Here is a 115,343-nt window from a genome sequence, read left to right as displayed (position 1 = left end):
TTTCTTCTCCAACCATTTTTCGTCTTTTTCAGTCATTACATTCACTCCATTATGATACCCATCCGACTAAGTGGTTCGCCTAACTGGTTTACTGCTTCTGCTAATTGTTTCGTGTCTTCAGAAGTCAATTCCTCGTAAGAAACAAAACCATCTTCACCCGTTGCGTGTTTGTCTAATAGCTCATATAAAGCATCGAATTTCGCTTGCAAGTCTTCCGTAAGTGCCGCATCTTTCTTTTCGATTTCAGGTTCTAAAATGTGGAAAATCTTTTCTGCACCTTCGACATTTGCTTGAAAGTCATATAAGTCTGTATGAGAGAATATTTCTTCTTCTCCAGTAATTTTCGAAGTAGATACTTCATTCAACAAATCGACTGCGCCTGTCATCATCAAGTCTGGCGTCACTTCTACCGTTTCAACTCGAGCACGAAGTTCTTTCGTATCGACCAATAATTGATCCGCTACTTCTTCATAACCTTCTGTTGTATTTTCTACCCATAGGCCGTACTCAATTTTGTGGTAACCTGACCAGTCTTCTTCACCTTGACCGGCCTCTTCGATATCTGCAAGTCGAGCATCAATACGAGGATCTAAATCGCCAAAACTTTCTGCAATTGGTTCCGATCGCTCGAAATACATACGTGCTTGTGGATAAATCGCTTTCGCAGTTTCAATATCCCCGCTTTTCACAGCTTCTGTAAATTTTTCTGTTTCTACTACAAATTGGTTCATTTGCTCAATCGCAAATTGTTTATAAGCATCTACTTCATTTTGTAAGTCGATCGTTTCTGCAGCTACTTCAGGCTGTGAACTCGCTTCTTTTTCTGCACATCCTGCTAATGCAGCACTTATTAATATGGAAGATAGTAAAAACGGAGCTTTTTTCATGTATATCCCTCTTTCATCTTTTGTTTCTAATTAATAATGATAATCGTTATCAATGAAAAGTCAATGGGATTTGAATGGATATTAGTGACAGAGCTACAACTCTTACAAAGAAATATTGTAACCCCTCTTTTCTCTCCTTACATAAGAGTGCCAGTTGCTTAGCTATTCAAAACCGTGCATAATTTAATAAAAGTCAGTTTGTAGAACGTCGAGAACGACAGGAGGAAAGCGCATGGCTAAGAAAAATGCATTAACAGCTGAACAGCGAGAAGAACTACTCGGTACGCTGAAAATCCGTTTCGAAGAAAATATCCAGCGTCACGAGTGGATGCAGTGGGACGAAATCCAGAAAAAGCTGGAAACCCAGCCTGACAAGCTTTGGTCACTACACGAAATGGAGCGAACTGGCGGAGAACCAGACGTCCTAGAGTTTGATGAGACAACAAGCAATTATGTCTTTTACGACTGTTCACCAGAAAGCCCGAGTGGTCGCCGAAGTATTTGCTATGATCAAAAGGCATTGGATGCTAGAAAGAAAAACAAACCTGACAACAATGCTCTGTCAATGGCTACTGCTATGGGTATTGAACTGCTGTCTGAAGATCAATACCGGGTATTGCAAAAACACGGTAGCTTTGATTTGAAAACATCAAGCTGGGTTCTGACACCTAAAGAAATCCGCGATCTCGGCGGCGCTCTGTTCTGTGATTTCCGCTATGGACAAGTCTTTTTGTACCATAACGGTGCGGACTCGTATTACGGAGCAAGAGGATTTAGAGGGTTTTTGAGAGTTTAACTAAATGCAAAAACCTTCCAGTAGGCACAATGTGTCCTACTGGAAGGTTTTTGCATTTTTATGAAATTCGCTTATAAATATAGGCTTCATTTTCAATTCGGTCCAAACTTACTTTGTCCCCGATCTCTACGTCTTTTTCGATACGCGTTGTCACTTTAGCATTGGCTTCATCTAAAGCAACTAATACTACATTATAAGGTGCAATATCTGCGAATTCAGCAGGTGCGATGTGAATTTTGGTGTAGCTATAGACGGTTCCTGCGTCAGATACTTCTTTTTCTTCGAATGTAGATCCACCACATTCTGAACAGAAATATTTTTTTGTAATAGATTCAGTGCCGCAACAAGAGTAAATTTTCATGCATTACACCCTTTCTAAAATATGGACAGTTGAGTAAGAACCTGTTCCACCCAAATTTTGTGCCAATGCGAGACGAGATGTTCTATCTAGTTGATTAGCCGCAGTTCCACGCAATTGACGTACAAGTTGATAAATCTGCGCGATACCTGTTGCGCCTATTGGATGACCTCTGGACAATAAGCCCCCACTTGTATTTACCGGCTTATCGCCAGTCACTTTTGTACGCCCTTCTTCGATAGCTTTCCATCCTTCCAAGCGGTTAAAAAATCCAAGTTCTTCTGTTGCAATGATTTCGGTCATTGAGAAACAATCGTGAATTTCTATCACATCGATATCTCCTGGGCTGACACCTGCTTTTTCATAAGCAATACGTCCAGATTCACCGATTGCTGGCAGCGATAGTAAATTACTGACATCCTGCATTTTTGTAGGTCCTGAAACTTGTGACGATGCTCTCACATAGATTGGAGATTTTTTACGTGAAATGACAATTGCCGAAGCTCCGTCTGTCATTGGCGAGCAATCAAACAAGCCAAGTGGATCTGTAATCATTCGTGCCCCCATAATTTCTTCTATTGAAGTTGGTTTTAAAAATTGCGCTAACGGATTATTCACAGCATTTTGACGATTTTTCAACGCCACTTGTGCCAAATGTTCTTTGGTTGCACCTGTTTCGTAAAAATAACGGTTTGCTAGCACGCCGAAAAATCCCGGAAACGTTAATCCAGCATGCTTTTCAGTTGTCGTTGTATCCATTGCCGCATTAATCGCCTGCGTGACGTCTGGTGTAGAAGCATGTTTCATCTTTTCAACACCCGCTACTAAAACTGTATCGTATTCGCCGCTCATAATACCTAGCAATCCTTGACGGAAAGCAATACCGCCTGATGCACAAGCTCCTTCGACTTTAGTTGAAGGAATATAACCAAGCCCTAGTTCATTTGCAACGATTGCTCCTAAGATTTCTTGGTTGGCAATGCTCCCCCCCATAAAGTTACCTACGAATATAGCATCTATCTTTGGTCTCCCTGCATCAATTAACGCTTCAGCACTCGCTTCTACTAATAATTCTTTCAGCGAAGACGCTGATTTCCCGAATTTCGTCATCCCGATTCCATGAATATAAACATTCGTCATTTGCTCACCTCCTCATGTTGAGTTTTCATTTCACGTTTCAATATTTTTCCATACGAACTTTTCGGTAATTCGTCCACAATAAATACTTCTTTTGGCTTTTTGAAACTAGCTAAATTTTCTTTACACAGCACAATCAGCTGATCAACTGTGACTTCTTCTCTTCCATTTGGTACAACAAAAGCGATGACGCTTTCTCCCCATTTATCATCGGGTATTCCAATGACGCATGTCTCTTTAACACCTTTATGCAAGTTCAAAACTTCTTCTACTTCACGCGGATAAATATTCACGCCACCCGAGATAATAACGTCTTTTTTGCGATCTACAATATAGACATAGCCAAATTCATCTCGCTTGCCTAAATCCCCCGTATGCAACCATCCATCTTTTAACGTTTCATTGGTCGCCTTCTCATTATTCCAGTAGCCTTGCATGACAAGCGAACCTTTTGCAATAATCTCACCGACTTCGCCGTACGGAACTTCGTTGCCTTCGTCATCCACTATTTTTACATCAACAAACACACCAATTCTTCCACAAGAATCCAAATGTTCATGGATTTCATTGCGTGGCATCATTGTGATACACATCGGAGCTTCTACTTGTCCATACGTTTCTACGAAGATATTGCCCGCTTTATCTAACGCTTCTTGTAGTTTACTAGCAGCAATTGGAGAACCTGCCATATTGATTGATTTGACTGTCGCTAATTTTGAGGCGTCAAACTTAGGATGCTGAATCATCAAGTTGACCATTGTCGGAACTAAAAATAGAACTGAAATATTATCTTCTACTAGAACGTCTAAGAATTCTTCTGGTTCGAATTTGTTATAAACGACTTGTGTCAAACCAAACAGCCAAGCGACGTGACTCAAAAAGTTAGCCCCGTGTGTCAAAGGCGCGACGTGACCAATAATATCGTTATAGTCGACTTCGCATACTTGAGATAACGACAGTGCCCCAGCAATGATATTGCGATGCGACAACATGACGCCTTTTGGATTCCCCGTAGTTCCAGATGTATACATAATGGCGAACAAATCGTCTTCATCTACTTTTTCAACAAATGACTGTCCAGTAAACTGCGAAATTGTTTCTTCAAAGTCACGATTCATGTATAAAAAGGGCACAGTTTTATCGACTGTATCGAGTAGATTTTTTTCTCCAATCAACAAACTCAACTGTGAATCATCAATCATATACTTATGCTCTTTTGGATGAAGACGATAATTCAGAGGGACTTTAACGAGTCCTGTTAGTGCTACAGCTACATCCAACTCAATATGTTCAAGTCGATTCGACATCAAAATTCCGATACGATCACCTTTTCTAAAACCTGATGCATGAAAAAATGCGGCCAACGCATTGGCACGAGCTAAAAACTCTTTATAGGTGAATGAACGTTTATCATCTTTTACTGCGATTTTGTTCGGATAAGCATGTGCTGACCTGACTGCTAACTGTCCTAAAGTTTCCATTTATGAGCCACTCCTTTTTGAAAATTGAAATACGGGCAAACCCCAGTGAGGATCAACTCCACGTTGCATACCAACTCCGTTAATCGGAAAAATTACATATTCGATCGTGACCGCTACCGGGTTTTCCCCATTCAAGAAATGGCCACCATTAATTTGGCGATCGCAGTCAATCATCATGCCATGAAAATGAATATCGAGCTCTCTATCTTCTCCATATCCTATAAAGCCAGATCCAGACAATAATTCAACTGGAGACGTGGAGCGAATTTTCTCTGAGTAACGAACAGAGCCTTCTTCATCGCCACGCTCCATTTGGACAAATGTTGCATATTGCAGTGATCCAAAACATTGAAAATGGGCGGACTCCACATCATAATAACGACATACTTCCTTAATCCCTTCAAACAAATCGACATCTTTCATTAATCGACCTGCAATTCGATGAGATGCTTCATCGAAGACAGCTTGGATGCGAAGATTATCCAATGCTAATCCCTCCATCAACTTTAAGCACTTGAGAAGTTGTATAGCTGGCTTCTTTTGTAGCAAAGTACATGACTGCATTCGCAATATCTCGTGATTCGCCCATGCGATCGATTACTTGTTGACTCGTGTCATATGGCACACCAGCTGTAATACCAGTTAACGTGGCACCAGGAGCAACTGAGTTACAGGTAATGCCGTATTTACCCACCTCTTTTGCTACCCATTTGGTTAAAGCAATAACGCCACCTTTTGACGCTGAATATGCAGGTCCTGAACGACCATTTTTTTCACCACCAGATACTACACCACCGTTGATTCCTGATACTGAGCTAATATTGACGATTCGCCCATATCCACCTTCTTTCATATGTGGATAAACAACTGCTTGTGTAAATAAGAAGGTCGCTTTTAGATTGGTATCTAAATCTCTGTCCCACATCTCAATTGTCATATCTTCCAAATTTAAGCGACTACACGTACCTGCATTATTTACTAGCACATGGATTTCGTGGTATTTTTCAATCGTCCGATTGATGACAGCTTTGACAAACTCTGGTTCTCTAATATCTCCTAGACATTCCAAATACTCAGCTTCACCCAATAACGCAATTGTCTTGTCACATGAATTCAAATCCACCAAAACGACACGGGCACCTTCTTTTGCCATTTGAATCGCTACTTCTTGTCCAATTCCACTTGCCGCGCCTGTTATAATCGCTACTTCATTTTGCATTCTCAACTTATTCATCCCCTTATTTTACATTTAGTAAGTCAGGTAAAAATGTAGAAATTTGCGGAATATATGTAACTAACATCAGTACAACAATTGCCGCAACGATAAATGGTACAACTCCTCGTGAAATTTCGACGATATTGGTCCCAGAAATCCCAGCAGCAACGTATAGATTCAAACCAACAGGAGGTGTAAATAATCCAATTGCTAAGTTGACGGTCATGATGACGCCGAATACGGCTGGATCTACTTCTAAAAAGATAATGATTGGCAATAAAATTGGAACAAAAATATAATAAGCTGAAATAGCATCGATAAACGCACCGGCAATTAGTAGCAAGACGTTGATTAACAATAAAATAAGAATTGGATTACTTGTCAAGCCCATAATGCCATCTGAAATATCGCGCGCAATTTGTTCAGTAGTCACAATATACGCAAAGACCGATGCAGCACTAACAATGATCATAACGACCGCTGTCTGTACGGCTGCTTCGATAAAAATTCGATACATTTTCTTGAATGTATCTTTTCGGTTGACGACCATTCCAACAAGTAAGCCATAAACGACCGCTACAACTGCAGCTTCAGTGGGGGTGAAGAATCCGCCATAAATACCGCCTAAAATAATAACAGGAATCATCAGGCCAGGAAATGCACCAACAAAAGCATCCCACCGTTCTTTCCCTGTAGCTTTTCTAATTTCTACACCTTCTGGCAAAATGAATTCTCCACGTTTTTCTTGTCGTGAACGTACGACAAGCGCGGCAATAACAAAAGCAACTCCCATTAAAATCCCTGGAACAACACCAGCCATAAATAATCGATTGATCGTTACAGGAATTTGATCTCCTGCTACAACTGCGAATACGATGAACGCAATACTTGGTGGAATAACAATTCCGATCGCTCCCGAACTCGCAACTAAGGCTCCGGCAGTTTCTTTTTTGTAGCCGTTCTTGATCATTGCGGGAATCAGGATACCTCCAATTGCTGCAACAGTAGCCGGACCGGAGCCAGATATAGCAGCAAAGAAAACAGCGACAATAACTGTAACTAACACAATTCCACTTTTACGGTGGCCAACTAATGTCTGCGCAAAATCAATCAGTCGTTTAGAGATTCCTACATGCTCCATAATGACCCCTGCTAATATGAAGAATGGTATAGCTAGTAATGTGAATTTCGCGACACTCGTGTACATAATATCTGTGACCATCTCTAAGCCAAAAATGCCACTTGATGAGACGAGCACAATAATAGAAGAAACACCAAGTGAAATCGCAATCGGAACACGCAAGAAGACCAATAAGAAGAATAATCCAAATAACACCAAAGCAATCATACTGCCTCATCTCCTTTATTCACCGAATGCTTTTCTAATTTCAACTCTTCAATGCCCACTTGAATGGTTCTTATGACGCAAAGGAAAGCACCAATTGGGAGTGCAGAAGATAAGATCCATTGTGGCCAACCTAAAGAGGGCGTTTTCTGACCCATATCCATTTGGAACATGACCATTTGAAGGCCGTACCAAAGCAAAACACCAAACAAGATTAAACTCATCAAAGTTGAAAAGACAATAAAGACTTTTCTGAAAAGCGGATTCATATGATCAAAAATCAACGTAAATCCAAGATGTCCATAGCGACGGACACCGACTGCTGTTCCTACAAATGTAAGTAGCACAAAAAGATTAATCGTAATTTCTTCAGTAAATGAAAGCGATAAGCTAGCCATGTTTCGTGCCACAATATTTGAAAATGCAATAATGGTCATTGTTAAGAAAGCCAGAAATAAAATAACTTCTTCAAAATAATTTAAAATTTTCAATACAGTACCCTCCCCGTATCCTGACTTTATAACAGGTGACAGGGCTCCTTCATCTGAATTCGAAGAAGCCCTGTAACTATTATAAATACATTAAACCCAATGACTTTCTAGTAAAAGTTTCCCCTGTTATATTGAGTTATGTTTTACTCTCCTTGGAATGCTTTTAGTAAATCTGCACCCCAGATATCCGTGTATTTATCGTAAATCGGATTTGAAGCTTCTTTAAATTGAGCAATTTCTTCTTCAGTTGGCGTGTAAATTTGCATACCTGCAGCTTCTAGATCTGCAATTTGAGTCGTTTCTTTTTCACGTGCAATTTCAACTTGGTAAGCTGCGGCTTCCTTACCTAGACGATCAAATAATTCTTTGTCTTCATCACTCATGGAGTCATAAAGTTCTTTGTTCATCCCAAGCACGAGTGGATCATATGAGTAATTCCAAAGTGTCATATAATCTTGAACTTCTTGTAATTTAGAAGATGAAATAACATCAATCGGATTTTCCTGTCCATCGATTGTTCCTTGCTGCAGCGCTGTAAATACTTCAGAGAAGGTCATCGTCTGTGGATCTGTTCCTAACTCGCGGTAAAGGTCTGTATACATTGTGATGCCAGGAATACGGATTTTTAAGCCTTTTAAATCTTCAGGGTTCTTGATTTCCAATTTACTATTTGTCAATTGACGGAAACCATTTTCACCGTAGCCAAGTGCCTGAACGCCTTTTTCAGCTAAAATTTCCTTAAACATTTCTCCGCCTTCTCCAGCAAATACAGGATCAACTTCATCCGTATTATTGAATAGGAACGGCGCACTAGCTACACCGAAACGATCATCCAAAATAGAATAAATAATTGTAGAGTTAAAAGTCAGATCAATTGAACCTTTTGCTAAACTTTCTACCGCTTTACCTGAATCTCCACCCGATAATTGCTCATTTGCGAATAATTCTAGGTTAATGCGTCCATCTGATTCTTTAGCAAGATCTTCTTTGAGTTTTTCAGCTGCTTCATACCAAGTTGAAGAATCTGAAACCGTTACCGACATTTTTAAGTCATAATCTTTTGCTTCCGAACCTTCACTACTTTCAGCTTCGTTTGAACCGCATGCTCCTAATACTAAAACTGCTGATAACCCAAGTACCGCCATACTCATTTTTTTCTTCAACATTCTCTCCACCCCTAATTTTGGTTTTTGTAAATCGCATCATACAAAAAATCAACAATGTGCACTGCCTGCATCTCTTTTTCTAATCCTTCACGCTGAATACCTACTTGCATTTGCATCAAACACCCTGGATTGGATGTCACAACCTTGGCGGGTTGCAACTCTTTCACTCCTTTCATTTTTAAGTCGAGTATTTTCTTTGCCATTTCAGGCTGCAGAATATTATATATACCTGCAGATCCACAACAGCTCCCAGCGTCGATCAATTCTTTATATTCAAAGCCAGGTGCATCTTGTAAAAGAGTACGTGGCTCTAAAAACACTTTGTTTACATTGCGTAAATGACAAGAATCTTGATAAGTTACAATCGCTTTGCTTTCTACTTGAATTTCTTTTAGACGCTCATTCAAGCCAAGTTTTACTAATAACGACGAAATATCAATCATCTTTCTTGAAAATCGAGTTGTTTTTTCAGCATATGCTGTATCAGATTGCAGGTGTTTTTCATATTCACTTAAGAAAGCACCACAGCCACCTGCATTATTGACGATAAAGTCGAAGCTGTCCGAATCGAATGCATCAACATTCGTCCTAGCATTGCGCAGCCCTTTTTCCAACTCTCCGCTATGACCATGCAAAGCCCCGCAACATTGTTGTTCTTTTGGAATCATTACATCTACTCCGAGTGATTCAAGTAATTCAATGGTCTTACGGTTGGTTTCTTGAAAAAGGGTATCCATCAAACAACCTGTAAAAAATGCAACGGTTGTTGTTTTTGGTTCAGATGGGGTTGCTCTTTTTTTCTTCGATTCAATTGCTGGAAGTACAGCTTCCATTTCTTTCATAAATGGTGGAAATAGATTTAAAAACCCAATTTTACGTGTCACGGTTTGTAAGCCGCTTTTTTGGTAAAACTGAACAAGCTTTACCGCTCCTGCCATTTTCTTTTGATCTGCGAATACGCCATCAAAAGTGGATTTTCGAACAGCTTTTTCTACGACTGATTTGGTCTTTACTTGTTCAATCGCAACGCGAGTTTCTTCAAGTAACACGCCATATTGAACTCCCGCAGGACAAGCAGGCTCACAAGCTCGACATCCAAGACACATGTCAAATGACTCTTCTACCGAACCGTCCCATACCACATCACCGTCTCGCATCCCTTTCATTAAGGCGATACGACCACGTGGCGAGTGAATTTCATCTTTGTTTGTTACTAAGTATGTTGGACAGGCTGGTAAGCAAAAGCCGCAGCGCATGCAGTCCATCAAATACTCTTCATCGACATTGTCCTTAAACGATTCTTGCATCCGCTGCTGCAATTCAGTTACCACCATGAATCACCAGCCTTTTCTTTGTTTCTTTTGCAAAAATCTTACCTGGGTTCATAATGTTTTGCGGATCGATTGACTGTTTAATCGTTCGCATCAAGTTCATGCCAACAGTTCCAAGCTTCCATTCAAGATAAGGCGCTTTCATTTCTCCAACGCCATGCTCACCTGTTATTGTTCCGCCTAACTCAATCGCTACTTGAAATATTTCTTCTAACGCCTTTTCAACTCTTGCCATTTCTTCTTGATCTCGGACATCCGTTAAGCAAGTTGGGTGCAGATTGCCATCACCAGCATGACCAAATGTACTAATCTGCAAATCATGCTTTAGTGCAATTTCTTGTATCGCTTTAACCATTTTCGCGATTTCAGAGCGTGGGACTGTTGCATCTTCTAAGATAGTAGTAGGGCGTTTTCGAGATAAAGCAGAAAGTGCAGCTCTTCTTCCTGTTTTCAAAATATCTGACTCTTCTTCTGAAGCTGCTAAAATTGCGGAAGTTGCTCCGTTCTCTTTTGCTATGGCAATCATTTTTTGAATATCTTCATCTACTTGCTTATCGTTCCCATCTTGCTCCATCAATAGCATGGCCTCAGCTTCACGTGGTAGACCGATCTTCATAAAATCTTCCACAGCACCGATTGTCCCTTTGTCCATAAATTCAAGCGTCACTGGAATAATCCGATTTGCGATAATGGCTGATACTGTTTCTGCAGCGTCCTCTAATGAGTTGAAATAAGCAATTCCTGTTTTCTTAGCGATAGGTAGCGGAATTAGCTTTAACGTAATTTCTGTAATGACTCCGAGAGTTCCTTCAGAACCTACTAGCAAAGATAACAAGTCGTAGCCTGCCACGTCTTTCGCAAGTTTCCCTCCGAGTTTCATTACTTCTCCAGCGGGTGTAACAACAGTAAGCGCTTTCACATAGTCTTTCGTTACACCGTATTTTAGTCCTCTTAGTCCACCTGAATTTTCACTAACATTGCCACCGATTGTAGAAATCTTCATCGAACTTGGATCAGGAGGATAGAACAATCCGTTGCTTTCGACATAATTACTTAAATCTTGCGTAATGACGCCTGGCTGTACAGTAACTGTTAAATTTTCTTTGTCTAGTTCTAAAATTTCACTCATATTATTAAACAACAGCACGATACCACCTTGAGTGGGAACAGTGCCTGCAGCTAAGTTTGTTCCCGATCCTCTTGGTACAATCGGAATTTGTTCTTTTGCACAAATCTTCACAATTTCTACAATCTCTTGTGTACTTCTAGGCGATAACACCAAGTCGGGCATCGCTTGGAAATTTGCCGTTGCGTCGTAGGAATAGGCAAGCATATGAGCTTGCGAATATTTTACGTTTTCTACTCCAACTATCGATAGGAAAGAGTTCTTCATCTCAAGCCCCACGTTTCTCACCACTTTCATCTCATCTCTTTTTATAATTATAATATTCTAACTGTTCTTTCTTCTATGTCCTTTCAACCAAAGTTAGACACAAATCCGTCATATTTTTTGTACAAAAAACCAAATGACTCCCTGACTAAAAGTCAGAGAGTCATTTTTTTCTATAAAGGCGAATCGCTGTATAAACAATTACTAAATCATTCATGTCATTCAAATTTAACTTTAATATTGCTTGTATTTTGTTCAATCTATAAATCAACGTATTTTTATGAATGTGCAGTTCGTCCGCTACATCTTGAAGAGAATTCTTTCGTTGAAGCCATGTTTCCAAACTCAGCATTAACTCATCTTCTTTCAGCAGTGGTTCGATTGTGCGCTTTAAAAACTCCTCTTGAACTTCTTCCCGGATCGAGTAATAAAGCAATTCTAACTTTAGATCTTCCTCAAACACTATTTTTTCTTGTCTTTCAGATACTAAAAGTGCAGTTTCCGCTTGACTGAATGATTCTTTTAAATGCTCAAAGCTATTAAAGTTGCCTATGCCAATCGGTAATTTTTGTCGTATTTTTTTTTGAATTTTTATTGATAAACTATTTAATCCCTCTATCATTTTTTCTTTTTTAATATCTGGCATTAACAGGACCAATTTTTCCATCCCCCAGCGAATAATCTTCAATTCTGGATGGATTGTCTGGATTTTCAATAGACCTTCTACATCTGTAACTTCAAGTTGCTGGTATGTTTGGATTACCGCAACTCGGCGATACAGAGAACTGTCAATATTAATCATTCGTGCACGATCTTCAATAACCTCTTTAGGTGAATTTGTCGTTACCAAATCAAAGAAAAAGAATTCAATTTCTCGAATGCCCCGCTCTTTCTCTTCTCTTGAAATAGAATCCGTAATGAAAAGCTCTACAACTTTTCTTACGAGCTTCGCATATTTCTCTACTTCAGTCGGCTTGCCTGTAATTCCGAGAACTCCAATTGGTGTCCCCGAAACAATAATTGGCATAACAATACCCGGTCGTACTCCACGTAATTGATTACTCATTTCAGTAGTCAAATGAAACTCTTGCTGATTTCTCATCGAAATGGCAGCACCCTCGTGATAAGAATTCAAGCGATTAGCATCTGTACTTGCAATAATAAATCCGTTTTTATCGGTAACAATTACATGTTTATCAATCAACGAAGTTAGTTCCTCTACAATTTGAGAACTTAATGCTTCAAAGTCGAACATCGCCTATCTCCCCTAACTCCTAAATACTTTATGAATTTTCTGTATATGTCCTATATAGCTTAACAGATTCAAAAAGATTTCCCTTTTTAAATTTAAAACTGAATTTTTAAAATTTTTTCACGTATAATGAATTCTATTGACCAAATACAAAAGGAAGGAAGTGTCTATTCATGTCGTTGATTATGTTTATCTCTAGTAAATTGCCTTTTCTTATCCTATTGGTTTCAATAGCCACTTATTTTTCTCCAGTTTACTGGCAAGTATCTTCATGGGTGCCTAGCTTGCTGTTAGGAGCTGTTATTTTTTTTGCTGGTCTATCAATGAATATAGAAGCCTTTAAACAAATTAAAAAGAAAACGAAAGAATTATTAGTTATTACCGGATTAAAATGGACACTCACTGTGTCTGTTTCCATCGCATTAGCACACCTTTTCTTTTCATCAAAACCAGAAATTGCTGCGGGACTCATACTAGCTGGAACTGTACCAAGTGCTACAGCTGCGACTGTTTATACCTTTCTTGCCGGGGGCAACGCTTCACTGGTCGTCGTTGCATCTTTACTTGATGTTGTGATTAGTCCTGTCGTTACACCACTCGCAATGCTTGGATTATCCAGTGAACAGATCTCTCTATCTTTTTCCGACCTCCTGACATCCTTTTTTTTAATCGTCGTTTTGCCTATGGGACTTGGCTTATGGATTCAAAAAATCATTCCTAATTTAAATTCCTACACCGGCTCCGTCACAAAACTGGGAACCTCTTTAGCGTTATTAGTTATTGTCCATACGATTATTGGTAGCGGTAAAGAAGCCATCACTTCTGAACTAGCAACCATCCCACTTATTGCAGTAGCCACTTTTATCCAAGTTACTTTGCCAATGGCTTCAGCATACCTTATTGCCAAAGGACTGAAGATGGAAGAACAAGACGCGCGTGCTGCTTTATTTCAAGTAGGACTTTGCAACACTGCACTCGCTGCCATTCTCGCTTATAAATTCATTGGAGAACTTGGTGTAATTGCACCTATTTTCAATATGATTTTCAATTTGTCGATTGGCGCGATGATTGCTAACCGTTTCAGTAAAATAAACAGTAATTTGAAAGAACAGAAATGGATCGAGACATAAGAGTTATAGTGAGTTCTTCATTTTATAACAAAAAGAAGCATCCTAAAGACGGTGTAATCCGTCTTTAGGATGCTTTTTTGTTATCGTTACTCAGCTTCTTCTACTTTATCATTTTGATAGTTATAGTCAGCCGGATCAATTGGTGTAAATCCGTCAGGTGTGTAGAACCTCAGCAAGTCACTAGTAACTAATTGATCAGATAATTCCAGTTCGTAATTAGATTGTTGTTGGAATTTCTCTGCTTGCTCGAGTTGTGCATCTTCTAACGGCAATCCTGTTTTAGGGTTGTAATATTTTTCGCCGATTGAATAGATTTCAGGACTGACGTAATCACCATTTCTAAATGTCACCAGTTCCTCGTGGTCTTCAGATAGTAAATCTGCACCAAAGTGAATGTAATTTTCTGTTTCAACGCCAAGCATGTGCATAACAGTCGGCAGAAGATCGATTTGTCCACCATAAGTATGGTCAACGCCGCCTTTCATACCTGGTACATGAATGAATAGTGGCACGCGCTGAAGATTAGCATTTTCAACTGGTGTAATTTCTTTTGATAGAATTTGTTCCATTGCTTGATTGTGATTATCGGAAATCCCGTAATGGTCACCGTACAAGACAACCATCGTGTTATCATCCAAACCAGACTCTTCTAGTTGCGTGAAAAACTGCTCGATTGCTTCATCTGCATAACGAGCCGTTTGGAAATAATTATCAACACTTGGATCGCCCGTTGTAGCTTTTCCAATTGTCGTCAAATCCTGATTGATGTGATAAGGGAAATGATGCGACACTGTCATTAATTTCGTGTAAAAAGGTTCTGGCAAGGTTTCTAATAGTTCACCTGACTGCTCAAAAAACGGCTTATCCATAACGCCGTATTCTGCCATGTCTTCTTCAGTCAAATTGGTATACGATTCGATGTCGAAGAAATGATCATAACCAAAGGATTTATAAATTTCCGAACGATTCCAAAACGTTCCGTTATTGCCATGGAACACAGCTGATGTATAACCTTTATCCTTCAATATTGCCGGAGCTGCTTGGTACGTATTCTGGCCTTTTGTTATAAATGCCGAGCCTTTTGGTAACCCATACAAAGAGTTTTCAAGCATGAATTCTGCATCTGATGTTTTACCTTGAGCTGTTTGATGGAAGAAATTATCGAAATACAATGTGTTTTGATCACCGATCAGTGAATTCAAGAACGGCGTCACTTCTTCCCCGTCCAGTTCATAGTCCAGCAAGAAGGTTTGGAACGATTCAAGATGTAGGTAAACAACGTTCATGTCTTCAGCAGCACCAAAATAGTCTTCGTTGGGCTTTGCGTAATTCGATTTTGTATAATTTAATACTTCAGTTTTATCATCACTATCAGCAAGAACCCGTTGTGAAGAGGATTTCAAGGTTTCGACCGTGTCATAAAGCGCGTAATTGTACATACCTAAATATTTTACGATATAGCTTCGATCAAATCCACGCGTCAACAACTGCGGGCGATCTTTTTCCGCTAGAGCCAAGTTAAAGAACGAAATGGCTAACGCAATCGTAATAACCGGGAGAATAACTTTCGTCTTAAAATTTCCCGACTCTTTTTTAACTCGATTTGATCCTATAAGAATCGCGAGTACTATTACATCAACAAAGAATAGCACATCGGTTGGCTGGATTAATGTAATAATACTGCCGCCTAAATCACCGAAATTTTGCGTTTGAAACAAAGTTGGCAAGGTTATAAAATCACTAAAGAAACGGAAATACACGACGTTGGCATATAATAACACCGACATTAATGTGTAAATGAGTAGCAGCGACCAGTATTTTCGCGCACCTTTAAAGAAGAACGACAAACTTAATAGGAGTAACGCGGACCCAAGTGGATTGATAAACAGCAGAAACTCTTGGAGCACTCCGTCAACATCTAGTTTAAATTGCATTTTCTGAGATACATAGGTTTTTATCCAGAGCATAGCGACTGCCAAAACGAACAGAGGCACATACTTGTTAACTGTTTTTTTATTTAATGATTTACTCTTTTCCATATTGCACCTTCTCATTGTTAGTATTCACAGGGACTTGGGGACGTTTGGTTAAAAAATTGAACCCAATAGCTTAAGTAAATTTCATGTAAAAATTATGACAAACTCTATTTTACTCTAATATACTAGAAAATGACAGCTTGTCGTTCTTTCAGAATATTCATTTAAACCAATAGAAAAAGACATAGTTTCAGTTTCGAAACCATGCCTGCTTTCTTCAACCTATTAAGTTAGTAGACGTCACTGCAGTAGAATTAGTTCCTCAACTTAAAGCTACTTTTTGTTCTTCCATCACTTTGCGCCATTTCACAAGCTCACGTGCTTCAATCTGCTGCTCCAACATTTCATCCCAACCGCCAGTTGCTGTATTCCAGACACGAGCATAAAAAATGTCCTGCTTTTCGTCGTATAATTGAAATTCAATGCACGGGAGATAATCTGTAATTTGTTCGATACATGCTGTAATGCCTGTAACGATTGTTTGGAAACCTTCTTCTTTTAAAGCTGATTTTTTCTCAAAAAGAAGTTGTTGCATGCGTTCTTTATTCAAACTGCCTTTTCCCGGATAGCGATACACCGGTAATGGTTCTTCGGCTTCGGGATGTCTATTTTCTTCTGCTAACTTGTAGTTGTCGTGACTAGCACTATAGGCAATTACGGTTTCGTCACCTGCAATTTCTTCATCAAAAATACCTTGACTAAGATAATCATAGCCTTTGGTCGTTAACTTATAACCTGGCTTTTCTAGTTGGATCAATCCGGTGCGTTGCATTTTATCAATCAAGTCACGAATAAACAATTCTTCTACAAACAGTATTTCAGCCAAAGTCGCAGCTCGGCGAATATCCGCTTCTTGAAACGATAACAGCAGCATTTTCATTAAAATGTCCATCTTTAATCGCTTAACTTGGCTAAAGCTGACTTCGTATAATACACTTGGCAACTTCCATAGCTGTTCGTTGACGACGGTGACCTCTGGATTTTCTGCTACAGTTGATCGTAGCTCTTTTATCAATTCGTCCACATCGTCACCCCTTGCTGCTTTCTAAGGTCTTTAAGCCATCTGTCTTTTTCACGACTGCTAATACATGCTTGTACATTTTTTTGGTTTCTGTTTGCTTGGCCCGTTCTGTAAACATCTGAGAACTACCGACAAGTACCAGTAATTCTTTGGCACGTGACAATGCGACGTTCAATCGCCGGTAGTCTTTCGCAAAGCCAATATCGCCATGCTTGTTTTGGTTGTTGCGCACCATACTTAGTACGATGATGTCTCTTTCACTTCCTTGGAAACGGTCGACTGTGCCTGTTCGAACCGTTAAATGTGGCAACTGTAGCTCTTGGTCAATCATTCGCTGAAGTCGTTTTACTTGTTCCCCGTAAAAACTGATGACGCCAATACTTTTTTGTTGGTCTAGAGCGATTCGTCCAGCTTGTTTCGCTTCACCAGCTGCTTTATTCAATTCTACCAATAACGAACGGATTTCCTGAATTTCCGCTGCGTTGTACAAGCTCTTGCCCCCGTTCATGCGTTCTTCAAAATACGCCGATTCGTTTGGCAAATCGAGCCACATCAGATGATTGCTACGCTTCACGGTGGTTGATTCGAGTAAATGGTCACGCTCTTTGTCAGAATCCTCAATGCCACATTGCAGCTGGTCGTTTTCTAACCGGTAAAACGGCGAAATGGTTTCCATAATATCTTCGTGCATTCGGTACTGAATGGCCAACATCGTTTTATTGGCTGCTGGTAGATTTTTATACAATCGTTCAAACAACGATTCCTCAAGTAACTTCTCAAGCTCTTTCTTTTCTTCAAAACCGTTGTCTTCATCAATCATTTCTTGAAGCGTTTCCTCTAATGTGTCATTGCCAAGAAGTGGTGGCAATTGATGATGGTCACCGACTAAAATAATCTTTTGGCCTTTAAGCATGGGCAGTAATAATTCGGGCGGCGTGGCTTTGGATACTTCATCAATGATGACGACATCAAACTCGGGATAGTTGTCGATAAAATCTTTGCGTGCCGAAGCAACACAAGTCGTACCAATAACGTTGGCATGCTTAATATACATTTTTCGGATTTCGTCCAAATCGTGCTCGCTCGCTCCTACTAGTAAATCCAGCCATTTTTTCTGTACCGATTGAAGCAGCGGTAAATTTTTCATTTCTTGCTTGAGCGATTCTTTTGTAAAGGACAAACTAGCTAGTTCTTTTGCCGTTCTTTCATAATCCTGTTCTGGATTTAAAGCTAGTACTTCACTCAAAGAATTCAACTCTTGTTCGTAGCTGGTGGCAACTGTTTTTAGTTGTTGGATTTCGACATCTACTTTGCCAATCTGGGCTTCTTTTTCTGCTAGTAAAGTTAGCTGTTGCGTGCGCTTAGCTTTATCGTTCTCAATTCTTTGTTGCGCTTGTTCCACTAAAGCTTGTTCTTTTTGCAACTCCACAAGTTCTGTTTTGTGTTGACGAATCGCGGCTTCTACATCAGCTGGCAAGTCCGCTGAGTTGGGCATTTGGCGGTAACGTTGTTCAAGCGGCGCTAGATCTTCTTCTAGCTTTTCTTGTTTTTCTAACCATTTTTCGTCCCACACACGATATTGTTCTTGCTGTTTTTTTAGTTCTTCGCATAACGCCTTTTTCAAGTCATCGAAAGCTCGCTTAGATTCAGCTGCATAGACGTCGACCGGTTTAAACTTTGCGCCTCTTCTCCACAAATTATGTTGCCGTCTGTACAACCCAATTAACGCTTTTTGTAAAATGGTCGGATCGTTGCGTTGTGTACTTTTCAAAACTGCTCTCAGCTTCTCTAAATACTCATCAATTTCAGCTGAACTATACGTTTCTGTTTTCAACAATGCTTGCTTTTTTAACTTATCTACAGAAATATCAACAGAAGTCAGTAGGTTTTCAATATACGTAATGGCGTTAGATACCAGCACGTTGTATTCGTTAAGCTTAGTCCAATCTGCCATATTTTCACGGTTGGCTTCTAGCCGATTCACTAAATAAGTAATAGCAGATGTTTCTTCAATTCGTTGAACTTTCATTACCTGAAGCAAGTCATCCATTTTTTTAATGCTATCCATATTCTCAACAGCTATTGCCTTTTGTTCAATAATCTCTGCCATTTGATCACGCTTTTCGGTAATCACTGCAATTTCTTGTCTTTTCACGACTAAGTCTTGTTCCAGTCTTTTCAAACCGAGTGCACGTTCAAGCAACTGTATAGTTTGTTGAATATGCTGTTCTTGCTGAAGTCTTTTGTCGCTGTCATGATGATCAGTAAATGCTGTGTCTCGGTGAATAGATGCATTAATTTTCTCGACAACTTGCGTTATCTCCTGGCTTTCAGAGGTCGTCTTGTCTTTTTGAAGTTCGAGAGCGTCTACCTTTTTTTGTTCACTATCAAGCAGTTGCTGAATTTTTTGTTGTTTAACTTGCGCTGCCTTTTTCTCTTCGACGGCTGTTGCCAAACTTTTATATAGCGGCTGCAACTTCTCAGTAGCTTGTTGGTTACTCGTTAGTTCACTTTCCAACTGCGGTTTACGTTTTTCACGCATCTCGTATTGAGCCGTAATTTCTTTTAAGGTATGGTCTTTCCAATACTGACCGACATTTTCCTCAATAAATTTCTTGCCTTCTTCTTCGATGCTTTCCGTTCGTCCGACACGTAAAATCCGAATATCTTTGTTGGCAAGTAGCCTTCCAAGTGCGTTATCAACAGCTAAATTCGACTGCGAAGCGACAAGTGTTCGCAGCCCCTTTTTAGCATTTTGTAAGCAAATTTCCGAAATAACTGTAGTTTTCCCGGTACCCGGCGGACCTTGAATAACGTATAAGTCTTTCGCCGCCATTGCTCCCGACACCGCTCGTTGTTGGAACTCATTGAGTCGGTTATGGAAAGTTAAACGCTCTAAAGGTTGAAGTGGTTGGACTGGAGGCTTTTCTTCAAACAAGATTCGGTCTAGATTTGGATTTACCGCGAGACCTTTTTCAAGATTCGCAAATCCTTGCCGCAACCTTCTGATTTGGCTCAAGGCTGCGAAATTGCTGAAAACCACTTCTTTCTTATCGAGTGTTAACCCTTTTTCCCGTAGTTGCTTGACGATATAGTTTTGCAATTCTACTTCCACTGTTCGATTTGCCGCTTTAATAACCGTTCCAACATCCCCTGTAATTCCAGTGAGGCGCACTGTCAGGTTTTTCACCTGTTTCCATTGCGTCTCTTTTAACTGACACCCTTTTAACGTAATACGGCTAAAATCATGGCTAAATGACAAGTTAGAAAAAGAAGTCTTCATGTCTGGTATGTCCATGCCACGCTCTTGAATCTTCAAATAGCCTTCCCAACTACCAATCCGTTTTTTAACATAATCTGAACTTTCTTTGGCTGGCGTCAACCGTTTGATCATATTGATCAAAGGCACCGACGCTGGTTCACGTGTTTTTTCAAACGTCAAGTTTGCCTCTCGTTGCCAATTAGTTCCGAGCGCGTGGTAGGATTTCCGTTGCGTCAAGTTAGTGATGAGCAACTGATGATTGGTAAAGACCCCGTGCAAAACAATCGAGGCTTCTGCTTCTTTGCCAGTCAATCGTGCGTTCTCCGACCTGTCCAAAATCAACGCAACCGAAAGCTCGCCATCCGCATTGGAAGGATAACGCTCGATAAACACCTTAAAGGCTTTGTCCACAACAAAAAATGAGCGTTCGCTGATACCGAACACGCCCATTTTTTCCGCTGCCGTCTTAGTTAGTCGTACCGAAGTTTTATATGTTGCTGTCTGTGCATTCGTCATGTAATCACCTGTTCTTTGGAGCTGACTAAATTTCAAATCGACGTATTTCGCCTGATCTGTTTTCATCTAATCATATCATCTATTGGAGCTTATGCGTTTTTTTAGTTGTGAATTTTACTAGACGCCTGAGATTTATTAACGAACAAACGGATAATTTTTAATTACTCTCAGCTTAGCTTTAAATGACATCCGGTTATGTTTAGTAGAAGAAATAGCATATTTGAAGATCCAGCAATCAAGAAGAAACAGATACTCTTCCGTGTAAATTTTAATTTACGTACACTCTTTCAAACACAAATGCCCCCTTCAAAAATGAAGGGGGCATTTAATCGTTTTATTTATTTTCTTACTCACATGGACGGATCAATTAAATCGTACCGTTATACACCAATCCACCATTGTTCACATCAATAATTTTAAGGTGCTGATCGTATTTCACAAAAATGGTTTTGTATTGTTTTTTTCCATCTTCGCTCACTAAGAACATAATCCGATTTCCTTGATTGTCAGTAGATAAGTGGAAAGTTAGTCCATCTGTGTTCACTTGATCAACAATCATGCCGTACTCCTCAAAAGAAGCTACATCAGCTGGCTCATTTGGATAATGACCATTATCTGAAGGATTGCCTTCCTCTTCTTCTTGCTCCACATTACCTGCATGTTGATCTAAGATTTCACCTTTTACTGCATCAACGTTAAATTCATACTCACTCGTATTGCTTGTGATTTCAATTTCATAATAATTGCCATCTTCTTCAAAAGAAAGTTCGACTTCTTGAACAGTTCCTTCTGCATGATCAAATGCAATTTCAAGTGCTCTTTCTGCAGTAATTCCAGATTGCCCTACCGAATTACTGTCATTGGACGCTGCAAAAGCTGCTACTCCACCAAGACTCCCTACAACCACCGTACCTACTACTGTTCCAATCATAACTTTTTTTTCAAAATTATTCCTCCTCTACTTGTTTTACACATTAAGCATAATCTTTGAAAATGAGCTGAGAATGAGAAGAACATTAAAATTTGATGAGAACTGCTGCATTTGCGTACACTTGATTTCTCACATTGCTTATAAGTTTTCACAATCAAAGCTAGTACGCGAAATCGCTCACTAAATATAAACATTGTATTCTTTCTATTAGCTCTATATGATTTATTCAAAGGATGTTTTAAGGAGATGAAAAGATGGAGAAAGTAGTTCGTGGAGTTCGCTTAGCATTAGGTATACTGGGATTAATCGCTATTATTGTCCAAATGACACATGGGTTGCGTTTTAATAATTTGGTCATCAGTAATTTTTTTAGCTATTTTACGATTCAAAGTAATATTTTAATCGTAGTCGTATTAGTAATCGGTGCAGTTATCTCTTCTAGACAGTTTTACTCGTCGCGGTTTCAATTGATTCGTGGTGCTGTTACGACGTATATCATGACAACAGGAATCGTTTATTTCTTATTTTTGCGTGGCATGGAAGCAGAACTGCAAACTACTATTCCATGGGTCAATTTCGTGTTGCATACTTTATTGCCCCTATACGCATTGTTTGATTGGCTGGCTGCTCCTTCTCGAACTAAAATCTCGTTTCGACGCATGTGGCTATGGATTCTTTATCCTTTAAGCTACCTAGTCTACACGCTGCTGCGAGGTCTTGTGGTCGAGTGGTATCCATATCCATTTTTAGATCCATCCATTGGAAGCTATGGTCAAGTACTCATCAGCTCAATCATGATTACGGCGTTGATCGTTCTTTGTTCATCACTTGTTATCGGCGGTCGCAACTTGCGAGAACGCTCTTCTGCAGCTGTGGAAGTAGAATAAAACAACTGGCCAAAAAAACCCCCGCGCAAATCTTATTTGCGCGGGGGTTTTTCGTTATTGTGGTACCGAAATTATTTTTGGCTCTTTCTTTATTTCTCCCTCAGATAAATAATTCAATGCACCCCCAATAAAAATCTTACCGATATGTTGAATGGACAGTTCATCCACATCAAACTTAGGATGATGGTGAGGATAAACGGCATTTAGTTGAGGATTTCCTCCACCAACCATAAAGTAGGTGCCAGGCACTACTTGTTGATAGAAAGCGAAATCTTCACTGCCTGTCATTTTTTCTGCATCACTAACATTCTCAGTGCCTAATACCCATTTTGCAACTTCGCGAATGCGATCTGTTTCGGTCGCATCATTGAATATCGATGGACAGTCTCGAATGTAGTTGAACTTCACAGTTGCTCCCGCTGCTTCACAAGTAGATGCTGTTACTTGTTGCATAGCATTTTCAATCACGTCACGCGTCTCTTCGTCAAATGTTCGAACTGTCCCTTTTAACGAAGCTGTATCTGGAATGATATTCGTTACACTCCCACTATGAATAGCTCCTACTGTTAATGCAGCTTGACGCATTGGACTCACACGGCGGCTAATGATTTGCTGGTAGTTCACGACTAATTGACAAGCTGTAACAAGCGCATCAACCGTCATATGTGGTGATGCACCATGTCCGCCAACACCTTGGACTTCCACGTAAAAATCATCTTGTGCTGAAGACGCATAGCCTTCAATCACTTGCGCGGTACCCACTGGTTCGTGTGACATAACATGAGCGCCATAAACCACATCTACTCCGTCAAGACAGCCATCTTCTATCATAAATTGTGCACCACCAGGAGTTGTTTCTTCAGCAAATTGATGCAAGAACACAATAGTCCCTGGTATCTCTTCTTTGATTTCACTTAACACTTTCGCTACTCCAAGCAGCGTCGCCGTGTGTAGATCATGTCCACACGCGTGCATAGCTCCAGCTACTTGTGATTTGTATTCGACTTGTTTTTCGTCTTGAATTGGCAATGCATCAAAGTCTGCACGAAGAGCAATTGTTTTTCCCGGTTTCCCACCTTTAAGATACCCGACAACACCCCGGCCACCTACGCCTGTTCGTACATCAAGCCCAAGTTCGATTAAATATGCCGCTATTTTTTTCGGAGTCTCTACTTCTTCGTTTGATATTTCAGGATTCCTATGCAGTTCTCGCCGAATTTCAACTAACTCTGGATAAAGCTCTTCGTAACGCGCAAACAATTTATCAAGCAACAGATTGTCCTCCTTCTAATTTCAACTCTTCTATTACACCGGCCAGATAAAGAAATGAGCTACAGTTACGAAAATCAGGCTCAATACTGCTTGTACTAAGATTAAAGGCCATACCCATTTAAACCATTTAAGAATTGGTATTCCTGCCATAGCAAGCGCTGCAAACAACAAACCATTCGTTGGAGAAAACATATTCGTAATGCCATCCCCCATTTGGAAAGCTAAGACCGCAGTTTGACGACTAACGCCAATCAAATCTGAGAGAGGTACCATAATCGGCATACTAAGCGCCGCTTGGCCACTGCCTGAAGCTACTGCAATATTCAACAGCGCTTGTGTAATAAACATTGCCCCAGCACTCAAACTCGCTGGAATAGTAGAGATCAAGCTTGAAATACTATAGAGAATTGTATCAATGATGAAACTTTCTTGAAGAATGACAACGGCAGCATAAGCGAGACCCACAATTAAGGCCCCGGTTGCCATTTCTTCGCAGCCTTTGACAAATGACTTGGTGATTTTGTTGAAGCCCATTCCATAAACAAGACCCATCACTAACGCCATAATAATAAAGAGCGCGGAAATTTCACCAATATACCAGCCAAATTGAATAACGGAATACGCTAAAACCACAAGTGTCAGACCCAGTATGCTAAGAACTGCAACTTGTCTTTTAGTGATTTTCTCCATCCCCATCATGTTCCGGTCAATTTCACGCGCTTGGTCTACGTCGTAAACAATACTTTTGGTTGGATCTTTTTTCACTTTATTTGCATACAACATGACAAAAATGATCGCTGCAGCCATATAGACGAGCCAAAAACCGACACGTGGCAACATGCCAGAAAATAGTGGTAGTTCAGCTAATCCTTGAGCAACTCCAACAGTGAAGGGGTTCATAAATGCAGCGGTAAATCCAGCCGATACACCAATCAACACCATAGCAAGTCCGACCATTGAGTCATAGCCTAAAATCATAGCAAGTGGCACCATAATCATGACAAATGGAAATGCTTCTTCGAACATTCCAATTGTTGCACCACCTATGCCGAAGAAAATCATTACAATTGGAATCATGATCATTTCTTTTCCTTTTGTCTTCGCAGACAAACTGGCAAACGCACCTTCGATTGCTTTTGTGTCACGAAACACATGGAATGCCCCACCTACAATAAAGATAAAGAAAATAATCGGTGCACTTTGCACCATTCCTTTATGAATGGCTTGAAACACAGTTAAAAATCCTGCTGGGTTTGAATCGATTTGTGCATACGATCCGTCAACAACGATCGTTTGCCCAGCATCGTTTGTTAATCGTTCATATTCACCTGCTGGAACAAAATAAGTCAAAATAGCCATAAACAAAATAACAATGAATAAAATATTAAACGGGTGAATTGCCTCTTTTTTCTTTTTCTCTTTCGTTGTTGCGTCAGTAACGATCGTCATTTTATTAGCTCCTTTTTTAGGGATTACAGATCACCACACTTCATCAATCACTACACTTTCCTTTCTGTCGTTATATAGTCGTTAAATGTTTTTACTAGATTACTATAGAAAGAAAAGTCAGTCAATAGAATTCAGATATATTGCATATCTAAATGAAAAACAAATAAGTTAGTTTAGATTCATTCGATACACTGAACGTGGACGTCCTTTGCTATAAGGCTGTTCTTCTCCAATTTGCAGAGCATAACCTTCTTCAATTATTTTTTTCATTAGTCGCTCCGCACTGCGTCGACCAATTTCAAGATATTCTGAAAGTTGGACTGTCGTAAATCCCTCGTCATGACGCAATTTCGCAAACTCTTGGAGCTTTGTCACTGTAGCCACACTTAAATGCGTTTTACCTGCCACCTTCAACGTCTCCGTATCTTCAGTTTTGACTTGAAACGTTTTTACTAATTCATTAAGTGGTCCAATAATTTTCTTTTCAGCAGTCATAAAGAAAACACTGTGTTCCAAACTTTTTCGACGAGCATAAAACAATGCAGTCTGCGCATTTTCTTCAGCTTCTTTCGCGGTCATACCTGCGCCACAACCGATATGAATAACCAACTGTTGGACCTCGCTAAAATGGTTCAACAATTTCTGTAATCTTTCACTATACAAGAAAAGTTCCATGCTTCCGATAGTCCCGTAAACTATAAATTGTCCCGGTGATTTTTTTTGAATAGGAGACTCCAAATTTCGTGCCAAATACGTTAACATCTGCTCTGCCAAGGCTGCTTGTTCTCCTTCAGTAGTGAGTTCTGCACCAGATAATGTAACAGAAATAATACCTACTGAGAATTCCATGTTTTTACTAATGGATAATTTCCCACACATGATTGCTTGCTGAAAGGTATCAATAATGGCTTTCCCTGGTACGATGATTGCCGTGGACGGAATACCCATTTTCTGGAGCCTGTCTCTCACGTAATCGATGTTTGTTACCGCATAAGTTGTTTTTCCACTCTCCCATAAATTTTGATGAAATTCGAGAACTGCATTGGGATCGATAGTTACTTGGTTTTCAGTTATTGTTTCTTTTGAATCTAAGACATGCCAATCCGACACATCCATATTCATTTCCTCTGCTACTTGATGTAAATGATGCTCATTATGGATATCTATTGATAATCCTTTTAGTCCTTCTTTTCGATTGAGCAACAAGTACAGTAAAGTGTGCGTTAATGTATATTCATCTGATGGAATAAATACCGAGGGTAAGTTTCGAGCTTTAGTACATGCTTTTGACAGAAAGTAAGGAAGCGGACCAGCGAACATAATGACGTCACATTCACGAATTCCCTTAACAATTGCTAGACTTTCCAAAGGATTGTCGTATGTATAATAAGTAACTCGACTAGTCGGAACTTCATTCTCAAATTTCTTAATCTCTTCAGCAAATTTTTTTGAACTTACGACTGCAATCCGGATCATTAAACACCCTCCTTTCTTTAGGAGCAACTATTTTATAAAATGGTAAAGACATATCTTGTCATTTATTTTAACAATCATGTATTCGATTTTTTAGAAAAAGAATTTTCCAATGCTGAAATGTATGTATTATATCACTAGCGCTCAATTAAAATAGTTGGGAATCACTACTTTTACTCGATTCAGAATGAAACCTACATTTGATATTCACGTCATCATTATTTAATAAAAAACTACCCCTTAGGAGATAAATCCCTTCGGAGTAGCTATTTACATCGCACAAATTTTACAGACTAGTAAACCTTAAATCTATCGTAAATGTTCTTAATAACTCAGCACTTTGCGTTCAGCTGTTACTTTTTTCGAACGGAACCAAGCTACGACAAGCGCAACGATCAAGACAAATCCTAAATAACCCATAACCGGATAAACTGTGCTGACCAAAGTGACGAAGCCAACAAAACTCGAGGCAAATGCTACAACACCGAAAATGCCAACAGATACTTTGAATTTTGCTGTATCTGGTTTTACGAATCGCGCTGTAAAGGAAATCTCTTGTCTATCCTACCTTCTTTGCCAATAGAATCTCTACCAATTCATCGCGATTTACTAATTTCACTTTATTGCTTCGCGCTAGTTCCGCTGCCGCTTTTGTGAAAAAACTATTGGTAACCACCCATGCTTCATTTGCTCCGTAATGCAGTTTTGCTGCAGAAATTTCTTGCACGGCTTTGATGCCAACATTACTTTTATATCGCTTTGCCTGCACAGCAATTTTTTGCGATCCTTTTTCCAAAATAAGGTCTGCCCCGTAATCGCCCGTATAAGGCGTTTTACGAACTTGCATATCCTTCAGCCTTGTAACGGAGACGCAGAAACTCTTCGAATTCTGCCCCCGACATTGCATCCACTTGCAAAATACCTGACGCATTTAATTTCTTCTGCTTATTGTTTTGAATGGTCTTTACGATTGCTAGCATGCCAACAAAGCCGACAGCAAATACAGCGACCGTTGCTGTGAGTGACTGTGTGTAAACAAATGTGATTGCGCTACTAAGCATTAAAACTGCCATTAGCAGTTCTGATAGATTATCTTTCTTTTTCTTTCTGGCCATGGGAAACTTCCTTTTTTAAAAATAAAATTTTATTTCTAGTTACTATTCATAAGTTTGTTTAAAAAAGAGTAGTTCAACTCAATAAACTAGGACAGTGAAGAAATCACTCCAATGTGTAGTGACTGCGACATAACATTTCCTATGTGTCTCTTCTCTTTAACGACATTAAATTGCTCTCTATCGATTATGCAATGAGTTTCATTATAATTTGAACATTTTCTTATTACTTCAATCATTCAATTCAAATCAAACTTCTGCTTCAACCTTTTCACAATGTCTGCTTCTTTGCTTTGAATAAATTGGTTACCTAATTGTTTCACTAGGACATTAATCTCTTTAGTCATTTCTTTCTTCATTAACAATTGGTTAATTATTTGACCATTAGCTGCAAACTCTCTACCAACTAAATCGTCTAAAGAAATACTATATAAATCAGCTAGTTTGATCATTAATCTCAGAGGTGGTTCTGTAGTACCCACCTCAAATTTCCCATAAACTGCTTTAGTAATCTTTAAATGTTCTGCTACGATTTGATGTGACAATTTGTTTTGTAAGCGAAGTGATTTTAGGTTCTCAGTTAGTTTTGTCATCGGTTTGCTCCTTGAGTTTTTTTGTGATGTAGTTAAAAATCGCCTTCCTAATTAATAAGACCTAACTAATGATTCAATAGTATCACATCAAGCATCTATTACTAACTAAATTTTTACTGATTTTGTAAATATTATTTCTCTTTTAAAAATGCCTCACTCTGGATATGCATTCCAGGGTGAGGCATTTTTCATTTACACAGTTATTTGTACTACCCAATCAAATTAAAATTGTCCACAAGATCATCGTGAAGACAATCGTCGTTACACCTTGCAACAACGTTGCCATTGTTTGCGCTTTGTAGGCTTCCGTTACTTTCATGCCTGTAAACTGTGTGATAACCCAGAAAAAGCTATCGTTAACATGACTCACTGTCATTGCGCCTGCCCCAATCGCCATCACGACAAGCGCTAGTGGTACTGCGCCTTCGATGCCAAGCGTCGGCAACAGCGGCGCCATCAATGTTGACGTGATAACCAGTGCTGCTGTTGACGAACCTTGAGCAGTTTTTAATGCCGCTGCAATAATGAATGGAATGAGTAAGAACAACGAGCCACCAGCAAGTGCTGTCATGTCCATTCCCGCTATCAAATCTGCCACACCTGAATTGCTAATAACTCGTCCGAATGCACCACCTGCTCCAGTAATTAATAGAATAGGTGCTGCACCGACGATTCCTTCGCCAATCCACCCAGATAAGGTTTCTTCGTTCCATTTTGGCAGTAATAAGAGCGCTGCTAAGACACCAAATAATAGCGCCACTGTTGGTGATCCTAAAAATTTCAATAAGCTTGTCAGCCCACCATCACCACCAAGAATACCCGCAACAGACCCTGCTCCGATCAATACCAATGGTAGAACAATCGGCAAAAAGGCTTTAAATGTAGAAGGCATTTTCCCGAATGATTTAATGACTTCTTCGTAGCTCAATTCGCCGTCTTCTAAAGTATCATCAGGCACTTCGATTTTGGCAGCGACTTTAACAGCCCAAAGATACCCGACAACTGCTGCTGGAATTGCGACGACTAAACCGATTAAGATAATTGTCCCTAAGTAATTTTCAGCGCCTAAGTTACCAGCTGCAGCAATTGGTCCTGGTGTTGGCGGTACCAAAGTATGGGTCGCGTATAAACCAGTTGCGAGCGCCACTGACATAGAAGCCATGGATACTTTCGCACGTCTTGCTAAGGCTTTTCGTAAACTCGATAAAATAATAAATCCAGAATCACAAAACACAGGAATTGATACGATAAAGCCAATAATCGACATTGCTAGTTGCGGTCGCTTTTCACCAATCAAACGCAATACCACTTCTGCCATCCGGTAAGCTGCACCGGATTTCTCTAAAATAACACCGATAATTGTTCCGGCAACAATGACAATCCCGATATTGGTCATCAACCCGCCAAAGCCTTCGTTAACGTTCAGTACAACGTCAGCTAGCGGCATACCGGACGCGATGCCCATAAAAAATGCGCCGATTAATAACGATAAGAACGGATGAACTTTGAATACAGCAGTTAACAACACAACCAAGATGACACTTAACGCAATAATGAAAAACAACATGTTAACACCCCTTTTGGTTTTCTATATAGTTTTTAACGACTGTTTTGGTTTTTATTTTCAATTGGTTATAGGCATCGGCTACCGCTCGTTCTGCCGATACGGTGTCACTGACAATCGAGTGAATTTCGGTGAAATAAGGCTCTAGTAACTCTGTACTTTCCGGTTCAACCATCCCCGAAATTAAAATCACTGGAGTCCCCGTTCTTTTTGCAGCTTCAGCAATCCCTAAAGGGGTTTTTCCCGATAAAGTTTGACTATCACTTTTCCCTTCTCCGGTCACAATCAAATCGACCGTTTCCAAATGATTTTGAAATGCAATCGCTTCAAGTACGACATCAACACCACGCTGCATATTACCTGCAAAAAACGCTTGCATCGCGCCACCAGCACCACCTGCTGCACCGGCACCTTTTTTATGATGAAGTGCCGTTCCAGTAAGTCGCTCGACAACATCTCCAAAATTTTGTAGATTGCTATCAAGTTGCTCGACTGCTTCTGGAGACGCTCCTTTTTGTGGACCGAATACTGCAGAAGCTCCTTGTTCACCGATTAAGACATTCTCTACGTCGCAGGCAATTAGAAACGTACTTTCCGCAATGCGCGGATCAAAATGACTACGATCAATTTCAGAAAGTTCACCGAGTGCGCCCCCACCCCTTCTTAAACGTTGCCCACTGCGGTCTAGAAAAGTCATACCAAGAGCTTCTAGCATTCCTGCTCCTCCGTCATTGGTGGCACTGCCGCCAAGTCCAATGATAAAGCTTCGGAAACCAGCATCTAAAGCGTGACAGATCAGTTCTCCTGTCCCGAATGACGAAGTCTTGAACGGATTTCGTTGCTCTATTTTCAACAAGGTCAGTCCAGAAGCTTCTGCGATTTCGATAACGCATATTTGATCGTCACCAAGAATTCCGTAACGAGCGGTAATTCTACGGCCAAGCGGATCCTCGACGTCGTGCGTGATCAATTTGCCACCTGTCGCCTCGACCATGGCCGTCATCGTTCCTTCCCCGCCGTCTGCTGCCGGTAGCAAGACGACTTCTATCTCACGACCCAGTTCCTGTATGGCTTCTGCCATTGCTTGTGCGGCTGTTGTAGCAGACAAACTGCCTTTAAATGAATCGGGTGCTACTATAATTTTCAATCCCTAAAACCTCCTTACCCTATTAGTAAAGCGCTTACATAAAATTATAATGAAAAAGAAGACAATATACATTATACTGACGGTATGGATTTTTGACGAAATATTTAGAATATATATACACAGAGGAGTATTTATGATTACAAAACAGCTGGCGGAGGAAATTGTAGAGCAAACCATGATCCGATTGAACCGCAACTTAAACGTTATGGATACCAACGGCATGATTTTGGCTTCAGGCGAAACCGAGCGGATTGAAAAAATTCATGAGGCCGCAGCTCAAGTCGCTAAAAGCGGTGAAACCTTGTGGATTAAAGAAACGGATTTAGCAGCTTGGCATGGCGTCAAACCCGGCGTCAACTTACCGATTTATTTTCAAGAAAAACTTGTGGGGGTCATCGGGATTACAGGTAACCCAGAAGAGCTCAAAGAAATCTCGACGCTCGTTCAATTGACGACAGAAATGATGGTCCATCAATCACTGATTACCTCTCATATTGAATGGAATCGTAAGCGCAATGAATTGATTTTTGATGAACTGACAAGTGGCAATCCTTTGTCTGCCGCTGTCCATGAACGGATTTCGCAAATGAGACTCGACCAAAACACATCATTTATCACGCTATTAATTGAAATAAAAAAATCTCCTTCACTTTCTCGCAGAATTATCGAACAGCTCGAAAGCCATTTCGATGGTCAAACGATTGTTACGGGTCACTCGCAACTAAACGAAATCTTCCTATTGATGAAGAACGATGAACCGGCAAACCTTCAACAAAAATTAACTACCTTGCTCCAAGTACTGCAAAAAACGGCACTCGTTAGAATGGGTGTCGGCGTAGCAGTCAGCAGCATTCTGAATACCCGAACTTCTTATCTCGCGGCAAAAAACGCATTGGATTTTGGAAAGCCTGATCAGTCGCTCGTTTATTTTGAAGACGTGGAATTGATAGCGCTATTAAAGCATAATCCGCATATCGAGCTCGAAAATTTTACCAATAGAATACTAGCAGATTTGAACGATTCCTTATGCCAAACACTGGTTATGTACTTTACTTGCAACAAAAACAGCGCAGAAACCGCTGACTGCTTAAAAGTTCATCGTCATACTTTGAGTTACCGGCTAAAAAAAATCTATGACGTGACCGGATTAGATCCGACTAATTTTCAAGACGCAGTTGTACTACATTTGGCACTGACGTTGCGGGATTGAGTTGTCTTAAAATACTTTGCGACTTTCTTTTACACAAAAAAACTCCAGCCACCTGCTTGAACAAGGTTTCTGGAGTCTTCTATACGCCAACTGCATAGACAGTTTCATTTGCTCAACAAAACGATTCAAGATTTTTTCTCCAAATCATCTATTCTCTTTTCCAGTTTGGTTAGTTTACTCGTTGCTGTAGTACTTAAAATAAATCCAATCAGACCGAAAGAGAATCCTGTCATTCCAAAAGTAAATCCCAAAATTGCAAAAGACTCCAAAGTAATCCCCCTTAACTTTTGTATTCTTGAGTTACTATCTCCAATTATGTTTTATCCGCAACACATTTGTTGATTACAAAAAGAGCAAATTAGAACATCGATCGTTTTGTCGAAATCAATTCCCAATCCGTAACGCCTTGTCTTTGTTCTGCAATACTGCCACAATACTCAATGCTGCAAGAAGACTGGTCTTCGGATTGTTTGGCATCGGATTATTTTCTACTTTTAGTTCCATGCGTCCAAAATCCCCTATCGCTTCAATGGTGTGGGTATTTCGTACAACGTTCGGATCGACGATAACCCGTACGATGGTTTTCTCAACGCCAATTCCAGCAAGTGCCAGCGTCATTGCGACATTAACATTTTTCGGGAATTTCTCGACAGCTTGATAAGCAGAGCCTTCGAATATCACTTTCTCTTCACTGGCTTCGATACCAAGAGATGCTGGTGATTTTCGTGTCGTGATTCGAACTTGGTTTAAGCCTCCAGTTGCTTTAGCCGATTGCAATACGTCTAATCCGCCAATTGCGCCAGATGGCAAGAAAACTTGCGTGCCTACAGACTCAGCTAATCGATCCACTTCCTCTAAAAAATCGCTATCTTTGAACACGCCAATGCTACTAACAACAAGGTCTTTCTTACAAGTCACTACTTCTTTTGCATATAGACCCGCCACTTCTATCGTCGCTGCCTCTACTACGATATCGAGTGGTATTTCTAAAAATTCGTGAATGTCTGTATGAAAGTCCACACCAAATTGCTCGCTCAAGTGTGAACCTACTTCTTGATTGCGGCCAAAAACAGCTATGACTTTCCCTTCGATCATCTGATTACTGTTTACTTGTTCTAGTAGAAATGCCGCAATGTTACCTGTTCCAATAATTCCGATATTCATAATTGTCCTCCTCACTTTAAACTCACATTTTATGGTATTGCATAAAGTGTAAGCTATTGTCGGTCTCTTTTACAAATTTTAGAAAAAAATCTATTTCACTGTTTCCTGATTAAGATCAATCACGATAGGGAAAAGAATACTTATAGCAGGTATTTACAGCAGAGGAGGAAATTTAATGAGTAAAACAGCAATTATTACAGGTGGCGGTAGTGGATTAGGACAATCTGCAGCTTTTTATTTAGCCGAAGAAGGCGTTAATATTTCAGTTGTCGATATTAGCGAAGAAAGCGGCAACGAAACAGTCGCCAAACTTAAAGAAACAGGCGTTGATGCGATTTTCATTAAAGCGGACGTCTCTAAAGCGGAAGAAGTCAAAAACTACGTAGACAAAACACTCGAGCATTTCGGCTCGATTGACTATTTTTTCAATAACGCTGGGATTTCTGGTAGTGGTAAGAAATTCCTTGATACCGACATCAAAGAAATTGAACAAATTGTAGGCATCAATATGCTTGGCGCTTTGTACGGCTTACGTTATGTCGCTGAAGTTATGGTGAAAAACGGCGGCGGCTCAGTTGTCAATACCGCTTCAAGTGCTGGCGTCATTGGCCAAGCTTCTGTCGTGACTTACGGTGCAACTAAGCATGGCATTGTGGGTATGACCAAAAGCCTTGTTGCCGAGTACGCTAAAGACGGACTTCGCGTAAATGCCATTGCACCTGGACCTATTCAAACACCAATGGTTAAAAAGTTCTTTGAAGATAATCCAGACATGAAAGAAAGTGCCGAGTCTGGAATTCCGCAAAAACGTCTTGGTAAACCAGAAGATGTTGCAGAACTGGTGACCTTCTTATTAACAAAAGCCGATTACATTAACGGTGACACTATCCGTATTGATGGTGGATTCACGAATACAAAATAAACGAAACAAAACCCGTAGTCAGCTTTTCGACTACGGGTTTTGTGTTGGCCGTTAAAGTTACACACTATCTGCTTTAACTTCAGGTACTCTTTTTACGTTGACTAGCTTTTCCTTTTGCGAAGGATTCTTCGACCAAATTGTGGCCAAAATCGGACCAGAGATATTATGCCAAATTGCGCCCCAAACACTTGGTAACGCAGCAAGCGGGCCAAAGTGAGCCGTGGCTAACGCGACTCCTAAACCAGAGTTTTGCATACCGACTTCAAGTGAAATAGCACGACGATCCACTTCGTCGAGCCCCATCGCCATTGCCGTTAAATAACCAAGCATTAAGCCAAAGCTATTGTGTAAAAAGACCGCTAAGAAAACAACAAATCCTGAACTGATGACGTTTTCTGCATTAGCTGCTGTAACAGCTGACACAATAATCAAGATCGCGGCAACTGAAATAAGGGGAATCACTGAAATTGTTTGTTTGACCACTTTTGGCATTAGCTTTTGAACCAATAGACCAAGTACAATCGGCACGATGATCACTTGAATGATGGACACAAACATAGATACTGGATTTACAGGAAGCCATTGTCCCGCTAACAGGAGTAACAATAAGGGTGTCATAATCGGTGCCATTAAGGTCGACAATGAGGTCATAGCAACAGACAATGCCAAATTTCCTTTTGCCAAATACACCATTACGTTCGACGCGGTTCCTCCTGGTACACAACCTAACAAAACAAGTCCAGCTGCTAATTCAGCAGGCAAATTTAGTAGATACGCAATACCAAATGCAGCGAACGGCATAACCAAAAATTGTGCAGCCACCCCAACGAAAACTGGACGCGGACTTTTCGCAATAATTTTAAAGTCTACAGGCTTTAACGTTAATCCCATACCAAACATCACGACACCTAGAAGAATCGTAATGTAACTGCCTAAGCCCACAAACGCAGACGGAAACAAAAAGGCAACGAGTGCAATCAAAATGACCCAAACCGCAAAGTATTTTCCAGCTATGTTACTCAATCCATTGAGAACTTTCATTTACTCAACTCCCTTTTTACTGATTTAATATTCTTGCCAGGATTTAATAAATTGCTTGGATCCAGTACTGCTTTTATTTTCTCCATCACATCTAGCGCATGTCCGTGTTCTTGTTGCTGGTATTTCTGCTTCCCAATACCAACCCCATGTTCACCGGTAGATGTACCGCCTCTTGCTAGTGCGTACAACACAATGCGTTCATTGAATTCCTGTGCTTTTGCTATTTCTTCTGGATTATTCATATCCATCATGATAAGTGCGTGGAAGTTGCCGTCACCGACATGTCCGACGATGCCACCAGGCAATCCCAGTTCCATCAAATTTTCACGGGCATGTCCCACAGCTCCTGCTAGTTCAGAAATGGGCAGACAAACATCTGTGACCATCATCTTTTTGCCAGAATAACCGTGAATGTAGGCATACGCCAATGTATGTCGTGCTTCCCACAGAAGATTTCGTGCGGCCGTATCCGTTTCAAATGCGACTTCTTCGCAGGCATGCCCTTGAACAATTTCTTGCATAAATTCTACATCTTGTTTTAACCCTGCTTCATTGCCGTGAAACTCTAAAAACAGTGTAGGTTTTTCCGCGTAAGCGGTATCATTGTATTTGTTGACTTGCTGCATTGATTGCTCGTCGACTAGTTCAACGCGCGCAATTGGAATGCCCGCCTGTAAAATCGATACGACCGCTTCAACAGCGTCTTTTACAGTTGGGAACGATGCACGAGCCGCTGTGATAAATTCAGGAATGCCGTAAACACGCAGCGTCATTTCAGTAAAGCAACCGAGCGTTCCTTCAGAACCGACAAACAAACCGTTTAAGTGCAAGCCCGATGAAGATTTGGCGGCTTTATTGCCTGTATGTATAACAGTTCCGTCTGCTAACACCACTTCCAAATCACGTACTTGGTCGCGCATCACGCCGTATTTCACAGAAGTTGTGCCACTGGCATTTGTCGCAGCCATGCCACCAAGTGTTGCATCTGCTCCAGGATCTACGGTAAAAAACAAACCATGCTTCTTTAATTCCTTATTGAGCTGCGACCGTGTCACTCCTGGTTGTACAGTCACCAGAAAGTCCTCTTCAGACACTGCTAACACGCGATTCATCAATGAGAAATCAATGGTGATTCCGCCGTTCTCTGGAATTACATGTCCTTCTAAACTGGAACCGAGACCAAATGGCACTACTGGAATTTGGTATTGTGCGGATATTTTCATGATTTCAGAAACTTGTTCTGTTGTTTCTGGAAAAACCACCAGATCGGGTAATTTCATTTGATGATAAGACTCATCTTGCCCATGAAGTTCTTTAATGGTTTCGTTCATGCTGATTTGCTCAGCTGTTAAATGTTCTCTTAAGTGATCGAGGATGGCTTCTTGATTTGCAATTGTCATAGCTATTCGCTCCCTTGCGTTTAAAATTGGTCCAACCAATTAACCCAATTATACATAATAATCTGAAAAGTACAACGTTTTCTTTAAGCTATTGCAGATTTTATTCTGTATACTAAAGTTAACCTTTAAAAATATGCAAGGAGAGCGCTTATTTTGAATCCCAAGAAAAAAATTTATGAACTAATCGTGGAACAAATCAATCTTTTCTGCTTAGAACAAAATCTGCAGCCAGGTGATCGCCTGCCTTCCGAACGGGACCTTGCGAGTTTGTTTGGTGTCAGTAGAAATTCCATTAGGGAAGCTTTAAAAGATTTGGAAAGGAAAGAATTCATCGAAATACGGCAAGGTGGTGGAAGTTTTCTGTCAACGACCAAACGCGACCTCCTTGGCAATGAACTTCGAACGCATATTGACAAAGCAAAAGCGATTTTGATTGATGAAATGCTTGAGCTGCGACGTGCATTTGAAGTCGAAGCCGCTTTTTTAGCAGCCCAACGAGCCAGTCCTAAAAACCTAGAAGCGATCCAAAACGTCCTTATCCAAATGGCTAATGCAAAAAGTGACCCCGAAAAAGGAGTACAAGCAGATTTAGACTTTCACTTACAAGTTGCCTATGCCACGAAAAACCAATTATTGATTGATTTAATGGCGACATTAGCCTTGCGAATAGAAGAAAACATCCGAGAAACACGCAAACACCGCTTTACCGATTCCAATCGCCAACAAGAGACACTTGACGAACACCAGGAAATATACGATGCTATCGCAGACAAAAATAGTGACTTGGCCAAACACCTCATGAGCCAACACATCTCACGTATTCGCTCTGAATTGCACAGCTCTTCTTAAATTTTGAAGCTATTTACCGACGAAAAAGCCATCTTTGATTTTTTCAAAGATGGCTTTTTTGCTATTCATATTTTAATAAAAAACAATATAAGTTGAATAAAAAAAAGCGACTTTTCTGCACCGCCTTGGGCATGACTCCCGCAAGAAGCCAGGCAAAGTTCACCTGTCTTCTTACTTCGCCCAGGCTGTGGACACGCCGGCGCTAAATAACTGGTTAAGTAAAAAGAGAGCGTCTGTTTTTCCATTAGCAACGGGTACTGCAACGTCCTGACGCGCCAGTTGCATGACCCATATCCAGTGGCCCGAAAACACAGCTGATTTGTGGAATATCGACAAGTGGCAATCATTAGTTCAACCTATAAAGTAATCAGATTTAACAACCCAGCAATTCCGTAGAGGGCAATCGAAACAATAATTACACCGCTACTAAAATAAATAAAAAGTTTTACACTATCGAAAATTGCACCGCTCAAATCATCCATAAAACTCATCATCTTCACCGAGTCACCTCTTTTCAGCTTATGCCTATAAATATAGCGTTTCTATTTCTTCTCTGCTTGATCACGTCTAACAATCTTATCACTCACTTGTTGACCACTGAGCGTTACCATGGGCATTCCGCCACCTGGATTTACTGTGCCCCCGACAAAGTAAAGATTGTCGTACAGTTCACTTTGTTTCTTGTGCTTAAAGCCACCATTTTTCTTTTTATCAGAAACCGTTCCGTAAATGGCACCTCGGTCTGAACCATACACGCGTTCGATATCGTGTGGTGTCCAGACGTCGCGTGTCACAATATTTTCCCGCAGCCCGTCTAAGCCCATGCGTTCTAATTTATCAAGCACAAGTTCTTCAAAATCCGCGTATTGCTCAGGTGTAAATGGATTGTCTTGGATATACGGAATGTGTGGCAAAATCTTAATGTTCTCATGTCCTTCTGGTGCTTGAGATGCATCTGTTTTATTCACATTCACTAAATAGATGGTTGGATCATCTGGCAACTCGTGTTTCTCAAACACTTTCTCCATTTGTTCATGCAGGTTCTCAGAAAAGAAGAAATTATGATGATTTAGCAAGGGATACGTTTTCTTGACCCCCAGATGCAGCACAAGACCAGAACTTGCAGGTTCATACTTTTTCTTCAAATCCGCAACAAACGCTTCGTCTGCGGCGACCATTTTTTTATAAAACGGAATAACTTCCATATTAGATACGTAATAATCTGCAGTTTCGAATGAGCCATCTTCCAGTTCAACACCGACAATTTTGTCATCTTCGCTAGTCAATGCACGAATCACACCCATGCCTGTATGGAGTCGGACGCCTGCTTCTTCTGCAAGCTTTGTTAAGCCTTCTGCTAATTTATGCGTACCGCCTTTCACATACCAGCACCCTTGCGCGTGTTGCATGTAAATCATCATGTTGAGAACGGCAGGTGCACTATAAGGAGAAGAACCCACGTATTTAACGTAATACGACAGCATGTCGCGTAGATGTGGGTTACTAATGCGTTTCGAAATCGCGCTATACATGGTTGACGTTAAATCGAATCCAGTCAACGTCGCAATGATGCCATTTTGCGCCACGGCTTCTTGCGGTGACTCAAAGCCTTCTTTTAAATAACTACGCTCTGTCGTTTTATAAATCTTTTGTGCGTATTTCAACAATGCGTAATACTCTTTCATGTCTTTGTGAGAAAGTGCAGGATTTGTTTGTTCCATTAAATCAAGATCATGGTACAAATCCAGTACGGTACCATCTGGAAAGAACGAACGCCATTCCCGCTCAAGGCGTTCAATGGGCACATAATCCTCCATCCGCTTGCCGCTCCCTTGGAACAGTTTATCAAAAATATGCGGCATCGTTAAAATAGACGGGCCGAGGTCAAAACCAAATCCGTCTTGCTCGAGACGATTTACTTTCCCGCCGATGTGATCATTTTTTTCATATAAAGAAACCGCGTAACCTTTTTGTGCAAGTGAAATAGCAGCAGACAAGCCGCCAAGGCCTCCCCCAATTACGATTACCGATTTTTGTGAATGATTCATACAGGTACCGCCCTTCTTGTCTCATCTATACTTTTGGAGAATCTGTTAACTTGTGAAAATATTGTTATCGTCCTTACAATTCCCTACCTGTTGATTTTAAAAACTTTCATTATATAGTTTTTGTATAATTTTTATACACACTTTATTATAGAAGCAGAATTATCAGAATGTCTATCTTAAATGACTCAACTGTATAAATGGGAATTATCTTCTCCGACCTGAGAAAGAGTTACTTCTGATATTAATCCTGTTGCTAATTCACAGTACATCTATATCTAAGTTTTTGAAAAACGAATAACACCTACAATTCCATTCTAGGAATTGTAGGTGTTTTAATGACGCTAAACAATTAGTGAAGATGCGACATAATTAAAATGCTGGACGGTAAGCAGTGAGTGGAATATCCTCGTAGTCAGCTGGATCCAATTGCTTGATAGAATCATCCGCGACTCCTTCAATAATTCCTGATAAACCTCGCTCAACTGATTTGACCAATTGTCCTTTTTCTTTTTGACCTAGTGACTGTGTCTGTCCTCTTACTTCGAAAAGGACTGTGCCACTACCGTTTAGTGCATAGCTACCAAGCGCTGTTCCAGGAAGGTCAAGACCTTGTGAGTAAAGCGAGATATTAGTAAATTTCGAATTACCGTATGATTGAAGTTCATTATATGCGGCCAAATTCAATTGTCGTGAGAAATCATAATCATACGTATCGGCGTATTGAGCGTATTTAGATCCTTCAGGAGTGTTTGGATTTGGTACAAATTGAGCAGATAGAGAAAGAGTGACTGGGTCAGCAGTTCCATCAACATAGTAAAGACCTTGGTGATGTAAGTCTATAAATACATCTACATTTCCGAATTCATTCTGGAGCGATTTATAAACGTCGCGTGAAGTTTGTGCTTCCGGTGTGATAAACCAGCCCGGTTTATTTGAAGCTCCTGGAAAATCTGCTTTTTCTGGCACATAATTAAGATCTGGATTAAAATCTCGGTTTACATCAAATCCAGGGTTAGCACCGTAATCATAGCTTTGACTAATACCACGATCCAAGTAGTTCCAAGAAGGCGTCGCATCATTTAGTTGCGGATAATCTTCGACCACCTCGGTCCAGGTTAGACTGTTGCGACGTTTATCTCCTTCTGATGCATCCGGATTCATCATTGGCATGAAAACAATCGTTACATCTTCACGTATTTGTTTAGATTGTTTCGAGTTATTGGATAGGCTTTTCAGTAAATTGAGAATGGCAACTGTTCCTGTTTTTTCGTTCCCGTGAATTTCACTTTGAACAAGTAGCACCTTGTCTCCAGTACCAACTCGCGCTGTGTAAATATCTAATCCCTTATGAGATTGACCAGCTACCTCCACTTGAACAATCCCCTTACTAGTTGCTTCAATTTGTTTCAAGCTTTTTTGCAGCTCTTGATAATCGATAAATCCAGAAATACTGTTATCATGGTGATGCTCTACTGGTTTTGATTCGGTCTCCACCGCATAAGCCGGCATTGCCAGTACTGTACACACACTTAAAGCTCCAACTGTAATCAGCCACTTTTTCAACAAATCCCACTCCTTTTTATATGTACTTTTTGATTCAAAAAAATCATAACAAACAAAGATATAATAGTAAATATTTTTAGAATATTCAGTTCTTTAGTAATAATATAGAAGTTCTTAATTAACCTTACTTATGCCAATAGGAATAGAGAACGCTGATTATTTCGACCTACGAAGAATCTTGACCTCTTATCATACCCTTAAATTTGTTTAGCAAAAAGGGGTTACCACTATCCATGTCACGCTGAAATAACTTCCTGCTACTCGCAGGAAACAGTGTAACTTTTCTTCTACTAAAGCGCCTAACAAGCTAAAGGAGATGAAATCATTTGAAAAGAACATTTCTATTCTTTATGAGCATCGTCATGTTGTCTGGCTGCTCGATCCCTCGTGGGTGTCCTCCCAACACAATCGTTGAATGGGTCGACTTGGTTAAAATCAACGATATTCAATATCATGCATTAGATGCCACCAATTATACGGTTGAAGAGAAAGATTTAGGGGAAATTATTGGTGAAGTTAAATACGAGATGGCCGATCAAGCATGCTTAAATCATCAAATAAAAAATGGAGATGCTGCTTTTTTATCTGTTGGCACTAAATTATATGAATTTAATGGATACAAAAGTGATTTCCGAATAATTGCCGATGGAATCGTTTACGAAGTTCAAGAAAATGATAAAGCCAAAACAATCGGCGAACTTTATGATATAGAAGGAAAAGTAGAAGGAATGAGTGTTAGAAGTTCTTACGATGGCAGTCATGTCATGGATTTGAAGGAGGAGCATTGGACAAAATTTATTAATGAATTTTTGACGCTAGATTTCGTAGGATTTGATAATGTATACAAGAAAATCGAAGATGAAGAAGGAACGTTTCTCGATATTCACCTTAAAGATGGCTCTTCTGTGCGAATCCTTTATTGGACAGATGCGAATGTGTTAAATCTAGGAGCCGTTGGCAATGACACATTAAAAAACATTATTAGTTTATACAAATAAACGTAATATGCATATTGACGCTGCGATCCTAGTATTGCCAAATTCTCCGGATGGTTTGTTGCGTCAATTTATCTACTACAATGCTCTTCCCCTTTTCTAAATACGCTGTTTTTACTCAGAATTACAGACGAAATCAGAAATCCCCGTTCTCCTAACATCACTTCACAAAAAAAAATCGTTAATGATATACTTTAAAGAGACACTCGATTTACTCATTAAAATTCACTCTAAAGGAGAAAAAGGAATGGCCAAGCCGTTACAAAAATCAGAAGAAATCAAAGCTTTTTTCCTAAAGCATCAAGAAGCGTTTGAAGAAAAATTGTCAGAGGAAGCCGTTAACGTAAAAAACAAAATTGATGAAATCTTAACGGTTGGCAATATTGATCTTGTTACAAACGCGCATGCAGTTGTTGGCTACATCATTGATGGACAAGAAGAAGACCTCCGGTTATTTGCTAAGCAAGAAGGCATTGCATGGGCTACACACTCTATTGAACTTTCCTTCAAATTAGAATGGATTCAAGCCATTCGTCGTACCTTGTGGATCTTCCTTCAACAATACAACGAGGCTACTGACAATGGAAGTACATTTGATTTTTTTGCTATGGAAAAAGATATTAACTCACGCGTTGATGTGTTCTTAAATACGTTCTTTATCAGTTATTCAACTTATAAAGATTCGTTGATTAAAGCACACCGACAGTTGGTTGAAAACTTGTCTGTGCCAATCATTCCCATCAATTCATCTGTCTCCATTCTTCCGTTAATCGGTTCGGTTGATTTGTTCCGTACATCGATTCTTGAAGAAAAAGTATTAAACGAAGTCGGTATCTCTCGTATCGATACATTGATTTTGGATTTGTCTGGAATAGCCGATATGGAAACAGAAGTCATTTATCACATTATGAAAATTATCGATGGTACAGCGTTAATGGGCTGCAACACAATAATTACCGGTTTACGCGCAGAAGTTGTCCGCAAAATGATTCACTTAGACTTGTCTTTTGACCCGAAAACGAAAACACTGGGTACGTTGCAGCAAGCGCTTAAAACATATTTGGTCGTATGAAAACATAAAGTTATGCCTATAGAAAAACCGTGATTGGGCCAGACCCAAATCGCGGTTTTTTGCTTTATCTTCTCTATGTTACAAAACTGTACAACTCGAAATTGCGTCTTGCACGGATGTATTTTTCATACGCGCTTTTTCAGCACCTCATTAGCCCTTTTTTATAACAGCGTCTTTTTAATTTCTTCAAATTCTTCAGTCGTTATTTCACCTTTAGCCAGTCTAGTTCTAGCTATTTCCAGTGCATCTGTCTTAGTACCTTGCTGCGAGTTAGTAAAACCATTGTTGTTTTTATTTTTCGTAAAGTAATAAACAGCAACGCCGATGATAACCAATAATGCGAGTATCATCCAAATTCCACCTCCCATTCCCCAACCCATTCCCCATCCTGGTCCCATCATTTCTTTCTGCCTCCTTTTTAAAATCCTTGTATCTGTCTACAATTTAAATGTACGCGCTATACATGCAGAAAGTGTGGAGTCAGTTCAATTCATCAAAATGATATGAACCTTTATAAACAAAGCTTCCTATCATTTTAGCCAGCTAGTAAAAAGATTTCTAAAGGTTTTTATCATGGTTGAAAAATTATACCAAGCCTATGAACAAAAAAGCTTCGGAGGAATTTGTATGTTAATCGAATCTTTGATCGTGGCAAGAAGCGTTTTGATGATTTAAAAAGCCTTAGCAGGTGACATATCTGAAGTGAACGTATTTGTCATCTCAGGTTCACCTGATAAGGTCATTTCGCGCGACTACGCAAAACAAGCGGAAGTCGGACTTATCGCATGTGGAGTCCAAGGATTAAATGCTGTTGAGCGCTATACATTGGAAAGCATATGCCAGTACATTATCAGCGGCTCTTATAATGGTTTAGTCGTCCACCAACTCAGTAATACAAAAGAGTAAAAAAAGTGAATCTCAGGTGACAGCATTTCGGGTTCTCCATTTGCTTCTGACATTTTCATAAGAGGCCCCGTTGACTTGTTCTTTAAGCAAACTGTTTTTTGCAATTAGTCCATTTCGATTCACACAATCCGCCATATGAGACATGTTATTCGCTTTCACTAATATCTTTAAGATTTTGCAATGTCTGATTTACTGAATTGGACATCAGCTTTTTTACATAAAACGTATTGGCCACTTTCCCGACGATGTTTCCTGAAAGTTCATAATTCATCTCAAAATGAAGTTCAGTGCCTTCCTCTTTCGGTACGTAACTCCATGTTTGAGTCGCGTCAAAAGAACCCGTGACGAGGCATCGCCAAACATACCCATTACCAACGGGCGCGTTTTCTTCCACAAGTACATGTACCGATCGTTCTCTTCCTAAAAAAAAATACTTTAAATCCATGCTTGTTCCTTTTTTACCTGTTCCTATTTGATTTTCAGCTTCGGATAAACTGGCATACCACTGGTACCAGAACTTCGGATTCGTTGCGAATCGATGAACTTCCTCCACACTGCGGTCGATGAAAATCGTTTTCTCTACATGCCACATTTCAGCATCCCCCTTCTACAATAGAGACAATGCATTCTTTCAAACAGTTGCGAAAAAAGATAAATTCAGCACCATATTCATTTTCTTACTCCATAATATAACATGTAAACCGATAATAAACTGATTTTTCTGATAAATAAATACATTTATGATAAAGTTTACGGCCTAGTCAATAGGATGACTATTTTGCACCATTTTTTCTATATAAATTGAATGAAAGTAGCCAATTTTTCTACCACGCTTTAGGAATGGCTCCCGCAAGATGCCAGGTAAAGTTCGCCGGTCTTCTTACTTCGCCAAGCCCGTCGACACACCGATGCTAAGTAACTTGTCGAGTAAGAAGGGAGGATCTATTTTTCGTTGGTAACAAGAAGAGATGTAGCAAAATAGCGGGGACTTCCGCGGGTAAGTAAAGTGCTGAACTAACTTATGCGTCCAGCCCAATATTGCAGGCGAAGGCGAAGAATGAGCGCATCCAACTAGTTACCGACACGCTCGATTTTCCTATTGATTTTGAAGCGGGTAACGGACGCATTGAAATCTACACCGAACCCAAAAATGCACGCATTAAAGCGTGCTGATAATGGTCGCATCAATTTGTTCGGCGCGTTTCTGAGGAAGTCCTTTATGGCACTAGCAATGTGCTGATCCAGCTGGTTTCTAAAAACGGCAGGATTGTTGTGAAGTAAGCGTTTAAAGAGTGTTTTGTTGACTAATCGATCAAGTACATAAAAACCGTAATTTGTATTGAGCTAGAATTATATAAATATGGAAAAAATTATTTTAACAAAAAAATATTTTCTATGAACTTTTTCGAGGCTGAGATGTCTAATATGTAAGTAGAGAGTGAGGTGTTGGCTGTGGATGAAATTAACGTCGCCCGAAAAGCGATACAAGGCGAAGAAGAAGCTTTTATCGCTTTAATGCATATGCATAAAGAAGCCTTATTACGGACTGCTTTAGCTTTTCTTAAAAACGAACACGCAGCACTTGAAGCTTTACAAGAAACGACTTACCGAGCATTCAAGAAAATTCACACCTTAAAGGAGCCTGCCTATGCCAAAACCTGGCTAATTCGTATTATGATTAATTATTGCCAGGATCAACTAAAAAGAGGCAAACGGTTCGTCCTGAGCGAGAAAAATCTTGACCTTCCAGTTTTAGATAATTTAGCCCAAATTGAATTACAGGAAGCTTTAAGTACACTTTCTCCCACTGAACAACAATTGATTTACATGAAATATTTTCAGGACGTTAAAATCAAAGACATCGCAGCCATCGAAAAAATTCCTGAAGGTACTGTAAAATCACGCTTGCATAAAACACTACGAACGCTCCGTAGATATCTTGAAGACAAAGGAGAGATCGATCATGTATGAAAAAGAGGAACAGAAATTAAATGATTTCAAAAACCACTTAGCACAGATCCCTCTTCCCATTGATCAAGCAGACGGAGCAATTAGACAAGGTCTTGAACAAGCCAAACGAGAAAAAAGGCAACTCCGCGCTAAACGGCAGCGAACTTTTTGGAGCCTAGCCGCAGCTGCGCTGATGATTCTCACAGTCCTCACGACAATCCGGGTATCTCCCACTTTCGCTAATGCGGTGGCATCAATTCCTGGAATGGAAAAATTTGTTGAATTGATACAAGATGACAAAGGACTTACTGCTATATTTGAAAATGACTACTACCAACCGATCGGTGAGTCTCAAACAATTGGACATACGACGATGACGATTGACGGTGTCGTTTTAGACGAATCGGGCATGAATCTCTTTTATACCATTGAATCTCCTGTAGAAATAGACGATGTCGTCATAGAAACGCCAGTTTTAAACAATCAGCAACAAGAACTTGATTCTGCAAGCATTTCCTACAGTTCCCCAGTGTCTGAAGATCTGTCTCCAAAAATCTATACAGATATCCTGAAATATACATTTGAAGACCCGATAAATTTTGAAGACCTATCTTTTACACTTGAACTAGAAACTATTTTGAACGGCAATTCGTTTGATTTTTCCATACCGTTTGTTGTTCCTGAAAATGTAAAACCAAGTATCATTTATGGCATCAATAAAGAAGTGGAAGTCGAAGGACAAAAATTCACAATCGAAGATATCACTGTTCATCCACTTCGCGTAGGTATTAAGATTTCGTTTGATCCAACTAACACTAAAAAAATACTTCAATTTGAAGATATGCGCTTAGAAGATGACACCGGTGAAATTTGGAGTTCAATATCCAATGGAATTTCGACTACTGGTAATATGGACGATGGCGAAATGCTTTACTATCTTCAAAGCAATTATTTTGAAAAGCCGAAGCAACTGTATTTACGCATCAATACTATGCAAGCGGTCGACCAAGAAGACGCTTATTTGATAGTAGATACGGAGAAGAACGTTTTATTGCACAGTCCAAAAGATGGTAGGTTGACCTTAACTAAATCTAGTCGAACTGAAGTTGAAATGACTTTGAAAGTCGATGCAGATAAAGAACATGCTTACGGAATTGATTATCAAGTAAAGGATGCAAATGATGAACTACTAGACTTGTCATCTTCTAGCATGTCTACTAGTTATAAAAACGGACAAAACTTTGCAATTGGCATCGTAGATAACGGGTATGTCAATCCAATAAAAATCGACTTGTTCTCCTATCCAAATTATATTAATGGAGATGTTAAAATCGAGTTACAAAAAAAATAGTTTTATACAAAGAGTGTCGCCCTATAGGCTTTAACATAAAACAAACGAAGAAAAAAGAGTTCTTTTTTCTTCGTCTTTTTTATTGACTCGTGACCTATAATCCAGAACTCGGTGGGCACTTTTTCAAGGTCCTGGAAGTGAAATTTCAGAACGACTGATTTCCCTTGATAGGGCCGAACGCATTTTCTATATTATTTTTGCATAATCGTTTCATTTTCTTACACAACTGAACGTTTATTTGTCTCTTTTTTAAGATTCAAAACGGCTGATAGGCATGGACATGGAGAAGAGCAAAGATATGTTCGCTAGCCTCGTCATAATAAACAGCAACTTGTTCTTTAGCATGCAAAAGGAGCTATCTCGAAAGTCATTGTTCCTAATTTTTTTGAGACATCCCCTCCTTGTTAGGTGATAATTTTTCTATGCACGCTGACGCAAATAACAAGCCAGCTGCAATTGTAAGACATCATCTGCATTTTTTAACGACAAGCCAAGTACCTCTTCTATCTTTTTTAACCGCTGATAAAGCGTATTAATATGGATATGCAAGGTTTCTGCCGCTTCGCCTGCTGATCGATTTTTTTCGAAATAGACAAGAAGTGTCTGTTCCAACATGCCACTTGAACGGTCGATTTCGCGTAATGGTTGAAAGACATCTGATAAAAACTTACTGACTTCTTCGGTATTCCGACTCGTGAATAACCGACTAATCCCGATATCTGTATAGCGTACAAGTTTGTGATTCACCTTTCCTGCAAGTGGATTGGTCAGCGCAATTTCGGCTTCACGATACGAGCGCTCAATGTCGCTGTATGAAGAGATCAACGACCCAATTCCCCCATGCAACACGTAATCGTTTCGTCCATCTGCTCGATACACTAACATTTCATCCAATTGCCTTTCGAAAAAACCAAGTTCCACAGTTCCGGTTACGCCAGCCAGCAAAATGACTTTGTTTTGCCAACCAAATACGGTCTGAACAAGTGCACCTGCTGCGGAACGTAACTCCGCTATAAGGCGAAAAATATGCGCTTCTAGTTCCTGCGGATCGGAGCAACCCGTCACTTGCAGCATCGCCACGACAAACCCTTCAGAATTCCGAATTCCGAGAGCCTCTGCTTTTTCATTCAGTAGCTCGGGATCGTTCGTATAGAGAAGTTCATCAAACAATTGTTGCTGATTTTTATAATAAAATGCTAACACATTTTGCTTTTGAACACGTTCTAAGGCAAGTACTGCACTGCCTTGTTCGAGTGCTACTTCACCAAGACGCGTCAAGGTTTGTGGTGACTTTGCAATCAAACAACCCAGCACGACAGATCCTGAACGAATTGGGTATACGACATCGCCTTCTTTTGTATTAAGTTCGATACTTTTTGCTTGAGACTCTTTTTGAATAATCTGCAGTAAATGACTGAATGATAATCCAGTGGGAAGTATGGCCATAGCTGGAATCATTTCATTCATCAACAAATCAATAAACACTAGCGACTGTCCCGCCATCTGACTTAGTTCCTCAACCATCTTCTCTGTCCCCATATTTCGAACGGATAAATCCGTCAACCTTGCATGAATAACATCTCGCTGCACCAAAGCATCATTCAATTCCCTGATATTCGCAAACTGCTTGGCGTTGCGAATTGCGATACCCACTTGAGTCGTAAAAATTTGCAGCAGCCATAAATCTCGATCGGTTAAGACATGTTCTGAATGCATCTGTCCCAGGTACATGACGCATTCAATACGGTCTTCTACGACGATGGGATAGGCAATCACAGATCGAATATTCGTGATATCTTCAACTCGCCTTCCCCAACGCTGTTTGTTTTCTTTCGAAATATGTTTTACTTCACCAAATTTCAGATCGCTAGGGTTTGTTATTAACACGGGCGTACCAACTTCAAAGGCATGACCAACAGGACCTTCTCCTAGTTCGAACTCCATGTGACGGATTTCTTCGTACCGATATCCTTGTGATGCTTTGCAAACAATTTTCTTTTTCGTTTCATCATACAACCAAAGTGTTCCATAATCTGCATTTGTAATGACTTCAAGCGTATGCGTCAAAATATTGCAAAAAACGTCTTCTAAATTGAGTGATGCGGTTGTATAACGAATACTATCAACAATCTTTGCTAATTTCACACGTCCCGTAACATCGATAAACTGTGCATAGCCTTTATAGAAAAAGTCAAAAAGCACAGCCAACTCGTCTTCACCAACTACACGATTTTCTGTAAAAACGAGAAAGACACGGTAATCATCTGCATATGTAAATTGGACTTTTTGTTCATCGTTCTCTTGAAAGGTTTGAATAGGCGTTCCTCGCATATTTTCCATAGCAGGAGGTGTCATTTCTGATCTATTAACGATTGCCTCCAACGTGCTAGACTCCCCGGTTTTCCTCCATACGGAATAAGGCAATTTGAACCCCATTCGGTTATAGAGTGTTGCAATCGAATTATCCATAGCCTCACGCTCCTTCAGTAGAGAAAAATCTACTTTATATACTATAAATATAGAGATTCATACATTGTTCTGTCAATAAAATTCATTTAATATTCATTTTAGATAGAATATTCAAACAAAAAAATCGGAGGTGCCTCATGAATTTAAATAAAAGCATGATAGGGATTGCGAGTCCCCCCTATAGTGTCGTCATCGAACGAGAACATGTTACGCGATTTGCACAAGCAATCGGCGACAACAACTTGTTGTATGAAAATGAAGCTTATGCAAAAACAACCGCTTACGAAAGAATGACTGTCCCTCCTACTTTTTTAGTGGCGCTGGGTAGCCACGCTGAGTTCCCACTTAAACTCGATTTCAAACGCATGTTGCACGGGGAGCAAGAGTTTATCTACCATCAACCCGTACGAATTGGCGATAAATTAGACTGTATAATGACCGTCACGGATGTCTACGACCGGGTTGGGAAAAGTGGAACGATGCAATTTCTTGTTCTCGACACGAATATGACAACTGAAGACGACACACTTGTAGCAGTTTCTCGCAACACGATTATTTATCGACCCGTTCCGAAGGAGGCGAAATAAATGAAAGCGATTACAGCTATTTCTTTTTCGGAACTTCAGTCCAATACCGCTCTTCCTTCTTTTACAAAACCTGCTGTCAGCAAAGAACAACTCGTTCAGTATGCACAAGCTTCTGGCGACTTGAATCCGCTTCACACAGATGATAACTTTGCAAAAAGCATTGGACTAGATGGCGTTATTGCCCACGGCATGCTCATCATGGGCTTTCTTGGTCAATACGTTCAAGAAATTGCTGGAACCGAATCGGTTGTTCACCAATTCAATATGCGATTCGGTGCCATGACAAAACCTGGTGACGTGATCACATGTGGTGGTTTTGTAAAGCAATTGATGGAAATCGATGGACAACCGGCAGTGGCACTTGAGTTATTTGCAGAAAAAGCACCGGGTGAGCGAGTCGGGACCGGTTCTGCTGTTCTAGTATGTTCGAACCCACTTAACTAAAGAAGGAGGCTCCACACATGGCAACTTATTCAAATCAATGCGCAATCGTCGGAGTCGGCGAAAATAAGCGCTCACGTAAATCAGGAACCACTCCGCTTCATATGGCACTCACTGCAGCACGTAATGCATTAGCAGATGCCGGACTTGAAGCACACGACCTTGATGGCATCATGAACTACTCTACCGGGGCTGACTCGTGTCCTTCCCATGAACTCGCAACGTTTCTTGGATGTCACCCTAAATACGTCAAAGACGTAAGTGGTGGCGGCAGTAGCACAGAATTGCTTATCGCTGACGCCGTTGCGCTAATCGAAGCGGGCATGCTGAATACGGTGCTAATCTATCGTTCAATGAATGGTAGTTCGGGCCATCAAGTCGGACGTGGCTATGACCCTAACATGCTACAAGAAATGCTGTCAGGTGGCAGCTTCTTGATGCCTTATGGAACTGCTAGTCCTACACAGTGGTTTGGCATGTTCGCGACGCGACATATGCAGCAAACTGGAATCACGAAAGAACATTTAGGTCATGTATGTATTAGTTTTTATGAACATGCACAGCGAAACCCCGATGCATTTTTACATGGCAAGCCACTTGATATGGAAACGTATTTAGCGACACCTGACATCAGTTCACCATTTAATATTCATGACTGCTGCGTAGAACTAGATGAAGCAAATGCGATTATTGTAACGTCTGCTGCAAATGCGAAAAATTGCAAATCGAAACCTGTATTTATTGCGGGAATGGCTCCTCGTACGACTCATTCCAACACTCACTATTGGACTCAGGTGGATGAAGTTGCGGCCGACTATGCGGCGGCAGAATTGTATCGTTCTGCTGGTGTAAAAGCTGAAGACATTCAAGTCGCAGCGATTTACGACTGCTTTAGCTGGGTCGTTCTTCGCCAACTAGAGTCCTATGGATTCGCCAAACGTGGCGAAGTTGGTGATTTCGTGGCTGACGGCAATTTGAAAATGGGCGGCTTACTTCCTTCTAACACAGCAGGTGGCATGTTGTCCGAAGGCTATACCCATGGCATGAATAATGTACTCGAACTCGTTCGCCAATTGCGACATGACTACAAAGGAACCGATCGACAAGTAAAAAATTGTGAGCTCGGGATTGCAACTGGCTGGGCGGGTCCTGATATGGCCGGTGCTATGATTCTACGAAACTAAGGAGGCGTTTTTATGACGATAAAAACTGATTACGAAAAACCGATTCCATTAAAAAACCAAGACAATCACCCGTATTGGGATGCTGCAGATCAACATGAGTTGAAGTTGCAAAAATGTACAGCTTGTCGCTCATTTATTCATCCACCAGGTCCAGCGTGTCCTAGTTGTGGCAGTCCAGAAACTGAATGGGAATTGCTTGGGTCAAATATTTCAGCAACCGTGTATTCATACGTTGTGTCATACCGTCCATTCCTCCCCGGTTTCCAGCATGACTTACCAACGATTATTACTGTAGCGTCACTTGATGCCGCTCCTGAAGTAAAACTGATGGCGAACATTATTAATTGTGACGCAGAAGATGTAGAAATCGGCATGCCACTCCAAATGACGTGGGTAGATATCACGGAAGACCGAGCATTACCTCAATGGATACCTGCTAAAAAGTAACAACAGCTAGAGTCCCGCTCTTTTCAATAGTGCAGTTCAACTTTGCAACTAACGACGAAATAGAACGAAAGGATGTGTCTTGATGAACTTTACATTTACGAAAAAAGAAGAAAAGTTTCGCGGCGAACTACGCGCTTGGCTAGAAACGAATCTCCCGACAGGTTGGTTAGAAGGAGATCGTCAACTTCCTAAAGACCCACAACACTACTCTCAGTTTTTACGCGACTGGCAACGCGCGCTCTATGAGGGTGGTTGGGCTGCCATCGCTTGGCCAAAGGAATATGGCGGACGCGACGCAACGTTAATGGAAGAAATTATTTATCATCAGGAGATGGTTCGTGTCCAATCCCCTCCCCTTATTAACTACATCGGAATTCATATGGTTGCTCCAACCTTGATGCAAATGGGAACCGACAGTCAAAAAGATGAATTTATCGAGAAAATTTTAACCGGCGAGCAAGTATGGAGCCAAGGCTATTCAGAACCGAGTGCAGGCTCTGACCTCTCTGCAATCCAAACGATGGCTGTGAAGAAAGACGGCAAGTGGGTCATCAATGGGCAAAAAGTATGGACCAGTTTTGCTCACCTTGCAGATCGCTGTTTCTTGTTAACAAAAACAGAAAAAAGCGAAGGCAAACATGACGGAATTACCGTATTTCTGCTTGATATGCACCAACCGGGTGTTGAAACAGTGCCGATTGTCCAAATGGACGGTCACCAAGAATTCAATGAAGTCTATTTAACAGATGCCATTGCAACGGACGCAGATGTCGTTGGCGAAGTCGGTAAAGGATGGAAAGTGCTGATTGCACTTATGTTGCATGAACGATCTGGTATTGCAGCTCAAGTGTTTACACTCGAACAGCAATTTGATCGCGTCGTTGATATGGCAAAATCCGTGCAAGTATGCGGTGTCTCGCTAATGGAAGATCCGTTCGTTGAAGACGGACTTGCTGATTTATATACACGCATCAATGGAGCCAAACTAAACTACTATCGCAACATCACACATACGTTAAAAAACGGGAAACCGGGACCAGAAAGTTCGCTTGATAAATTACTGGTCAGTGAATTGACGAAAGAACTTTTCGACTTTGCGATGACGATTCAAGGTCATGCAGGCATACTTATGGCAGAAGATGCCTTGTTCGATGCGGATATGCAAGGGCAATACCTCGCTTCATTCGGTGCAACGATTGGTGGCGGCACAAGCGAAGTACAGCGTAACACGATTGGCGAACGAATTCTCGGACTTCCAAAAGACTTAGGACGATAACTGTTAGGAGAGGTGAAGAACATGGATTTCGCATTAAGTGAAGAACAAGAGTTGTTTCGTACAGCCATTCGTAAATACATGACTGATTTAGGCAAAACCGATATTGCCCGTTCCATAATTGATGGCAAACTAGAATCGATTACACGTGTAACTTCCGGTCTTGCTGAAATGGGTATCTCTGCGATTCCAATTCCAGAAGAGCAAGATGGACTTGGACTTGGTGCACTTGATCTTGTTCCAGTTTTTGAAGAAACTGGACGCGTGCTATTACCGGGCATCCAACTTGAAACACTCGCCTTAGCCGTACCGTTACTTAACGCTTACGGAACACAAGTCCAAAAATCCAATTGGTTAACAAAAGTCGCCACAGGCGAAAGCACAATCTCTGTTGCGTGGTATGAACAAAACAGAGGACTGACACCAAAATCATTTAGCGCCATTGCAGCAAAAACAACTAGCGGATACGCCGTAACAGGTACGAAAACGCTTGTTTCCGTATTAGGAAATCCAGACATCTTCGTCACAGCTGCACAAACAGCCGAAGGAAAATCTTTATTTCTTATTAAAGCGAGTGATGTTGCGTCACAAAAAATTCTTCCAGGCATTGACGAGACGCAGCAAATTGCACAATTGACCTTTGATCAAGCACCTGCTGAATTGCTCGGTGAACCCGGCGAGGCGGCACAAATGTTGGACAATGCACTGCTCCATTTCAATGCGGCGCTCTGCTCTAGCATGGTCGGTGGCATGGATGAACTGGTTCATACAACGACCGAATACGCAAAAATCCGTGTTCAGTTTAATCAACCCATTGGTCGATTTCAAGCAGTCAAACACGGCATTGTGAACATGAAACTCGATTTAGAAACAGCACGTTCTTTGTCTTATTACGCAGCTTGGGCTGTAGAAAATAATACAGAAGATAAAGAAACAGCTGTTCATAGCGCTCGTTCTTTCGTTTCGAAAGCCTATATAAAAGCAGCTGCCGACTCGATTCAACTTCATGGCGGAATTGGATTCACAGAAGAACTGGATGTTCAACTTTATTTAAAACGTGCACGCTATTACGAGAACTATTTCGGTTCGATTCGCGCCTCTCGTAAAAAAGCAGCACACTCACTCGGCTGGCATACAAAACCCACTAAACAACATCCCGTACCCGTTTCGTCAGTAACGAACTAAAGATTAGTTAAGAAGGAGAATGGCAAATGACCGTATCAACGGATTTGAAAGTCTATCAGAATTTAATTAATGGTGAATTACGTGGGGCAATAGGTGACGAAAAAATTGACAGCATCGATCCTTCAACTGGTCGAGTATGGGCATACATTCCTCAAAGCACTGAAGAAGACGCGGTGTTGGCAGTTAACGCTGCGAAGAGTGCATTCCCAGCTTGGAAAAAAGCGAAAGCTGAAGATCGAGCAGCCGCTTTACGAAAAGTGGCTGAACTCATCGGTGAACACGGAGACGCGCTTGCAGCTCTTGAAACGCAAGACACGGGCTGGGTTATTCGCGAAACGACATATGGCTTAATCCCCGTATTGCAACAAATTTGGTTTAACGCTGCCGCTGGAGCATTGGGTGCGAACCGCGGTCAAACCGTTCCCGTGACAGCGACAAGTCTCGGTTACACACTTCGTGAGCCTTATGGCGTTGTTGTCGGAATCACACCGTGGAATGCTCCATTATTTACACTTTCCATCAAAGCAGCAAATGCCATGGCAGCAGGAAATACGGTCATTATCAAGCCTTCTGAGCATGCATCTGCAGCTTCTCTGTATTTCGCTGAGTTGGTAAAAGATGTCTTTTCACCAGGAATTTTCAACGTAATTTCTGGATACGGCGCAGATATTGGAGACGCCTTAACGAGTCATCCCGACGTCAACAAAATTAGTTTGACTGGATCTAGTCGTACAGCTGCTACTATTGCACGAGCGACAGCTGATAAACCAAAGCCACTCATTCTAGAACTTGGCGGAAAATCTGCCAATATAATCTTTCAAGATGCGGACATCGATGCCGTAGCAGATGCGATTAGTACATACAGCATCTTCTCTGGAAACTCAGGACAAATTTGTGTCGGAAGTTCACGCTTACTTGTCCATCGATCAATCTTTGACAAAGTGGCTAAAGCCGTCGTGTTACGCCTAAAAAATCCCGTCTATAAAACATACGGGCCGACACTGGATCCTACAACTACAACTGGCCCCATCGCAAACAAATCACAATACGATATCGTTCGTAACTATATCCAAGTCGGATTAGACGAAGGCGCGGAACTGCTCTTTGGCGGTCGTTCGGGAGGAGCAGAAGTTGCACCCGGTCACAGTGATTTAGCAGAGGGCTATTGGATTGAGCCCACCTTATTAAAAGCTGAGTCCAATACTTTGCGCATTTGCCAGGAAGAAATTTTTGGACCTGTCGCAGTTATGATTCCATTTGACACAGAAGAACAAGCTCTATCACTCGCAAATGGCACGGAATTCGGGCTGGCTGCAGGTGTCTGGACAAAAGACTTGAGCCTTGCGCATCGCATGGTTTCTGCAATCGAGGCTGGAAACGTATGGGTTAATACGTATGCGCGCGTCGGACCTGAAATGCCCTTTAGTGGTGTAAAAAGTAGTGGCTTTGGCACAGATTCGATTGAAGATTACTGTCGCGAAAAATCTTGTGTCATTGAATTATAAATAGATTGCATTCAAACTCTTGAATAGGCGGTGATCAGATGAATGTCCAACTCTCAAAAAAAAATAACTATGACCTGGATTTCCCTGAAATTCTCGACATTCCCAACGTATCAGCGGGTGCGATTTTAAAAGGTAGCGTTAAACAATACGGTGAAAAAAATGCCTATATTTATCGAGATACTCCGATTTCATATAACGCGATTTATCAAGAGGCAAAGCGTTTTGCAAATGCATTGCGAACACTCGGTATTGGTCGTGGCATGGTCGTATCAACTCATTTGCCAACCTGCCCGCAATACGTCGCAGCGTATTACGGAATCATTTTATCAGGTGCAGCCTATTCCCCACTCAATCCGTATTTACCTGCAGGAGATTTAACGCACCAATTGAATGATTCTGAAACTCAAGTTGTCGTGACACATGAATCGGTTGCACATTCCATTCGAGAAGTGCTTACCAATACGCAAGTCAAACATGTGATTCTCACTGGAGAGTCCGAAATCTATTCCAATGAAACGCCTGTACTGATGGATGACTACGATGGCTGGTATAGTTTTGCAGCATTAAAAGCAGCGGCATCAGAAGACGACTTCGATGCGGGTATCGTTCCGGAACTTGATCTTGCTCATATCGCCTATACAGGAGGCACAACAGGCAGTCCGAAAGGCGTGATGATTACCCACGCGAATTTAGTCAGTAACATTACACAAATTGCCGCATGGACGGCTGGGGCGTTACCTATTTTAGATAGTGACGGTGCACTGCGTTTCGTAGCGGTCGAACAAGACCGTGAAATCTACAAGAAAAAATACTTAATTCCTCTCGGTGAAGAAGTGCGGTTAAGTCCTTCTCCGCTATTTCATATTACGGGTGGTATTGGAATGATTGTCTCTCCGATGGCACAAGGAGTCACGACTTTGTTACCGGACCGGTTCGTTCCTACACAATTTCTAGATTTAATCGAAAAATACAGTGTGTCTTCTATTAACGGAGCACCTGCAATGTGGAATATCTTATTAAACTTGCCTGGAGTCGACTCATACGATTTCTCGACAATCCGTAACATCAGTTCTGGGGCAGCTCCTCTCTCACAAAAAGAGTTAGGACTGCTAAAAGAAATGTTCCCGAATGCACGTGTTGGCGAAGGTTATGGACTGACAGAAGCGACGGCATCTGTAGCCGGCAGTGTGATGGTCGCAGGCGGCGTTCATAAAGTCGGAACAGTTGGTTTGCCAACCTACAATACAAAAATCAAAGTCGTATCGCTCGACGGCATGAGCGAAGACCCTCTTCCGACTGGACAGGCTGGAGAAATTTGTATTTACGGTCCACAAGTCATGAAAGGCTATTTCAATAAGCCGGAAGAAACGGCTGCGACACTTCGAAGTGGCTGGCTGCATACTGGAGATATCGGCATCATTGATGAAGACGGCTATCTCGCGATTGTCGATCGAAAAAAAGAGATGCTCATCTACAACGGCTACAACGTCTATCCAAGCCGGATTGAAGAAGTTCTCGTCTCTCATCCCGACGTCCAAAACGCTATTGTCATCGGAAAACCTGTAGAAGGCATCGGTGAAATTCCAAAGGCATTCGTCATCCTCAAACCCGGCAGTGGCTTGTCTGAGGAAGAACTCATGACCTATACAAATGAACGCGTCGTCCACTATTCAAAAGTACGAGAACTCGAATTCCTTGAGCAGTTCCCGATGACAGCAGCAGGAAAGATTTCAAAAATCCATTTGAAGAAACAAGAACTGGAAAAGCACTAATATCACATAAAAAAACACCTGGGGTAACAATAAAAACTCGCCATTTCTTCTTGAAATGGCGAGTTTCTCTATTTTCTATAATAATTTGACCGGCTGTTTTTAACGTACATTAGTTTGTTCATTAATGTTATTGGCGTTTTGGAATCATAAACTATTTCGTGGTGGCTTTGCCAGTAGTGGAGATTGGAAAATCAAGAAAAACCACGATTTGGATGTATCCAAATCGTGGTTTTTGCTTACAAATTTTATATTTTTGGTGCAAATCGATCCATGAAGAATTCCAACTCTTCGACTGGTAAAGGTTTACTATAATAATACCCTTGGATATTAAGGCAATCTCTAGCGATTAAAAAGTCTAACTGCTCTTTTGTTTCTACACCTTCAGCAATAACGTTCAAGTTAAGATTTTGAGCCAAGGTTATGATCGTACTCGTAATCGCAGCATTGTCTTTATCCGTTAAGATATCAAGCATAAACGATCTGTCTATTTTTAACGTATCAATTGGGAAATTCTTCAAATAACCTAAAGATGAATAGCCTGTTCCAAAGTCATCTAGTGCTATTTTTATGCCCAATGCTTTGATTTCTCTCATTTTCTCCAATGTCACATGTGTATTTTTGAAAATCTGATTTTCAGTCAATTCGATATGCAAAAATTCTGGTGCTATCTTTGTATCTATTAAGATACTTTCAATCATTGAAATCAAGTCGTCTTCCTCAAACTGTCTACCTGACAAATTCACAGAAACCGACAACTGGGAATGCCCTTGACTGTGCCATGTATTCAATTGCTTGCAGGCGTTCAAAAGTACCCATTTGCCAATGGGGACGATCAATCCGGTTTCTTCTGCAACCGGAATAAATTCAATTGGAGAGATCATGCCTCGAGTTGGATGATTCCATCTCAGCAACGCTTCTGCTCCGACGATGCTATTGGTTTTGCTATTTACTTGTGGTTGATAATGGAGACTCAGTTCACCATTTTCTAAAGCTTTGTACAATGCATTTTCCAAGTAAATGCTTTCCATACTCCAGTCACTCATTTCACTCTTAAAGAAATGATGATAGGTACCGGATTTTTCTTTCGATTTATACATGGCAGCATCAGCATTTTTGATCAAAATTTCAGCTGTGTCGCCGTGTTCTGGAAATAAGCTAATGCCAATACTCGCTTTAATATATACTTCGTTTCCTTTTAACGAAAACGGTTCTTTAAAGGATTCAACTAACTTATCCACAATTTTTAATACATCTTGATTTTTGTTGTAGTTCGGCAAGACGATCGTAAATTCATCGCCTCCTTGACGCGATACAAACGCGCTTTCTGGTACACACCGCCTTAATCGATTGGCAACATTTTTCAGTAACATATCTCCATAACTATGCCCAAAACTATCGTTTATCATTTTAAAGCGATCCAAATCCAAGAATAACACTGCGACTTTCTGACCCGACAGTCCCGCTTTTTCTGTTTCTTTTTTCAAATAATCTTCAAGCAAAATTCGATTTGGCAAATCTGTCAAATGATCGTAGTAAGCTAAGTGACTAATTTCCTTTTCTAATTGCTTTCTCTTGGTAATGTCTCTGAATGTAACAACTTCACCAATAATCTGGTTGTTTTCTTTTATAGCAGAAACGACGTACTCAACAGAAAAACCATGCCCATCTTTTTTTAGAAATTTCAAGTCCTCTTCTAAAGAAACCGAAGTAATCATCAGGTTTTGGTTTTCATGTAACAAGGTCTTGTAAGACTGTCCGATCAGTTCGCCCGTGTTATAACCTAATATAGACTCTGCCGCTCGGTTGCAGAACGTGATCTTGTTTTCTAAATCAAAACCGAAAATACCTTCATCTACCGAATTTAAAATCAGCTCTTTTTCACGACTCAAGTTTTCTAATTCTGTAACCACTGTTTTAAGTTCATTATTTTTCAAAACAACCTCTGAAGTTCTTTTTTCAATTAGCATTTCTTGTTTTTCCATATAGAGCAAATTAGATAGTGTGGAGGCAGTAGCTTCTGCAATCGATTGAGCTAGTTCGATATCGGATTCACTGAAGACTTGCTCCGTTTTATTAAAACTGACGAGGACAAGCGCTCCTAAAACTTCCCCCATCGATACAAAAGGAAGCATCAACATCGCTTCAAACCCAAATGTTTTAGAAACCTCTTGGTTAACTCGTTCGTCTTTTGTCACGTCTCGAATATACAGCGGCTTTTTAGAAACGACTACGGCATCAAACACACGATCATTTGATGGATCAAACTGCAACTCCTCGTGCTTGTCCAGCCAGTCTTCTTCAGCCCATTCACTTTTCGTACTTAAATTAGTCGGTTTCATCTTCGCACCTACTATTGGATCTAATAAATGAACACCTATATTATCATTTTTTAAAACCTTACCGACATAATGAAAACATTTTTCCATTACATCTGTCATTGAGGAAGTCATAGATAAGTCACGCGTCAAATCCAACAGCAATTGCTTTTCAGCAAGGATACTTTCCTTACGTTGTAAATTGTTGACGTTTCGAATTGCTACACCTGCCATATTGACATAGGCTTCTACCGTTTGTATTTCATCTGCGGTCAAATTCATCGGGATGCCGTAGTCAAACAGAAAAACCAGTCCGAACAATTCACCTTCATATGAAATAGGAAGTGCTAATAGTGATTTGATGCCAAACCCTGCAACTGCTCTTGGATCCGGACGGTTATCTTTTGACGTATCTGCGATATAAATGGTTTGTTGCGTTTCAATTACTTCTTTTGCTAATAAATCATATTCTGTATCTACTACATGCATATCGAGTGTCATGCCATTAATAACTTCCGGCTTCCCCACGTATCCACGGAAACTCCCGTCTTCTTGCGGCAAGTAAATTCCAACCGAGTCACATTGCACAACTTCTTCGGATATAGCCGTAATCACATGTTCAAGCAATGGACGGAGTTCAAAATTCGTGTTGATTAATTTCGTAATATCGGCCAACCGGGAATAACGAGTTTGTTCAATTTTCATTAGCACAACCTCCATTCACTAACTTAGTATATATGAATATTATAAAAGGCAACAAATTGTTACTAGAACATTTAAAGATTAAAATCACCTTTTCCCACCACTTTACACTTCTTTTTACCCACCAAAATTAGACAGATGGTTATTCGTGTATTTTTTGTACAATCATTCTATCATTAATATCGACAAAGACACGTTAAAAGTTAACAATAAATTGATTGATACTCATGTAACTTATCAATTATGTAAGTTTCATGAAAGACTTCCACTTTTCTACACCGCTTTGGGCATGGCTCCCGCAGGTAAGTAAAATGTCGAAATCTACTTGGGCGTTTGCTCCTATCAATCACAGTCGGTCGTTTCAGAGATTGCACTTCAAAGTTGCACTTCACCAAACAGCCGACTTTTTTCTCTGTCTGTTTTATTTTAAAGGCTTGTGGAACTACCCCTTTTTACCTCAACTTTTTTAGGAATTCCGTTACCTCTTCGCTGCCTTCTAAACGAACTTGTATAAGCTCTCTTAGTTTTTCTTCACTTTCAATTTCACTCAAGGTTACTTCGTCCCAGCCTTCTACCTCTTCTCTTGTTACGTTAAATTCTTCGAGACCATCGATCGTGTTGAATTTAAACGTTACCCAGTCCATATTTTGGATCAACGTAAATAAGTAAGAATCGTTGTTGATAACAGTTTCTTGTAGATCGATCGTCGATTCTGACCAATCATAGTCGACCACGATGCCATAAGGTTGTTCCTTTGTTTGGGGTGCTATTCCACTAAAATAGTCTGCTCCCTGTAAATGGATCACCGTATTAACTACTGCACTATTATCACCTACATACGAGTCTTTGTATTCGAACACCTCTCCATTTGAACTGTCTGCATCAGAATTACAATCACTTACTAAAGTCAGTACCAGTAACAAAATCAAAGATTTAATCAGTCGATTCAATTTTACTCACTCCTTCTAAATTTCTACTTATTTTTACGTTTTACTACTAACGTTTCATTTTTAAGTCAAATCAAAAACCGCAAGAGAAAATGGTGAACTTTTCTCTTGCGGTCTATGTATTTAGTAATGCTACTCGAATTGCTATTGATCACTTTTGATATTGCGTCACGACGGTTTTAGCAAGAAGACCGATTACTTGGCCTTTAAATTGATCTGGAACAGAATGACCGGCCGGATCTTTATAATACAGAAGGTTTGTTTCTTCCACATAAGTAAAACCCATTGCTAGAAATTGGCTCTTTAAAGACGGTGGCAGTTGGTCGCTGCCTGTCACTTTTTTAAAGTACGGAGTTGTCGAAATCGACACATCCACATCGTCTAAACTAGATGTTAGCATGAATAAATCCTGATCGCTTTTTATAATCCACTGTCCTTTAGAGTAGATGGCTATTTGTAAGTATTCCAATCCAGAAATCCCCTCTAAGTTAACGCCATAAATCTCGTTAATCAGCGTTCGATTCGTTGCTCCTGTAAGCGCATAGTCATGTTCTTTTATATAGCGGTCCATCACTTCGTTTTTCTTCATCTTCATAATCTTCGCGTCTTTAGCTGTTGATTCTGCTCCTTCTTTCAGAGATACTCGCAAACTTTTCATAATTTCATCTGAATAAATGCTCAGCTTACTGCCATAATCCTTTTTGGAAACTAGATTTAAATCAACTGAAAAAACTTCGTCTACTGCACGACGAACTTCATTGCCTTTCAGCTTTTTACCAAAGGAAGCTACGTAATAATCCATGACTTTCACTTTCGGCATTTTGTTGATGACACTATCCAGCTGTGTAGATTTAGCATCTTCTCCTAAACCAACACGTACGGCTTCCATAACTTTTTTGGAATACTTGGTATCTTGTTTCTGTTGTTGTGCTTGTTGAACAGTGGTCGACGTTTCCTGTGCAAAAACGTTGCCAACTCCTCCTGTAAACAACATGCTGATTAAAAAAACAGAGACCATCAGTTTCTTAAATTGGATTTTCAATTGGTTTCCTCTTTCTGTTTAGTAAACTTTTATCGTTGTTATTCCTCTGATTTCTTAATGGATCTGACAAAACTGTTCTACCAATTTCACGATTTATCCATATTGTTCGCTTCTTCTGTATCGCGGACGTTCTTTTGTACCGTCACTACTGCAAACAAACTCAAGACAAACGAAATGCCGTAGAATCCTTTTTCGCTCAAGATGATACTGCCTGCATTAAACAAGCCAATCGCCATAAGTGCGATTGCTGAAATGAGCGCAAACCAGCTGATGCCATAATACAGATTTGTAACACGTATTCCTTCATCGCGGTCTCGAACTGCTTTTTGAAGTGACACAGCAGAATAAAGGCCAAGGATCATGACTGTGATGTAATACCCTTTCTCGTTTAACTCCATCGTTGCATTGTATAATCCAATCAAATAAGTTGATACCCCTATGAGCAATGCTCCCCATGCTGCACCTTTAAACGCGCCAGTCGGTTCTCCAAGCCTGCGTTTCTCCACTATTTTTTTCGTGAACACATCTTCATCTTTATCCCCTAACATACATACAACCCCCTCTCTTTTACTAGTGTGAATCTTACTTACCTCCGACAAGATGACTTAATTTTACAAATTTTAACTAAGACTATTTTACCATATATAACAGAAAAAATACGACTGATTTAAACAAACTAGTTAAAAATTTGAAAAAAATAGAGAGTAGAAAATTTACCAGCTAAAAGATAATTCATATTGAAAAAGCAGAAGGACGAACCCATTGGTTCAGCCTCCTGCTTTTTACGTGATTGCCTCATTTCAACGCTCTTCTGTACCACTCGGATAAACAACCTCTACGCCATCTTCTTTTTTCACTTTAGCTGGAGCTCCCCACATGGCAATTTCATGTTTGACTAGCTCTACCGTTTCGTCTTTCCCATCAATAATGTGAAAAACCTGATGGCCATTCGCAACAAGCCAATTACTGATCAGAAAACGATGGCAGCGAGAAGGGTGCCGCTCCGAGCAACAGTAAGCTACACGCTTTTCGCTTGCGATTGTCACTAACGCATCTATGCCTTCTTTAAATTCATCAGTCAATGTGTAATCGGCGTAATTGTGAAACGACTGATTGTTCCATCCTGCGTTTACATCTCCATCAATTTCTTTCGATTTGCGGCGCCGACCGCCGAGCTTTGGAAAATGCTGATAGTGGATATTGTCCGCTTCCAGCCATTCTGGAAAAATGTCTTTCGAAAACTGTGGCCATTTGCGACTGCCAGGAAACGCTCGCACGTCTGCCAGTACCTCAATCGAATTGTCTTTCAGCATCTTTCTAAAAAATTCCTTTGAGTGACTCGAGTGACCAATTGTGTAAATGTCCATCTGCCTCTCCATCCTTGTCAAGCGATTTACTTTTACTATTCCTGTCAGTTAGTAAGGTTAAACACCTTTTTAAAACTAGCCAGTAGAACCAAACGTCGCTTTCTACCACCTTGACACTCGATATATTCTCCCTTATACTACGAGTAACGATATATCGAGTGACGATATATAAAAAGAGGTGATTTAATGCAATCTCTATCCGAGTCCACATATTTAGTGTTATTAGCGTTAACGAAAAAACCTTTGCATGGTTATGGAATTATTAAAAAAATCGAACAATACAGCGATGGCGCTATTGTTTTAGCACCTGGCACCTTGTATGGCGTGTTGACCAACTTGCAAAAACAACAACTTATTGAACTTGTCACTGCTGAAAAAGAAAGTAGACAAAAGAAAACATATCAACTGACAGATGAAGGTCATGTAGTTTTCAAATTAGAATATCAACGCTTTAAAAAGATGCTGACGATTAGTGATGACATTTTAAAAGGAGCAGAAACTGATGAAAACAATGAAGAAGTTTAAACTGTCGCTCGCGAATGATATCGAAAAAGAAGCCAACTGGCTAACGGAAATGTCAGCCAAAGGATGGCATTTCGTTAAATACAAATGGGGATTTTATTATTTCGAAGAAAATCTTGAAATTTCGTATATTTACCAAGTCGATTTCCAAGAGGCGACCGATGAGTATTTTGACTTGTATAAACAAGTCGGCTGGGAGCATATGCATACAGAAGTGATGCAATTTCATTATTTCCGTGCCGACGCTACCATCGTTGGCAACAAACGGATTTATTCAGATCCCGCTTCTATTAAAGGAATGTATAAAAGAATGTTTTCCTTCTATCTTGTCATCTTTGCTTGTATGCTCGTTACTCAAATCGGTTTATTGCTGACGTGGGATGGCAACCTGTTCTCAAAATTCGTTTTAGCGCTGGTTACTGCCGTACTCTTACTTTATGTTTACTTGTTCATCAAACTTACGCAGCAAATGAAGAAAAACGAAAAACTGATTTGACAGCGAAAACCCTCGAATCTTTGACCAAAGATTCGAGGGTTTTACTGTGTTCCTACGTGTAGTCAGATATCGTCTAGTGTAGATAACGCTTTCTAAAAACAGTGGACTTTTAGATTCGTCCTTTGACCTTGGCTAACAAAAACTGTCGCACTTTTGAAACATCAGCTAACTTGCCTTTTGGCACAATAAAAGCAGACAATCCGCTATTGTATAAGTACAAATTGGATGCATCTTCGCCGATATGTTCAATACCGGCCCATGATACGAGTTTTTCACCTGTCGCACTGACTTCCCGAAGACCTGCTTCTGTGAATATCATCGTATGTGTTCCAAGTACTCCTTCGTTTTTTCCTTCTCGAAGCAGTTTTTTGGATGATTTCTGGATATGATGATAAAAATATTTTGGATAAAAAATAGTCCATAAAATTCCGATGATGAGAAATGGAATTACCATAAACAAGATGGGGATATCTAATACAAACGAAAGAACAACGGCCATCACCAAATAAATAATAGGCACCAACACGCGTTGCATAGTCATTGTTTTTCTTACGGTTTTAGAATTTTTTGCGTGGTATAAATTAAAATCAATATACGCCTCTTCGGTTACATCGTAGGTAATCTCCATTGCTTAGTTAGCTCCTATTCTTATCCGTCTTTATAGCATTTCAACACTTTGATAAGCTTCTATCATATCATGTGAAAGGAATTTTTTGGATAGCGTCATTTCATAAAATTATCTTCCTGCACCAAACGCGCAGACTGCGGTCATGTAAATCAGTCTTCCCTCTACTGAAGAAGCTTTCTCTTCATCACAAGAGTAATTGATTGTATATACTACTTTAGAAATTTACTCGATTCCATTGAACTTGATCCTACTAAACGAGGAGTAAAAGCATTATAGTTAATAGTTGAGGATAAAAAACATCATGAAACGACAGAAAAGAGGAATCGCATGACTGCAACAAATAAAAAACGAAAATTCCATAAAGCGAAGTTGTTTTTACGAGCACTGCCCATTATCATCGGTGCTTTTATCACCGCCTATGGTCTTGAAACCGTGCTGATTCCAAACAATGTATCGGACGGCGGGGTCACTGGCATCAGCATCGTCGGCTCCCAATTGACCGGAATGCCTCTAGGTTTGCTGATTGCTGTCTTGAATATTCCATTTGTCTATTTAGGCTATAAACAAATCGGGAAAAGCTTTGCCATCTATTCCACCATCGGCATCGCTTCCCTTGCCTATGCAACGACCCTAATGCACCATCTCCCGCCCATCATCGTAGGAGATACCTTACTGATTACAGTCATTGGCGGAATCATCATTGGTTTTGGAATGGGGGTTGCTTTGCGAAACGGGGGTGCGCTTGATGGAATCGATATGCTGGCGGTACTCTTGTCGCGCAAATTGCCATTTGGGACGAGTGACCTGATCTTATTTCTCAACATGTTCGTCTTTATCATCGTCTCATTCGTCTTTGGTCTGCAAGGCGCTTTTCTGTCGGGAATCGCTTATTACATTGCAGCCAAAGTAATCCACTTGGTCGAAGAAGGATTTAGTGGTTCTAAAACGTATAAAATTATTTCGCGTGACCCCGAACTGCTCGTCCAAACCATCTACGACCGTCTCGGACGTAATGCTACCTACAATATCGTCAAAGGGGCTTACACAAATGAGGACTACAAAGAAATCACGTGCATCATCAACCGACTCGAAGACAGTAAGATGAAAGAAATCATTTTTGAAATTGATAACAACGCCTTTGTTGCGGTTTACGACGTTGCCGAAGTTCGAGGCGGTAATTTCAAAAAACGGGACATTCACTGAGTTTGTTGCCGTATACTAAAAACGTATCGATTGCTCTGTTACAACAAAAGCACGATTGAAATTAGAAGATTTTCAAAAATCTTCTTAATTTCTTTATTACCCAAAAACCGCCGACGGAGTAACTTCCATCGGCGGTTTTTCAGTTAGCTTTTTATTTAGTAAGCGTCTGTAAATCTATCTCTAACTCTTCCTGTACTTATCCTCAATAATCCGGTAATTGTCATGGTAGATTTTATCCCATTCCGTCTTTTTGTACATCCGGCTTTTCAATCGCTGATTAATCCATTCAGGATCATACTCTCTAAAAGACTGGCTATCTGCCCAGTCTTTCATCTCTTTATGCTCCGTATGCTTTTGATCTCGGTAAATTTGCAAGAAGTCATAAAATCCTGGAATGCCTCCTACATCTTCCGGTGGTGCTGTCTCTGCCCCGTCTAGTAGCGTTGGGAAACCGAAATAATAATCATCGACGATAGTTTCAAGCTTGATACGGAACTGCCAGCCATCACCAAAATCGTAGCTGTATACTAACTCTTTGTGCTTCTCCAAAAATTCATCAATTTTAATGCCCGAAGGTTTCCGAACAACTGCCGATAACCGCTCTTGATAAGCCTCTTCAAACTTTCTATACTGCGGTTCCATATTCTTTAGTCGCTCCGCGAACATCTTTTTGTTCTTTTTAAACCCTTGGTGTTCTTCGTAAGCTTCTTCGTCATTTGTCACTCGAATGCCGTCTTCCGCTAACTCAAATTCGAATAGATGATAGCCTTCCGACGGATAGCCACTCTGAAAATTGCTAGTCTGTTGCACAATGTCGTGCAGCATATTAAATGTGGCACCTGCTGGCATGATTACTTTGCGCCAAATAAGTGGATTTGAGTGTTCCAATTCAATTCGGATAATATACGATTTCATCTTTGACCACCTGGCTTTCTTTTGAGATTATTTTATGTTCTTGTCCACAGCAAAACGAGCAGCCCATTAGGAATTAACAGGAATATCAATGACTCATTTAACCCTATCATACTTTACGACGTTCTCCATCCTGCCAACAGACAATTCAGCACAAAAAAAGTAGAACTTTGCAGTGAATCACCGCAAAGTTCTACTTTTAACATTTCCACTAAATCAAAGAGCTTTTAACTTAAAGACTTCTCGCTTCTCAACCAAGTCCGCCGTATGCGTCCGATATTCTTGATAATGACGAGTAGCGACATGATTCTCGAGCGCGTTTTTGTCTTGCCAGGTCTCGTGAAGAACAAACGTGTCGTCTTCAATCGATTGATGGAGAACATAGCTTACGCACCCTGCTTCTGCGCGTGACGCAATTAGAACTGTGTTCAGTTCCGTCAATAATTGATCTGCCATGTTTTCTTTTGGCTTTAGAATCGCGGTAATGACGATAGGTTCCATCATTTAGTTTCCTTTGTTGTTTCGTTTTTCCAAAGCCTTCACCAATTCCTCTGCCAATTCTTCAGCAGAAAATGGATCGCGGCCAGTTACCAATTGGTCATTGCCCCATACCACTTTGTTGTCAGCACTATAATTAGCAACTTCACTCATTTTTGCTTCCAAGCTAAATGGGAGAATTTCTGGAAGGCCTTCAGGTTCAACCGCTTCTGGGTAGCCGGTTACGTCTAACCCATCAATGATGCTTTTGCCATTTGGACGCATTGTCCAAACTAATGGAGCCGGTCCGTGGCAGACAGCCGAAACGATGTTGCCATTGTCGTACACGGTATTGATGATATTACGAAGCTCTTCACTTTCAGTCAAGTCATACATTGCTCCGTGACCACCTACGATGAATACGACATCGTAGTCTTTAGCATTGACGTCAGAAAGAGCAGCAGTATTGTCCGCGATTCCCGATTCATACATTTTCTTGTATTTGCCTTCAGGGTCATAATCTTCACTAATGCTGACTTGATCAAGTGTCGGTTTGCCACCGAGTGGTGAAGCCAAGTCTACTTGATGTCCTGCTTTTTCCAATATCTCTTTCGGTGCGAACAACTCTTCTGCCCACCAGCCCGTTTCGTAATTATTTTCAGTGTCCTTATGTCCACTTGATAAGACTGCTAATACTTTTGCCATGTTAAATTTCCTCCTCTAGGTTATAAAAAATCCTAATACTAGTGTATTCCCAAATTTTTCACGTCTAAACAAACAGACAAAACAGACAATTTCTAGCACCTAGTTAATCTACTTACATTTTAGTACAAGGTATGAAAAAAGGGGGCATGTCAAAAAAGAGGATGCATGTTACGCGCATCCTCTTGTGCTTTCTCGGTTCAATTAAATTACAGATATTCTATATTTACCTATCTTCTAGTCCATCAAACTTTTTCGTTTTGCTCTGCCGCATCCGTTTCGCCGCTCTCCACTAGAACATTCACCATCGTCTTTTTCAACTGTTGAAGTGGTAAGTGTCTATGTGTAAACGGTACCCGGTCACTTTTGTGGCTTAGCGGAACTTTCTCGAATGACTAATTTGGTATCGATAATTATTTTCTTACTGACTTCCCGTTTAGTCGTCAATCTATCAATTAACAAATCAACCGCCGTTTCTCCCATTACTTCTGTATAGAGCTTAACAGTAGTTAAAGGAGGCATCATATATTTAGCTGTAGCTACATCGTTGAATCCCACAATACTTAAGTCCTCAGGTATCTTTACTCCCAGTTCAAAAGCAGCTTTGTAGCATCCAACAGCAATCGTATCATTAGCAACAAATACAGCCGTTGGTTTAACCTTGCCTGCCAGCATTTCTCTTAAGTTTGTGTACCCATCCTTTGGATCGTAGCCACCAATTTTCACTAGCTCTTCATTGAAAATGTTTTTTTCTTTTAAGTATTTTTCAAATACATCTTGTCTCAAATCTTTAAATCGGTTGCCGTACATGTCGGTTTCTACCCCGCCAATAAATCCAATAAATTCATGACCCAATTCAATCAAGTGATCAAGTGCTTTTCGCGTCGCCGAATTAAAATCAATAATGACTGAATCATAATACTGAGGATCCGGATTTGAATCCACGAAAATGCATGGTTTTCCAAAATCGAGAATTTTTTCAATGTCTTTTTTCTTGAAAGTACCCAGTGCTAGTATGCCATCGAGATTTTTTGGCTTATTGCCATTTTGTTCTTCGTCAATCCGGTAGAATTCGATCTGTTTTTCGATTAGCTTTTTTTCAAGAGCTACGCGAATCGATAGGTAATAGGTGTCGACCAGTTCTTCTTCCATTGAGAAAGAGTCATAGATGCCGACTCGCCATTTACTTTTTTTCTTTTTTTTCGGCGCCACTACATAGGACAAATCCTCCGCTGACTCAAATACTCTTCTTCTAGTTTCTGGCGAGACATTGAGTGTCTCATCGTAATTCAGAACTCTCGACACGGTCGTAATTGAAACATTAGCCAGATTGGCTATATCTTTGATTGTGGCCATCATTAATCTCCTACTAACTTTTCTCTTTCTTCCATTATATACATGTTCAGCTGATTCTTTCTAATTTATTCTTTTTGAGAAACGAAAATTTCGTTTCTGAAACGACAATGGCACATAAAATCAATGCAGCACCCACGATCATTTTGAACGTCATCACTTCTGCGAGAAGCGCTACAGAAAAGACCATCCCCCAAAAAGATTCGGTTGAAAGAATAATCGCCGCGGTCGTTTCAGATAACCACTTCTGAGCGACGGTTTGAAGAAGATAGGCAATCGTAGTTGAAAAAACACCTAAGTAGACAAGAGATAGAATCCCTTCTTTTTCAGCTACAACAAGCGGATCTCCCTTGAAAACGACAACCAGTACACCAATCACTGCAGCCACAGTAATCTGTACAAGCGTCAGGAGTATCGGATCTGAGTCTTTTACGTACTTTGCCGTATAAAAAATTTGAAGTGCAAAAAACACGGCACAACCGAGGGTCAACAAATCCCCGATATTGATAGTCGAATTTATTTTCAGCGAAAGCACACCGACGCCGAGCATCGCCAAAAAAGCACCGCCTAATTCGAAAAAGTCTATTCTTCTTCTATAGATAACGAGCGCTAAAAAAGGAACAATCACCACATTAACAGCCGTCAAAAACGCATTTTTTGATGGTGTTGTATATTGTAGTCCTACTGTCTGGAGCGCAAAAGCTGCATAAAGGAAGATTCCCAATATGACGCCTTGGATGATTATTTTTTTGTTGAGATTGCGAATACTGCGATAAAAAATAGCGATTAGCATAACCGCCCCGATCAGAAATCTACCCGCCAATATTTGGTAAGGTGTCCAATGATCCAACGCAATGGCATTTGCTACAAAACCGCTACCCCATATAATCGCTGTAATGATAAGAAGCGTTTCTCCCAGGTACTTGCGCATTTAATCATCCCCATAGTGTTCATGTAAAAGTTGTAAAAACACACTTGATGTCCAAGTGAACGATGTATCGACCAACCCTTCCCCAGTAAATGGGTCAAAGTTTTCCGCCATGCCGCCTTCCAAAGTCAGGTCAAGGAACTTTTTCCGCAACCTGTCTGCTGCTACCGTGTAACCATTTGCCTCCAATGCGTGAATGAACAAATAAGTGACTGGTGCCCAAATTGGACCAAGCCAGTAGCCATTTTCTTTGTAATAAGGACTTGAAGGATTTTCGGTTGCAAGTCCAAAGCGAGTTTCAAAGTTTTGCTCAAGGTCGTTAACAAGTTCTTCTGCAATGGTTTTATCCAACCGGTAGGCAATCAGCAACGGCAGCCTAAGAATCAAGCTGGAACGATTCGTTATGATTTTGCCTTCCTTTCCGACTCTACCATAAAAACCATCTGCGTCATACAGCCGGCTCATCAATAACTCAAACATGGAATCGGCTCTTTCTTTAAAGGATACGGCTTCTTCTTTTTCACCCAGAATTTCCGCAAAAGAAGCTAAAATATCGGATGAACGGATGAGAAAACTGGCGAGGTCCGGCGCTTCTACTGGCATGCCTTCATGAAATAGTGAAGCATTGTCCCAACCTGAATCATTGCCATGTTTATAATGCGGAAGACGTTCTTTGAATGTCCGGTAGTTGTCGTAATAAGACATTACTTTTTTAGTAGATTCAAAGACTTCCCTTATTCGCGATGTTTCTTTAAAATAATCATTTTTTTGCATCAGCTGATCATACACTAACGCAAATATTGGCGGCTTCGTGCAGTTATAAGAAATAAATTTATCGTTCACAAAATCTGGATAAGCTCCTGATTCGTCCTGTGTATCCATAAAAATTTTCAATTGCTTATAAGCCAGTTCCGGATGTTCTCTTCCTAAATTTAAAGCATTAAAACAATTATCCCATGACCAAATATTATACATCCATAACTTGGACATATACATGGCAGGCTCCCGTAATAGTCCGTGGGGGTGAACGACGCTCGACCAGGTGATGTAAGCCGCTCTTTCAATAGAAGAAAGATACTGATCATCTGCCTGAAGAGGTTTCATTGATTGAAACCATGCCTTGTATTGTCTAGTGACTTGGTCCTTGCCTTCGTGAAACGACGAGTATTTCTTCTCCTTGTAAACGGTTTGGTAACTTTCAAAGACAAAATGTCCTTTACTCAAACAAATATCGATATAATCATTTCCAATAATGTTCCAAGGCGCTTGAACGTTTAGAGTCCCGCCAAGGTTAAGTAGCATCAGTTTTAATTCTTTAGGATAAATATGATATTCAAACATGCCTCTCGCTAATTCCATAATGGAATCATACTTACCTTTATCTGCAGTCAGCTTAAGTTCAATATTTTTCACTTCTATATGAAGTTCATTTTCTTTTGGAATTATCATTTCTACAGCGGCTTCGGAACGTCCTTTAATGTGGAATTGAACAGAAACTTCCGAAGCATGGACTTCAAAATCCTGCTCAATTCCATTCTCTACCAAAGCAATTTTGAACAACCGAGAAGGGGCATCATCCCCTCCGTGAATATCTCTTATATAAACATCATTCGAATCCTTCTCTTCCGAAATGCAAAAATACGAGCCATATCTGGAAAACGGGATTTCTTTAATATCTAGTTTCATCCGATCTCTCCTAGCCCTTTTTTATCTTGCCACAAAAAATCGACTTTCTTCAATAAGGTTGGACTTAGGAATCGCTCTGATTTCAAGCGTCATTTCAAAGTCTTCTACCCCTACTCTATACGGTGGTAACTGTTCTTCACCACAGCTATTGCTGCCCAGGCCGCTTTGTCTGTAGTCGACAGTCAACACATTATAGGGGGATTTCTCAATTTTTCCACGATGCTGTGCCGCTTCAAGCGCTGCTACTTCGTAATCATGAATGGTGAAGTCGCGAATCTCCTTGAAGTTAATTAGGATTGACTGCTGTCCTTTTGACAATGCCAGGAAGGAGACATCGCATCTCGATCCATTTTCTTGAGGATAGACATAGTCCGTGTGCAACTCTTCAACCGATTTCGTGTAAAGACCAATTGGCTGACTGCGCTTGGAGTCCTGATAATTTTCAGAGTCGCCACGACCGTACCACGTCACTTCGTTATAAGCCTGGTTAAGCTTCATATTGATGCCAATTCTCGGAAGCATGTCCGGTATTTCGTTTCCTCTACTTACTTTTTCACCAACCAATTGAAGATTTAATACGCCGTGTGATGTAATTCGATAATGATAGCGAACGTTAAAACCCCATGCTTGGTTGAGGCTAGACATATACTTTTGAATTTCTACATCGACAAATCCATCGGCAACATGATATTCCAGTGACACCATTTGTTCCTTGGCATTTTTTATGAAGTATTTGTTGAGCCAAGCAGCCCGTTTGTACATATCATTGTCGATTGATGCTCGCCATAAAGTTAGTTCCGGACCATCCTCAACAATTTTTTCTCCGTCGAGAGCAAAAGAGATTAAGGCCCCTTCCACTTTTGAAAATTCCGCTTGAAAATGTGCACTCGTTACCCGCAACCTTACCGGTGTTTCCTCAACCCAAATCTGATTTCTTGAAGTAAGGGATAGATCTTTAACGGTCTTATTTCGCTTCGTCACCTCAACCAAGAAACTCTCACGCGTGATTGGGTGTCCTTTTTCTGCGTAATTTGTAGCTTCTGGTTCACTGTAGATGAACCGCAGCCAAACCTCTTCATGCGCCAATGCTTTTGCTTGATCGATTGGCAACGTATATTCGAGTTCTTCACCTGCTGAAAGACTGGGCAGTTCGACTTCCACTTCTTCGATTAATTCTGAAAATGATTCCACTCGAATGCGAAGATGGATGCCTTTCAAATTTCGGAAGTCGTAACGGTTTTTTAGTTTCACACGAAACGGATTGTCCGCTGTTGCTTCTGTCACAATGGGTTCAATTACTTTTTTGTATTCAATTAACGCAGGAGAGGGTGTGCGGTCCGGAAAGACCAGTCCATCGATACAGAAGTTTCCGTTAGTAGGGAAGTCTCCGTAATCCCCACCATAAAGAAAATAAGTGTTTCCCTCGTCATCAGTCTTCCGGATGCCATGATCGTACCATTCCCAAATAAACCCACCTTGTAGTCTCGGGTATTTTCTCATGACTTCTTGGTATTCCGTCAAGCCGCCAGGTCCATTTCCCATAGCATGACCATATTCGCAAAGCAAATGTGGTTTTTTGCCTTCCGCATTCTGTCCGATTTCTTCGAGTGCATTCAACCGAGTATACATCGTTGTGTACATGTCACTGTAAGCCGCCACTCGGTCTCCTTCGTAGTGAACAAGCCTAGTCGCATCCGTTTTCTTGATGGCATCGTACATGGCTGTAAAGTTTCGGCCCACACCCGATTCATTTCCTAAAGACCAAATGATGACACTCGGATGGTTCCGGTCTCTCTTTACCATCCGAATCGCACGATCGACGTATTGCTTTTCCCACTGTTCGTTGTCGCTGATCCAGTTGTAATTTCCGGTGTTTTCAAATCCATGACATTCCAGGTCTGTCTCATCTATCACATAAAGTCCGTATTCGTCGCATAGGTCATAAAAAACATCCTGATTTGGGTAGTGAGCTGTTCGGACTGCGTTGATGTTGTGTTGCTTCATCAATAAAACGTCCTGCAACATATCTTCATAAGTAACCGTTCTTCCCTGATCTGGATTGAAATCGTGACGATTTACTCCGTTAAAGAAAATGCGTTTGCCGTTCACTCTCATTTCATTGTCTTTGATTTCAATAGACCGGAACCCAAATCGAACCGGTACAGACTCAGAGACTCCTGACGGCAAGTCATATTGCAAGACAGCTGTATAGAGATGAGGGGTTTCAGCACTCCATAGTAAAGGCTTACTGATTTCTTTGGTCGCTTGGAAACTGCCGCCCTCAACATGGACTGCTAAGGAATTCTGCTCTTTGCCATTCAAGTAAATCTGTATGTCTACTTTTTTGATGCTGTCCGTCCAAAAAGAACCGTTGATACGGAACGTAAACGATTCATAAGATTCATCAGGAATCGTCTCAATCCATACATCCTGCAGCGTATCTTTGTGGTGTCTAAAAAGTTCAACACTTCTGTAAATACCCGAAAACCACCACATGTCTTGGTCTTCCAAGTAAGTTCCATCAGAAAATTGGTACACTCTGACAGTCAATCGATTGGTTCCTTCGTGAATAAGATCCGTAATGTCGAATTCAGACGGCAGTCTTGAGACTTTGCTGTAGCCCGCATGTTGTCCATTGACGAATAAGTCAAAAGCAGAATCAACGCCATTGAATTTTAAGACAATGTTTTCGTCTTGGGCGATGTTTTCGACTACTAAATCTTTGAAATAAATGCCGGTTGGATTTTCATGCGGCACATATGGAGGGTTAAGCGGAATGAGGTATAAAACATCCGTATAGTGCATATTTCCATATCCTTGTAACTGCCAGCAAGAGGGCACTGCAATCGTGTCTAAGCTCGCAATGTCGAATTCAGCTTGCTCAAAATGCTGAGGTGAATATTCCGGAGCCTGAAGGTAAAGAAATTTCCAATCTCCATCAAGGCTTTGGTATCCATCACTTTTTTCTTTCGTTACTTCTAAAGCTTCTTTGATTTGTTTGTATCTATAAAAGTCTGAATGGGCAGGCAACCTGTTCATAGCGAGCAGGCTGACGTCCTCCCATCGTTTCATTTTTCGTTGCATGTATTTCCCTCCGTATTAGCGTTACTTTATTGAACCGCTGATTCCTTCAACGATGTATTTCTGGGCAAATATAAAGACCAGTACTGGCGGAATAACCATGACCAGTGTAATAGCCATAATCGGAATGATTTGCAGTTCATGGACTCCTTGAAACGATGCCAGTCCAAGGGTCATCGTGTATTTTGCTTTGTCTTGCAAATAAATTAAAGGACCAAGGTAGTCGTTCCACACCAAAATAACATTCAAAACAGCTACCAGTACGAGAGGCGCCTTCATAATAGGCAAGAAAATCTTATAAAATATTTGGAACTCGTTCGCCCCGTCAATACGGGCAGCGTTTTCTAAATCTTTCGGTATATTCATCAAGAACTGGCGAAGTAAAAAGATATAATACGCAGAACCAAAGAACGCCGGAACGATTAAAGGTTTTAACGTATTGATCCAACCAAGCATGTTGAATTGCATATAAAGTGGAATCATTGTGACGTCCCACGGAATCATCATGGTGGACAACAAGAGAACAAACAGAAAGTTTTTGTATTTAAAATCGTATCTCGCAAATCCATAAGCTACGAGAGAACAGGAAATTAGCTGACCAATTGTTGTTAGGACCGTCACAATCACCGAGTTTTTAAAATAAACCCCGAAATTTTGGCTGTTCCAGGCATCAACAAAGTTACCGAACAATAGTTCTTCCGGTATAAATTTTGGCGGGTACGAAAATACTTCAGGTTCTGTTTTAATCGCAGTAATCAATGCCCATAAAAAAGGAAAGACAAAGTAAAGGGAAAAAATAACAAGGACAGAGTAAACAATAATTTTATGCCTTTTGGAAATCTTCATTATTTTTCACCTCACTTTTTTTCTTTTTTTCCCTTTTTTCTTTTTTCTCCTTTTTTACTTCGGCTTCATAAAAGACCCAAGCTGAGGAAGATTTAAAGATCATTAATGTAAATAGCATGATGATGATAAACATGAACCACGCATTGGCACTGGCATAGCCCAGTTCATGGTGCTTGAATGCATTGTTGTAGACAAACAGTCCGTAAAAGTACGTTGATTTTAACGGACCGCCACCCGTCAAGAGTAGCACCAGCGTTAATTGCTGCAATGCGGCAATGACAGAAGTAATCACGTTAAAGAGAATGGTCGGTGTAATAGACGGAATCGTGATGCTAATAAATTGGCGAATCACACCGGCGCCGTCAATTGCAGCCGCTTCGTACATATCGTGCGGAATGCTTTTAATATCCGTGTAGAAAATCAGCATCATTGTGCCGACGCCCCATGCGCTGGCAATGACGATGGCTACAATTGCCCATTTCGGATCGATAAGCCAACTCGGTTCTTCAAGTCCAAGAAAAGACAGTAAGTAATTGAAAACCCCATATTCCGTGTTAAACATCCATCCCCAAATAATGGATACTGCTACACCCGATACGACAGCGGGCAGATAAAAGATGGTCCTAAAAAATTTCATCCCTTTAATTGGCTGCGTAATGAGAAGCGCAAGAACCAGTGCTGCTCCTAAGTTAAGTGGAACAAAAATAAGGGCAAACTTGAATGTAATAAGAAGTGAATTGTAAAACTGAGGATCAGCTGTGAACATTTTAGTGAAATTGTCTATACCGATAAATTTCGCTTCACCGGCAATCGGCCAATCAAATAAACTCATGACTAGCGAAAAAGCGAGTGGTCCCAGCGTGAATGCAAGATAACCAATAATCCATGGCATGATGAATAGATAAGGAACACGTTTACGGATTAATGTGAACTTTTTTTCTTTTTTCTTTTTAATGGGCATGTTTTTCCCTCTTATTGGTTTGACCTAAAAACAATAAATCACTTTATAAAGAAAAATGAGAACGAACCTAAATACTTTCTCATTTTTCTTCATCTTCTTAACTGGCCACGATTATTCCACTACAGTCTTAATGGCTTTTTTCGGTTCGACTCGAGTACTCGGGTTGAAGATTTGTTCGAAAGTAAGTTCTAAATTTTCCGATAACTGACTCCAATCCTCTGTTATAAAGGAGGTTGGTGTATATTCTTTACTTTGTTCCAACATACTGTAGAATACTTTTTTAGTTGGATCTTCTTCTAACTTTTCTGATTCTACGACGCTTTTAAGAACTGGCAATTCAAACGAAAGTCTTTCTTTGTTTGCTTGCTCCCCAGTCCAGAATTCCATGAATCGAAATGCTTCTTCTTTGTGCTCCGAGTCTTTAGACATCGCAACTCCAGAAGAACTTACAATACTTGCACTTGGCTTGTCTCCAAACGATGGAATTTCAACAACGCCGTAGTTTATGCCAGCTTCTTCAAAAGCAGATAGGTACCAAGCGCCATTGATGATCATACCAACTTTGCCTGATTTCATTTCTGTATCGCCCCAACTCTCAGAAGTGATAGCCACTTCTTCTTCAAGCATGTTATAAAACATGTCAAACGTCTCGATTGATTCAGGTGAATTCAAGCTGCCGTCTAGGTTTCCTTTGTCATCGACGTAAGACGCACCGTTACCCCACAGATACATTTCAAAATCATATGGATCTGGTTTTCCTGGGAAAGCGAAACCTGTCGTCTTGTCCCCTTTATTTGTTAACTTCTTAGAAGCTTCCTGGAATTCGTCCCATGTCCATCCAGCTTTCGGATACGCTAGACCCGCTTTGTCAAACAAGTCTTTGTTGTAGTAAACAACATGAGTTGTATATCCTACTGGAAGTCCATAGACATCCTCGTTGATTGAGTTGTAGTTCCATAATGCCTCATAGAAATTTTCTTTATACTCTTTGTCACGTTCTTCAATATAAGGATCTAATGGCTCAAGCGCATCTTTGTATTGCGGGTAATTCCACATATACATGACGTCAGGCGCATCTTTAGCCCCGATGCCTGCGGTGATTTTGGTATCATAATCCCCACCATATGCCTCCAAAACCACATTAATATCTGTGTTTTCTGCGTTAAATTGATCGATTAGTTTCTCTTGAAGTTCAACATCTTCCCCTACATCCCATGTCGCAAAACGAAGTGTGACTTTGCCATCCTCGTTTTTTCCATCGCTTGATTCTGACGAACTGCATGCCGATAACAACATGGCAAGCACTAAAGTAAAGACGAGAAATACATACCCCTTTGAAAATTTCATCCTATCCCTCCTAGCTATTTATAAATGTATTATAATCAATAGTTTTACTAAAAGTAAACCCTTTCATCGTAATTTTTACTAAAATATAATTATTAATCTGAAAAATCCGATTTTATTTAAAGGTTTTGTATAGTAAAGTTCAAAAGAGACCATAAAAAAAGAGAATGCCTGTGACGCGCATCCTCTTGAGCTTTTCGGTTCCATTGAATTGTAGCTATTCTATTCCGTTATAACTAGCTTTCCTTTATGCACGGTCGTATCTATAGAAATGGCCTCTCCGCTCTCCAGTAAAACATTCGCAGTCTTCTCTTTGTAACGTTCATCAATGTAGACGAGTGAGGGCCGTGACGGACTATCAATTGTCTTCGTACGCATTATACTTTCTCTACAGACTGATGGTGACTTTTTATATACTCAATCAACTCTTTTTTAGATAGAACCGCATGAGGAATATTCAGTAAAGCAGCCATTTGAGCAACTGCCGGAGGCTTCAGCATACTTTCTTTTAAAATTTCTTCTTGATAAAAAATGGCGATTGCTTGATCATCTGCCACAATTCGACGATTCGCCATCACGATGATTCGCTTGAAATGATCGGTTACAAATTCCATATCATGGGTGATGGTTATTACGGTCTTCCCCATGGACTCTAGTGTTTTCAACAGATTCCCCAGTATTTCCAAACCAATTTTATCTTGTCCCGCTGTTGGTTCATCCAGAATAATCACGTCAGAATCCATTGCGATAACAGATGCTATCGTCACAAATTTTCTCATGGAATACGGCAAATTGTACGGATTTTCTTCTGCATACTGTGAAATGCCACAAAGCTCTAATGCCCATTGAGTCATCTCTTCAATACGCTCCGGATCAAATCCCATATTTTTCGGTCCAAATCGCACTTCTTTTATCACTTCGTTATGAAAGATTTGATCGTCTGGATTTTGAAAAACGTAACCTACTTTTCGTGACAGTTGTGCGGTGGTCTTGGAAGTTGTATTCCACTCTCCTACAATAACTTCGCCGGTGGTTGGTTTTAATAAGCCGTTCATCAGTTTTACTGCCGTTGTTTTTCCTGCACCATTTTGTCCCACTATTGCCACTCTCTGCCCTTGCGGAATTTCCAGTGATAAATTTTCCAATGCCAGTGTTCCATCAGGGTATTTGAAACTAATATTGTTCAAAACGAGATTAGTCATCAGTTAATCCCCCTACACTAGTTTTAAAACAAGTCATTATTTCAGCATATTTTATAGGTAAAAACTCTAGCGGAACTCCGGCTTTTTGAAGTTCAAGAGCTACTTCGGTTACATGAGGATACTGGACATTTGCGCTTGCATAAAGAGGATCGCTCAATACTTTCCTCGTCTCGCCTTGCATTAAAATAACGCCTTCGTCTAAAAGAATTAATGTATCCGAATGCTCAGCTACCAAATCCATTTTATGTTCTACAAGGATAATTGTTTTTCCTTTTTCCTTCATTAATCGAATGATTTCAAATACTTGATCCGTCCCGATAGGATCTAACTGGGAAGAAGGCTCATCTATTACTAAAATTTCTGGATCCATTACAATAATAGAAGCTAGTGCTACACGCTGTCGCTGGCCTCCTGAAAGTTCAAATGGATTTTTTTCACGTAAGTCCTGAATATTAACGAGTGTTAAAACTTCTTCTACTCTCGGATAGATTTCTTCTACAGGAACTCCTAAATTTTCTAGACCATATGCCACTTCTTCAAAAACCGTCTCTTTTACACCCGATATTTGTGTAAATGGATTTTGAAAAACATACCCAATCTTTTCACTTAGTTGGCCAAGTTCATAGTCATTCATATCTTTGCCATCCAGTATAACGGTACCGTCCAATTCTCCTTTATGAAAATGTGGAATAAAGCCTCTGATGATGTTGCAAAGTGTCGTTTTACCTGATCCATTATTTCCGACTATGGATACAAAGCTTCCTTTTTTTATATCTACTGTTATATGTTTCAGTACCCATTCATCACCAACGGGATACCTGTAAGAAACGTCTTTCAGTTGGATGATTGATGTCATCAGAAAACCCTCCAAATAATAAGTCCTATCACAATAATGATATAAATCCACGGCAGGACACGATCGATTGGCCGTTTAGTCAACTTGTGAAGACTGGTCTTTTTCCCAGGTGCAGAAAAAGCCCGTGCCTCTAAAGTTATGGCTCTCTCTTCTGTACTTGCTATCGAAGAAAGAATGAGCGGTGTTAATGTCGGAAAGAAAGCTTTTGCTCTAGTTATAATCGAACCTTCTGTTTCGACTCCTCGTGTTTTTTGAGCCTCCATTATGGTGTTTGACTGACGTCGCATCTCTGGAATGATTTGTAATGTCGACAATACAACATACGCTCCTGCAGATGGCATGCCGGCATCTTCCAGTGATTTCACAAAATCTTTTACTTCCACAATGCGGAAAAATAAAATAAAAGCAGAACCAATTGCTAAAATTCGTGAAGTTAACGTCAATCCATAATTCAAACCTTCTCTGGAAATCTCAAAAATCCACCAGGAGGCAAGAACTTCTTCTCCGGGATAAAAGAATAACTGCATCAAAAATACAATGACTAACAAGATAACTAACGTTTTTAAGATAAAAGATAAAAATGACTTGGCCACACCAGCAGCAACTGCGATCAGTACCAACACCGGAAACCAAGCAAAGGCAAACACATAATTAGGAACAATGATGACAGTAGCAGCAATAAATAAAGCAAAATAAAATTTGGTTAACGGATACAAATTCACTAGTGAGTTTTTCATCCTATATTATCTCCCTTAACGTACTTTTCGCTTAGTCAAAAGCAACGAAATACTTATTTATTGCGATTGCTCTTTTTCATATACAAATGGCCATACTTCATTTTGGATAAATAGCGATCCGAAATACTTTTCACGATAAAGTAAACAAATAAGACCGAGATCACTTTGTCCGCAATTTCCGTAATAATTGTTGAAGTGAAAACTGCACTCCAAATATTCTGACCCATCGCTAAAAATGTCGCCGTAATGGCAGACGACGTATTGCCTGTCGCTCCTCCAAAAAACAAAACCGTAATAGGTGCAGAAGCTATTACCGCGATTGCCGTAATTATAAGACCTGAAATTATGGCTTTATAAATCGTGCGGAACATGCCGTATTTTGAAAGCAAACCTGCACCTAAACCGATTGCCATGGATGTAATAACATACGGGAAGTAGATTGGATTAAAAATCGCAGTAATTGAGTTTGTTATAAAAGCTGCTACAATCGCAACTAACGGACCTGCAATCACACCGACTAAGATCGTGCCGATTGTGTCCAAAAAAATGGGTAACCTTAAAACTTGGGCTACTTGAAACCCAACAAAGTTAATGGCTACCCCGATTGGAATAAGTAAAAGTGCTAGTAAAGTAAAATCTTTTTTATAGTTTCTCTTCATTTTCATTTCCTCCTTTTGTAAGGTGCGTCGCTTTTTGTCTCGCTTTGATGATTATTTACTTTCGTTTTCTCGGCATTCCTTCTTTTTTTATTATTTAGTACAGGATAACTAGTAGTAGTTGAACAACAGTCTCAAACACAAGATCTTATAAGGCGAATACAACCAACTTTCTTACTATTTTCTTTTAAGAAAACGTTTTTATTTCCTTTTCTTTAGGCTAATGTAAACGTTGTCAATAGTCAATATGCTTTAAATATTGCGTGATTTCCGGAATAGATACGAAATCTCCCCAAGGACATGTTGCTAATTGAGTTAGAGTCTCTATAGACATGAATGATATACTGGACTACAGGAAAAAATACTACACAAAAGGAAGGGGGGTCAAACGATGATGCGATCCTTTCATTTCAGTGGCGGGCGAATTGTGAAAACCGGCATTGCGATCTTTTTGACAGCGACGATTTGTTTATGGTTTGGCTGGCCGCCTGTCTTCGCGGTCATCACAGCCATTGTGACAATCGAACCAACCGTTAGCGATTCGATTAAAAAAGGACTGGTCCGGTTTCCGGCATCCGCGATTGGTTCTGCCTTCGCTGTCCTCTTTATCTCACTCTTCGGGAATTCCCCGATTACGTATACACTCGCTGCAGTTGCCACGATTTTAGTTTGTTACCGGCTCAATCTGCACGCTGGATTACTCGTTGCCACATTGACCTCTGTTGCGATGGTTGAAGTGATCCATGACGATGTCTTAGTGTCGTTCTTCATTCGACTAGGAACAACAACGATTGGATTGCTAGTGTCTACGGCTGTCAACATGCTGGTGTTCCCACCTAACTACCGAAAAGATATTCTGCAAAGCATTCAATCCATTAGTGAACGAGCTGGTAGCATGTTGGAGCAAACATTCCAAACGATCCTTTTTAACAGTGATGCAAATCGCCAAGAAGAAAAGTTAATCGTAAAAGGACTGACCATCGAAGTTCGGAAGACCGAGAAACTCATCCATTTCCAGCGCGACGAATCCAGTTTGTACCCGTGGGTGCGCGAGCGAGAAGCCGAGCTTCAAATGGCGGAAAAGCAATTGCTCTTCTTACATAACTTAGAATTCCATTTAGATGCCTTACTTTATATCCCGTTGCATACGCTGACATGGAGCACCGCTGAGCGAGAGATTATTATGCACGCCGTCACGGAACTCGCAAACGACTTGAAACACTCAGTCGACTACGATCACGAAAAGCACCAATGCCAATTAAAAAACATGACCGATTTGTTTTGGGACAATAGTAAAAACATCACCGCAAGCGATGCTCTGCGCCCAACGGAATTCCCACCCGAATTCACCATTCTTTATGAGCTCATCACGATTTACGATTTAGTGGATAAGTTTTTTGATCCGGAGAGTATGAAGATAGAAAAAAATGCGGAGAAATAATAACATAAAAACGGTCGTGTTAGAAACTGAGTAGTTTCTAACACGACCGTTTTTTAGCATGTAGATTAACACCTATTCTTAAAATTCTTCATGCGTAGCCGGGTCCATATCAAACAATCTGCCGTCTGGGCGGGACAGCTCTGAAATTGACGTCATTTCCTCTTCACTTAATTCAAAATCGAAAATAGCTAAGTTTTCCCGTTGCCGCTCAGGTGAAGTAGAACGTGGAATTGAGACTGAACCGATTTGGTATTGCCAGCGTAACACGACTTGGGCAATGGTTTTGTTGTGCGTTTCGGCAATTTCCTCAATAGTATCATTCGTCAAAATATCTTTCGCTTTAGCAATTGGGCTCCACGACTGTGTTTGGATTCCATGATCCGCATGCACGTTGCGCTGATGCGCTTGGTTAAAGAACGGATGCAATTCCACTTGGTTCAAACTTGGGGTCACCCCGGTCTCACTCATAATGCGCTCTAAGTGATCTGGCAGAAAATTGCTGACACCAATCGACCGGACGAGCCCCCATTTTTGCGCATCGATCAATGCCTGCCACGCTTCTACGTAAGTGTCTTGATTTGGCATTGGCCAGTGGATCAAGTACAGATCGAAATAATCCAATTGCAAACGATACAACGATTCTTGAATGGCTACTAAAGCTTTTTCATACGTGTGATAACGTCCCGGCAATTTGGACGTTACCCACAATTCTTCACGCGGAATGCCGCTGCGTCGTATGCCTTCCCCGACCGCTCCTTCGTTTTCGTAGTTATATGCCGTATCAATCAACCGGTAACCGGCATTGATTCCACTGCTGACTGCGTTCGCTCCCGCGTTGCCCCACAGTCCGTATGTACCGAGTCCTATAACGGGTAAAGTTGTTCCGTCGTTTAACGTCACTGCTGGAATTGCTTTTTCCATCTACTCCCACTCCTCTCAATTCTATTTTCAGATTACTCTTCCATCTCTCCAAACTCAAACGATTTGGTTTTCGAAACTATTATTCAAGTCCAGCGATACACTATACTTTATGTAAAATTAAGAATTAATGTACAATTAACAACAGCACATCATTTTAGTGAGGAGCCTACATATGAAAACAAATACATTCCAGTTAAACGAAACGACAATCCAAGACATTCAACAAGCTTTCCGTGACCATAAAATTACCTCCGTGGAACTAGTCGAAGCTTATCTTGAGCGGATTAGAAATTTCGACCAGAATGGCCCGAAAATCAATTCCGTCTTGACCATCAATCCCGACGCACTGAAAATCGCAGCACAACTAGATGAGAATCGCGGACAAGATAACCAAGGTCCCCTATACGGCATCCCTGTGTTGCTCAAAGACAATATTGAAACCGCTGACCTGATGCCGACAACAGCCGGCGCGATTGCACTCGAACACAATTTCGCTAAAGAAGATGCCTTTGTCACCAAGCAATTACGAAATGCAGGTGCCATCATTCTCGGCAAAGTAAACTTGAGCGAATGGGCGTATTTTATGTCGCAAGAAGGACCGAGTGGCTATAGTTCACTCGGCGGACAAGTGCTAAACCCATACGGCGTCGGTGTCTTTAAAGCAGAAGACGTTGGCGGTTCGAGTTCAGGGACAGGCGCCGCGATTGCTTCGAATTTCGCTGTCGTCGGTGTTGGTACGGAAACATCCGGCTCAATTTTGAGTCCATCGAGTGCCAATTCGATTGTCGGCATCAAACCAACCCTAGGCCTCGTCAGTCGTTCGCGCATCATCCCGATTGCTGAAAGCCAGGATACTGCCGGACCGATGGCGCGTACTGTGACAGATGCGGCAATTTTGCTTGGCGCGATGACTGGTGTCGACGAACAAGACACGGCAACACAAAAAAGCACAGACCATGCACTCACTGATTACACACCGTACTTGAAAAAAGACGGCTTGAACGGCGCCCGTATTGGCGTCGACCTGAGCTTTTTGAACGACAAAGCACCAGAAGAGCGTGCCATTATGGATGAGGCCATCGAGCAAATCAAAGCACTCGGTGCAACAGTTATTGAAGTAACGATTCCAAAGTCATCAGTTGAGTCAGACGTCTTGTGGTATGAATTCAAGCGAAACGTCAACGACTATTTGCGCACCACACCTACTGAAGTGTCGGTCAAATCACTCGCAGACGTTATCGAATTCAACAAACAAGAACCCGAGCGTCGCATGAAATTCGGCCAAGCCGAGCTGGAAAAATCGCAGGCTTTGAGCGACGATCTGAACAATCCGACATACCTAGAACACCGCAAAACTGATTTACGTACTTCTACTTTAGAAGGATTGGATTTCGTCACTCGAGAACACCAACTGGACGCATTATTATTCCAAAACAACCGCGGTGCCGATATGCCCGCAAAAGCAGGCTACCCATCCATCACCGTTCCAGCCGGCTATACGAGCAGCGGGCATCCCGTTGGTGTCACGTTTAGCGCACAAGCGTTTAGCGAAGCACGTTTGATCGAGCTCGCCTTTTCTTATGAACAGGCAAGCTTGAAACGCCAAGCACCGGATTTGGAATCTTATAGAGTTTAATTGAGACATTTAAAACACCCTTTACTGAAAAGTTGGCATCGAGATGCCAGTCGGTCAGTAAGGGTGTTTTTCATAATATTTTCTGATAATTTTGCGGGATTGGTGGCTAGACCTCCTTTTTTTTGTGTAGATACTGCCTCGTAATTTGTAAGATAGAAAAAACAAAAAGCTACTGCTGCGCTGTTCGTTTAATAAGCGCCGCAATGAGTGAGTTATAAACTGGGGAATTGTCAAAATCAGTTAGAAATTTCCCTTTTCAAGGACACGCTTCTTTTTCTCAACTCACTCTTGAACTTGGATCCCAGTCTCTGTACGATGAAGAAAACAACTAAAGAAAAGAGATGATCTTGTGGTTGGACGAAACGATCCTTGCCCATGCGGCAGTGGCAGGAAATACAAAAAATGTTGCGGTAAAGAGCAAGTGGTGGATATACAGGAAATAATTAATTTAGAACTGGAAAGCATTATGGAAGGTTTTTCTGAAGAAGGACTAGAGCCGGCAAATTATTTCGAAGCGGAACAACTCACTCGTCACTGGCATAAAGCTTTGTCTGGAGTGTTTGACAAGGATATGATTGAAGCTGTCGCGTATGAAGCTTATGTGTTTTATGACCGAGTGGACATTTGGAGAAAATACATCACTCGTCAAAAAAAGCATCAGAAACGCCAACGTATCTTAGATATCCTCACTTCTTGGGAAGACCCGTTTTATTTGCTTGCAAAAATACAGGCAGTGGAAGATGGTAATTTCATCATTCGTGATGAACTTACGAATGATATTTATCATTTCCCGTTATCAACGCAAGCTCGACCAGGCGAGTGGCTATTTGGGCTCGTTATGCGCAACCCTTTGGAAAATGAAAAAGAATTACAGCCAACTTCCGGCATCCTTTTTATCCCACACTTTCAGACAGTTGTAGTAGAAAGCATTAAATCTAAGCTAGAAGACGGTGTCCATGATTCATTAGAGCTATATAAAGTTTTTGCTGAACACGCTCAATTGCCGGAACTTCCCGCATTTGGCACAGATGTATTAGATCTGGTCGAACGCTTCTTGACAAGACATCAGTTACAAAGTGAGCTTCCGAAGACTATGGCTTACGCTTTCCTTACCGAAGTTCCGCTCAACGCTCGTAAACCAGAAGGTGTTGCTGCTGGCATTTTACAAACCATTAACACCTTTGGCTTTTTCGGAAATCTCTACGTCTCGCAAAAAAACCTTGCCGAGTATTTCGACACTTCCGTTGCTTCCTTAACAAAGTACCGGGATCTCATGGAAAATTACTTGATGGATCGCATGAAAGATATGCCGGAACATATGCAAAATCCGGATGTTGCTATGGATGTTGATCCAGACATGTTCATGCCACAAATGCTAACGACAATGGGAACCGACCCGCGAATCACCGAAAGTGGCATGTGGCAGATGGTTATGCGGGTACAACATTCAGATGCCGAATCTGAAATTGATCTGAACCAAATCGTTCAACAATCGATGAACTCGCCTTACTTACCCGCAGATGATAGGGAAGCTGCACAACTTTTGAGCTATCAAGCTTATGACGCTGTCACTGAAAAAGAACGCCAAAAACTAGCAAAGCAGGCGTTTAAACTGGATGCTGAAAATACAGATGCCAATTTGCTGATGGCTGAAATCACGTCAGATCCTGCGGAGAAACAAAAACATTACCTGAAGGCTATCCAATCCGGGCAGCAAAAGTCAGAACTTGAAAAAGATGCTGACATCACTTGGGATTACGTGTTGCACCGACCATTCTTGCGTGCTTTATTTGCCTATGGCGCTTGGTTAATGAGTCAGAAAAAATATGCTGAATCGATCCAGCCATTTGAAACGTTATTAGAACTGAATCCGAATGATCAGCAAGGTGCACGGTGGTTGCTCGCAAGCACTTATATTCGTGCCGGAAAGTGGAGCAAAGCAGAAGACTTTATGGCCGAATTCCCGCCAGAAGAATACGAAGCGATCGATTTTTACTTTGATTCCATCATGGATATGCATGATGGTACGCTCGAAGGCAGCGAATTAGAAGAGCTTTCTATAGAAGCGGTCATCTGGAACGTGGATCTCCTTGATCTTATCGAAGAGGACAAAAATCCAGGTGAATTTCCTCGTTCGCTATCTCTTGAAAGTGGCAACGAAGACGAAGCAAAACTCATCTACTGGCTGATCTATGGCATGCCAGGAATTAAGAAGTTTATTTGATGCAACTACTTTCCGAATAAAATCAACGCAAAAGCCCATCACGAGTGAGTAGACGCTCTTGTGACGGGCTTTTGATTTCACTTTTTGAGAAGCGCTTCCTTCGCTTGTCGGGCTTTCACATATCTTTTTCAGTGAAGAGATGGATTAAAAGTATCCGTATCTACTGTTTTCGAAACAGCTATTTCACTTAGCAATTTTGTTTTCTTCAGGACTGACTGTGTGAAAATCGGGTATACGCTTATTACAGCCCATTTTGCTACGATATGCTCAGCTACAAGATGGATTTGCACCTTAAACATACTATACGAGGAGATGGTTTTTTGGAATATCAACTGACGCTACGCTTGGTCAATGACAAAAAAGGTTATTCTTGGCTGTTTGAAAGCCCCGAAGACACGATGCCGTTATTTGATGATGTGGTGGAAACATTTCAGCATTACGAAGTGGATAACATGGACAGCTTTATTCGTGAGAAGAAGAAAGAACTTGAAGAAACAGGCTCTAGCCACACGGCTCAGATTGATGTAACAAAAGTAGAGCCACGGGCAATTATCCGTTCAGCTTCGTATAAAGAATTGTGGTATGACGGCAAGTATTTTGACGACATCCTAGAGATTTTGACCGATAAATTGGGACCACCAGAAAACGAACAGTTTGACTAAACAGCAGACAAAAAAGCAAGCGGCCCTTTAGGTGCTTGCTTTTTGATGATTTCGCTTTCTAGAGAGCAAAACAATTCAAATCGTTTAGAACTGCTTTTTTCCGAGGAATTGACTTTCAATTGTCTTATTTATGAGCGTCCGTAATCTCTCGCATTAACTCCACCCAATCTTCTCGTTTAAAATTATAATAAGCTAACTCAATTTTTCTGAGAACGAGGTGAAGACTGTCAAATTGTTCATCAGAACGGAATCGCCACCAGCTTTTTATAGTAGGCGCCTTTGTACCCGGTGGATAATACATTAACGTTCCTTCTGGGTTAATAATGGCTTCCAACTTATCCACATCCAAATACCCGTGCGGAAAATCAATATAAAGACCAAGGGAAGCTTTATGCGGTTTAATCGTTCCCATTTTATGCGTAGATTCCGCATTTTGGTTTTCAAGAGAGTCACTCCAAGAGACCGGTTTGTCACCTGTGATTACAAGCTGCTCATCTACGCTCGTTTCAACTTTACAATGAGGAAGTTCCTCAAACACTTCGCGTATTTCTTTCAATTTTTGTTTTACTATTCCGTCCATTTTGTCACTCCTTTGAATTACTTACTGATTCTATCATTGCATATTATCGTTTCGTTTCACAGAGCGCGCTTTTTACTTACTTCCCCTCAACCTTCCCCAACTCATCCAAAAACGCTTTTCGTTTCGGATACATAAACTTCAGCTCTTCGATCAACCTCTTCGCTGCATCAGCACCCAACGCTTGTTGGAAACCGTTGATTTTTTGACACGCACTCCAGTATGCCTTGCGATTAGAAGCAGGTTCAACTAAGCGGTAGATGTAGCTTGTATAGATTTCGTTCACTTCATGTGGGTAATCAGCTACTAAATGCGGATGCAAGCGTTCGATCGCAGCGACATCTTTCTCGCAATAGTCCAGCAGCTCAGCAAATCTTTTTTCATCAATCAAAATACCCAGATAAAGCGGACGGCACCGCGGACGCATTTTCATCTCCGCAAGCATCGCTTCCATCTTTTTCGGCCAGTCTTCCACAACTACTAAACTTCTCAACTTGTTATAATATTCTTGCTCTCCATCTAATGCGAATTGGTAGCTGAGGTCAACCATCCCCGCTTTGTTGCCCATGCCTTCATAAGCTCGAAAGCGCAATTTTTTCCAGTCCTGTATCAACCCTGCAGACTTCACATCCAATTGTTCCGACTCGGCACACAACCGGATGACTTTTTCGAATTCACCCGCATCCAGCGCCTGTAGAATCTGTGCTTTACGAATTCCCGAATAGCGATGATGCTTCATACAGAAAGATTCGATCGCTTGCTGATCGCCAGCCTGCTGCAAAATCACGAGCTGGCACATGCGGAACTGCTCTTCAGTATACGAATACGACTGATTTTGCATTTCTCTACTGCCAATCACTTTTTCAATAAAATCATAGAATTTGTCCGCGAAATCGCCCTTTTCATTCCATAGCAGGACTGATTGTAGTAAATCACCCGCAACGTCTATAATGTCTTGTTTCAAATGGAATAAGATGTGTGGATATAGTAGTTCGAGCATGTGATCAACAGTCGACTCATCCAGTTGTTCTGGCCACTCTGCCAGTGTCTTATCAATTTTAGCTAGACTCTCATTAATTGTCGAACTGATATCTGCTCCTGAGTCATCCGCCATTTGCATCATTTCACTGCATTCCTCGATGACGATCAAACTGAGGCAGATCATTTTCTCAGCATCTTGCTCTATCTGCAAGCTATCTACATATTCTTGAACTTCTTCTGCCCCTTCAATTGCCTGATTTGCCCGGTCCCATTCGATAAATCCTCTACGACTCGCGCGGTTAGCTGAATTCTGAATAATACGACGTGCCGTTTGTTCGTCCAACCCGCTCGCATTCGAAAATTTCTCTGTTAAGTAAAGATCTACTGCTGGCTGCTTTTTCAACAACTCCTCAAAAATTTCAAGTAGCTCTGCTTTTTTCAACGCCTTTAGTTGCGCCCGCACATCTACGCTTGCCGAACTCTTTTCTTTTTTAGCTTCACAGATTGCGAGACACACGGCCACTTCATGCTTGCACAGCGAATCCGATTCAAACGGACAGTTACAAGAAGTCGACACGATCGTTTCCTCTCCCGTCAACTTGACGGTTATATCATAATCCCAAGTGCCCTCCACAACCGCATGCCAACGATTCGGCGCGTTTTCCGTCAGCTCTTCAACAAAATCTCGCTCAAAATAATCCAAGCCGCGCTTGTAAATCACTGCCGGCACATAGGTCTTCAAATTACGTAAGTTCATGAGAATCCCCCCTGGGTTGATTATAACCTTTGTGGAACTAAGGTTATAGGTAGTTCTTTTATAAAGAGCGGGATAGTTGACGATGTGTAACCAGGCGTATTAGAGATGAGTAAAATAAAAAAGCCATACCCGCAATGCAGGTATAGCGGGTGTGGCAATGTAAGGATATAAATTGTCGTGTACCGTTGGAATCGTTTAGAAATTTTATGTGATTTTATTCAGCTTTTAATATAATTCGTGCTTGTACGACCCACTCACCAACAGATGGCACGCAGAAGTTAAAAAAAGCTCATGGAAGTACTTCCCACAAGCCATTTTTAGACGATTCCTTTTAAAATTTTTTTATTCAGAAATTTGTGCATATGGTACACTATCCCTATAATACATACTAAGGCGAAAGGATGATAAGTATGAGTTTAGTGGATATGGTTGAATCTCAAATGATCGCATCTGTAACAAACGAAATGGATTTAGATCATGCACTGAACAGCAAGGCAAATATTGTCTTCTTGTTAACTGGAAATTTAATGACGATTTCAAGTTACGTTGATCAACTGCGCGATGCTGGTAAACACGTATTTATTCATTTGGACTTTATCGACGGCCTCTCTAATTCTCGTAATGCCATTGAATACGTTTCTAGTCAATGGAAACCCACAGGAATTATTACGACTAAAAGTCATATGGTTAAAATGGCTAATGAACTTGGTTTAAAAACCATTCAACGAATTTTTCTTTTAGATCATACTGCAATTGCAAAAGGGATTGAAATGGTCAAATCCTGTAAACCCGACGCTGTTGAAATTATGCCCGGCATTATGCCAAAAATCATTGATCAATTATCACATGAGATTGACTTCCCTATTATAGCTGGTGGCCTAATCGATAACATCTCTGAAGTTCACGAAGCTTTAAAAGCTGGTGCACTTGCTGTTTCTTCTGGAAATTCTGAGATGTGGAATTTTGATTTATAAGGTGCAAATGTCTTTCACACTTTCTAATACATAATCAGGTTTAAAACTCGCTTGTTTCAACATCTCTGGTTTCGTAATTCCCGTCAGTACAAGAACAGATTGGATACCCGCTTCATTTGCCATTCGAATATCTGTTTCTAGACGATCCCCCACCATAAAACAATCTGAAGCTTTCATTTTCAATACACGATTTAAAATATAGTCGGCCATTAATGAAGATGGTTTCCCTGTTATCAAAGTGACAGGTTCTCCTGTTGCACCTTCCATTGCACCAATCATTGCACCACAATCTGGAACTTCTCCTTCAATCATAGGACAAGTTCTATCTGGATTTGTTGCAATGATTACTGCTCCATTACGCCATGCCTGAAATGCATCATTTAACTTATTGTAAGTAAACTGACGATCCCAACCTAACACGACATAAGAAGCGCTGGCAGGAATATCTGCCAGCTTTATTTGTTCCTCTTCCAGTTCCAAAAACAATGGTTTCTCTCCAATTACATAGGCGGTATCGTCTTCCTTCATCTGTGATTTTAGATAATGAGCAGTAATGTAATTTGAATTTATGACTTCATCTAATTTCACTTGAATACCCAGACTGTTTAGTTTAGTGACGTAATCTTCTCTTTTAGCTATCGATTTGTTAGTCAAAAACACAACTTTATCTCCGCGCGCTTTTAAGCTTTTTATCGCTTCAACAACACCTTTGATGACGATATTTTCAACGTAAATTGTTCCATCCAAATCAAATATGAAACCCCTCATGCTATCCACCTCGGCTACTTTATAATTGCTCTTTACGCGTTAACAGACTTGCTACATACTGTAAAATCAACACAATCACAATCATCACAATCGACATTGCCGCAGCCGTATAGAATTCACCGCGCAAAATATTTTGGAAAATCGCTAAACTCATTGGCGCCCATTCAGGTGGAGCTAGCAGGATAGACACACTCGCTTCTTTAATAACCGTGATAAATACAAGAACCGATCCAGCTGCAATACCGGGCAGTAACAGTGGCCCAATAATCGTAATGGCCGCAGTTAATGGAGTGGCTCCCAGGTTTACTGCAGCTTCCTCAATATCTTGCTTGATAGCTCTCATTGATCCCATCGTTGAACGAACCATATACGGCAGCCTTCTAATTGTATAGGCCACGATTAACAAGAAAGCGGTTCCCGTCAGTTGTAAGGGAGCGGTATTAAAGGTCTGAATCAAAGCGATACCAAATGCAATACCTGGTACTACTAATGGAATAGATGCCATGAAATCCAGTTTCGAAGAATTTTGACGGACTACAAAGTAGGAAACAAATGTAGCAATAATTACGCTTAAAATTAGCGCTCCTGTTGCCAAGACAATACTATTTGTAATATTGCCCATTGATCCACTAAAAATGGTTCGGTAATGATCCAATGTATATCCATTTGGTAACATTCCTCTTCCCCACGTTGTTGCGATTGATTGCAATGCAACGGACAATATCGCAAAAAGTGGAATTAATACGATTAAAAATGAGTATATAGCGAGCACTCGGCTCAATCCTTTATGCTCTACTAATTTTTGTTGCTTCGGTTTACCTGAAACAGAACCATAATTTTTGCCTTTTGTGAATAAATACTGAAGCCAGAAGAAAAATCCAGCTACAATTACCATTACAACAGTTAAGATGGCAGCACCACCCCAGTTAAAGAAACCAGCAATTTCACGGTATGCTTCAACGACCAATAAGTTTAAATTAGCAGGTGCGAGAATAATAGGCGTTCCAAAATCCGAGAAACTGACTGTAAAAATCAATAATGCACTTGAAATTACTCCTGGAATTGCTAGTGGGAATGTGACAAAAACAAATGTAAACCAACTTTTCGCCCCCAAATTTTGGGAAGCTTCTTCTAAACTAACATCACTAATTTTAAATGCTGCTACTAGTGGCCAAAGTGCGTATGGAAAGAAGAAGAACACCTGCACCATTGCGATTCCAGTCATGGAATACGGATCAATTAACATGCCTTCTCCACCTAATTTATTGTAAATCTCGGTGACCCATCCAGCTCTACCAAACATGATGATAAATGCGTAAGCAGAAATGAATGTCGGTACGATTAGCGGCACAGTACATAGCGCAGAAATCGTCTTTTTAAAAGGCATTTTAGTACGGGCAATTCCGTATGCTAGAGGAATACAAAGAATAATAACAATAATCGTTACACCAAAAGCCAAAAACAAACTGTTTTTCAATGCATCTGCATATCCTGAATTACTAAAAATTTGTTTGTAATTATCAAGTGAGCTGTTTCCAAGTTTTTCAATTGTGGAACTCATAATAGCTGGATCCGTTATCGAACCTAAAATATTAATGGGCTCTCCTGTAAAACTGACTACGAATACAGAGATTAACGGCAAAATCATAAAAAGACCGAAGAATAGATAGATCAACCACTTAATAACTGTTAATCCACTAAAAGTATTTTTTATCTTTTTCATATTAACAGCACCCTTTCGTGAGCAACTGTCAGTTTTACTTCTTTGCCTTTTTCGTAAATACTCCCACCCGTAGAATAGGTAGTATCGATGACTAATTGGTACGAGCCCACTTGAACGTCATAGCGAACAATCGACCCTAAATATGTAGACATTAGTACAATTCCTTGAATAACATTTGTTTCTGATAACTCGATAATACTTTCTGCTGCTTCTACTTTGATGTGTTCGGGACGAATAATAACATCTACTTCTGGTTTATTCGGTTTTTTAGTCGATTGTAAATCGAAGCCTTCTCCTTGGACTCTGTACAAGCCATTTTCTTCTCCAACTACCGTTCCTTTAAGGATGTTTGAAGTTCCAACAAAATTAGCAATAAAAGGAGTTGCAGGATTACTATAAAGATCTGTAGGAGTTCCAATTTGAATAATATTTCCTGCATCCATTACAGCTACTCTGTCAGCCATACTCATTGCTTCTTCTTGATCATGTGTAACGAATATTGTCGTAATCCCCAATTCTTGTTGGATTCGACGAATTGTATTGCGCATCGAATGACGAAGTTTTTGATCTAAATTCGATAAAGGTTCATCCATTAATAAAACAGCCGGTTCCATTACTAAAGCTCTCGCCAGTGCGACACGTTGTTGTTGTCCACCAGATAACTCACTTGTTAAACGGTGCGCATGTTGATCTAATTCTACATACTTTAGTATCTCCATTACTTTCGCTTCAATATGTTTAGGTGTTTTACCTAGTTTTTTATTCAATAAACGCGCATAAATTCCAGCTTGTTTGAAGATGTTGCTGCTATTTAGTTGCTTAATATTCAAGCTGTATGCCACATTCTCAAACACGTTCATATGTGGGAAAAGTGCATAACTTTGAAAGACCATACCGCAATTTCGTTTGTTTGCAGGAATTTTTTCTACTTCTCGGTCGCCAATACGAATTGTGCCCGAAGTTGGTTGTTCAAATCCCGCAATACAGCGCATCATCGTCGTTTTTCCGCACCCAGAAGGGCCAAGAAGGGCGAAAAACTCCCCCTCCTTGATATCCAAATCAATATTTTGTAAAGCTGTAAAACTTCCAAAACTTTTTATCAAGTTATTTACTTTGACAGAACCCATATCCATTCACCCTCTTTTTAATTATTGAAATCGATCTTTCCATTCGTTTCTTACACGGTCGTAGTTTTCGTTGACCCAATCAATATCAAGATCCACCGCATTCTTTTTAACTTCTTCTAGCGTTAAATCTGTCTTAGATTCTACTTCTGAATTGATCGGAATATGATAAGCATCCGCCATGATTTGTTGAGCTTCTTCACTTAGTAAGTAGTCGATAAATGCTTTTCCGCCTTCTGGATTTGGTCCGCCTTCGATTAACGAAGCTGGGTTAACAAGGACTGGCGTTTTATCTGGAAGAATAAAATCAACGCTTTCGCCTGCATTCTTTTGCTCATATGCCATAAAGTCAAAACCAATTCCAATATGAGCTTCTCCCATTGCAACGCCTTTTGTTGGAGCAGAACCTGAGTCAGGCATAGAGTTCGCTTGTTCAGATAGCTTCTCGAAATATGCCCATCCTTCTTCTTCACCACGTTGCATTAACTGATCCATTACCATTAAAGTAGCTGTCCCTGAAGCTGCTGGGTTTGGAAATTGAATTTTGCCTTTCCATTTTGGATCTAACAGCTCGTCCCATGTTTTTGGTGCCTCTTCTTCAGTTACTAATTCTGTATTATATGAAAAACCAAGTACAAAGACTTCTACCCCTACGTATTTTCCATCGCCGTGTTTCATTTTGATGCCATCTTCTACTTCGCTCCAGTCAGCCGCAACATCTGGAATATAAGAAGCCAAAATCCCGCGGTCTACCGCCGCTTCAAAAGGAAGAATTCCTCCACCCCCGTACCAAACATCAGCTTTTGGATTATCTTTTTCTGCTAGCATTTGGTTGACAAGTACGTTTGTTCCTGCGTATTGTACATCAACTGGACTGCCGTTAAGCTCTTCGTATTTAGTAGCCAATTCTTTTGTAAACTCTGGTGTTTCAGGTGAATACAAGGTAATTCGTTCTCCCCCGCCTTCTCCACTATCGCCGCCTCCACCAGCACATCCTGCTAACACACTTGCTGATAACATTAATCCGACCATTAATCCTGAAACCTTCTTCATCCCAATTCCCCCTTGTGTTTTAGTTGTTTTGCAGAAAAAAAATGAACGCTGAACCAAGCCCCTGTAATTAGGAACTTGCATTCAGGCGTTCATCTCATAGTCTCTGCCTCGTTATGCAACTAGCTAAATTATACAATAGATTCAGAATATTGCAAGCGCTTACTTGATGTTTCTTACATATTCTTCATACTTATGAATTCCTGTTAAATCTACCCACCAGGTCAGCTAGCCACCTTATTTTTTCCCTTTCAATACTTCGTTTAAAAGATCAGGATAATTCGTAAACATTCCGGTTACTCCCCAGTCTAATAGTCGTTCCATGTCCTCTTTTGTATTCACTGTATACGGATGAATCAACAAATCATTTTCGCGAACTTTTTCTACATACGCTCTATCGATGCGCTTGAAACTTGGACCAACACCAATGGCATATTCTTTAATCTCAGCAATTTGTTCGTCTGTAATGGTTGCAGGACCCGAGTATGAAAGTAATTGAACCAATGGAACTTTCGGGTTTAATGCATGCATTTTCAATAAGCTTTCTTGGCTAAACGATTGAACCAAAACTTTACTAGATGGCGCATTCTGTACAATCATTTTATATTTAGTAAGAACGCGCAGCAATTCTTCTTCCATACCTGGGTAAACTTCTGGCGCTTTTGTTTCGATATAATATCTTGCACCGCGACCGAATTCTTGAAAGACTTCTTCAAGAGTTGGCACTTTTAGACCAACATATTCTGCTTTTGCTTGCTCAGGATAAGCTTCGTTAAACCAAGAGCCAGCATCTAATTGCTTAATCTCTGCAAGTGTCATATCTTTTACGTAGCCTGTTCCGTTCGTCGTCCGATCTACTTTTTCATCATGCATAGCAATCAATACACCATCTTTTGTCATTTGTAAATCGATTTCAATATAATCGCCGTGCAGATCTTCTCCCAATTCATAAGAGACCAGTGTATGCTCAGGTGCATATCCGGAAGCTCCTCGATGAGCCACATTTAAAATCTTATTCGGATTCAACAAAGGTGCTTGTGATTTTGCAAAACTTGGCGTTGAACTAAACGTAAACACGGTACTGAGCAATAATAAAATCAATAAGCTATACGAAACCTTTTTCAAAGACTTCATCTCCCTATCTTTTTTTTGACCAATTGCACATTAGATCGACTATCACTAAACATTTTGTTCTCCGTGGCAAGAATAGCAATTTACATACTAAATTTTATGCTAATAAAACTCCTCCTTAAATTCCCAGATTAAAGAAACCATAATGAAAATATTCAAAATTGTCAAACTAATTTTAAATTATTCGACTTCTCAATTGCAAAATATGCTCTACATCCGGTCGACAAATTAGGAGAAATAAATTCCCTAAACAATTTATACAGCTGAATAACATAAAAAAACACACTCCCAATATTGACTTAGCAAGTGTAGTTACACGGTGACCCAATTCAACTCTAATCCTCTACTGTTCACAACTTATGCAAATAAGACCCTTAAGACAAAAGAAAGGATTTTGATACGCCACACTGCTATACTCCTCAATGAAGAAACTGGCAGGGAAAGAAAGGGAGTTATCGAAATGAAACTAAGTGTCTTAGACCAAGCGCCTGTTACGACTGGAAACACAGCCGCAGCAGCGATGCAAAATGCGGTGGAACTTGCGGTTCTTGCCGACACGTTGGGCTACAGCCGGATGTGGATGGCTGAGCATCATGGCTCTAGCGCATTTTCCAGCTCCGCACCCGAAGTCACGGCCGCATACTTAAGTGCCAAAACAACAAACATTCGCATCGGTACAGGCGGTGTGATGATGATGCATTATTCGCCGTTAAAACTGGCAGAAGTCTTTAAAACATTGGCTGCCCTTGCGCCAGGCCGTATCGATTTTGGCGTTGGCCGCGCACCCGGTGGTGACCATAGCGCCATTTACGCGTTGGCTCAAGGACGCCGCCCGATGACTGACGACATGTACGGAAAATTCGACACGGCATTAAAACTGATCAATGACGAAGTACCGGAAGAGACGATGTACACTAAAACCATCGCGGCTCCGACACATATTCAGTTGCCAGAAGCGTGGCTACTCGGTTCAAGTGGCAATAGTGCATTAGAAGCAGGACGTATGGGCGTCGGCTATTCTTTTGCCCAGTTTTTCAATGGCGGCATGACGAAAGATATTTTAGCATCTTACCGTGCAAATTTTAGACCGTCAGCATTTATGGACAAACCTGAAATTTCGGTATCGTATTTAGTGACAACAGCTGAAACGGCCGAAGAAGCAGAATACGAAGCATTGCCACAAGACATTTCACGCCTGATGTTGATGAAAGGTCGGATTATGCCCCTTATGACACCCGAAGAGGCACAAAATTCCGCGTTAACTGAAATGGACCGCATGCAGATCAAGGAAAGCCGCAGCATCCATTTAGTCGGTTCCGCCAAAGACGTCGCCGATCAATTGCAGCGCGAGCAAATGGAATATGGTTTTGAAGAAGCCATGATCTGCAGCATTCCGCATTCTCAAGAAAAACGATTGGCTGTTTACCAACTACTGGCAGAGCAATTACTGTAACGGATCCATTTAATAAATAAACAAAGGAAAGCCGGACCGGTTACCTCTTCAGGTCAACCGGTCCGGCTTTTTTCACTGCGTGATTGCTTCTACTGAATCTTCCCTAACTCATCTAACAACGTCTACCTTTTTCTCAACCACTTTTTCAATCGACGCATTAGCGGCAATTTTAGCAGTTCGATTTTCACATTGCGCGCACGAATCACCGTCTCAATCATCGGGGAGTCAAACAATGTATGAAGTTCGAAGCCATCATCCGTTTTGTAAATTTCATCATACAACCACCATGCCCCTTTAAAATCTAACGGAATATCCGAATAAGTGACCTCTTCAAAAGTGACACGGATATCGGTGAAATAATGGAAACCTCCACTGCAGTCGAGCGTCAGGACAAGCTGATCTTCAGACGGTTTTTCAACAGAAAGAACGACGGCATCATGCAGGCCATTCTCCATCAGTTCGACTGCAGCTGGTGGGAGCTCCGCTTTGATCGATTCGAAATGTTGCTTATACCGGTTATCAAGCTCCTCCATACGCCGCTCGTAGTTCCGCTCCCACCGATTGACGAGTGTGCGCAGTTCTGGAGTCGGGTATTCTGTCACTAGTGTACCATCATGGATATATGGATAAAACGTCTCCGGTAAGTAGCGCAGCAAACTTCCCCGCATATCGGCCAGATTGCGCAAGTTCAATTCCCGTAAATCCTTTCCTTCCTTACGGTAATATTCCACCTCTTCTTCCCAATCCTTTTCCGAGTCATGCAATACAAGAAAACCCGAAACCTGCATTTCGTCATACCAATCCTTCGTGAAGTATTTCATTTGATAAACCTCCTAAGTGTTCCGCTTTCTTTAGAGCGACAAAAATTCCAATCAACTTATTTAATCGAAAAGATTAATAAGTCAGGGGTAGCGTTGTATATCTTATAAACGGTAATGCGATGTCAAAATCGGCTAGAATGCGTTAATATCATTAGTTAATTATTAGGGGGAAAAAACATCTGAATGATATAATAGTTAAAAAGGAGTGAGTTGAATGGTTTCAGGTTTTGAGAACTTCGATAATGTTTTTGAGGATATTTTCAAGCAAAAAAGTGATGAAATTAATGAGCAATTAACTCGCAAGTTGATAATTTCAATGGTAGGTGATGTTAACTGTGGTAAGTCTTCGACAATCAATAGGCTCATGAAGGAAGACATTGTAAGTGTTGGTGCTAAGCCCGGTGAAACAAAAGAGATTAAAGAGATTGCTTACAGAGAGAATATTATTTTTGTTGACACTCCAGGTCTAGACGATGTTATTAAGACTAATTCGGATATCACTCTAAAGTATTATAAAAACTCTGATGTCATTCTGTTTTTCTTAAATGCTGCCGGAACTGTTCTTTCTGAAAGTGAACTTAAAAACTTAAAAGAAATTGAAAAAGTGAATCAAGACATTATCATTGTTTTAAATAAAATTGATGCGGCTGACGAAATTCCAGAACTTATTAAATATATACAAGACCATACTGATTACAACTATCCAGTCGCCCCTATCTCCTCAAGAACGGGTGAGAACATCTCCTTCCTTCAAAATAAATTGATGGATGTTCTCGAAAAAAAATCTAAAGATATTTTACTGGCCACAAATTTAAAGGACAAGGCCTCAATCGCAAATCGGTGGATAATAGGCGCAGGCGGATCTTCGGCCGCGGTTGGGGCTCTTCCAATTCCAGGATCTGATTTTGTTCCTCTTATCTCCATTCAAGTAGGACTAATCATAAAGTTGTCTACTCTCTACAATAAACCAGTATCGAAAGAAAACGCTAAGGAATTAATTATCGCTACTGTTATAGGAAACATCGGTAAAACAGTATTCCGTCAAATTGTAAAAGTGATTCCAGGTGCTGGTTCTGTTATAGGTGCCAGTGTCGCCGGAGCCACTACTGTGGCACTTGGATATGCCATTAAGTATATGCATGAAAATGATATCGAATTAAATGCAGATCAATTAAAATCTGTATACGAAATGTTTTTAAGTCAACAAAAAAAGGCTTAATATCTTCAAAATCCCTGTAACACTAGTAAGGTTTATATTATTATCCTACCCTTTCATGATATTAAAACTGTATGTATTATCGCAAACACATAAAAAATGCATGACGATGAGCCAGCCCAGAAATGGGTGGCATTCCTCATGCATTTTTTTAGCTAAAATTGTGTTTGACATAACTAAGCAGTTCACTGCTTTGTCCAAGAATTATACTCTTTTCAAAGTTTTTCTTTCAACTGCTAAAACGGTTCCCCTGTGTGCGAAACCGTTATCTCGGCAGTCACTGCCTCAAAATCAAACAGAAATATTCTCCTTTACCTTTTCTGTTTCCATCAGCCTCCAGGTTCTTCCTATGAACAACTCAAGTATGCATTTTTCTTCCCAGGGAACGACACAATTCTTGATAACTCAACTTCTGAAACATATCCATCAATTCGAGAGTATGACATATCAACTTATACAGAAAAACCTTTTACTACGGATTCTGATAGAGATAACTCGGAGAAATAATTTTAATGCAAACTGTGCTTTTTGTCATTTTTTCTTGTTACTCGTATGCAAAAGACTGATTTTTGCTACAATGGAGAAAAACCTCAAAGGAGACTTCACATGCTGCAAATCAACAATACCCCACATTACGCTGGCGTTACCGTTGCTGGCGACTACCAGGATCTTGACGAATTATACGAAGCGCTGCATCTAATCGTTGGTGAAGAAGGTGAACTGCCTGCATACGACTCTGTCCGGATTCGGGTGCTTGGTGTCTGTTACGATATCCGTCACGCGATGATGGGCGGCCGCGGTGCAACTGCTGTGCCCAATGGCTTCGATAAAGAACGGGCTCGCTACATGCCAATTATCGGCCCTGACACCAATATCTACCTAACCTTTGAAGTCATGTGGCCGGAATTACTGTTCGTTTCCTTTTCACTCAATGATTTTATTGAACTCTATGAAAAGCGTAGCAACACGCACCCCTGGGACCCAACCATCATTGCCGTCCGTAAATTTCAAGGGGCCGTTGCGCGTTGCTTGCAAGAAACCTTATCCGAATCAAAATATGGCCACCTCAAAAAGTATATCCGCCCTTATATGAACTATACGTACGGCCTTTACCACAACTATGCGACTCAATACGTCGATCACTTGAATATCAAGTTTTTGAAAATGAAGCCAGAAAGACGCCTGGCCAACATCAGCATTATGGCAAAGCGTCTCGGTGAACTGGACCATCTCTATATAAATGCAAGAGCAGGGATTATGGATGCGGCCCGCGACTTGAATGTGCCTGAATCGGAAATCCGATTTAACGAAGAGTATCCAGAAGATTTTGAGTGGTGAGACGGCTGTCGCTTTATATGACGAAGTCTTTTCGAAGATATGCAGTATTGTTTGTGCTGTTCCCAGCAGTTCCCATACATTCCCTGTACACCGCACAATTCATTGTAGTGTAGGAACCGTTTGGAATGGTTTCTTTTTCTAGGACAGGAAATTAACTGACTATATAGCCAAACAAAAAGAACCTTGAGGTTGTCAAGGTTCTTTTTGCAATTATATATTAAGCATTTAATTTATATTGCTCTGTCATACATGCTGTTCTCAGTTGTTAGCTCATTCAATTCGGCAATAACAACCTTAGGGATGGAAGGGTCAAATACTGTAGAAATATAGCTAACTGTAAAAGTATAGGTAGCTTTTATACGGAAGTTTTGATATTCGGGTGAATTTTCTGTGGTCATCCAATAAAGAACATTGCCATCTTTATCCACCAAAGCGACTACGCGGTGTTCGTCATTTTTAAAGCACGACAAAAGCTTAAGATCCCTCGTATATTTCTTCCCTTTTTCAAATCCGTTCACTTCTTTGATCGCAAGCACCATCGAAATACACCCCATTCCATAGTGGTATGCATTTAATATAACAGAACTTATGTTCGATTACCAGTCAGAAAGTTAAAAAGTGTGAATATTTCGTACTTTTAAGATCGAAGAGTTAATTTAAATTAACTCTTCTACTTTTTCGCATGCTTAATAGTCGACAAAATGAGTAGGCGTGTAAATAAAAAACTGTTTCTGTCACCGGTTCCCTCATCTCTATTCAAGAATCAGTTCCACTACTTCGACCCGGCACTCCAGTTCATCCCCCACTTAAACGCTCTATCCATGTCCTTGTGGCCATTAAAGTATTCGACTACTTTTTTTACGCTCATCGTTTCATTGTTCACATTTTCGAGAAGCGCGATCGCACACATTCTCTTGCCTTTTCGGTGTTCATCGAGACGAACCTCAATGTCCGGTCCGCTTTGCTGTTTCATCGTCACAACGCCATCCACTTCTGACCAATTCGCTGCGCCTTCGTAGATGAACGCATAGACAAGAAGTCTTTTGAATTTAGTAATTTTATTGCCATTGATCCGTAGGTTTTCGCCGCCTTTTATGGCCCCTGTCCGATCATCCTGGTCCAGTGCAATATATGGTTCGCTACTTAAGTTCCCAAAACTATTTCCAAGAGCCTGAACAGTTCCTTTATAGCCATCTTCCAGTTCAAAGAGGCAGCCCAGATCCAAATCGACAGAAGAGCCTGCGCCTAGGACTGAAGACAAAAATCCTTTGGCTGTTTTCTGATTCCAATTTAAATTCACAAGGATTTCTCCAAGCGGGGCATTCGTTTTGTTTAAATTGATTTTATCTCCGGTCTTTTTCAGCTCTACTTTCGTAAGATTAATCGAAGCAGTCGCTGCCTGCTTTGCTGGCTCTGCTTGCGTTGGTGCTTTTTGAAAGAAATCGAGACCTGCCTGAAAGTGATAGCTTTTGCATAGCTCAGCTAGTCCGTCACTAGAACTTTGTCCAATAGCAGCAAACTTCCATTCCCCGTTATGCAAATAGACTTCACCCGCAATGACGCCCGTTCCTGTTAAAGAATCTTTTCCTAATTCGTACCTATGTAATTGTTGCCCATTTTCGGCATTATCGATTTGGACGTAAGCGTTTGCCACTTGGCCGAAGTCCTGCTTCTTGGATTCTCCATCATACAAATGGATTGCTAAGACAACTTTTTTGATACCAGAAGAAATGGTCTTTAAATCAATAAGGATCTGCTCGTCATCCCCCGCACCTTCACCTGTACGATTATCCTTAGTTAATTGAACTGCACCATCCCAACTTTTTAAGTTGTTGTAAAAAACAAGGCCTTCTTTCCCTGCAAGCTGCCCTGCTTCATTCACCAACAATGCAGAAACGTCTAAATCAAAGTGGCGACCATGGCTACCAGTATCCCAACCAAGTCCCAGCTTGATTTTTGTCAGTGCAGGATTCGTTTTTGTTAAATCCACCTTTTGTCCTTTTACTAAAACTACCATTAAGATTCCTCCTTTTAGTCAATTAAATCTACTTCTTAATTTTACTATAATATATGTTGAATTTTGTTTACAGAATTTTGAAAAGTAATTTACCGGAAACAATACCATTAACAAAATATATACAGCTATTTCCGCATTTAAATCATCCATTATCATGAATTGTTAAAGTTGTTTTTCCACAGAGACAAACTTCAATAATGTTAATACCTGCACAGGCAACAAAAAAGAAGCAGGCAATCATGAATTTCCACGATTGCCGGCTTCTTTAATATGGTCGTGCGCCTTAAGTTAACGACATTGACATAAGGTGCACTGCTTTTAGAAAATCATAACTTATTCTCCTGCTGCTGACATCTTATAAACCTTACCGCCATCCGTGATGGCAATAAGCGCGCCATCCTCCGTTACAAGAATATCGCGGAAACGTTCGTTTTCACCAGTTAATAGACGTTCTTCTCCAACGATGGTGTCTCCTTTAATAACGACACGTGCAATATAGCTCGACACTAACCCACCGATAAACAGGTTGTTCTCCCACTCAGGAATTGCGTCGTTATCGTAGAATGCCATACCACTTGGTGCACTCGTTGGATCCCAATAATATCTTGGTTCAATAAAGCCTTGCGCCTCGTGTTCTGAAATACCATCATTGATCAATTCACCCGTGTACTCGATGCCATAAGAAACAATTGGCCATCCATAGTTATTACCGGGTTCAATAATATTCAGTTCATCCCCAGCTTGTGGACCGAATTCAACAATCCATAAGTCTCCTGTTGCAGGGTTGTAATCGATACCTTGAATATTACGGTGACCGTAGCTGTAAATACCATCTAGCGCGTCTTCATCTTCGACAAATGGATTCGACTCTACTGGTTCTCCGTCTTGTGTGATGTGAATGACTTTCCCTAAATAAGCATCTAATTCTTGTGCACGATCGCGACTTTCGTCATCTGAACGCTCACCAGTTGTTAAGAATAGGTTGCCATCATCATCAAAGATAATACGTCCACCATAGTGTAACGTACCTTCATATGCTGGTGTCGCTTGGAAGATGACTTCAAAATCTTCAAGTGAAGCTTCATCTTCTGATAATACACCTTTACCGACAGCCGTTACCGTGCCCCCTTCAACATCTTGAGAAAACGTCAGAAACACTAATCGGGATTCGTCAAAATCAGGTGCAACCGCTACATCAAGTAAACCACCTTGATCTTCGTTATTTACTTCGGGTGTCCCTTTGATTGGATCTGAAACAGCGCCGTCTTCAAGGTTTACAATCAAAAGTTCTGCTGTATCTCTTTGCGTAACAAGTAAGCGGTTTGGTTCAAACTCTGCCATCCCCCAAGATACGCCAAGACCCTCAACAATAACTTCCGTATCAATTTCTGTTTCAGTCTCTACTGCAGGTGCTCTTGTTTGTTCTGGAAATGCGGGTTCAAACTCAGTAACTTTTGGTTCAGTTTCTGCACTTTCATTAGCTTTCTCTTCAGAGCCCTCTTCAGCACTTTCTTCTGTTACTGCATCCGAGTCATCAGTTGGTTTTTCGTCTGAAGTTTCATCGTTGCCACATGCTGACAAAGTCAATAAAAAGAGCAGCATGGTAACGAACATGAATCTTGACCGTGAAATTTTTGCCATCGTTTTTCCACCTCTTTCTTAAAATTTTTTAACTGAAGAACTATTAAATTCAATTCTCAGAAATCAAACATCCGAAATTGATTAAGAGTTGCCTATCCTAACTAAAAACTCCCTTATAAATGCATTTCCCCTTAAACCTACCCCAGCAAACTGATTTATTTAGCATAATGAATCAGTTGCAGTGTGTTCGATGTGTTCTGTACAATTCTCACAAATTTATAGAGGGGAATATAATCAAAAAGCTGCACCCCAATTTTTCATGTGATAGGGGCAGCAATGTATAGTAAACAAATTGTCATGTATTGTTTTCTGCACAGGAGCGCGATTTTATGCCGCCTCACACAGAAAAATCTTTTCATCTCTCCGCATCTTTTCTCAGCCACTTCGCCGTCACCGTATCCGATTCGAGCATCGCTTTCGGTGTCCCCTCAAATAGGATTTCTCCTCCTTTTTTACCGCCACCTGGACCCATTTCGATGATCCAGTCGCTTGCCGCGATAAAGTCCAGATTGTGCTCGATGAGGATCACCGAATTCCCTCTGTCAACGAGCCCCTGGAATACAGCTAATAGATGGGCATTATCTTTTGTGTGCAGCCCCAATGAGGGTTCATCGAGCAAGTAAATCTGTCCTTCTTTTTTCAGGTGACTGGCGAGTTTGAGGCGCTGCACTTCGCCGCCGCTCAACGAACTGGTCGTTTGGCCGAGTGTCAGGTAGCCCAAGCCGACATCTTTTAAAGTATCTACTTTTTTGACGATTTTCGGCATTTTTAAATAGTGATTGGTTTCGTCGATCGACAACTCCAAAATCTCTACAATATTTTTCCCTAAGTGGCGATACGACAGCGCCTCATCGGAATAGCGCGTCCCTTTGCACGCTTCGCAAGTAACGGTGACGGGATCTGCGAAAGCCACGTCCGGCGTGGTGACGCCTTTGCCTTCGCAGACAAGGCAGGCTCCTATCGAATTAAAGCTGAACAAGCCCACAGGCTGTCCTGTCTCTTTGGCAAGAATCGAGCGGATGTCATCCATAATCCCCATATAAGTCGCGAGTGTCGAACGGCTCGATGTTCCGATGCTACTTTGCCTCACCGCGATGGTTTCGGGATAATTCTCCGTAAATGCATCAAACATTAACGAACTCTTCCCAGAACCCGAAACACCGCAGACAGACACCAGCACGTTTTCCGGAATTTTCACGCTTACGTTTTTTAAGTTATTCGCAGATGCATTGTTGATCGAAAAACTATTTTCTGTCTGTCGCGGTGTTTTATTGACAGCGACTCTATGGTTTAAATCAGTGATCGCGGATGCTTTCTGCAGACCTTCCTGCGCGCCCTGATAGACCACTCGACCGCCAGTCACACCGGCACCCGGACCCATTTCGATAATTTCATCCGCTGTTTTGATGACGGTCAAATTGTGCTCGATGACGACGACGGTGTTGTAGTTGTCTCTCAAACTTTCCAGCATGTGCGTCAGCTTCTCGATTTCTTCCGGATGCAGCCCCGCACTCGGTTCGTCGAATATATACGTGATGTTGTTCAGACTGCTGCCTAAGTGGCGCGCAATTTTCACGCGCTGCGCTTCCCCTCCGGACAAAGTGCCCACTTTTCGCGCCAGACACAAATAGCCAAGTCCCAAATCAACCAGCTGCTTGACACCCGGTAACACCTGCTGCGCAATCGATGTGCCAACCGGATCTTTCATCTTCCCCAGTTCACCCAGCAAATCCGTCATTTCCAGCCGGTCGTATTGCGCGATATTCAAGCCGTTGATTTTGCTTTCTAGCACTTTCGGATTCAACCCAGAACCTTCGCAGGTCGGACACAGTGTACGTGCCGTCACCGCCAGTACATCTTCCTGTGACGTTACTTTCAGTTTTGAGAGGTCGCGGTTAATGTACAGACGGATAAACCGGGGAAGAATGCCGTCCCATTCAATGTCCCGATTACCTACTTTGTAGTAGTAAGTGCTAAATGCCCGCTCGCCTTCACGCGGACCGTAGACCAGAAGATTGTATTTTTCTTCCGTGTAGTCTTTGATGGGAAGATCGGGGTCAAACAATCCGCCGTCCACCATCCATCTGCCTTGCCAACCGGGCGGCGCGAGCGGTCTGAATCTCACCGCGGACTCCCGAAGCGACTTTGTATGATCGATGAGTTTGTGGATATCCGGTGCAATAATTTCGCCAAGTCCACTGCACTCCGGACATTTGCCGAAAGAACTGTCACTCGAAAACTCCGCAGCTGAGCCGATCGGCGGGCTGCCAATCCGCGAAAACAGCAAGCGGATCAACGGATCGATATCCATATAAGTGCCGACCGTCGAACGCGAATTTCCTCTTACCGGTTTCTGTTCGACAACGACCACCGGACTTAAATGCTGCATCAAGTCGGCATGCGGCCGTTCATACCTCGGCATCTGGTGCCGGATATACAGCGGATAATTCAGCGTCATTTGCCTTCTGCTTTCTGTCGCTAACGTATCAAAGACAACCGAGCTTTTGCCTGAACCCGACAGGCCGGTAAACACATTTATCTTTTCTTTCGGGATATTCAAATCGACATTCTTCAAATTATTTTCCTGCAACCCTCTCAGGATGATTTCATCTCTTTTTTCTGCCATGGTGAACTGCTCCTTTTCTGATCAAGTCAGGTAACTAACCTATTGATATAAGAGTTCCCTGTTTTGGTCCCGTTTACACAAGCGTTTATTGGATGAGGAAATGAATAAACCCGAAAAGCCACACCCGCGATGTTGCTGCAGGTGTGACTTTGTATGGAGTATGGATTGTCAGGGTCGTTTAGAGTTTTTTAACACAGGAAAGCGATTTTTCTTCCACTATCCAGGTGAGCCTATTAAAACACTCTTCCCAGGATACGCCATGAAAAAAAATCGATCATGTCTTTTAATTTATACAAATAACATTTCGATAGATGGCAATACCACTAGAATCAAGCCCGCCCCTAAAAGCATACACCCTTTAATATTTCGTCCCAGGGAGCGAAACAATTTCCACACAATTTATACAGATGAATAATATGAAAAATCTGCACCTTCAACATAGACGCAGCGGGTGCAGCAATGTATATGATATAAATTGTAGCGTATTGTCCGAATCGTTTAGAATTGTTTCTTTCCCAGGGACGAGGTTTATATGCTTTAATCCATTTTGATAAATTTGGACAGGATTACTTGCATAGACTTTATAAAGGACATTTCTTTTAGGCTCAACCTATTTCCGATTTAAATTAATACAACACTAGTGTAAAATTATATATTACAAAACATTCAATAATAGGCACTCGTATTGTAAGCGTTCGCCCCTCACAAATACCTATTTAACAAGGAAGAGAGGTAAGTCTAATCATAGAGAAGAAGCATTTTTTTAGGAACGTAAAGCTTATTTTAGTTGTCAGTATCCTTGCATTCATTTTCGTCATACAATTATTCGTGCCTCCAACCATGTATGCCGAAGAAGCTCCGCCTACTATAAAGCTAGGCTCTTATTACGATATTTTCCTTGATCCAACCAATGAAGTAACTGTAGAAGAGCTCTTGTCTGGTGAATACACAGATTCTTTCACGCCCAGTACACAAGAGTATTTAAACTTCTGGCATACAGACGATACCGTTTGGCTTAGATTGGACGCAGACGAAGTCATCACAGACAAAGATGAGTCTTATTGGCTGGAACTGATAGACAAACTTGAAACGATCGAGCTCTATTTAGTCAAACAAGACGGTTCCTATGATAAAAAAATCGGCGGCTTTTCAAATCTAGAGGAACGCCAAATCAAATTCCGTTCCATCCTATTTTCAATCAATGATCCTTCTATTGACGAAATTTATCTGAAAATAGAAGGTTCAATGCCTCTTACGGTCATCTCTTCCCTCTCTACAACAACTGGATTCATTGAAAAAACCATTGTTTACAAGTTTTTTGTTGGTGCTTTTTATGGATTTTTAACCGCTTTATCTATTTATAATCTATTTCTTTTTTTCTCTTTCAGAGAAAAAACCTATTTGTATTACGTTTTTTATATGTGGAGCTTTATGGTCTTCCAAGCGACGATGAATACGTTTGACATTGAATTGACTGGCCACTTTCTACCCGAGTGGTTTTTCACACGATCTTTAGTATTGAGCTGTAATTTATTGCTTTTATTTATGACATTATTCGGCAGAAACTTCCTCGAATTGAAAAAGTATTTGCCTATACATAACCATCTACTAACAATTGCATTATGGATAAACGCCATCTTATTTATCGCAGTTCTCCTGACGCCCGACGTAATGGCGGTCAATAATATTACAACGATATTCACAATGCTTGTACTCGTATTACTTTGGGTTTCAGGATTAACTTTATTGCTGAAAGGCTATAAAGCAGCTCGATTTTATATGGTTGGATGGACGATTTTGCTATCTTCCATTATCATTCAAGGGCTGGGATTTTTAGGTGTCATTCCATTGCATCCTCGAATTTATGAAGACATTCCAGCAATTGGTGCTATTTTCGAAGCTATCTTCCTATCATTGGCACTTGGAGATAAGATCAATATTATCAAGAAAGAGCATCAAGAAATGCAACTTCAACTAAATGCTAACTTGGAGCACAAAGTAAAAGAGCGGACACAACAATTAGAGTTGGCTAAACAAGAACTTGAGCAGTTAGCCAACACGGATAGATTAACCAAAATTCCGAACCGCCTTCGACTTGACCGGGTCTTGGAAACTGAATTGCGGCGTGCGCAACATGATGAAGTTCCGCTGTCCATCATCCTATTGGATATTGATCATTTTAAAAGCGTGAACGACCAATTTGGCCACCAAGTAGGTGATATCGTCTTAATCGAAGTTGCCAATTTATTAAAAGATCATATTCAAGCGGGAAATACTGTAGGGAGATGGGGTGGTGAGGAGTTCTTGATCATCTGTCCCGACACCCAAATCGACGATGCGATTAAACTCTCTTCCAAACTTCGCGAACAATTTGAACGTTATCATTTTCAAGCGGTTGAACGAAAAACATGCAGCTTCGGCGTTACAGCCTATATGGAGGGTGATACATTGAACACCATGGTATCGAGAGCCGATCATGCCCTGTATCAGGCGAAAGATAAAGGACGAAATCGTGTAGAGTATGCACTGACATAATAAAAAGAGTGTGCCATTGAGTTTTTGGCACACTCTTTTTTTAAAAGTTGAATTCAATTGAATTTCGTTTTCCTGGAGCGATACAGTTATAGCTAGAAATGTTGCTTCAATGGATAAGATAGTGTATATCATATAAATTGTCTTGTATATTCAAAATACATTATTTCACTTCCCTGAAACACGATTTCCTTATTTAGCTGTTTTTTAGTAATTATGGATTCTTTGCAATGCTAATGGGAAGGCGATTTTCAAGGTGTAATCATTTTACTAATAGAAACTAAAAAGAACAGGGAAGTCCCTGTTCTCTGTTTTTTCATGCTAATTGAACTCCAAAGTTGGTGCATAATTGCTGAATATCAGACTGATAACCGTTTCCGACTGCAGTGAACTTCCAATCTTCGTTGTAACGATAGATTTCCCCAACTATCAGACAAGTCTCCGGACCACCACCATTGGCCAAATCAAACTGGAACATTTCCTCCCCGGTTTCTGCATTTGTCATCCGGATAAAGACATTGTTCACCATGCTGAAATTCTGCTCTCGAGTTAAAGCATCGTAGATAGTTACAATAAACACAATTTTTTCTACTTCGCTTGATACTTTATCCAGTTCCACGAAGACCGTTTCAGTATTGTTTCCTGCAGTACGACTATCCTTCAATAAATTCGTGCTGCCATCTGGCGATTGAGGGTTGTTGTAGAATATAAAAAATTCTTCCTTCGGCACTTTTTGATTTTCATTCAAAAGGAATACATGAACGTCAAGATCGAACTCTGTTCCTTGCTGGCTGCTGACATCCCAGCCTAGTCCGACTTTGAGTTTCGTTAGCGGAGGGTCCTCCATAGTTAAGGAGACACGCTCACCTTTTCGTAATGATAGCCTCTTAGTTGGAGGAGGTGTCGTTTCAATTTCCACTAATTTGGTCTCTGGTTCTGCTGATTGAGGGGCTGACACTTCAGGTTCTTTTTCAGCAGGCTTATCTTCTTTCACTTCCGAATCGGCTGGTGTTTCAGGTGCTACTTCTTCAGCCGGCACAGTAGTTGGGCTATCCAATTGTTCTACTCGCTCATTAGACATAATGATGGACTCGTCGATAATGCTCAAATCCAATCTGTTCGCTCCTACCTGCTTGGCAATTGCCGTCGCTTTTTCAATCACTTTCTTTGTAACAGCATGTGGGTAAAAGTCTTTGACAACCAATTTGATGAACTCAGGCGGAAGTTCTTCAAGTGTCTTCTTAAATGAGGTGAGCAGTTTATCCCGGAAGATAATTTCCTCAGTGGCTTCTCGAATGCTGTTTGCTGATATCTTCGTGTAACTGAGTAAATTCAAGAAGTAAAAATCATAATCCGTGAGATTTAAAACATCTAAGGAGTAAAAGGGTTCGATATCCATTAGATTTTCATAGTAGAAGTCCGTAAAAAAGTGATAATTTCGTCCGTCTGTAATGATTCCCAGTTGTACTTCCGGTGTGGAATTATAGTATTTCTGCAGTTGATGGTAATGCCTTTTAATATTGGTGTTTAAAGGCTTGGCCTCAATGATGATTTTGAAGTCACCCAAATCCAACGCATAATCCACTTTGTCGTTGTTCCCCCGTAGGTTGGCTGGCTTGAACTCATGCTTCAAGACATTCGGATCTGTTATGTCGTATCCGAGTGAAGTGAGGAAGGGAAGAATAAGAAAGTGCTTCGTTGTCTGTTCATTAAAGGTCATGTCTTCATTGGTGAGAATCTTCTTTAAATTATCAATTGATTTTTGTGCAGAAGTATCGAGCATATGCCTCTCTCCTTTAGTTTTACTTGTTCCCGCTTACCATCTTAACTCATTGTAACATTTATCCGACAGAGGTAATTAATGTAAAGCTGTTTTATATAAACAATCTCAAAGAAAAAAGAGAGGAATTACCAAATAGTCCCTATGTTACAAACAATTCAAACACAATTTATACAAATGAATAGAATCGAAAAACCACATCTGAAATGTTAATGCATCGAGTGTGGCAATGTATGGATTATAAATTGTCGTGTATTACCAGAATCTTTTAGAATAGTTTTTGACACAGCGTTTAATGTGAAATAAGTCAAGCGCTAACTATAAGGAATTTTGACAACACAAAACCAAAGATCAACTGGAATAAAATTGAAATCGACAATCACAGAACAGTAATGAAGGCATTTCTCCGC

The 115,343-nt window shown here is 40.7% G+C and carries 99 protein-coding genes and 1 pseudogene (1 of these 100 running past the window's edge); 31 read left to right on the top strand and 69 right to left on the bottom strand.

What is annotated here, in order from left to right:
- Positions 1–36, bottom strand: partial view of an iron uptake transporter deferrochelatase/peroxidase subunit gene (gene efeB, locus FQ085_RS10860; protein WP_058386163.1) — the beginning only. 1,239 nt of this gene lie to the left of the window's left edge; only the first 36 of its 1,275 coding nucleotides appear in the window; it begins with the start codon at positions 34–36; its stop codon lies off the left edge, out of view.
- Positions 37–41: 5 nt separating this feature from the next.
- Positions 42–887: an iron uptake system protein EfeO gene (gene efeO, locus FQ085_RS10855; protein ID WP_058386164.1), complete on the bottom strand. Its 846-nt coding sequence runs from the start codon at positions 885–887 to the stop codon at positions 42–44.
- Positions 888–1,119: 232 nt separating this feature from the next.
- Between efeO and FQ085_RS10850 the strand changes: the two genes are divergently transcribed.
- Positions 1,120–1,683, top strand: a complete 564-nt coding sequence (locus tag FQ085_RS10850) for a DUF4256 domain-containing protein (protein WP_058386165.1) — start codon at positions 1,120–1,122, stop codon at positions 1,681–1,683.
- 58 nt (positions 1,684–1,741) lie between these two features.
- Here FQ085_RS10850 and FQ085_RS10845 read toward each other — a convergent pair whose 3' ends face one another.
- The 11 genes from FQ085_RS10845 to FQ085_RS10795 form a co-directional block, all read right to left on the bottom strand.
- The gene (locus tag FQ085_RS10845) at positions 1,742–2,044 is read right to left on the bottom strand and encodes a Zn-ribbon domain-containing OB-fold protein (RefSeq protein ID WP_058386166.1); all 303 of its coding nucleotides are present in this window, start codon (positions 2,042–2,044) and stop codon (positions 1,742–1,744) included.
- Between the two features lie 3 nt (positions 2,045–2,047).
- Positions 2,048–3,181 (bottom strand): thiolase C-terminal domain-containing protein, encoded by a 1,134-nt coding sequence (locus FQ085_RS10840; protein WP_058386167.1) that lies wholly within the window; start codon positions 3,179–3,181, stop codon positions 2,048–2,050.
- Positions 3,178–4,659 (bottom strand): class I adenylate-forming enzyme family protein, encoded by a 1,482-nt coding sequence (locus tag FQ085_RS10835; RefSeq protein ID WP_058386168.1) that lies wholly within the window; start codon positions 4,657–4,659, stop codon positions 3,178–3,180. The genes FQ085_RS10840 and FQ085_RS10835 overlap by 4 nt, the downstream gene beginning before the upstream one ends.
- On the bottom strand, positions 4,660–5,145 hold the full coding sequence (locus tag FQ085_RS10830) for a PPC domain-containing DNA-binding protein (RefSeq protein WP_058386169.1): 486 nt from the start codon (positions 5,143–5,145) through the stop codon (positions 4,660–4,662).
- A complete protein-coding gene (locus FQ085_RS10825; protein ID WP_058386170.1) occupies positions 5,138–5,893 on the bottom strand; it encodes an SDR family NAD(P)-dependent oxidoreductase in 756 nt (251 codons plus the stop codon). Before FQ085_RS10825 ends, FQ085_RS10830 begins: the two co-directional genes overlap by 8 nt.
- Positions 5,894–5,897: 4 nt before the next feature.
- Positions 5,898–7,223 (bottom strand): TRAP transporter large permease, encoded by a 1,326-nt coding sequence (locus tag FQ085_RS10820; protein ID WP_058386171.1) that lies wholly within the window; start codon positions 7,221–7,223, stop codon positions 5,898–5,900.
- Positions 7,220–7,711, bottom strand: coding sequence for a TRAP transporter small permease (locus FQ085_RS10815; RefSeq protein WP_058386172.1), 492 nt, complete (start codon positions 7,709–7,711; stop codon positions 7,220–7,222). Before FQ085_RS10815 ends, FQ085_RS10820 begins: the two co-directional genes overlap by 4 nt.
- Before the next feature lie 143 nt (positions 7,712–7,854).
- The gene (locus tag FQ085_RS10810; RefSeq protein ID WP_058386173.1) at positions 7,855–8,877 is read right to left on the bottom strand and encodes a DctP family TRAP transporter solute-binding subunit; all 1,023 of its coding nucleotides are present in this window, start codon (positions 8,875–8,877) and stop codon (positions 7,855–7,857) included.
- Between the two features lie 11 nt (positions 8,878–8,888).
- Entirely contained in the window at positions 8,889–10,211 is a 1,323-nt protein-coding gene (locus tag FQ085_RS10805; protein WP_058386174.1) for a (Fe-S)-binding protein, read from the bottom strand.
- The gene (locus tag FQ085_RS10800) at positions 10,198–11,601 is read right to left on the bottom strand and encodes an FAD-binding oxidoreductase (protein WP_237150175.1); all 1,404 of its coding nucleotides are present in this window, start codon (positions 11,599–11,601) and stop codon (positions 10,198–10,200) included. Before FQ085_RS10800 ends, FQ085_RS10805 begins: the two co-directional genes overlap by 14 nt.
- 160 nt (positions 11,602–11,761) lie before the next feature.
- Complete coding sequence (locus tag FQ085_RS10795) at positions 11,762–12,853, bottom strand: CdaR family transcriptional regulator (protein WP_058386176.1); 1,092 nt, start codon at positions 12,851–12,853, stop codon at positions 11,762–11,764.
- A gap of 170 nt (positions 12,854–13,023) precedes the next feature.
- On the opposite strand from FQ085_RS10795, the gene FQ085_RS10790 reads away from it, so the two are divergent.
- On the top strand, positions 13,024–13,980 hold the full coding sequence (locus FQ085_RS10790; RefSeq protein WP_058386177.1) for a bile acid:sodium symporter family protein: 957 nt from the start codon (positions 13,024–13,026) through the stop codon (positions 13,978–13,980).
- Between the two features lie 86 nt (positions 13,981–14,066).
- On the opposite strand, the gene ltaS is transcribed toward FQ085_RS10790, so the two are convergent.
- From ltaS to FQ085_RS10770, 4 genes are all read right to left on the bottom strand, one after another.
- The gene (gene ltaS / locus FQ085_RS10785) at positions 14,067–16,019 is read right to left on the bottom strand and encodes a lipoteichoic acid synthase (protein ID WP_058386178.1); all 1,953 of its coding nucleotides are present in this window, start codon (positions 16,017–16,019) and stop codon (positions 14,067–14,069) included.
- A gap of 259 nt (positions 16,020–16,278) precedes the next feature.
- Positions 16,279–17,040: a hypothetical protein gene (locus FQ085_RS10780; RefSeq protein ID WP_058386179.1), complete on the bottom strand. Its 762-nt coding sequence runs from the start codon at positions 17,038–17,040 to the stop codon at positions 16,279–16,281.
- 4 nt (positions 17,041–17,044) lie between these two features.
- Positions 17,045–20,881, bottom strand: coding sequence for an AAA domain-containing protein (locus FQ085_RS10775; protein WP_149456597.1), 3,837 nt, complete (start codon positions 20,879–20,881; stop codon positions 17,045–17,047).
- Positions 20,882–21,182: 301 nt separating this feature from the next.
- Positions 21,183–21,746 carry a PepSY domain-containing protein gene (locus FQ085_RS10770; protein WP_058386180.1) on the bottom strand — a complete coding sequence of 188 codons (564 nt, stop codon included), beginning with the start codon at positions 21,744–21,746 and terminating at the stop codon, positions 21,183–21,185.
- A gap of 254 nt (positions 21,747–22,000) precedes the next feature.
- On the opposite strand from FQ085_RS10770, the gene FQ085_RS10765 reads away from it, so the two are divergent.
- Positions 22,001–22,633 (top strand): Pr6Pr family membrane protein, encoded by a 633-nt coding sequence (locus FQ085_RS10765; protein WP_149456596.1) that lies wholly within the window; start codon positions 22,001–22,003, stop codon positions 22,631–22,633.
- Between the two features lie 54 nt (positions 22,634–22,687).
- Here the strand turns inward: FQ085_RS10765 and FQ085_RS10760 are convergent, their stop codons facing one another.
- The 8 genes from FQ085_RS10760 to FQ085_RS10730 form a co-directional block, all read right to left on the bottom strand.
- Entirely contained in the window at positions 22,688–23,905 is a 1,218-nt protein-coding gene (locus FQ085_RS10760) for a M20 metallopeptidase family protein (protein ID WP_149456595.1), read from the bottom strand.
- A gap of 33 nt (positions 23,906–23,938) precedes the next feature.
- Complete coding sequence (locus FQ085_RS10755) at positions 23,939–25,354, bottom strand: YfcC family protein (RefSeq protein WP_149456594.1); 1,416 nt, start codon at positions 25,352–25,354, stop codon at positions 23,939–23,941.
- Between the two features lie 168 nt (positions 25,355–25,522).
- The gene (locus tag FQ085_RS10750; protein ID WP_149456593.1) at positions 25,523–26,830 is read right to left on the bottom strand and encodes a transcriptional regulator; all 1,308 of its coding nucleotides are present in this window, start codon (positions 26,828–26,830) and stop codon (positions 25,523–25,525) included.
- A 556-nt stretch (positions 26,831–27,386) separates the two neighbouring features.
- A complete protein-coding gene (locus FQ085_RS18300; RefSeq protein WP_262499787.1) occupies positions 27,387–27,674 on the bottom strand; it encodes a restriction endonuclease in 288 nt (95 codons plus the stop codon).
- Positions 27,661–27,942: a hypothetical protein gene (locus tag FQ085_RS18295; protein ID WP_262499786.1), complete on the bottom strand. Its 282-nt coding sequence runs from the start codon at positions 27,940–27,942 to the stop codon at positions 27,661–27,663. The genes FQ085_RS18300 and FQ085_RS18295 overlap by 14 nt, the downstream gene beginning before the upstream one ends.
- Before the next feature lie 236 nt (positions 27,943–28,178).
- A complete protein-coding gene (locus tag FQ085_RS10740) occupies positions 28,179–28,532 on the bottom strand; it encodes a helix-turn-helix domain-containing protein (protein WP_058386185.1) in 354 nt (117 codons plus the stop codon).
- A 217-nt stretch (positions 28,533–28,749) separates the two neighbouring features.
- Positions 28,750–30,099 (bottom strand): GntP family permease, encoded by a 1,350-nt coding sequence (locus FQ085_RS10735; RefSeq protein WP_149456592.1) that lies wholly within the window; start codon positions 30,097–30,099, stop codon positions 28,750–28,752.
- Position 30,100: 1 nt separating this feature from the next.
- The gene (locus FQ085_RS10730) at positions 30,101–31,243 is read right to left on the bottom strand and encodes a glycerate kinase (protein ID WP_149456591.1); all 1,143 of its coding nucleotides are present in this window, start codon (positions 31,241–31,243) and stop codon (positions 30,101–30,103) included.
- Between the two features lie 133 nt (positions 31,244–31,376).
- Between FQ085_RS10730 and FQ085_RS10725 the strand changes: the two genes are divergently transcribed.
- On the top strand, positions 31,377–32,453 hold the full coding sequence (locus tag FQ085_RS10725; RefSeq protein WP_149456590.1) for a CdaR family transcriptional regulator: 1,077 nt from the start codon (positions 31,377–31,379) through the stop codon (positions 32,451–32,453).
- A 125-nt stretch (positions 32,454–32,578) separates the two neighbouring features.
- Here the strand turns inward: FQ085_RS10725 and FQ085_RS18055 are convergent, their stop codons facing one another.
- Together FQ085_RS18055 and nadX are read right to left on the bottom strand one after the other, a co-directional pair.
- Positions 32,579–32,722 (bottom strand): hypothetical protein, encoded by a 144-nt coding sequence (locus FQ085_RS18055; RefSeq protein WP_188074740.1) that lies wholly within the window; start codon positions 32,720–32,722, stop codon positions 32,579–32,581.
- A 115-nt stretch (positions 32,723–32,837) separates the two neighbouring features.
- Entirely contained in the window at positions 32,838–33,617 is a 780-nt protein-coding gene (gene nadX / locus FQ085_RS10720) for an aspartate dehydrogenase (RefSeq protein ID WP_149456589.1), read from the bottom strand.
- Between the two features lie 175 nt (positions 33,618–33,792).
- Here nadX and FQ085_RS10715 point away from each other — a divergent pair, with 175 nt between their 5' ends.
- On the top strand, positions 33,793–34,539 hold the full coding sequence (locus tag FQ085_RS10715) for an SDR family NAD(P)-dependent oxidoreductase (RefSeq protein ID WP_149456588.1): 747 nt from the start codon (positions 33,793–33,795) through the stop codon (positions 34,537–34,539).
- 57 nt (positions 34,540–34,596) lie between these two features.
- On the opposite strand, the gene FQ085_RS10710 is transcribed toward FQ085_RS10715, so the two are convergent.
- Both FQ085_RS10710 and FQ085_RS10705 read right to left on the bottom strand, forming a co-directional pair.
- Positions 34,597–35,580: a bile acid:sodium symporter family protein gene (locus FQ085_RS10710; RefSeq protein ID WP_149456587.1), complete on the bottom strand. Its 984-nt coding sequence runs from the start codon at positions 35,578–35,580 to the stop codon at positions 34,597–34,599.
- Positions 35,577–36,980, bottom strand: a complete 1,404-nt coding sequence (locus FQ085_RS10705) for an FAD-binding oxidoreductase (protein ID WP_149456586.1) — start codon at positions 36,978–36,980, stop codon at positions 35,577–35,579. The genes FQ085_RS10710 and FQ085_RS10705 overlap by 4 nt, the downstream gene beginning before the upstream one ends.
- A 153-nt stretch (positions 36,981–37,133) precedes the next feature.
- Here FQ085_RS10705 and FQ085_RS10700 point away from each other — a divergent pair, with 153 nt between their 5' ends.
- Positions 37,134–37,829 carry a FadR/GntR family transcriptional regulator gene (locus FQ085_RS10700; protein ID WP_149456585.1) on the top strand — a complete coding sequence of 232 codons (696 nt, stop codon included), beginning with the start codon at positions 37,134–37,136 and terminating at the stop codon, positions 37,827–37,829.
- A 356-nt stretch (positions 37,830–38,185) separates the two neighbouring features.
- Here the strand turns inward: FQ085_RS10700 and FQ085_RS18050 are convergent, their stop codons facing one another.
- From FQ085_RS18050 to FQ085_RS10690, 3 genes are all read right to left on the bottom strand, one after another.
- Positions 38,186–38,329 carry a hypothetical protein gene (locus tag FQ085_RS18050; RefSeq protein WP_188074742.1) on the bottom strand — a complete coding sequence of 48 codons (144 nt, stop codon included), beginning with the start codon at positions 38,327–38,329 and terminating at the stop codon, positions 38,186–38,188.
- 42 nt (positions 38,330–38,371) lie between these two features.
- Positions 38,372–39,877, bottom strand: a complete 1,506-nt coding sequence (locus tag FQ085_RS10695) for a phytoene desaturase family protein (protein WP_149456584.1) — start codon at positions 39,875–39,877, stop codon at positions 38,372–38,374.
- A gap of 369 nt (positions 39,878–40,246) precedes the next feature.
- Positions 40,247–41,440 carry a M14 family zinc carboxypeptidase gene (locus FQ085_RS10690; protein ID WP_410477399.1) on the bottom strand — a complete coding sequence of 398 codons (1,194 nt, stop codon included), beginning with the start codon at positions 41,438–41,440 and terminating at the stop codon, positions 40,247–40,249.
- Positions 41,441–41,766: 326 nt separating this feature from the next.
- On the opposite strand from FQ085_RS10690, the gene FQ085_RS10685 reads away from it, so the two are divergent.
- Complete coding sequence (locus FQ085_RS10685) at positions 41,767–42,438, top strand: hypothetical protein (RefSeq protein ID WP_149456583.1); 672 nt, start codon at positions 41,767–41,769, stop codon at positions 42,436–42,438.
- Positions 42,439–42,682: 244 nt separating this feature from the next.
- Positions 42,683–43,507: an STAS domain-containing protein gene (locus FQ085_RS10680; protein WP_149456582.1), complete on the top strand. Its 825-nt coding sequence runs from the start codon at positions 42,683–42,685 to the stop codon at positions 43,505–43,507.
- 161 nt (positions 43,508–43,668) lie between these two features.
- Here the strand turns inward: FQ085_RS10680 and FQ085_RS10675 are convergent, their stop codons facing one another.
- Positions 43,669–43,908: an SHOCT domain-containing protein gene (locus FQ085_RS10675; RefSeq protein ID WP_058386197.1), complete on the bottom strand. Its 240-nt coding sequence runs from the start codon at positions 43,906–43,908 to the stop codon at positions 43,669–43,671.
- A gap of 289 nt (positions 43,909–44,197) precedes the next feature.
- Between FQ085_RS10675 and FQ085_RS10670 the strand changes: the two are divergent.
- A pseudogene (locus FQ085_RS10670) lies at positions 44,198–44,413 on the top strand (adenine nucleotide alpha hydrolase family protein); the annotation flags it as partial.
- Positions 44,414–44,558: 145 nt separating this feature from the next.
- On the opposite strand, the gene FQ085_RS10665 reads toward FQ085_RS10670, so the two are convergent.
- Positions 44,559–45,005 carry an SRPBCC family protein gene (locus FQ085_RS10665; RefSeq protein ID WP_149456580.1) on the bottom strand — a complete coding sequence of 149 codons (447 nt, stop codon included), beginning with the start codon at positions 45,003–45,005 and terminating at the stop codon, positions 44,559–44,561.
- Positions 45,006–45,865: 860 nt separating this feature from the next.
- On the opposite strand from FQ085_RS10665, the gene FQ085_RS10660 reads away from it, so the two are divergent.
- The gene (locus tag FQ085_RS10660) at positions 45,866–46,384 is read left to right on the top strand and encodes a sigma-70 family RNA polymerase sigma factor (RefSeq protein ID WP_058386957.1); all 519 of its coding nucleotides are present in this window, start codon (positions 45,866–45,868) and stop codon (positions 46,382–46,384) included.
- Entirely contained in the window at positions 46,377–47,714 is a 1,338-nt protein-coding gene (locus FQ085_RS10655) for a DUF4179 domain-containing protein (RefSeq protein WP_149456579.1), read from the top strand. Before FQ085_RS10660 ends, FQ085_RS10655 begins: the two co-directional genes overlap by 8 nt.
- Positions 47,715–48,134: 420 nt before the next feature.
- Here the strand turns inward: FQ085_RS10655 and FQ085_RS10650 are convergent, their stop codons facing one another.
- Positions 48,135–50,183 (bottom strand): helix-turn-helix domain-containing protein, encoded by a 2,049-nt coding sequence (locus FQ085_RS10650; protein ID WP_149456578.1) that lies wholly within the window; start codon positions 50,181–50,183, stop codon positions 48,135–48,137.
- Positions 50,184–50,320: 137 nt separating this feature from the next.
- Here FQ085_RS10650 and FQ085_RS10645 point away from each other — a divergent pair, with 137 nt between their 5' ends.
- The 8 genes from FQ085_RS10645 (at position 50,321) to FQ085_RS10610 (ending at position 58,577) form a co-directional block, all read left to right on the top strand.
- The gene (locus FQ085_RS10645; protein WP_149456577.1) at positions 50,321–50,770 is read left to right on the top strand and encodes a MaoC family dehydratase N-terminal domain-containing protein; all 450 of its coding nucleotides are present in this window, start codon (positions 50,321–50,323) and stop codon (positions 50,768–50,770) included.
- On the top strand, positions 50,771–51,214 hold the full coding sequence (locus FQ085_RS10640) for a MaoC/PaaZ C-terminal domain-containing protein (protein WP_149456576.1): 444 nt from the start codon (positions 50,771–50,773) through the stop codon (positions 51,212–51,214). It abuts the gene before it with no gap.
- Between the two features lie 17 nt (positions 51,215–51,231).
- Positions 51,232–52,395 carry a thiolase C-terminal domain-containing protein gene (locus FQ085_RS10635; protein ID WP_149456575.1) on the top strand — a complete coding sequence of 388 codons (1,164 nt, stop codon included), beginning with the start codon at positions 51,232–51,234 and terminating at the stop codon, positions 52,393–52,395.
- Between the two features lie 12 nt (positions 52,396–52,407).
- Complete coding sequence (locus tag FQ085_RS10630) at positions 52,408–52,842, top strand: Zn-ribbon domain-containing OB-fold protein (RefSeq protein ID WP_058386203.1); 435 nt, start codon at positions 52,408–52,410, stop codon at positions 52,840–52,842.
- Positions 52,843–52,924: 82 nt separating this feature from the next.
- Positions 52,925–54,118, top strand: coding sequence for an acyl-CoA dehydrogenase family protein (locus FQ085_RS10625; protein ID WP_149456574.1), 1,194 nt, complete (start codon positions 52,925–52,927; stop codon positions 54,116–54,118).
- 21 nt (positions 54,119–54,139) lie between these two features.
- Positions 54,140–55,300, top strand: coding sequence for an acyl-CoA dehydrogenase family protein (locus FQ085_RS10620; protein WP_149456573.1), 1,161 nt, complete (start codon positions 54,140–54,142; stop codon positions 55,298–55,300).
- A 26-nt stretch (positions 55,301–55,326) separates the two neighbouring features.
- Positions 55,327–56,805 (top strand): aldehyde dehydrogenase family protein, encoded by a 1,479-nt coding sequence (locus FQ085_RS10615; protein ID WP_149456572.1) that lies wholly within the window; start codon positions 55,327–55,329, stop codon positions 56,803–56,805.
- A gap of 38 nt (positions 56,806–56,843) precedes the next feature.
- Positions 56,844–58,577 (top strand): AMP-binding protein, encoded by a 1,734-nt coding sequence (locus FQ085_RS10610; protein ID WP_149456571.1) that lies wholly within the window; start codon positions 56,844–56,846, stop codon positions 58,575–58,577.
- Between the two features lie 245 nt (positions 58,578–58,822).
- On the opposite strand, the gene FQ085_RS10605 is transcribed toward FQ085_RS10610, so the two are convergent.
- From FQ085_RS10605 to FQ085_RS10585, 5 genes are all read right to left on the bottom strand, one after another.
- A complete protein-coding gene (locus FQ085_RS10605) occupies positions 58,823–61,597 on the bottom strand; it encodes a bifunctional diguanylate cyclase/phosphodiesterase (protein WP_149456570.1) in 2,775 nt (924 codons plus the stop codon).
- Between the two features lie 449 nt (positions 61,598–62,046).
- A complete protein-coding gene (locus tag FQ085_RS10600) occupies positions 62,047–62,544 on the bottom strand; it encodes a DUF4825 domain-containing protein (RefSeq protein WP_149456569.1) in 498 nt (165 codons plus the stop codon).
- 148 nt (positions 62,545–62,692) lie between these two features.
- Entirely contained in the window at positions 62,693–63,583 is an 891-nt protein-coding gene (locus tag FQ085_RS10595; RefSeq protein ID WP_262499785.1) for a hypothetical protein, read from the bottom strand.
- An 86-nt stretch (positions 63,584–63,669) separates the two neighbouring features.
- On the bottom strand, positions 63,670–64,131 hold the full coding sequence (gene yiaA, locus FQ085_RS10590; protein WP_149456568.1) for an inner membrane protein YiaA: 462 nt from the start codon (positions 64,129–64,131) through the stop codon (positions 63,670–63,672).
- Between the two features lie 252 nt (positions 64,132–64,383).
- Positions 64,384–64,950 carry a DUF488 domain-containing protein gene (locus FQ085_RS10585; protein WP_149456567.1) on the bottom strand — a complete coding sequence of 189 codons (567 nt, stop codon included), beginning with the start codon at positions 64,948–64,950 and terminating at the stop codon, positions 64,384–64,386.
- 186 nt (positions 64,951–65,136) lie between these two features.
- On the opposite strand from FQ085_RS10585, the gene FQ085_RS10580 reads away from it, so the two are divergent.
- Positions 65,137–65,475: a PadR family transcriptional regulator gene (locus FQ085_RS10580; protein ID WP_058386211.1), complete on the top strand. Its 339-nt coding sequence runs from the start codon at positions 65,137–65,139 to the stop codon at positions 65,473–65,475.
- A complete protein-coding gene (locus FQ085_RS10575) occupies positions 65,453–65,968 on the top strand; it encodes a DUF2812 domain-containing protein (RefSeq protein ID WP_149456566.1) in 516 nt (171 codons plus the stop codon). Before FQ085_RS10580 ends, FQ085_RS10575 begins: the two co-directional genes overlap by 23 nt.
- Before the next feature lie 109 nt (positions 65,969–66,077).
- Here FQ085_RS10575 and FQ085_RS10570 read toward each other — a convergent pair whose 3' ends face one another.
- Positions 66,078–66,596, bottom strand: coding sequence for a YcxB family protein (locus FQ085_RS10570; RefSeq protein WP_149456565.1), 519 nt, complete (start codon positions 66,594–66,596; stop codon positions 66,078–66,080).
- Between the two features lie 327 nt (positions 66,597–66,923).
- Here FQ085_RS10570 and FQ085_RS10565 point away from each other — a divergent pair, with 327 nt between their 5' ends.
- Entirely contained in the window at positions 66,924–67,799 is an 876-nt protein-coding gene (locus FQ085_RS10565; RefSeq protein ID WP_058386214.1) for a YitT family protein, read from the top strand.
- A 180-nt stretch (positions 67,800–67,979) separates the two neighbouring features.
- Here FQ085_RS10565 and FQ085_RS10560 read toward each other — a convergent pair whose 3' ends face one another.
- From FQ085_RS10560 to FQ085_RS10495, 14 genes are all read right to left on the bottom strand, one after another.
- Complete coding sequence (locus tag FQ085_RS10560; RefSeq protein ID WP_149456564.1) at positions 67,980–68,714, bottom strand: plasmid pRiA4b ORF-3 family protein; 735 nt, start codon at positions 68,712–68,714, stop codon at positions 67,980–67,982.
- Between the two features lie 213 nt (positions 68,715–68,927).
- Complete coding sequence (locus FQ085_RS10555; protein WP_149456563.1) at positions 68,928–69,212, bottom strand: putative quinol monooxygenase; 285 nt, start codon at positions 69,210–69,212, stop codon at positions 68,928–68,930.
- A gap of 3 nt (positions 69,213–69,215) precedes the next feature.
- The gene (locus FQ085_RS10550) at positions 69,216–69,893 is read right to left on the bottom strand and encodes a type 1 glutamine amidotransferase domain-containing protein (RefSeq protein WP_058386217.1); all 678 of its coding nucleotides are present in this window, start codon (positions 69,891–69,893) and stop codon (positions 69,216–69,218) included.
- Positions 69,894–70,250: 357 nt separating this feature from the next.
- The gene (locus tag FQ085_RS10545) at positions 70,251–71,246 is read right to left on the bottom strand and encodes a LacI family DNA-binding transcriptional regulator (RefSeq protein WP_058386218.1); all 996 of its coding nucleotides are present in this window, start codon (positions 71,244–71,246) and stop codon (positions 70,251–70,253) included.
- Between the two features lie 46 nt (positions 71,247–71,292).
- Positions 71,293–72,174, bottom strand: a complete 882-nt coding sequence (locus FQ085_RS10540; protein ID WP_058386219.1) for a DMT family transporter — start codon at positions 72,172–72,174, stop codon at positions 71,293–71,295.
- Positions 72,175–73,857 carry an amylo-alpha-1,6-glucosidase gene (locus tag FQ085_RS10535; protein ID WP_149456562.1) on the bottom strand — a complete coding sequence of 561 codons (1,683 nt, stop codon included), beginning with the start codon at positions 73,855–73,857 and terminating at the stop codon, positions 72,175–72,177.
- A gap of 21 nt (positions 73,858–73,878) precedes the next feature.
- Positions 73,879–76,941, bottom strand: coding sequence for a glycoside hydrolase family 2 TIM barrel-domain containing protein (locus FQ085_RS10530; RefSeq protein ID WP_149456561.1), 3,063 nt, complete (start codon positions 76,939–76,941; stop codon positions 73,879–73,881).
- Positions 76,942–76,962: 21 nt separating this feature from the next.
- Positions 76,963–77,784, bottom strand: a complete 822-nt coding sequence (locus tag FQ085_RS10525; RefSeq protein WP_058386222.1) for a carbohydrate ABC transporter permease — start codon at positions 77,782–77,784, stop codon at positions 76,963–76,965.
- Complete coding sequence (locus FQ085_RS10520) at positions 77,762–78,745, bottom strand: carbohydrate ABC transporter permease (RefSeq protein WP_149456560.1); 984 nt, start codon at positions 78,743–78,745, stop codon at positions 77,762–77,764. Before FQ085_RS10520 ends, FQ085_RS10525 begins: the two co-directional genes overlap by 23 nt.
- 111 nt (positions 78,746–78,856) lie before the next feature.
- Positions 78,857–80,092 (bottom strand): ABC transporter substrate-binding protein, encoded by a 1,236-nt coding sequence (locus FQ085_RS10515; RefSeq protein WP_149456559.1) that lies wholly within the window; start codon positions 80,090–80,092, stop codon positions 78,857–78,859.
- 374 nt (positions 80,093–80,466) lie between these two features.
- Complete coding sequence (locus FQ085_RS10510) at positions 80,467–81,291, bottom strand: energy-coupling factor ABC transporter ATP-binding protein (RefSeq protein WP_149456558.1); 825 nt, start codon at positions 81,289–81,291, stop codon at positions 80,467–80,469.
- Positions 81,284–82,147 carry an energy-coupling factor ABC transporter ATP-binding protein gene (locus tag FQ085_RS10505; RefSeq protein WP_149456557.1) on the bottom strand — a complete coding sequence of 288 codons (864 nt, stop codon included), beginning with the start codon at positions 82,145–82,147 and terminating at the stop codon, positions 81,284–81,286. The genes FQ085_RS10510 and FQ085_RS10505 overlap by 8 nt, the downstream gene beginning before the upstream one ends.
- On the bottom strand, positions 82,147–82,884 hold the full coding sequence (locus FQ085_RS10500) for an energy-coupling factor transporter transmembrane component T (protein ID WP_058386227.1): 738 nt from the start codon (positions 82,882–82,884) through the stop codon (positions 82,147–82,149). The genes FQ085_RS10505 and FQ085_RS10500 overlap by 1 nt, the downstream gene beginning before the upstream one ends.
- 53 nt (positions 82,885–82,937) lie before the next feature.
- Entirely contained in the window at positions 82,938–83,543 is a 606-nt protein-coding gene (locus tag FQ085_RS10495) for an ECF transporter S component (protein ID WP_245830230.1), read from the bottom strand.
- Between the two features lie 391 nt (positions 83,544–83,934).
- Between FQ085_RS10495 and FQ085_RS10490 the strand changes: the two genes are divergently transcribed.
- Positions 83,935–84,981, top strand: coding sequence for an FUSC family protein (locus FQ085_RS10490; RefSeq protein WP_149456628.1), 1,047 nt, complete (start codon positions 83,935–83,937; stop codon positions 84,979–84,981).
- Positions 84,982–85,059: 78 nt separating this feature from the next.
- Here the strand turns inward: FQ085_RS10490 and FQ085_RS10485 are convergent, their stop codons facing one another.
- Positions 85,060–85,902, bottom strand: coding sequence for an aldo/keto reductase (locus FQ085_RS10485; RefSeq protein ID WP_149456556.1), 843 nt, complete (start codon positions 85,900–85,902; stop codon positions 85,060–85,062).
- A 172-nt stretch (positions 85,903–86,074) separates the two neighbouring features.
- On the opposite strand from FQ085_RS10485, the gene FQ085_RS10480 reads away from it, so the two are divergent.
- The 3 genes from FQ085_RS10480 (at position 86,075) to FQ085_RS10470 (ending at position 90,424) form a co-directional block, all read left to right on the top strand.
- Positions 86,075–87,538 (top strand): amidase family protein, encoded by a 1,464-nt coding sequence (locus FQ085_RS10480; RefSeq protein ID WP_149456555.1) that lies wholly within the window; start codon positions 86,075–86,077, stop codon positions 87,536–87,538.
- Between the two features lie 349 nt (positions 87,539–87,887).
- On the top strand, positions 87,888–89,762 hold the full coding sequence (locus FQ085_RS10475; RefSeq protein ID WP_149456554.1) for an SEC-C metal-binding domain-containing protein: 1,875 nt from the start codon (positions 87,888–87,890) through the stop codon (positions 89,760–89,762).
- 320 nt (positions 89,763–90,082) lie between these two features.
- Positions 90,083–90,424 (top strand): hypothetical protein, encoded by a 342-nt coding sequence (locus tag FQ085_RS10470; protein ID WP_149456553.1) that lies wholly within the window; start codon positions 90,083–90,085, stop codon positions 90,422–90,424.
- A gap of 124 nt (positions 90,425–90,548) precedes the next feature.
- Here FQ085_RS10470 and FQ085_RS10465 read toward each other — a convergent pair whose 3' ends face one another.
- Positions 90,549–91,004 carry a hypothetical protein gene (locus tag FQ085_RS10465; protein ID WP_149456552.1) on the bottom strand — a complete coding sequence of 152 codons (456 nt, stop codon included), beginning with the start codon at positions 91,002–91,004 and terminating at the stop codon, positions 90,549–90,551.
- A gap of 76 nt (positions 91,005–91,080) precedes the next feature.
- On the bottom strand, positions 91,081–92,739 hold the full coding sequence (locus FQ085_RS10460; protein ID WP_058386234.1) for an SWIM zinc finger family protein: 1,659 nt from the start codon (positions 92,737–92,739) through the stop codon (positions 91,081–91,083).
- A 410-nt stretch (positions 92,740–93,149) separates the two neighbouring features.
- Here FQ085_RS10460 and FQ085_RS10455 point away from each other — a divergent pair, with 410 nt between their 5' ends.
- Positions 93,150–93,713 (top strand): glycerol-3-phosphate responsive antiterminator, encoded by a 564-nt coding sequence (locus tag FQ085_RS10455; RefSeq protein WP_071153926.1) that lies wholly within the window; start codon positions 93,150–93,152, stop codon positions 93,711–93,713.
- Here FQ085_RS10455 and FQ085_RS10450 read toward each other — a convergent pair.
- The 5 genes from FQ085_RS10450 to FQ085_RS10430 form a co-directional block, all read right to left on the bottom strand.
- The gene (locus FQ085_RS10450) at positions 93,708–94,481 is read right to left on the bottom strand and encodes an HAD-IIA family hydrolase (RefSeq protein ID WP_149456551.1); all 774 of its coding nucleotides are present in this window, start codon (positions 94,479–94,481) and stop codon (positions 93,708–93,710) included. The genes FQ085_RS10455 and FQ085_RS10450 overlap by 6 nt on opposite strands.
- A gap of 19 nt (positions 94,482–94,500) precedes the next feature.
- Positions 94,501–96,204: an ABC transporter permease gene (locus FQ085_RS10445; protein WP_071153928.1), complete on the bottom strand. Its 1,704-nt coding sequence runs from the start codon at positions 96,202–96,204 to the stop codon at positions 94,501–94,503.
- On the bottom strand, positions 96,201–97,331 hold the full coding sequence (locus FQ085_RS10440) for an ABC transporter ATP-binding protein (RefSeq protein WP_149456550.1): 1,131 nt from the start codon (positions 97,329–97,331) through the stop codon (positions 96,201–96,203). The genes FQ085_RS10445 and FQ085_RS10440 overlap by 4 nt, the downstream gene beginning before the upstream one ends.
- A gap of 21 nt (positions 97,332–97,352) precedes the next feature.
- Positions 97,353–98,381 carry an ABC transporter substrate-binding protein gene (locus tag FQ085_RS10435; RefSeq protein ID WP_149456549.1) on the bottom strand — a complete coding sequence of 343 codons (1,029 nt, stop codon included), beginning with the start codon at positions 98,379–98,381 and terminating at the stop codon, positions 97,353–97,355.
- Between the two features lie 234 nt (positions 98,382–98,615).
- Positions 98,616–99,512 carry a glycerophosphodiester phosphodiesterase gene (locus tag FQ085_RS10430; protein WP_149456548.1) on the bottom strand — a complete coding sequence of 299 codons (897 nt, stop codon included), beginning with the start codon at positions 99,510–99,512 and terminating at the stop codon, positions 98,616–98,618.
- A 457-nt stretch (positions 99,513–99,969) separates the two neighbouring features.
- Between FQ085_RS10430 and FQ085_RS10425 the strand changes: the two genes are divergently transcribed.
- The gene (locus FQ085_RS10425) at positions 99,970–100,962 is read left to right on the top strand and encodes an MsnO8 family LLM class oxidoreductase (protein ID WP_149456547.1); all 993 of its coding nucleotides are present in this window, start codon (positions 99,970–99,972) and stop codon (positions 100,960–100,962) included.
- 122 nt (positions 100,963–101,084) lie between these two features.
- Here FQ085_RS10425 and FQ085_RS10420 read toward each other — a convergent pair whose 3' ends face one another.
- Entirely contained in the window at positions 101,085–101,783 is a 699-nt protein-coding gene (locus tag FQ085_RS10420; protein WP_149456546.1) for a DUF4085 family protein, read from the bottom strand.
- A 214-nt stretch (positions 101,784–101,997) separates the two neighbouring features.
- Between FQ085_RS10420 and FQ085_RS10415 the strand changes: the two genes are divergently transcribed.
- Positions 101,998–103,002, top strand: a complete 1,005-nt coding sequence (locus FQ085_RS10415) for a GTPase (protein ID WP_058386244.1) — start codon at positions 101,998–102,000, stop codon at positions 103,000–103,002.
- 603 nt (positions 103,003–103,605) lie between these two features.
- Positions 103,606–104,337: a DUF6904 family protein gene (locus tag FQ085_RS10410; RefSeq protein WP_149456545.1), complete on the top strand. Its 732-nt coding sequence runs from the start codon at positions 103,606–103,608 to the stop codon at positions 104,335–104,337.
- Positions 104,338–104,567: 230 nt separating this feature from the next.
- Here FQ085_RS10410 and FQ085_RS10405 read toward each other — a convergent pair whose 3' ends face one another.
- The 4 genes from FQ085_RS10405 to FQ085_RS10390 form a co-directional block, all read right to left on the bottom strand.
- Complete coding sequence (locus FQ085_RS10405; RefSeq protein ID WP_149456544.1) at positions 104,568–104,876, bottom strand: hypothetical protein; 309 nt, start codon at positions 104,874–104,876, stop codon at positions 104,568–104,570.
- A gap of 233 nt (positions 104,877–105,109) precedes the next feature.
- Positions 105,110–106,354: a TerD family protein gene (locus tag FQ085_RS10400; RefSeq protein WP_149456543.1), complete on the bottom strand. Its 1,245-nt coding sequence runs from the start codon at positions 106,352–106,354 to the stop codon at positions 105,110–105,112.
- A gap of 333 nt (positions 106,355–106,687) precedes the next feature.
- Positions 106,688–107,995, bottom strand: coding sequence for a PQQ-dependent sugar dehydrogenase (locus FQ085_RS10395; protein WP_149456542.1), 1,308 nt, complete (start codon positions 107,993–107,995; stop codon positions 106,688–106,690).
- 355 nt (positions 107,996–108,350) lie between these two features.
- On the bottom strand, positions 108,351–110,621 hold the full coding sequence (locus tag FQ085_RS10390; RefSeq protein ID WP_149456541.1) for an ATP-binding cassette domain-containing protein: 2,271 nt from the start codon (positions 110,619–110,621) through the stop codon (positions 108,351–108,353).
- Between the two features lie 840 nt (positions 110,622–111,461).
- Here FQ085_RS10390 and FQ085_RS10385 point away from each other — a divergent pair.
- The gene (locus tag FQ085_RS10385; RefSeq protein ID WP_149456540.1) at positions 111,462–113,156 is read left to right on the top strand and encodes a sensor domain-containing diguanylate cyclase; all 1,695 of its coding nucleotides are present in this window, start codon (positions 111,462–111,464) and stop codon (positions 113,154–113,156) included.
- A 313-nt stretch (positions 113,157–113,469) separates the two neighbouring features.
- Here FQ085_RS10385 and FQ085_RS10380 read toward each other — a convergent pair whose 3' ends face one another.
- Positions 113,470–114,936, bottom strand: coding sequence for a TerD family protein (locus FQ085_RS10380; RefSeq protein WP_149456539.1), 1,467 nt, complete (start codon positions 114,934–114,936; stop codon positions 113,470–113,472).
- Positions 114,937–115,343 lie beyond the last annotated feature (407 nt).

This window comes from Planococcus sp. ANT_H30, from assembly GCF_008369335.1.
GTDB classification, from domain to species: Bacteria; Bacillota; Bacilli; order Bacillales_A; family Planococcaceae; genus Planococcus; species Planococcus kocurii.
This window is presented reverse-complemented; position numbering and strand designations above follow the sequence as displayed.

What these genes read in the sequence shown, in the direction of transcription:
- efeO (WP_058386164.1), bottom strand. Translation starts at nt 887, where the DNA reads ATGAAAAAAGCTCCGTTTTTACTATCTTCCATATTAATAAGTGCTGCA.
- FQ085_RS10850 (WP_058386165.1), top strand. Translation starts at nt 1,120, where the DNA reads ATGGCTAAGAAAAATGCATTAACAGCTGAACAGCGAGAAGAACTACTC.
- FQ085_RS10845 (WP_058386166.1), bottom strand. Translation starts at nt 2,044, where the DNA reads ATGAAAATTTACTCTTGTTGCGGCACTGAATCTATTACAAAAAAATAT.
- FQ085_RS10840 (WP_058386167.1), bottom strand. Translation starts at nt 3,181, where the DNA reads ATGACGAATGTTTATATTCATGGAATCGGGATGACGAAATTCGGGAAA.
- FQ085_RS10835 (WP_058386168.1), bottom strand. Translation starts at nt 4,659, where the DNA reads ATGGAAACTTTAGGACAGTTAGCAGTCAGGTCAGCACATGCTTATCCG.
- FQ085_RS10825 (WP_058386170.1), bottom strand. Translation starts at nt 5,893, where the DNA reads ATGAATAAGTTGAGAATGCAAAATGAAGTAGCGATTATAACAGGCGCG.
- FQ085_RS10820 (WP_058386171.1), bottom strand. Translation starts at nt 7,223, where the DNA reads ATGATTGCTTTGGTGTTATTTGGATTATTCTTCTTATTGGTCTTCTTG.
- FQ085_RS10810 (WP_058386173.1), bottom strand. Translation starts at nt 8,877, where the DNA reads ATGTTGAAGAAAAAAATGAGTATGGCGGTACTTGGGTTATCAGCAGTT.
- FQ085_RS10805 (WP_058386174.1), bottom strand. Translation starts at nt 10,211, where the DNA reads ATGGTGGTAACTGAATTGCAGCAGCGGATGCAAGAATCGTTTAAGGAC.
- FQ085_RS10800 (WP_237150175.1), bottom strand. Translation starts at nt 11,601, where the DNA reads ATGAAGAACTCTTTCCTATCGATAGTTGGAGTAGAAAACGTAAAATAT.
- FQ085_RS10795 (WP_058386176.1), bottom strand. Translation starts at nt 12,853, where the DNA reads ATGTTCGACTTTGAAGCATTAAGTTCTCAAATTGTAGAGGAACTAACT.
- FQ085_RS10790 (WP_058386177.1), top strand. Translation starts at nt 13,024, where the DNA reads ATGTCGTTGATTATGTTTATCTCTAGTAAATTGCCTTTTCTTATCCTA.
- ltaS (WP_058386178.1), bottom strand. Translation starts at nt 16,019, where the DNA reads ATGGAAAAGAGTAAATCATTAAATAAAAAAACAGTTAACAAGTATGTG.
- FQ085_RS10775 (WP_149456597.1), bottom strand. Translation starts at nt 20,881, where the DNA reads ATGAAAACAGATCAGGCGAAATACGTCGATTTGAAATTTAGTCAGCTC.
- FQ085_RS10770 (WP_058386180.1), bottom strand. Translation starts at nt 21,746, where the DNA reads ATGATTGGAACAGTAGTAGGTACGGTGGTTGTAGGGAGTCTTGGTGGA.
- FQ085_RS10765 (WP_149456596.1), top strand. Translation starts at nt 22,001, where the DNA reads ATGGAGAAAGTAGTTCGTGGAGTTCGCTTAGCATTAGGTATACTGGGA.
- FQ085_RS10755 (WP_149456594.1), bottom strand. Translation starts at nt 25,354, where the DNA reads ATGACGATCGTTACTGACGCAACAACGAAAGAGAAAAAGAAAAAAGAG.
- FQ085_RS10750 (WP_149456593.1), bottom strand. Translation starts at nt 26,830, where the DNA reads ATGATCCGGATTGCAGTCGTAAGTTCAAAAAAATTTGCTGAAGAGATT.
- FQ085_RS18300 (WP_262499787.1), bottom strand. Translation starts at nt 27,674, where the DNA reads ATGCAAGTTCGTAAAACGCCTTATACGGGCGATTACGGGGCAGACCTT.
- FQ085_RS18295 (WP_262499786.1), bottom strand. Translation starts at nt 27,942, where the DNA reads ATGGCCAGAAAGAAAAAGAAAGATAATCTATCAGAACTGCTAATGGCA.
- FQ085_RS10740 (WP_058386185.1), bottom strand. Translation starts at nt 28,532, where the DNA reads ATGACAAAACTAACTGAGAACCTAAAATCACTTCGCTTACAAAACAAA.
- FQ085_RS10735 (WP_149456592.1), bottom strand. Translation starts at nt 30,099, where the DNA reads ATGTTGTTTTTCATTATTGCGTTAAGTGTCATCTTGGTTGTGTTGTTA.
- FQ085_RS10725 (WP_149456590.1), top strand. Translation starts at nt 31,377, where the DNA reads ATGATTACAAAACAGCTGGCGGAGGAAATTGTAGAGCAAACCATGATC.
- nadX (WP_149456589.1), bottom strand. Translation starts at nt 33,617, where the DNA reads ATGAATATCGGAATTATTGGAACAGGTAACATTGCGGCATTTCTACTA.
- FQ085_RS10715 (WP_149456588.1), top strand. Translation starts at nt 33,793, where the DNA reads ATGAGTAAAACAGCAATTATTACAGGTGGCGGTAGTGGATTAGGACAA.
- FQ085_RS10710 (WP_149456587.1), bottom strand. Translation starts at nt 35,580, where the DNA reads ATGAAAGTTCTCAATGGATTGAGTAACATAGCTGGAAAATACTTTGCG.
- FQ085_RS10705 (WP_149456586.1), bottom strand. Translation starts at nt 36,980, where the DNA reads ATGACAATTGCAAATCAAGAAGCCATCCTCGATCACTTAAGAGAACAT.
- FQ085_RS10695 (WP_149456584.1), bottom strand. Translation starts at nt 39,877, where the DNA reads ATGAATCATTCACAAAAATCGGTAATCGTAATTGGGGGAGGCCTTGGC.
- FQ085_RS10680 (WP_149456582.1), top strand. Translation starts at nt 42,683, where the DNA reads ATGGCCAAGCCGTTACAAAAATCAGAAGAAATCAAAGCTTTTTTCCTA.
- FQ085_RS10675 (WP_058386197.1), bottom strand. Translation starts at nt 43,908, where the DNA reads ATGATGGGACCAGGATGGGGAATGGGTTGGGGAATGGGAGGTGGAATT.
- FQ085_RS10665 (WP_149456580.1), bottom strand. Translation starts at nt 45,005, where the DNA reads ATGTGGCATGTAGAGAAAACGATTTTCATCGACCGCAGTGTGGAGGAA.
- FQ085_RS10655 (WP_149456579.1), top strand. Translation starts at nt 46,377, where the DNA reads ATGTATGAAAAAGAGGAACAGAAATTAAATGATTTCAAAAACCACTTA.
- FQ085_RS10650 (WP_149456578.1), bottom strand. Translation starts at nt 50,183, where the DNA reads ATGGATAATTCGATTGCAACACTCTATAACCGAATGGGGTTCAAATTG.
- FQ085_RS10645 (WP_149456577.1), top strand. Translation starts at nt 50,321, where the DNA reads ATGAATTTAAATAAAAGCATGATAGGGATTGCGAGTCCCCCCTATAGT.
- FQ085_RS10640 (WP_149456576.1), top strand. Translation starts at nt 50,771, where the DNA reads ATGAAAGCGATTACAGCTATTTCTTTTTCGGAACTTCAGTCCAATACC.
- FQ085_RS10635 (WP_149456575.1), top strand. Translation starts at nt 51,232, where the DNA reads ATGGCAACTTATTCAAATCAATGCGCAATCGTCGGAGTCGGCGAAAAT.
- FQ085_RS10630 (WP_058386203.1), top strand. Translation starts at nt 52,408, where the DNA reads ATGACGATAAAAACTGATTACGAAAAACCGATTCCATTAAAAAACCAA.
- FQ085_RS10625 (WP_149456574.1), top strand. Translation starts at nt 52,925, where the DNA reads ATGAACTTTACATTTACGAAAAAAGAAGAAAAGTTTCGCGGCGAACTA.
- FQ085_RS10620 (WP_149456573.1), top strand. Translation starts at nt 54,140, where the DNA reads ATGGATTTCGCATTAAGTGAAGAACAAGAGTTGTTTCGTACAGCCATT.
- FQ085_RS10615 (WP_149456572.1), top strand. Translation starts at nt 55,327, where the DNA reads ATGACCGTATCAACGGATTTGAAAGTCTATCAGAATTTAATTAATGGT.
- FQ085_RS10610 (WP_149456571.1), top strand. Translation starts at nt 56,844, where the DNA reads ATGAATGTCCAACTCTCAAAAAAAAATAACTATGACCTGGATTTCCCT.
- FQ085_RS10605 (WP_149456570.1), bottom strand. Translation starts at nt 61,597, where the DNA reads ATGAAAATTGAACAAACTCGTTATTCCCGGTTGGCCGATATTACGAAA.
- yiaA (WP_149456568.1), bottom strand. Translation starts at nt 64,131, where the DNA reads ATGTTAGGGGATAAAGATGAAGATGTGTTCACGAAAAAAATAGTGGAG.
- FQ085_RS10585 (WP_149456567.1), bottom strand. Translation starts at nt 64,950, where the DNA reads ATGGACATTTACACAATTGGTCACTCGAGTCACTCAAAGGAATTTTTT.
- FQ085_RS10580 (WP_058386211.1), top strand. Translation starts at nt 65,137, where the DNA reads ATGCAATCTCTATCCGAGTCCACATATTTAGTGTTATTAGCGTTAACG.
- FQ085_RS10575 (WP_149456566.1), top strand. Translation starts at nt 65,453, where the DNA reads ATGAAAACAATGAAGAAGTTTAAACTGTCGCTCGCGAATGATATCGAA.
- FQ085_RS10570 (WP_149456565.1), bottom strand. Translation starts at nt 66,596, where the DNA reads ATGGAGATTACCTACGATGTAACCGAAGAGGCGTATATTGATTTTAAT.
- FQ085_RS10565 (WP_058386214.1), top strand. Translation starts at nt 66,924, where the DNA reads ATGACTGCAACAAATAAAAAACGAAAATTCCATAAAGCGAAGTTGTTT.
- FQ085_RS10560 (WP_149456564.1), bottom strand. Translation starts at nt 68,714, where the DNA reads ATGAAATCGTATATTATCCGAATTGAATTGGAACACTCAAATCCACTT.
- FQ085_RS10555 (WP_149456563.1), bottom strand. Translation starts at nt 69,212, where the DNA reads ATGGAACCTATCGTCATTACCGCGATTCTAAAGCCAAAAGAAAACATG.
- FQ085_RS10550 (WP_058386217.1), bottom strand. Translation starts at nt 69,893, where the DNA reads ATGGCAAAAGTATTAGCAGTCTTATCAAGTGGACATAAGGACACTGAA.
- FQ085_RS10545 (WP_058386218.1), bottom strand. Translation starts at nt 71,246, where the DNA reads ATGGCCACAATCAAAGATATAGCCAATCTGGCTAATGTTTCAATTACG.
- FQ085_RS10540 (WP_058386219.1), bottom strand. Translation starts at nt 72,174, where the DNA reads ATGCGCAAGTACCTGGGAGAAACGCTTCTTATCATTACAGCGATTATA.
- FQ085_RS10535 (WP_149456562.1), bottom strand. Translation starts at nt 73,857, where the DNA reads ATGAAACTAGATATTAAAGAAATCCCGTTTTCCAGATATGGCTCGTAT.
- FQ085_RS10530 (WP_149456561.1), bottom strand. Translation starts at nt 76,941, where the DNA reads ATGCAACGAAAAATGAAACGATGGGAGGACGTCAGCCTGCTCGCTATG.
- FQ085_RS10525 (WP_058386222.1), bottom strand. Translation starts at nt 77,784, where the DNA reads ATGAAGATTTCCAAAAGGCATAAAATTATTGTTTACTCTGTCCTTGTT.
- FQ085_RS10520 (WP_149456560.1), bottom strand. Translation starts at nt 78,745, where the DNA reads ATGCCCATTAAAAAGAAAAAAGAAAAAAAGTTCACATTAATCCGTAAA.
- FQ085_RS10515 (WP_149456559.1), bottom strand. Translation starts at nt 80,092, where the DNA reads ATGAAATTTTCAAAGGGGTATGTATTTCTCGTCTTTACTTTAGTGCTT.
- FQ085_RS10510 (WP_149456558.1), bottom strand. Translation starts at nt 81,291, where the DNA reads ATGACTAATCTCGTTTTGAACAATATTAGTTTCAAATACCCTGATGGA.
- FQ085_RS10505 (WP_149456557.1), bottom strand. Translation starts at nt 82,147, where the DNA reads ATGACATCAATCATCCAACTGAAAGACGTTTCTTACAGGTATCCCGTT.
- FQ085_RS10500 (WP_058386227.1), bottom strand. Translation starts at nt 82,884, where the DNA reads ATGAAAAACTCACTAGTGAATTTGTATCCGTTAACCAAATTTTATTTT.
- FQ085_RS10495 (WP_245830230.1), bottom strand. Translation starts at nt 83,543, where the DNA reads ATGAAGAGAAACTATAAAAAAGATTTTACTTTACTAGCACTTTTACTT.
- FQ085_RS10490 (WP_149456628.1), top strand. Translation starts at nt 83,935, where the DNA reads ATGCGATCCTTTCATTTCAGTGGCGGGCGAATTGTGAAAACCGGCATT.
- FQ085_RS10485 (WP_149456556.1), bottom strand. Translation starts at nt 85,902, where the DNA reads ATGGAAAAAGCAATTCCAGCAGTGACGTTAAACGACGGAACAACTTTA.
- FQ085_RS10480 (WP_149456555.1), top strand. Translation starts at nt 86,075, where the DNA reads ATGAAAACAAATACATTCCAGTTAAACGAAACGACAATCCAAGACATT.
- FQ085_RS10465 (WP_149456552.1), bottom strand. Translation starts at nt 91,004, where the DNA reads ATGGACGGAATAGTAAAACAAAAATTGAAAGAAATACGCGAAGTGTTT.
- FQ085_RS10460 (WP_058386234.1), bottom strand. Translation starts at nt 92,739, where the DNA reads ATGAACTTACGTAATTTGAAGACCTATGTGCCGGCAGTGATTTACAAG.
- FQ085_RS10455 (WP_071153926.1), top strand. Translation starts at nt 93,150, where the DNA reads ATGAGTTTAGTGGATATGGTTGAATCTCAAATGATCGCATCTGTAACA.
- FQ085_RS10450 (WP_149456551.1), bottom strand. Translation starts at nt 94,481, where the DNA reads ATGAGGGGTTTCATATTTGATTTGGATGGAACAATTTACGTTGAAAAT.
- FQ085_RS10445 (WP_071153928.1), bottom strand. Translation starts at nt 96,204, where the DNA reads ATGAAAAAGATAAAAAATACTTTTAGTGGATTAACAGTTATTAAGTGG.
- FQ085_RS10440 (WP_149456550.1), bottom strand. Translation starts at nt 97,331, where the DNA reads ATGGGTTCTGTCAAAGTAAATAACTTGATAAAAAGTTTTGGAAGTTTT.
- FQ085_RS10435 (WP_149456549.1), bottom strand. Translation starts at nt 98,381, where the DNA reads ATGAAGAAGGTTTCAGGATTAATGGTCGGATTAATGTTATCAGCAAGT.
- FQ085_RS10430 (WP_149456548.1), bottom strand. Translation starts at nt 99,512, where the DNA reads ATGAAGTCTTTGAAAAAGGTTTCGTATAGCTTATTGATTTTATTATTG.
- FQ085_RS10425 (WP_149456547.1), top strand. Translation starts at nt 99,970, where the DNA reads ATGAAACTAAGTGTCTTAGACCAAGCGCCTGTTACGACTGGAAACACA.
- FQ085_RS10420 (WP_149456546.1), bottom strand. Translation starts at nt 101,783, where the DNA reads ATGAAATACTTCACGAAGGATTGGTATGACGAAATGCAGGTTTCGGGT.
- FQ085_RS10415 (WP_058386244.1), top strand. Translation starts at nt 101,998, where the DNA reads ATGGTTTCAGGTTTTGAGAACTTCGATAATGTTTTTGAGGATATTTTC.
- FQ085_RS10410 (WP_149456545.1), top strand. Translation starts at nt 103,606, where the DNA reads ATGCTGCAAATCAACAATACCCCACATTACGCTGGCGTTACCGTTGCT.
- FQ085_RS10405 (WP_149456544.1), bottom strand. Translation starts at nt 104,876, where the DNA reads ATGGTGCTTGCGATCAAAGAAGTGAACGGATTTGAAAAAGGGAAGAAA.
- FQ085_RS10400 (WP_149456543.1), bottom strand. Translation starts at nt 106,354, where the DNA reads ATGGTAGTTTTAGTAAAAGGACAAAAGGTGGATTTAACAAAAACGAAT.
- FQ085_RS10395 (WP_149456542.1), bottom strand. Translation starts at nt 107,995, where the DNA reads ATGGCAAAAATTTCACGGTCAAGATTCATGTTCGTTACCATGCTGCTC.
- FQ085_RS10390 (WP_149456541.1), bottom strand. Translation starts at nt 110,621, where the DNA reads ATGGCAGAAAAAAGAGATGAAATCATCCTGAGAGGGTTGCAGGAAAAT.
- FQ085_RS10385 (WP_149456540.1), top strand. Translation starts at nt 111,462, where the DNA reads ATGTATGCCGAAGAAGCTCCGCCTACTATAAAGCTAGGCTCTTATTAC.
- FQ085_RS10380 (WP_149456539.1), bottom strand. Translation starts at nt 114,936, where the DNA reads ATGCTCGATACTTCTGCACAAAAATCAATTGATAATTTAAAGAAGATT.